The 115,343-nt window shown below is 62.9% G+C and carries 95 protein-coding genes and 1 pseudogene (2 of these 96 only partly in view); 45 read left to right on the plus strand and 51 right to left on the minus strand.

The annotated features are described in order from the left end of the window. Positions 1–4,098 carry the 3' portion of an AAA family ATPase gene (locus CFY91_RS03035; RefSeq protein WP_165765293.1) on the plus strand. The gene continues 354 nt to the left of window position 1, outside the view, so only the last 4,098 of its 4,452 coding nucleotides appear in the window; its start codon lies beyond the left edge, outside the window; its stop codon occupies positions 4,096–4,098. 5 nt (positions 4,099–4,103) lie between these two features. Continuing rightward, entirely contained in the window at positions 4,104–4,601 is a 498-nt protein-coding gene (locus CFY91_RS03040; RefSeq protein ID WP_093984871.1) for a hypothetical protein, read from the plus strand. A 73-nt stretch (positions 4,602–4,674) separates the two neighbouring features. Here the strand turns inward: CFY91_RS03040 and ilvD are convergent, their stop codons facing one another. Beyond that, entirely contained in the window at positions 4,675–6,513 is a 1,839-nt protein-coding gene (gene ilvD, locus CFY91_RS03045) for a dihydroxy-acid dehydratase (RefSeq protein WP_093984872.1), read from the minus strand. A gap of 305 nt (positions 6,514–6,818) precedes the next feature. Here ilvD and CFY91_RS03050 point away from each other — a divergent pair, with 305 nt between their 5' ends. Continuing rightward, positions 6,819–8,552 carry a DUF4153 domain-containing protein gene (locus CFY91_RS03050; protein ID WP_165765294.1) on the plus strand — a complete coding sequence of 578 codons (1,734 nt, stop codon included), beginning with the start codon at positions 6,819–6,821 and terminating at the stop codon, positions 8,550–8,552. Positions 8,553–8,570: 18 nt separating this feature from the next. Here CFY91_RS03050 and CFY91_RS03055 read toward each other — a convergent pair whose 3' ends face one another. Then, positions 8,571–9,767: a class I SAM-dependent rRNA methyltransferase gene (locus CFY91_RS03055; RefSeq protein ID WP_093984874.1), complete on the minus strand. Its 1,197-nt coding sequence runs from the start codon at positions 9,765–9,767 to the stop codon at positions 8,571–8,573. Between the two features lie 221 nt (positions 9,768–9,988). Between CFY91_RS03055 and CFY91_RS03060 the strand changes: the two genes are divergently transcribed. The 4 genes from CFY91_RS03060 to CFY91_RS03075 all read left to right on the plus strand — a co-directional run bounded on the left by CFY91_RS03060 (position 9,989) and on the right by CFY91_RS03075 (position 12,846). Then, the gene (locus CFY91_RS03060; protein WP_371870514.1) at positions 9,989–10,804 is read left to right on the plus strand and encodes an HDOD domain-containing protein; all 816 of its coding nucleotides are present in this window, start codon (positions 9,989–9,991) and stop codon (positions 10,802–10,804) included. A gap of 188 nt (positions 10,805–10,992) precedes the next feature. Further along, a complete protein-coding gene (gene mutM, locus CFY91_RS03065) occupies positions 10,993–11,805 on the plus strand; it encodes a bifunctional DNA-formamidopyrimidine glycosylase/DNA-(apurinic or apyrimidinic site) lyase (RefSeq protein ID WP_093984876.1) in 813 nt (270 codons plus the stop codon). Between the two features lie 38 nt (positions 11,806–11,843). Then, complete coding sequence (locus CFY91_RS03070) at positions 11,844–12,422, plus strand: lysophospholipid acyltransferase family protein (RefSeq protein WP_093984877.1); 579 nt, start codon at positions 11,844–11,846, stop codon at positions 12,420–12,422. A gap of 88 nt (positions 12,423–12,510) precedes the next feature. After that, on the plus strand, positions 12,511–12,846 hold the full coding sequence (locus tag CFY91_RS03075) for a multidrug transporter (protein ID WP_093984878.1): 336 nt from the start codon (positions 12,511–12,513) through the stop codon (positions 12,844–12,846). A 72-nt stretch (positions 12,847–12,918) separates the two neighbouring features. Here the strand turns inward: CFY91_RS03075 and CFY91_RS03080 are convergent, their stop codons facing one another. Further along, positions 12,919–13,230, minus strand: a complete 312-nt coding sequence (locus tag CFY91_RS03080) for a TRL-like family protein (RefSeq protein WP_093984879.1) — start codon at positions 13,228–13,230, stop codon at positions 12,919–12,921. Between the two features lie 112 nt (positions 13,231–13,342). Between CFY91_RS03080 and CFY91_RS03085 the strand changes: the two genes are divergently transcribed. After that, on the plus strand, positions 13,343–15,166 hold the full coding sequence (locus CFY91_RS03085; protein ID WP_093984880.1) for a Na/Pi cotransporter family protein: 1,824 nt from the start codon (positions 13,343–13,345) through the stop codon (positions 15,164–15,166). A 6-nt stretch (positions 15,167–15,172) separates the two neighbouring features. Here the strand turns inward: CFY91_RS03085 and ggt are convergent, their stop codons facing one another. From ggt to CFY91_RS03115, 6 genes are all read right to left on the minus strand, one after another. Beyond that, on the minus strand, positions 15,173–16,822 hold the full coding sequence (gene ggt, locus CFY91_RS03090) for a gamma-glutamyltransferase (protein WP_093984881.1): 1,650 nt from the start codon (positions 16,820–16,822) through the stop codon (positions 15,173–15,175). A gap of 67 nt (positions 16,823–16,889) precedes the next feature. After that, positions 16,890–17,141 (minus strand): YfhL family 4Fe-4S dicluster ferredoxin, encoded by a 252-nt coding sequence (locus tag CFY91_RS03095; protein WP_093984882.1) that lies wholly within the window; start codon positions 17,139–17,141, stop codon positions 16,890–16,892. Positions 17,142–17,252: 111 nt separating this feature from the next. Beyond that, positions 17,253–17,732: a pantetheine-phosphate adenylyltransferase gene (coaD, locus tag CFY91_RS03100; RefSeq protein ID WP_093984883.1), complete on the minus strand. Its 480-nt coding sequence runs from the start codon at positions 17,730–17,732 to the stop codon at positions 17,253–17,255. Between the two features lie 76 nt (positions 17,733–17,808). Further along, on the minus strand, positions 17,809–19,404 hold the full coding sequence (locus tag CFY91_RS03105; protein WP_093984884.1) for a GMC family oxidoreductase: 1,596 nt from the start codon (positions 19,402–19,404) through the stop codon (positions 17,809–17,811). 39 nt (positions 19,405–19,443) lie between these two features. Then, positions 19,444–19,986, minus strand: a complete 543-nt coding sequence (locus CFY91_RS03110; protein WP_093984885.1) for a twin-arginine translocation pathway signal protein — start codon at positions 19,984–19,986, stop codon at positions 19,444–19,446. Between the two features lie 8 nt (positions 19,987–19,994). Continuing rightward, on the minus strand, positions 19,995–21,425 hold the full coding sequence (locus tag CFY91_RS03115) for a coniferyl aldehyde dehydrogenase (protein ID WP_093984886.1): 1,431 nt from the start codon (positions 21,423–21,425) through the stop codon (positions 19,995–19,997). Between the two features lie 165 nt (positions 21,426–21,590). On the opposite strand from CFY91_RS03115, the gene CFY91_RS03120 reads away from it, so the two are divergent. Beyond that, positions 21,591–22,253 (plus strand): TetR/AcrR family transcriptional regulator, encoded by a 663-nt coding sequence (locus tag CFY91_RS03120; protein ID WP_093984887.1) that lies wholly within the window; start codon positions 21,591–21,593, stop codon positions 22,251–22,253. Positions 22,254–22,280: 27 nt separating this feature from the next. On the opposite strand, the gene CFY91_RS03125 is transcribed toward CFY91_RS03120, so the two are convergent. Continuing rightward, positions 22,281–23,291: a hydrolase gene (locus CFY91_RS03125; RefSeq protein WP_093984888.1), complete on the minus strand. Its 1,011-nt coding sequence runs from the start codon at positions 23,289–23,291 to the stop codon at positions 22,281–22,283. 268 nt (positions 23,292–23,559) lie between these two features. On the opposite strand from CFY91_RS03125, the gene CFY91_RS03130 reads away from it, so the two are divergent. Further along, on the plus strand, positions 23,560–25,263 hold the full coding sequence (locus CFY91_RS03130; RefSeq protein WP_093984889.1) for a carboxypeptidase-like regulatory domain-containing protein: 1,704 nt from the start codon (positions 23,560–23,562) through the stop codon (positions 25,261–25,263). 51 nt (positions 25,264–25,314) lie between these two features. Here CFY91_RS03130 and rsmD read toward each other — a convergent pair whose 3' ends face one another. The 3 genes from rsmD to CFY91_RS03145 are packed head-to-tail and all read right to left on the minus strand — an operon-like array spanning position 25,315 to position 28,758. Continuing rightward, positions 25,315–25,917: a 16S rRNA (guanine(966)-N(2))-methyltransferase RsmD gene (gene rsmD / locus CFY91_RS03135; protein ID WP_093984890.1), complete on the minus strand. Its 603-nt coding sequence runs from the start codon at positions 25,915–25,917 to the stop codon at positions 25,315–25,317. Next, a complete protein-coding gene (locus CFY91_RS03140; protein WP_093984891.1) occupies positions 25,917–27,413 on the minus strand; it encodes a M16 family metallopeptidase in 1,497 nt (498 codons plus the stop codon). The genes rsmD and CFY91_RS03140 overlap by 1 nt, the downstream gene beginning before the upstream one ends. Then, positions 27,406–28,758, minus strand: a complete 1,353-nt coding sequence (locus tag CFY91_RS03145; RefSeq protein ID WP_093984892.1) for a M16 family metallopeptidase — start codon at positions 28,756–28,758, stop codon at positions 27,406–27,408. Before CFY91_RS03145 ends, CFY91_RS03140 begins: the two co-directional genes overlap by 8 nt. 222 nt (positions 28,759–28,980) lie before the next feature. Here CFY91_RS03145 and CFY91_RS03150 point away from each other — a divergent pair, with 222 nt between their 5' ends. After that, a complete protein-coding gene (locus CFY91_RS03150; RefSeq protein ID WP_093984893.1) occupies positions 28,981–30,921 on the plus strand; it encodes a DUF7844 domain-containing protein in 1,941 nt (646 codons plus the stop codon). 5 nt (positions 30,922–30,926) lie between these two features. Here CFY91_RS03150 and CFY91_RS03155 read toward each other — a convergent pair whose 3' ends face one another. Next, positions 30,927–34,043, minus strand: a complete 3,117-nt coding sequence (locus CFY91_RS03155; RefSeq protein WP_093984894.1) for an efflux RND transporter permease subunit — start codon at positions 34,041–34,043, stop codon at positions 30,927–30,929. A gap of 68 nt (positions 34,044–34,111) precedes the next feature. Further along, positions 34,112–35,251: an efflux RND transporter periplasmic adaptor subunit gene (locus CFY91_RS03160; RefSeq protein WP_093984895.1), complete on the minus strand. Its 1,140-nt coding sequence runs from the start codon at positions 35,249–35,251 to the stop codon at positions 34,112–34,114. Positions 35,252–35,584: 333 nt separating this feature from the next. Here CFY91_RS03160 and CFY91_RS03165 point away from each other — a divergent pair, with 333 nt between their 5' ends. From CFY91_RS03165 to CFY91_RS03190, 6 genes are all read left to right on the plus strand, one after another. Further along, positions 35,585–36,217 (plus strand): TetR family transcriptional regulator, encoded by a 633-nt coding sequence (locus CFY91_RS03165; RefSeq protein WP_093984896.1) that lies wholly within the window; start codon positions 35,585–35,587, stop codon positions 36,215–36,217. A 142-nt stretch (positions 36,218–36,359) separates the two neighbouring features. Next, the gene (gene ftsY / locus CFY91_RS03170) at positions 36,360–37,793 is read left to right on the plus strand and encodes a signal recognition particle-docking protein FtsY (RefSeq protein ID WP_093984897.1); all 1,434 of its coding nucleotides are present in this window, start codon (positions 36,360–36,362) and stop codon (positions 37,791–37,793) included. Between the two features lie 34 nt (positions 37,794–37,827). Continuing rightward, entirely contained in the window at positions 37,828–38,496 is a 669-nt protein-coding gene (ftsE, locus tag CFY91_RS03175) for a cell division ATP-binding protein FtsE (protein WP_093984898.1), read from the plus strand. Further along, positions 38,496–39,512, plus strand: a complete 1,017-nt coding sequence (gene ftsX / locus CFY91_RS03180; protein WP_093984899.1) for a permease-like cell division protein FtsX — start codon at positions 38,496–38,498, stop codon at positions 39,510–39,512. The genes ftsE and ftsX overlap by 1 nt, the downstream gene beginning before the upstream one ends. 99 nt (positions 39,513–39,611) lie before the next feature. Continuing rightward, positions 39,612–40,466: an RNA polymerase sigma factor RpoH gene (gene rpoH / locus CFY91_RS03185; protein WP_093984900.1), complete on the plus strand. Its 855-nt coding sequence runs from the start codon at positions 39,612–39,614 to the stop codon at positions 40,464–40,466. 90 nt (positions 40,467–40,556) lie between these two features. Then, a complete protein-coding gene (locus tag CFY91_RS03190) occupies positions 40,557–41,132 on the plus strand; it encodes a hypothetical protein (RefSeq protein ID WP_133063666.1) in 576 nt (191 codons plus the stop codon). On the opposite strand, the gene mtgA is transcribed toward CFY91_RS03190, so the two are convergent. Further along, on the minus strand, positions 41,109–41,837 hold the full coding sequence (mtgA, locus tag CFY91_RS03195; RefSeq protein ID WP_093984902.1) for a monofunctional biosynthetic peptidoglycan transglycosylase: 729 nt from the start codon (positions 41,835–41,837) through the stop codon (positions 41,109–41,111). The two genes, CFY91_RS03190 and mtgA, sit on opposite strands and share 24 nt — an antisense overlap. A 66-nt stretch (positions 41,838–41,903) precedes the next feature. Here mtgA and CFY91_RS03200 point away from each other — a divergent pair, with 66 nt between their 5' ends. The 5 genes from CFY91_RS03200 (at position 41,904) to CFY91_RS03220 (ending at position 45,624) form a co-directional block, all read left to right on the plus strand. Beyond that, the gene (locus CFY91_RS03200) at positions 41,904–42,278 is read left to right on the plus strand and encodes a DUF423 domain-containing protein (protein WP_093984903.1); all 375 of its coding nucleotides are present in this window, start codon (positions 41,904–41,906) and stop codon (positions 42,276–42,278) included. A 56-nt stretch (positions 42,279–42,334) separates the two neighbouring features. Next, on the plus strand, positions 42,335–42,535 hold the full coding sequence (gene thiS, locus CFY91_RS03205; protein WP_093984904.1) for a sulfur carrier protein ThiS: 201 nt from the start codon (positions 42,335–42,337) through the stop codon (positions 42,533–42,535). A 21-nt stretch (positions 42,536–42,556) separates the two neighbouring features. Further along, entirely contained in the window at positions 42,557–43,351 is a 795-nt protein-coding gene (locus tag CFY91_RS03210; RefSeq protein WP_093984905.1) for a thiazole synthase, read from the plus strand. A 96-nt stretch (positions 43,352–43,447) separates the two neighbouring features. Beyond that, positions 43,448–44,119, plus strand: coding sequence for a tRNA (guanosine(46)-N7)-methyltransferase TrmB (gene trmB, locus CFY91_RS03215; RefSeq protein WP_229727149.1), 672 nt, complete (start codon positions 43,448–43,450; stop codon positions 44,117–44,119). A gap of 164 nt (positions 44,120–44,283) precedes the next feature. Then, positions 44,284–45,624, plus strand: coding sequence for a DUF1329 domain-containing protein (locus CFY91_RS03220; RefSeq protein WP_188390254.1), 1,341 nt, complete (start codon positions 44,284–44,286; stop codon positions 45,622–45,624). Between the two features lie 81 nt (positions 45,625–45,705). Here CFY91_RS03220 and mep72 read toward each other — a convergent pair whose 3' ends face one another. From mep72 to CFY91_RS03285, 13 genes are all read right to left on the minus strand, one after another. Next, positions 45,706–47,496, minus strand: coding sequence for a biofilm-associated metzincin protease Mep72 (gene mep72, locus CFY91_RS03225; RefSeq protein WP_093984908.1), 1,791 nt, complete (start codon positions 47,494–47,496; stop codon positions 45,706–45,708). A gap of 15 nt (positions 47,497–47,511) precedes the next feature. Further along, complete coding sequence (gene bamI, locus CFY91_RS03230) at positions 47,512–48,150, minus strand: biofilm-associated metzincin protease inhibitor BamI (protein ID WP_093984909.1); 639 nt, start codon at positions 48,148–48,150, stop codon at positions 47,512–47,514. A gap of 212 nt (positions 48,151–48,362) precedes the next feature. Beyond that, complete coding sequence (locus CFY91_RS03235) at positions 48,363–48,686, minus strand: DUF3392 domain-containing protein (protein WP_093984910.1); 324 nt, start codon at positions 48,684–48,686, stop codon at positions 48,363–48,365. 15 nt (positions 48,687–48,701) lie between these two features. Further along, positions 48,702–49,901 carry a radical SAM family heme chaperone HemW gene (hemW, locus tag CFY91_RS03240; protein ID WP_093984911.1) on the minus strand — a complete coding sequence of 400 codons (1,200 nt, stop codon included), beginning with the start codon at positions 49,899–49,901 and terminating at the stop codon, positions 48,702–48,704. Then, positions 49,898–50,488, minus strand: a complete 591-nt coding sequence (gene rdgB, locus CFY91_RS03245; RefSeq protein ID WP_093984912.1) for an RdgB/HAM1 family non-canonical purine NTP pyrophosphatase — start codon at positions 50,486–50,488, stop codon at positions 49,898–49,900. The genes hemW and rdgB overlap by 4 nt, the downstream gene beginning before the upstream one ends. A 5-nt stretch (positions 50,489–50,493) precedes the next feature. Beyond that, positions 50,494–50,910, minus strand: coding sequence for a DUF4426 domain-containing protein (locus CFY91_RS03250; RefSeq protein ID WP_093984913.1), 417 nt, complete (start codon positions 50,908–50,910; stop codon positions 50,494–50,496). A gap of 10 nt (positions 50,911–50,920) precedes the next feature. Continuing rightward, on the minus strand, positions 50,921–51,514 hold the full coding sequence (metW, locus tag CFY91_RS03255; protein ID WP_093984914.1) for a methionine biosynthesis protein MetW: 594 nt from the start codon (positions 51,512–51,514) through the stop codon (positions 50,921–50,923). A 3-nt stretch (positions 51,515–51,517) separates the two neighbouring features. After that, complete coding sequence (metX, locus tag CFY91_RS03260) at positions 51,518–52,657, minus strand: homoserine O-succinyltransferase MetX (RefSeq protein ID WP_093984915.1); 1,140 nt, start codon at positions 52,655–52,657, stop codon at positions 51,518–51,520. Between the two features lie 78 nt (positions 52,658–52,735). Further along, positions 52,736–54,718 carry a dynamin-like GTPase family protein gene (locus CFY91_RS03265; protein WP_093984916.1) on the minus strand — a complete coding sequence of 661 codons (1,983 nt, stop codon included), beginning with the start codon at positions 54,716–54,718 and terminating at the stop codon, positions 52,736–52,738. A gap of 102 nt (positions 54,719–54,820) precedes the next feature. Beyond that, positions 54,821–55,114: a DUF167 domain-containing protein gene (locus tag CFY91_RS03270; protein ID WP_093984974.1), complete on the minus strand. Its 294-nt coding sequence runs from the start codon at positions 55,112–55,114 to the stop codon at positions 54,821–54,823. Next, complete coding sequence (locus tag CFY91_RS03275) at positions 55,114–55,707, minus strand: YggT family protein (RefSeq protein ID WP_093984917.1); 594 nt, start codon at positions 55,705–55,707, stop codon at positions 55,114–55,116. The genes CFY91_RS03270 and CFY91_RS03275 overlap by 1 nt, the downstream gene beginning before the upstream one ends. 15 nt (positions 55,708–55,722) lie before the next feature. Then, positions 55,723–56,556 carry a pyrroline-5-carboxylate reductase gene (gene proC, locus CFY91_RS03280; RefSeq protein WP_093984918.1) on the minus strand — a complete coding sequence of 278 codons (834 nt, stop codon included), beginning with the start codon at positions 56,554–56,556 and terminating at the stop codon, positions 55,723–55,725. 9 nt (positions 56,557–56,565) lie between these two features. After that, the gene (locus CFY91_RS03285; protein ID WP_093984919.1) at positions 56,566–57,258 is read right to left on the minus strand and encodes a YggS family pyridoxal phosphate-dependent enzyme; all 693 of its coding nucleotides are present in this window, start codon (positions 57,256–57,258) and stop codon (positions 56,566–56,568) included. A gap of 72 nt (positions 57,259–57,330) precedes the next feature. Between CFY91_RS03285 and pilT the strand changes: the two genes are divergently transcribed. Continuing rightward, the gene (gene pilT, locus CFY91_RS03290) at positions 57,331–58,365 is read left to right on the plus strand and encodes a type IV pilus twitching motility protein PilT (protein ID WP_093984920.1); all 1,035 of its coding nucleotides are present in this window, start codon (positions 57,331–57,333) and stop codon (positions 58,363–58,365) included. A 57-nt stretch (positions 58,366–58,422) separates the two neighbouring features. Next, positions 58,423–59,574, plus strand: coding sequence for a PilT/PilU family type 4a pilus ATPase (locus tag CFY91_RS03295; protein WP_093984921.1), 1,152 nt, complete (start codon positions 58,423–58,425; stop codon positions 59,572–59,574). 59 nt (positions 59,575–59,633) lie between these two features. Here the strand turns inward: CFY91_RS03295 and CFY91_RS03300 are convergent, their stop codons facing one another. Further along, on the minus strand, positions 59,634–62,027 hold the full coding sequence (locus tag CFY91_RS03300; protein WP_093984922.1) for a penicillin-binding protein 1A: 2,394 nt from the start codon (positions 62,025–62,027) through the stop codon (positions 59,634–59,636). Between the two features lie 181 nt (positions 62,028–62,208). On the opposite strand from CFY91_RS03300, the gene CFY91_RS03305 reads away from it, so the two are divergent. The 12 genes from CFY91_RS03305 (at position 62,209) to CFY91_RS03360 (ending at position 78,792) form a co-directional block, all read left to right on the plus strand. Next, positions 62,209–63,273: a pilus assembly protein PilM gene (locus CFY91_RS03305; protein ID WP_093984923.1), complete on the plus strand. Its 1,065-nt coding sequence runs from the start codon at positions 62,209–62,211 to the stop codon at positions 63,271–63,273. Beyond that, positions 63,273–63,851, plus strand: a complete 579-nt coding sequence (gene pilN, locus CFY91_RS03310) for a type 4a pilus biogenesis protein PilN (RefSeq protein ID WP_093984924.1) — start codon at positions 63,273–63,275, stop codon at positions 63,849–63,851. The genes CFY91_RS03305 and pilN overlap by 1 nt, the downstream gene beginning before the upstream one ends. After that, on the plus strand, positions 63,848–64,468 hold the full coding sequence (gene pilO, locus CFY91_RS03315) for a type 4a pilus biogenesis protein PilO (protein ID WP_093984925.1): 621 nt from the start codon (positions 63,848–63,850) through the stop codon (positions 64,466–64,468). The genes pilN and pilO overlap by 4 nt, the downstream gene beginning before the upstream one ends. Further along, on the plus strand, positions 64,465–64,995 hold the full coding sequence (gene pilP, locus CFY91_RS03320) for a type 4a pilus biogenesis lipoprotein PilP (protein WP_093984926.1): 531 nt from the start codon (positions 64,465–64,467) through the stop codon (positions 64,993–64,995). Before pilO ends, pilP begins: the two co-directional genes overlap by 4 nt. A 51-nt stretch (positions 64,996–65,046) precedes the next feature. Further along, a complete protein-coding gene (locus CFY91_RS03325; protein WP_165765295.1) occupies positions 65,047–67,170 on the plus strand; it encodes a type IV pilus secretin PilQ in 2,124 nt (707 codons plus the stop codon). A 6-nt stretch (positions 67,171–67,176) separates the two neighbouring features. Beyond that, positions 67,177–67,695: a shikimate kinase AroK gene (gene aroK, locus CFY91_RS03330; RefSeq protein ID WP_093984975.1), complete on the plus strand. Its 519-nt coding sequence runs from the start codon at positions 67,177–67,179 to the stop codon at positions 67,693–67,695. Positions 67,696–67,744: 49 nt separating this feature from the next. Then, positions 67,745–68,842 carry a 3-dehydroquinate synthase gene (gene aroB / locus CFY91_RS03335; protein WP_093984928.1) on the plus strand — a complete coding sequence of 366 codons (1,098 nt, stop codon included), beginning with the start codon at positions 67,745–67,747 and terminating at the stop codon, positions 68,840–68,842. A 15-nt stretch (positions 68,843–68,857) separates the two neighbouring features. After that, a complete protein-coding gene (locus CFY91_RS03340; protein WP_093984929.1) occupies positions 68,858–70,402 on the plus strand; it encodes an AAA family ATPase in 1,545 nt (514 codons plus the stop codon). Positions 70,403–70,617: 215 nt separating this feature from the next. Beyond that, entirely contained in the window at positions 70,618–75,066 is a 4,449-nt protein-coding gene (gene gltB, locus CFY91_RS03345) for a glutamate synthase large subunit (protein ID WP_093984930.1), read from the plus strand. Between the two features lie 119 nt (positions 75,067–75,185). Further along, positions 75,186–76,604, plus strand: a complete 1,419-nt coding sequence (locus tag CFY91_RS03350; protein WP_093984931.1) for an FAD-dependent oxidoreductase — start codon at positions 75,186–75,188, stop codon at positions 76,602–76,604. A gap of 217 nt (positions 76,605–76,821) precedes the next feature. Further along, positions 76,822–77,886, plus strand: coding sequence for a uroporphyrinogen decarboxylase (gene hemE, locus CFY91_RS03355; RefSeq protein ID WP_093984976.1), 1,065 nt, complete (start codon positions 76,822–76,824; stop codon positions 77,884–77,886). Between the two features lie 132 nt (positions 77,887–78,018). After that, the gene (locus CFY91_RS03360) at positions 78,019–78,792 is read left to right on the plus strand and encodes a ParA family protein (RefSeq protein WP_093984932.1); all 774 of its coding nucleotides are present in this window, start codon (positions 78,019–78,021) and stop codon (positions 78,790–78,792) included. Here CFY91_RS03360 and CFY91_RS03365 read toward each other — a convergent pair. From CFY91_RS03365 to CFY91_RS03395, 7 genes are all read right to left on the minus strand, one after another. Continuing rightward, positions 78,789–79,277, minus strand: a complete 489-nt coding sequence (locus CFY91_RS03365; RefSeq protein ID WP_093984933.1) for a hypothetical protein — start codon at positions 79,275–79,277, stop codon at positions 78,789–78,791. The two genes, CFY91_RS03360 and CFY91_RS03365, sit on opposite strands and share 4 nt — an antisense overlap. After that, on the minus strand, positions 79,277–80,092 hold the full coding sequence (locus tag CFY91_RS03370) for a universal stress protein (RefSeq protein WP_093984934.1): 816 nt from the start codon (positions 80,090–80,092) through the stop codon (positions 79,277–79,279). Before CFY91_RS03370 ends, CFY91_RS03365 begins: the two co-directional genes overlap by 1 nt. A gap of 80 nt (positions 80,093–80,172) precedes the next feature. After that, positions 80,173–80,616, minus strand: coding sequence for a YiiD C-terminal domain-containing protein (locus CFY91_RS03375; RefSeq protein ID WP_093984935.1), 444 nt, complete (start codon positions 80,614–80,616; stop codon positions 80,173–80,175). 98 nt (positions 80,617–80,714) lie between these two features. Beyond that, positions 80,715–81,149, minus strand: a complete 435-nt coding sequence (trxC, locus tag CFY91_RS03380) for a thioredoxin TrxC (protein ID WP_093984936.1) — start codon at positions 81,147–81,149, stop codon at positions 80,715–80,717. Between the two features lie 62 nt (positions 81,150–81,211). Beyond that, on the minus strand, positions 81,212–82,489 hold the full coding sequence (locus CFY91_RS03385; protein ID WP_093984937.1) for a bifunctional O-acetylhomoserine aminocarboxypropyltransferase/cysteine synthase: 1,278 nt from the start codon (positions 82,487–82,489) through the stop codon (positions 81,212–81,214). A gap of 101 nt (positions 82,490–82,590) precedes the next feature. Beyond that, the gene (locus CFY91_RS03390) at positions 82,591–84,381 is read right to left on the minus strand and encodes an SLC13 family permease (RefSeq protein ID WP_093984938.1); all 1,791 of its coding nucleotides are present in this window, start codon (positions 84,379–84,381) and stop codon (positions 82,591–82,593) included. Between the two features lie 249 nt (positions 84,382–84,630). Beyond that, positions 84,631–85,290 (minus strand): DUF3313 domain-containing protein, encoded by a 660-nt coding sequence (locus tag CFY91_RS03395; protein WP_093984939.1) that lies wholly within the window; start codon positions 85,288–85,290, stop codon positions 84,631–84,633. Positions 85,291–85,385: 95 nt separating this feature from the next. On the opposite strand from CFY91_RS03395, the pseudogene CFY91_RS03400 reads away from it, so the two are divergent. Then, positions 85,386–85,637: pseudogene (locus CFY91_RS03400) on the plus strand (hypothetical protein); the annotation flags it as partial. 80 nt (positions 85,638–85,717) lie between these two features. Here the strand turns inward: CFY91_RS03400 and CFY91_RS03405 are convergent. The 7 genes from CFY91_RS03405 to CFY91_RS03435 form a co-directional block, all read right to left on the minus strand. Then, positions 85,718–86,725 (minus strand): DUF1214 domain-containing protein, encoded by a 1,008-nt coding sequence (locus tag CFY91_RS03405; RefSeq protein ID WP_093984941.1) that lies wholly within the window; start codon positions 86,723–86,725, stop codon positions 85,718–85,720. Positions 86,726–87,120: 395 nt separating this feature from the next. Beyond that, a complete protein-coding gene (locus tag CFY91_RS03410) occupies positions 87,121–88,464 on the minus strand; it encodes an OmpP1/FadL family transporter (RefSeq protein ID WP_243392514.1) in 1,344 nt (447 codons plus the stop codon). Positions 88,465–88,685: 221 nt separating this feature from the next. Beyond that, a complete protein-coding gene (gene selO, locus CFY91_RS03415) occupies positions 88,686–90,146 on the minus strand; it encodes a protein adenylyltransferase SelO (RefSeq protein WP_093984943.1) in 1,461 nt (486 codons plus the stop codon). Between the two features lie 62 nt (positions 90,147–90,208). Continuing rightward, complete coding sequence (gene mscK, locus CFY91_RS03420; RefSeq protein WP_371870505.1) at positions 90,209–93,469, minus strand: mechanosensitive channel MscK; 3,261 nt, start codon at positions 93,467–93,469, stop codon at positions 90,209–90,211. Positions 93,470–93,541: 72 nt separating this feature from the next. Further along, positions 93,542–95,284 (minus strand): potassium/proton antiporter, encoded by a 1,743-nt coding sequence (locus CFY91_RS03425; RefSeq protein WP_093984945.1) that lies wholly within the window; start codon positions 95,282–95,284, stop codon positions 93,542–93,544. Positions 95,285–95,400: 116 nt separating this feature from the next. Beyond that, positions 95,401–97,209: an acyl-CoA dehydrogenase gene (locus CFY91_RS03430; protein ID WP_093984946.1), complete on the minus strand. Its 1,809-nt coding sequence runs from the start codon at positions 97,207–97,209 to the stop codon at positions 95,401–95,403. An 87-nt stretch (positions 97,210–97,296) separates the two neighbouring features. Beyond that, positions 97,297–98,364, minus strand: a complete 1,068-nt coding sequence (locus CFY91_RS03435; protein ID WP_093984947.1) for an NAD(P)H-dependent flavin oxidoreductase — start codon at positions 98,362–98,364, stop codon at positions 97,297–97,299. Between the two features lie 267 nt (positions 98,365–98,631). Here CFY91_RS03435 and CFY91_RS03440 point away from each other — a divergent pair, with 267 nt between their 5' ends. Next, on the plus strand, positions 98,632–99,477 hold the full coding sequence (locus CFY91_RS03440; protein WP_093984948.1) for a 23S rRNA (adenine(2030)-N(6))-methyltransferase RlmJ: 846 nt from the start codon (positions 98,632–98,634) through the stop codon (positions 99,475–99,477). A 6-nt stretch (positions 99,478–99,483) separates the two neighbouring features. Here CFY91_RS03440 and CFY91_RS03445 read toward each other — a convergent pair whose 3' ends face one another. The 5 genes from CFY91_RS03445 to CFY91_RS03465 all read right to left on the minus strand — a co-directional run bounded on the left by CFY91_RS03445 (position 99,484) and on the right by CFY91_RS03465 (position 106,833). Next, positions 99,484–101,553, minus strand: a complete 2,070-nt coding sequence (locus CFY91_RS03445) for an EAL domain-containing response regulator (RefSeq protein ID WP_093984949.1) — start codon at positions 101,551–101,553, stop codon at positions 99,484–99,486. Between the two features lie 60 nt (positions 101,554–101,613). Continuing rightward, a complete protein-coding gene (locus CFY91_RS03450) occupies positions 101,614–103,431 on the minus strand; it encodes a molecular chaperone (protein WP_093984950.1) in 1,818 nt (605 codons plus the stop codon). Positions 103,432–103,508: 77 nt separating this feature from the next. Further along, entirely contained in the window at positions 103,509–104,426 is a 918-nt protein-coding gene (gene asd / locus CFY91_RS16180; RefSeq protein WP_188390262.1) for an archaetidylserine decarboxylase, read from the minus strand. A gap of 3 nt (positions 104,427–104,429) precedes the next feature. Next, on the minus strand, positions 104,430–105,245 hold the full coding sequence (locus CFY91_RS16185) for a rhodanese-like domain-containing protein (RefSeq protein WP_093984952.1): 816 nt from the start codon (positions 105,243–105,245) through the stop codon (positions 104,430–104,432). 46 nt (positions 105,246–105,291) lie between these two features. Continuing rightward, a complete protein-coding gene (locus CFY91_RS03465; protein WP_093984953.1) occupies positions 105,292–106,833 on the minus strand; it encodes an HDOD domain-containing protein in 1,542 nt (513 codons plus the stop codon). Between the two features lie 115 nt (positions 106,834–106,948). Here CFY91_RS03465 and motA point away from each other — a divergent pair, with 115 nt between their 5' ends. Together motA and motB are read left to right on the plus strand one after the other, a co-directional pair. Next, positions 106,949–107,800, plus strand: a complete 852-nt coding sequence (gene motA, locus CFY91_RS03470; RefSeq protein ID WP_093984954.1) for a flagellar motor stator protein MotA — start codon at positions 106,949–106,951, stop codon at positions 107,798–107,800. Positions 107,801–107,813: 13 nt separating this feature from the next. Further along, the gene (motB, locus tag CFY91_RS03475) at positions 107,814–108,848 is read left to right on the plus strand and encodes a flagellar motor protein MotB (protein WP_093984955.1); all 1,035 of its coding nucleotides are present in this window, start codon (positions 107,814–107,816) and stop codon (positions 108,846–108,848) included. Here the strand turns inward: motB and rsgA are convergent. Continuing rightward, entirely contained in the window at positions 108,842–109,873 is a 1,032-nt protein-coding gene (gene rsgA, locus CFY91_RS03480) for a small ribosomal subunit biogenesis GTPase RsgA (protein WP_093984956.1), read from the minus strand. The two genes, motB and rsgA, sit on opposite strands and share 7 nt — an antisense overlap. A 99-nt stretch (positions 109,874–109,972) precedes the next feature. On the opposite strand from rsgA, the gene CFY91_RS03485 reads away from it, so the two are divergent. After that, the gene (locus CFY91_RS03485; protein WP_093984957.1) at positions 109,973–110,740 is read left to right on the plus strand and encodes a hypothetical protein; all 768 of its coding nucleotides are present in this window, start codon (positions 109,973–109,975) and stop codon (positions 110,738–110,740) included. 153 nt (positions 110,741–110,893) lie between these two features. Next, positions 110,894–111,436 (plus strand): oligoribonuclease, encoded by a 543-nt coding sequence (gene orn / locus CFY91_RS03490; protein WP_093984958.1) that lies wholly within the window; start codon positions 110,894–110,896, stop codon positions 111,434–111,436. A 44-nt stretch (positions 111,437–111,480) separates the two neighbouring features. Here the strand turns inward: orn and queG are convergent, their stop codons facing one another. Beyond that, on the minus strand, positions 111,481–112,554 hold the full coding sequence (gene queG / locus CFY91_RS03495; RefSeq protein ID WP_093984959.1) for a tRNA epoxyqueuosine(34) reductase QueG: 1,074 nt from the start codon (positions 112,552–112,554) through the stop codon (positions 111,481–111,483). Positions 112,555–112,615: 61 nt separating this feature from the next. On the opposite strand from queG, the gene CFY91_RS03500 reads away from it, so the two are divergent. The 3 genes in view from CFY91_RS03500 to CFY91_RS03510 are tightly spaced (at most 14 nt apart) and all read left to right on the plus strand, a layout consistent with a single transcriptional unit that may run on beyond the window. After that, on the plus strand, positions 112,616–114,112 hold the full coding sequence (locus CFY91_RS03500; protein ID WP_093984960.1) for an NAD(P)H-hydrate dehydratase: 1,497 nt from the start codon (positions 112,616–112,618) through the stop codon (positions 114,110–114,112). Further along, positions 114,100–114,573: a tRNA (adenosine(37)-N6)-threonylcarbamoyltransferase complex ATPase subunit type 1 TsaE gene (gene tsaE, locus CFY91_RS03505; protein WP_093984961.1), complete on the plus strand. Its 474-nt coding sequence runs from the start codon at positions 114,100–114,102 to the stop codon at positions 114,571–114,573. The genes CFY91_RS03500 and tsaE overlap by 13 nt, the downstream gene beginning before the upstream one ends. A gap of 14 nt (positions 114,574–114,587) precedes the next feature. Beyond that, positions 114,588–115,343, plus strand: partial view of an N-acetylmuramoyl-L-alanine amidase gene (locus tag CFY91_RS03510; RefSeq protein ID WP_093984962.1) — the 5' portion only. The gene runs 648 nt beyond the window's last position; only the first 756 of its 1,404 coding nucleotides appear in the window; its start codon is at positions 114,588–114,590; its stop codon lies beyond the right edge, outside the window.

Below are 115,343 nucleotides of genomic sequence, written 5' to 3' on the forward strand. Positions count from 1 at the left end.
AAGCCTGGCATGGCGCGCCTGTTTGGCTGGGTGGCGTTGGGGGCTGCATCATTGGCGCTGTTGGCTGCCCTGTGGTGGTGGCGGCGCACCCGGCCAGCCCGACTGGCCGCAGGGCCGCTGGCGCAGCGCGAGCCCCCCGTCGCGTCGCCCACTCCGTCACCCCGTCCTGTTGCGCTGCCTGCGGCGGCGGCCAGTCAGGTCTCGCCGGCTGCCGCGCCAGCGTCAGCCCCGGCCAGCGGGCGCCAGGCCGTGCTGCAGGAGCAGCGTGAAAAATATCAGCACAGCCTCAATCAGGTCAGTGACCAGTTGACCGAGTTGCAGATACAGCACAGCCAGCAGCAAGGCTTGCCGGCGCAGCTCAATCAGGCTTTGCAGCGTCTGGCCGAGCAGACCTTGCAGTGCCTGCGCAAGCTCTTCGCCAGTCGCCAGACCAGTTGGTCGCGAGCTTTCCTGGGGGGGTTGTACCTCGCCCCGGTATGGTCCGGTTTGCGCCGTAGCCCGCCGGTGATTTGGCTCGGCTTGCTGGCTGCATGCCTGTGGTGGGGCTGGCGCGAACGCTATGGCCTGGTGTTGGCGCCGCGCCTGGAAAGTTATGCGCCGCTGCTGCTGTTTTATCTGTTGGCCATGCCTCTCTCGGTGTTGCTGGCGCGGCGTGGACAGTCGGCGTTTTTCAAGCACGGCTTGCGCCAACAGGCGAATGCCTTGCAGGACTGGCAACTGTGCTGGGTGTATGCCGGGCAGCGGCCAGGCAAATACCAGGCTTTGCGGATCCGCCAGCAGGCTGGCAAGGTTGCCCTCGATGAGCTGGCCGTAGCGGATGGATTGCTGGCGGGCGGCGCTGAGCACGGCACGCTGCTGCTGCGTATTGGCGAGATGCTGTGGCTGCGTCAGCAAACCGCTGGCAACTGGAGCCTGATTCAGCGTCAGGCTGACAATACCTGGCTTGAGCAGTTCTCGCCGCTGTTGCTGGAAGCGCTCAAGGAGGTGTTGCCGACAGTGCGCGAACTGGGTGGCCAGTGGCAGGCCTTTGCCGAGCGGCAATGGCGTATGCGCCAGTTGCAGGCCGAGATTCCTCGTCAGGAAGGCCTGTTGCAGCGGGTCGAGCGAATTGCCGCATTGTGGCAACCGGTAGCCATTGCGGACGCGGCCTTTGCGGCGCTGATCCGGCGTATCGACCTGTTCAACCTGGGGGATAACGCGACCCCGGCAGGCATCCTGTTGCAGGGCGAGGCGGGCAATGGCAAGGAGTTCATTGCCCGACGCATTGCCCAGTCGGTATTTGCCGAGTTCCATATGGTCGAGGCGGGGAGCCTGGCGTCGGCCAAGGACGTGCGTAACTTCTGGAACGCGCGTGTCGAAGCCAACCAGAGCTGTGTGATCTACCTGGCCTATGCCGAGCAACTGTTCGGCCAGGACGAACGCCAGGCCATGCTCGTCCAGGCCTGGCTGGATGAGTGGGAACGTCATCCGGCGGCGCGTAGCCGGATCTGGGTGGTGATGGGGGTGACGCGCAAGGAGCTGCTGCACAAGCGCTTGTTGGCAGCCTTTGGTAGCGCCGTGGTGGAGATTGTCGCACCGGATGCGGCAGGTCGCCGCCTGTTGCTGGAACAAGCCTGCCGCGACAACCAGCTGCAGGGCAACCTGCCGCCGGAAGTCGTCGACCTGAGCGCCGGGGCCTCGGTGCGCGAGCTGCTGAATATCGTCAAGGAGGCCCGCTTGCATGCCTTGCCCGGCCAGCCGACGCTGACGCATTGGCGTGCGGCTATCCAGCAGGTGCGGGGCAGCGATGCACAGCTGCGTAACGATCGCAGCACCTGGCAACGCCTGGTTCTACCTGCTGAGGTCAAGGCCCGTTTGCGTACCGCCGAGAAGATCGTTCGGGAAGCTGAACGCTACAAGGCCAATCAGTTCGAGGTGCCGAATATCCTGCTGTATGGCCCGCCCGGCACCGGCAAGACGGAAATCGCCCGCACTCTGGCCAACGAGAGTGGGGTGCGTTTCATAGTCGCCAGCACCAACGATCTCAAGGGCCGCTATGTCGGTGAAACCGGGCCCAAGGTGGCCGAGCTGTTCGCCCGGGCGCGTAGCCAGGCGCCGTGCATTCTGTTTATTGATGAGATCGATGCGATTACTGCGCGGCGTGATGGCGAAGGTGGTGACTCCTTCGTCAAGGATGCGGTCAATGCCATGCTCACCGAAATGGACGGGGTACATCAGCAGCGTGGCGATGTGGTGGTATTGGCGGCAACCAACCATATGGAGAACATCGACAGCGCGATCCTCAGCCGTTTTACCGAGAAGATCGAGATTCCCCTGCCGGACGAAGCCGGGCGCGCGCAGATTCTTGCCGGTTTGCTGGCGGATTGCCGGCTGGCCGAGGATCTGCATGCCGAGTCGCTGGCGCGCGAGCTGAGCCCGCTGCTCAAGGGCAAGAGTGGTCGCGACCTGTTGCAGTTGGTGCGCAAGGCAAAAAACCGCAGCCTGCGTGAGGCGGATGATCCCGAGCAGGCACGCCTGTCCGCTGAACACCTGAGGGGCGAGCTGGCGCCGCAAGCTGCGCCAGTGCTCGACGAGGCGCAGTTGCAGCAGAGCTGGGCGCAGATCGTGCTCAAGGAAACCACGCGCGATACCCTGATGACGAAGATTCGCCTGTTCAGTAACGGTGACAAGGCGGCCCCGCGAGGTTTGTTGCTGTACGGCCCGCCGGGCACCGGTAAGACCGAGATAGCCCGGCGCATTGCCGATTCCGCAGGGTGTCGCTTCCTCGCCCTGTCGGCGCCGGATCTCAAGGGCAGTCATCTGGGGCAGACCGCACAGAAAGTCCGCGAGCTTTGGCAGCGCGCACGTGCCGCCGGACGTTGTGTGATCTTTATCGATGAGTGCGAGGGTGTATTTGCGCGGCGTGGCTCGCTCAACTCCGACAGTTTTTCCGATGAGCTGGTGCAGAGCTTTCTGGCCGAGTGGGACGGTTTGCAGGCTGCCGGGCAGATCTGGGTGGTGGGTGCCACCAACCGTGTTGACCTGCTCGACGAAGCCATCCTCTCGCGCTTTGGCCAAGGTGTGGAAATCGGTCTGCCCGATGCTGCGCAAAGGCAGCAGATCCTGGCCCTGGAACTGAGCAAGCTGGGCCGTGAAGCGAGCGTGCCAGCCTTTGCCGGCGAAGCGACCCAGGGCTGCGCTGGACGTGACCTAGCCAATCTGGTGCGCGAGCTGTGCAGCCTGGCGGCGGAACGCCAGCAGGCGCCGGACGAGGCCTTGTGGCGTGAGGTGTTGCAGCGCCAGGGCAAGGCGCAGAGTGACAAGGTTGACAGCCAGGCTGGCTGGGACAGCCTGATTCTCGCCGAAGACACGCTGGAGCGCCTGCAAACGCTGTGCGGCAGCCTGCGCAATGCCGAGCTGTTGCGTAGCCAGGGCGTACCCTTGCCCCGCGCGGCGCTCTTGTATGGCCCGCCCGGTACCGGCAAAACCCAGGTGGCGCGTACCCTGGCCAATGAAAGTGGTGTGGCGTTTATCAGCCGCAGCGTAGCCGACCTCAAGGCCGGATATGTCGGGCAGTCGGCCATCAAGGTGCGCGAAGCGTTCGAGCAGGCGCGCAGCAAGGCGCCGTGCATCCTGTTTATCGATGAAATCGAGGCCCTGGTGCCGCCACGCGGCAGCCAGGCTGCCGATGCCTTTACCGATGACATCGTCAATCAGTTGTTGCAAGAGCTGGATGGCGTCAAGCAGCAGGAGGCGGTGGTCTTCGTGCTGGCTGCCACCAATCTGCCGGAACGCATCGATGCTGCCATATTGTCGCGCTTCATGGACAAGATCGAACTGCCCCTGCCCACTCCGGCGCAGCGCAGCCAGTTGCTGCGTCTGTTCCTGGGGCGTTTGCGTACGGCATTCGATGCTGACGAGGTGGCGGCACGGCTGGCCAGCCAGACAGACGGCCTGGGGGGGCGTGATTTGCGCAGCCTGGTCGAGCGTGCGGTGCAGCGTGCGGCTGGCCGCGCCTTGCGCCAGGGCACGGCGGAGCGCGTGGAGTTGCAGCTGGATGATCTGTTGGCCGAGTTGCCGGCGCTCAGCCCGGCCTCTGACCCCCTTATGGAGCGATAGTCGCCATGCATCAGCATCAGCATCAGGATTTGCCTGAGTCCGAGGCTCCGTCGAGCGAACAGTTGTCCGCGCCGCTGCTGTCTGGCGAGTCGCTACAGGCCGTGCCGCTGGACAGCACCGAGCAGACCTTGCCTGCCGTGCTGGCGCGCCAGGAGACGGCCAAGGCCGGGCGTGCGGGCGAACGCAACCTGCGCGTCGAGTCGGTGCCTGTGTGGGTCAATGGCAATCGCCCCAGCTATGAGATTGTCAGTAGCCTGGAAGAACACCCCCTGGAGGTGCTGGTCGAGCAGCTTAGCTATCGCAAGCACTATCAAGGGCGTGGGCGGGTGCAGACGCAGGTCATTCCGGTTGTGCCAATAGGCACGCCCGGTCGCCTGCTGGCGCGTGATCTGCAGACGGGCGAAGAGCTGGAGGTGACCTGGCGCTGGGTGCCCCTGCATGAGCCGTCATGGTTGGGACGCTGGCTGGGGCGACTGGCGGGCTGGCTGTTCGGGCGGCGTTAACCGAGTGTTTTGCGCAGGCCTGGCAAAGTAAAAGCCCGGCACTAGGCCGGGCTCTTCAGGCTCAGGGGCGGGCTCAGCCGTCCAGCAGTGCCTTGTCACGTACGGCGCCTTTGTCGGCACTGGTGGCCAGCAGCGCGTAGGCTTTCAGGGCGGTGGAGACCTTGCGTGCACGCGGCTGCGCCGGCTTCCAGCCCTTCTTGTCCTGCTCGGCACGGCGCGCGGCCAGTTCGTCATCCGACACCAGCAGGTTGATGCTGCGGTTGGGGATGTCGATCAGCACCTTGTCGCCGTCCTGGACCAGGCCGATGGCACCGCCGGCGGCGGCTTCCGGCGAGGCGTGGCCGATCGACAGGCCCGAGGTGCCGCCGGAGAAACGGCCGTCGGTGAGCAGGGCGCAGTCTTTGCCGAGGCCCTTGGACTTCAGATACGAGGTCGGGTAGAGCATTTCCTGCATGCCCGGGCCGCCTTTCGGGCCTTCGTAGCGGATGATGACGATGTCGCCCGGCTTCACTTCGTCGGCGAGGATGCCCTTCACCGCGCTGTCCTGGCTCTCGAAGATCTTCGCCCGGCCTTCGAAGACGTGGATGGATTCATCCACCCCGGCGGTTTTCACCACGCAGCCGTCCAGGGCGATGTTGCCGTACAGCACGGCCAGGCCGCCTTCCTGGGAGTAGGCGTGCTCGACCGAGCGGATGCAGCCGTGCTCGCGATCGTCGTCCAGGGTCTCCCAGCGGGTGCTCTGGCTGAACGCCACCTGGGTCGGGATACCGGCCGGGCCAGCCTTGAAGAAGGTGTGCACGGCTTCGTCGCTGGTCTGGGTGATGTCCCACTGGGCGATGGCTTCGGCCATGCTCGGGCTGTGCACGGTCGGCACGTCGGTGTGCAGCAGGCCGCCGCGGGCCAGTTCACCGAGGATGGAGAAGATGCCGCCAGCGCGATGTACGTCTTCCATGTGGTACTTCTGGATGTTCGGCGCCACCTTGCACAGCTGCGGTACTTTGCGCGACAGCCGGTCGATGTCGCGCAGGTCGAAGGCCAGCTCGGCCTCCTGGGCGGCGGCCAGCAGGTGCAGGATGGTGTTGGTCGAGCCACCCATGGCGATGTCCAGGGTCATGGCGTTCTCGAACGCCTTGAAGCTGGCGATGTTGCGCGGCAGGACGTTGTCGTTGCCTTCGTTGTAGTACTGGCGGCAGAGGTCGACGATCAGCCGGCCGGCGCGCAGGAACAGCTGCTCGCGGTCGGCGTGGGTGGCCAGGGTCGAGCCGTTGCCCGGCAGCGACAGGCCCAGGGCCTCGGTCAGGCAGTTCATCGAGTTGGCGGTGAACATGCCGGAGCAGCTGCCGCAGGTCGGGCAGGCGCTGCGCTCGTACTCGGCGACCTTCTCGTCGGAGCAGGAGTCATCGGCGGCCACCACCATGGCGTCGACCAGGTCCAGGCCATGATTGGCCAGCTTGGTCTTGCCGGCTTCCATCGGCCCGCCGGAAACGAACACCACCGGGATGTTCAGGCGCAGGGCGGCCATCAGCATGCCGGGGGTGATCTTGTCGCAGTTGCTGATGCAGACGATGGCGTCGGCGCAGTGGGCGTTGACCATGTATTCCACGGAGTCGGCGATGATCTCGCGGCTCGGCAGCGAATAGAGCATGCCGTCGTGGCCCATGGCGATACCGTCGTCGACGGCGATGGTGTTGAATTCCTTGGCCACGCCGCCGGCTTTCTCGATCTCGCGGGCGACCAGCTGGCCGAGGTCCTTCAGGTGCACGTGGCCGGGGACGAACTGGGTGAAGGAGTTGGCGATGGCGATGATCGGCTTCTTGAAGTCTTCGTCCTTCATCCCGGTGGCGCGCCACAGGGCGCGGGCGCCGGCCATGTTGCGACCGAAGGTGGAGGTTTTCGAGCGGTAGTCAGGCATTGCGGCATTCCTGCAGGCTAATCAGGTGATGGTCTTGGGGTGAGCATGGTGGGTGCCGGCAGCCAGTGATAAATGGTCGCTGCCGCCCTGGTGGCCTGCTGGCGCTGCGGGATCACCGCGTGCCCGGCCGGTCTCACTGGCCCGCCTGAGATATGGCAGGGAGCCTCGATTCTAATCCCGCGGGCGCTGCCACGAAAGGCCGCTCGCGCGCTGGTTGTGTAACGATTTGCCTGGCAGTGCGCAGCCTGGGGGTGGGTACTGGCCTAGACTGCGCCTCGCAACCGCTACCCGCAAGGATGATTGCTATGCCCGTCTTGTCACTTCGTTCACCGCTTTTCTACCTGAGCATCGGCCTTGTTCAGGGGCTGTTGCTGTGGTGGGTGCAGAGTTTGGGGCTGTTCCAGCCGGTGCAGGTCAGCCTGGCGTGGGCCTTGGTGGTTATGGCGCTGGTGGTCGGCCTGGGTTTGCAGTTGCTGGGGGCGCAGGCCCCGTTGCGTGGTGCGCTGCGCCTGCTGGCTGGCCTGGCCGTGCTGATGGGGCTGGTGACCGGCAGCCTGTTATGGCTGAGCCAGCCGCTCGAAGCACAGGCGTCGGGTGCCAGCCTGCTGCGCCTGAGCTGGGGGCTGGCGGCGCCGCTGCTGGCGTATATCGGTCTGGCCTTCATTCTCAGCTGGCCCGGTCGCGAAGAGGGCCGTCTGCGCTACACGGCGTTGTTCCAGCATGCCTGGAACAACGTGTTCATCCTGCTGCTGGCCGGGTTGCTGGTGGCGGTGTTCGTTCTGCTCTTGCTGCTGTGTGCCGGGCTGTTCGACATGTTGGGCATCCGCGCGGTCGGTAAGCTATTCGGTTCAACTGGCTTCATGGCGTTGGCGCCTCTGCTGGTGTTCGCCATGGGCGTACGCATGGGCTGCGAGAACCAGCGGGTCATCGGCTTGTTGCGTGGCATTCTGCTGGCGCTGTGTCGTTTCCTGCTGCCGCTGAGTGCCGCGATTGCCCTGCTGTTTACCCTGACCCTGCCGTTTACCGGCTTGCAGCCTGTCTGGCAGACCGGGCATTCCACGGCCATCCTGCTGTGCCTGGTGTTTAGCAATCTGCTGTTCATCAACGGGGTGTTTCAGGATGGCAGCGAGGCAGTCAGCTATCCGCGGGTGTTGCGTTATCTGGTGACAGCCAGCATCCCCTGCCTGTTGCTGCTGGCGCTGCTGGCCGGCTATTCGAGCGGGTTGCGCATTGTGCAGTACGGCTTCACCCCGCAGCGCTTCTACGCCGCGCTGCTGGTGCTGGTGGCGCTGTGTTACAGCCTGGCGCTGCTGTGCGCGCTATGGCCACGCCAGGCTGTCTGGCTGGGCAATCTGCGGCGCAGCAATCCGCCGCTGGCCTTGTGCCTGTGTGGCCTGCTGGTGCTGGCGCACAGCCCCTGGTTCAACGCGCTGGAAATCAGCGCGCGCAGCCAGCTGCAGCGTGTGCTGAACACTCAGGATGAGGCGCAGGCGGAGACGTTGCGCTATCTGCGTGAGCGTCTGGGTTATGCCGGTGTGGCGCAGTTCAATGCGCTGCGCGAGCGCCTGCAAGCAGGCCTGCTACTTGATGAGCCGGCGCGTAGCGCCTTGCTGGAGCGTCTGCACAGCACGGAACAGCAGGGCCCCTATGCACCGGCGCCTGTCGACCCGCAGGCCTTGCCGGCGGGCACGCTGGCGTGGTTGGGCAGCGCGGAGGACGAGGCGCATCGGGTAGTTGGCAGGCAGCATCTTGAGGAAGCGTGTCGCTATGCTGGCTGCCTGTTGTGGGCTGTCGACCTGGATGGCGACGCGGCTAACGAGGTGCTGTTGCTACCGACGGAACATTACGGCAGTGAGTTGCTGTTCTTTGCCCGTGACGGGCAAGGGCGCTGGCAGGCGGCCGGGCGCTTCAAGGAGGTGTATGCGAGCGAGTCGTTGATCGCAGCGATTCGCGAGGGGCGCGTGCAGCGGATCACGCCACGCTACCAGAGCCTGCAGGTCGGCGAGACACTTTACGTGCCTCGCCCGTCCACGGACTGAGCCGATTTTTCCGCTGCCTCAGCTGTTGGGCAGCAGACGTACGGTCAGGCTCTTGATGTAGCGCGTCTCGACGATGGCCGGATGTACCGGATGATCGGGGCCCTGTGCACCGCGCTCGAGCAGCTGGATGTTGCGATCCAGATGGCGTGCGCTCTGCAGCAGGATGTTCTGCAGATCATCCTCGGGCAGGTGCATGGAGCAACTGGCGCTGACCAGAATGCCGTCCTTGCTGAGCAAGCGCATGGCGGCTTCGTTGAGGCGGCGGTAGGCGGCTTCGCCGTTCTTCAGGTCCTTCTTGCGCTTGATGAAGGCGGGCGGGTCAGCGACCACCACGTCGAAGCGTTCTTCGGCCGCCTTCAGCTCGCGCAGGGCAGCGAACACGTCACCTTCGATGCAGGTGACCTTTTCGGCCACGCCGTTGAGTGTGGCATTGCGCTCCACGCCATCCAGGGCCAGGGCCGAGCCGTCCACGCAGAACACCTCGCTGGCCCCAAAGGCGGCGGCCTGCACGCCCCAGCCGCCGATATAACTGAACAGGTCGAGCACCCGCTTGCCCTTGACGTAGGGGGCCAGGCGCGCACGGTTCATGCGATGGTCGTAGAACCAGCCGGTTTTCTGCCCGCCCAGTACCGGCGCCTCGAAGCGCACGCCGTTTTCTTCCAGGGCGACCCATTCCGGGACGACACCAAAGGCCGTCTCCACATAACGCTGCAGGCCTTCGGCATCCCGCGCGGCCGAGTCGTTCTTGAACAGGATGCCGCGGGGCTTGAGCACCTGCACCAGTGCTTCAATCAGCGCTTCCTTGTGCTGCTCCATGGTCGCGGAAGCCAGTTGTACGACCAGAATGTCATGGAAGCGGTCGATCACCAGGCCGGGCAGCAGGTCCGAGTCACCGTAGACCAACCGATAGCAGGGGCTGTCGAACAGTCGCTCGCGCAGCGACAGGGCGACCTGCAGGCGGTGCACCAGCAGCGACTTGTCCAGGCTATGGCGAATGTCGCGCGACAACAGGCGGGCACAGATCAGGTTGTTGGGGCTCAGGGCGACGATGCCCAGCGGTTTGCCGCTGGATGTTTCCAGGATGGCCTGGTCGCCGGCGGCAAAGGCCGTCAACGGCGTGGCGGCGACATCCACTTCGTTGCTGAACACCCACAGGTGGCCACCGCGCAAACGGCGATCGGCATTGGCTTTGAGGCGCAGGCTGGGCAGGGTCATGGTGGGGCTCCGGAAAAATCAGGCGCGCAGTATACCCGGCGGCGCCAGGCACGGTGCGTGCTGTGCCTGGCTAGGCTGATCGGCTGCGACCGAAGGTCGCCACGCAGGCTGCCCAAACTGTGCTCCGCTTGGCTAAACTGGCAGCATTATTTTGTGGTAGCCCTGCCATGACACCAGAACTCAGCGCCGAACAGATCCAGAAAGTCCTGCAGGGTATCAGCGTGCCGCCCCAGCCGCAGATCATGGTCGACCTGCAGATGGAGCAGGTCATGCCCTATCCTGATCTGAAGGCTATCGCCCGCCTGATCAGCCAGGACCCGGGGTTGTCGGGGGCCTTGTTGAAGATCGTCAATTCACCGCAGTTCGGCCTGTCCAATCGCATTGCATCGATCCAGCAGGCAGTCAATCTGCTGGGTAGTAATTCGGTGATCAACCTGATCAATGCCCAGTCGATCAAGGGTGAACTGACCGATGAAGCCATTGTGGTGCTCAACCGCTTCTGGGACAGCGCCCAGGATGTGGCCATGACCTGCCTTAACCTGGCCAAGAGCATCGGCTACCAGTCGCCTGACGAGGCCTACACCCTGGGGCTGTTCCACAATTGCGGCATTCCTCTGATGATCAAGCGTTTCCCCGGCTACATGGGCATTCTCGAAGAAGCCTACGCCAGCGCGACCAGCGAACAGCGCATCGTCGACACGGAAAACCGCCTGCTCAATACCAATCATGCGGTGGTGGGGTATTTCACGGCGCGTTCCTGGCGCCTGCCGGAGTACCTCTGCGAGGTGATCGCCAATCACCATAATGCGTTGTCGATGTTTTCCGATGACAGCGAACGCAACGCCAAGCAGAAGACCCTGCTGGCCATTCTCAAGATGGCTGAGAACATCTGTGCGACCTACCGGGTGCTGGGTGCCCAGGACGAAGATCGCGAGTGGCAGAGTGTCAGTACCCTGGTGCTGGAGTACGTCGGTTTTTCCGAGTACGACTATGACAATCTCAAGGAAAGCATTCGCGACCTTGCCCTGTCCCGTTAAAGGCCGTTGAAAAAAACGTAGGCGAGGCAGGCAAGACAAGGCGAAAACGGCCGAAAAGCACAGTTTACGTGGTGTAAATGAGCATTTTGAGGCCGTTTCAACGCGGTATTGCCAACGCAGGTAGTTTTTCATCGGCCTGTTAACGCTTCGCCTGCCTGAGTTGCCCGTGGGCGCGGGCTGGAGTGGTCATGCCTGAATTACCTGAAGTCGAAACTACCCGTCGCGGTATCGAACCCCATCTGCTGGGCCAGCGTGTCAGCCGTGTCCTGCTGCGTGAGCGGCGCCTGCGCTGGCCGATACCCGAAGACCTGGATGTCCGCCTTTCCGGTCAGCGCATCGAGGCGGTCGAGCGTCGCGCCAAGTACCTGCTGATCAAGGCCGAAAGCGGCACGCTGATTGCCCATCTGGGCATGTCCGGCAGTTTGCGTCTGGTGCCGCTGGGCACGCCGGCGGCCAGGCACGAGCATGTCGATATCGAGCTGGAATCGGGCCTGGCGCTGCGCTACACCGACCCACGGCGTTTCGGTGCCCTGCTCTGGAGTCAGGAGCCGCTGGCCCATGAGTTGTTGGCCAGGCTGGGGCCTGAGCCACTGGGCGGCAGCTTCGACGGTGAGCGCCTGTATGAGCTGTCGCGCGGGCGCAGCCTGGCGGTCAAACCCTTCATCATGGATAACGCGGTGGTGGTTGGCGTCGGTAATATTTACGCCAGCGAGGCCTTGTTTGCCGCCGGCATCGATCCACGCCGCGAGGCGGGGAGTATTTCACGGGCTCGCTATCTGCGCCTGGGCGAGGAGATCAAACGGATCCTCGCCTATGCCATCGAGCGCGGGGGGACCACCCTGCGTGACTTTGTCGGCGGCGATGGCCAGCCAGGCTATTTCCAGCAGGAGCTGTTCGTCTACGGCCGGGGCGGGGAGTTTTGCAAGACTTGCGGCAGCACCCTGCGAGAGGTCAAGCTCGGCCAGCGGGCCAGCGTCTACTGCCCGCGCTGCCAGCGCTGAGGCCTGTGCAGCGGACACAACAAGAATAAGAGGTCTGCATGTCCGGTAATTTCCTACCGCCCAATCCCCTGGCCGAGTGGCTGGGCCGTACCCTGCTGCGCCTGATGGGCTGGCGCATGGAAGGCGAATTGCCCAAGCTCGACAAGTTTGTGGTAATTGGTGCCCACCATACGTCCAATTGGGACTTCGTGCTGTTCATTGCCCTGAAGTTCATGCTGCGCCTGAATGCCCGCTGGTTCGGCAAGCACAGCATCTTTCGCTGGCCGTTTGCCGGATTGCTGCGCCGCTGGGGAGGCATCGCCATCCAGCGCGACAGTGCGCACAACGTGGTCGACCAGGCGATCCGCAATTTCCGCGAGCATGAGCAGTTCATCCTCGTGCTGTCGCCGGAAGGTACCCGGCGCAAGGTGCAGCGCTGGCGCATGGGCTTCTACCACATCGCACGGGGTGCGGGCGTGCCTGTCGTGCTGGGGGCGCTGGACTATGCCAACCGGCGTTTGGTTATCGGTCCGACCTTCTGGCCGACCGGGGATGCCGAGGCCGACCTGCGCGAGATCCTGCAGTTTTATCGGGGCTATGTGCCGAAGAAGCCGGAAAATGCCTTTTATGGCGAATAGCCGGCGATTGAAGCCCGTCACGCTGATTTTTTCACCAGCGCTGTTATAGTTAAGCCACTCTTCATAAAACCGCTGAAGGATCGCAAGCATGAACCTGTTTCGTAGCACTGCCGCTGCCCTGGCCCTGACTACCGCGGCCATGGCGCTGCCCCTGCAGGCCTGGGCCGGTCAGGATGGCACCGACCCGATGTATAACGTCGAGGCACCGCGCGCCTTTTCCATGGTGGGTGACCTGGTGGTAGCACGCCCGCTGCTGATTGGCGCTACCCTGGTGGGCACGGCAGCCTTCCTGGTCAGCTTGCCGTTTACTGCGCTGGGCGGCAATGTCGGTGAGGCTGCCGACGCTCTGGTGGTCGAGCCGGGTCGAGAAGCTTTTGTGCGCTGCCTGGGTTGCAGCAGTACGCAACAGCAGCAGATGCGTTAAACCTTCTGCAAGCCGATTTTCAGCACATAGCAAAAGGCCGCTCAATGAGCGGCCTTTTGCTATGTGGAAGCTTTATTGACCTTTGACTACCGTGCAGAAGCTCGAGTAGAGGAACAGCACGCTGGTGCCGTGACCATCGACGCTGCTCACGGTACTGATATTGCCGGATTTCTTGGCCGCCTCGATGGATGCATCGCCGGCGGCAATCAGTCCCAGTAGGTTGTATGCACAGCTTTTGCCTTGCTTGCTGGCTTCGGCGCTGTTGCTGACGGCTACTGGCCCGCTGACATTGGTGAACAGCGCATTGCCAACCGGGGAGCTGGTAACGGCGCAGCCACTCAGGGTTGCCACGCTGGCGGCCAGGAAAAGTGCTTGCAGTTTCATGGTACTTCCTTACATGCATTAAAAATAACGCCAGCCTCCTGGCTGGCTATAAAAGGTTACCATGCAAAGACATCTGCCAGCCTTGCGCTGCCGTAGTCTCTAAAGGCTAAACATGCTGCGAATCGCTCCTTTGCTATTGCTGTGCCTGCTGATGGCGATCAGCTTTTTCTACAGCCATGCCTGGCTCTTGTTGTGTGCCGGGCTGGCCTTGTTTCTGTTTGGCATGCAGTGCCTGGAGGACGGCTTGCGTTTGCTGGCCGGAGGCAAGCTGGAGCAATGGCTGGCGCGCAGTACGCAGACGCCGCTGAAGAGCCTGTTCTTCGGGATTGGCGCGACCATGCTGCTGCAGTCCAGCACGCTGGTTTCGCTGCTGACCATCGCCTTTATTTCGACCGGATTGATTGGTCTGGCGGGCGGCATTGCCATCCTCTTCGGCGCCAACCTGGGCACCACCAGTGGCATCTGGCTGCTGGCGCTGGCCGGGCAGAATGTCAGCCTGTCGGCGCTGGCCTTGCCCTTGCTGGTATTCGGTGTGCTGGCTGGCTTTAGCGGTGAGCGTGGCAAGGCGCTGGGGCGTGTACTGCTTGGCGTGGGATTCCTGTTCCTGGGTATCGAGGAGATCAAGCAGGGATTTTCCGGTCTGACCGAGGGCTTCGATCCACTGCGCTGGCATGTGCCGGGACTGCTCGGCGTCTTGTTGTATTGCCTGGTGGGTTTGCTGCTCACCGTCGTTCTGCAGTCCAGCCATGCTTCGCTGATGTTGACCCTGGCGGCGCTGGCCGCTGGCCAGCTGAGCTTGGAGCAGGGTTTGGCGATTGCCATCGGTTCCAACGTCGGTACCACGGTCACGGCCGTGCTCGCGGCACTGGGAGGGAGTCGTGCCGGGCAGCGTCTGGCCCTGGTGCATGTATTGTTCAACCTGGGTACCGCGCTGCTGGCGCTGGCCTTGCTGCGGCCGCTGGCCTGGCTGGTGCAATGGCTGACCACCTGGTTGGGTCTGGGCGCCAATCCATTGATCGAGCTGGCGATGTTCCATAGCCTGTTCAATGGCATGGGGGTGCTGTTGTTCTGGCCCTGGCAGGCCCGTCTGGCGGGCCTGCTGGAACGGCTGCTGCCTGAAGTGGCCGAGCCGGCGGTGCTGATCACCGAGCTGCATCCGGCTCGTGAGCAGCTTACCCACGCACGCTACCTTGATGATACGGTGCTGGCCTCGGCGGAAACGGCGGCCCAGGCCGTCGCTCAGGAGTTGCAGCACATGGCGCGACTGAGTTTCGAGGTGATCTGCCATGCGCTGTACCTGCCGGTTGCACAGCTGCGCAGCGAGCATGTGGATGAGCAAATCCTCCAGGGGCGAAGTGATACCCGCGGCCTGGATGCCGAACAGCTGTATCGCCGTCATGTGAAAGGCGTGCATGCCGAGCTGCTGGACTTCATGAGTCGGCTGGATGTGCCGCTGGACAGCCAGCATCAGCGGTTTTGGACGGCCTGCCAGGTAGCCGCCCTGCAGTTGGTGGATGCGGTCAAGGATGCCAAGCACCTGCAGAAGAACCTGGCGCATTATCTGGAACAGGGGCCAACGGTACCGCGCCAGGCCTATCTCGACCTGCGTCGGCATCTCTTGCTGGTGCTGCGTGAACTGCGTCAGTTGGGTATGAGCGAATTGCCTGATGCGCAGTGGGAAGAACAGCTGCAGCAGCTCGATGAGCGTGCTGCTGATTTCGACATGGCGTTCCGCCAGCGATTATTCGTCGAAGTGCGCGAGCGACATCTGAGCGGTTTGCAGGCCAGCTCGCTGATGAACGACTTGGGCTACGCCAGTCGTATCACGCAGAGCCTGCGCAATGTCCTGCTGCTTGCCCAGGGCGACGACAGCAAGCTGTTGCGTGGCCTGCGCAGCCTGCTGGCCGAAGAAGGGCCGCTGATCGCGCTGGACTGAGCGCTGCTACTGCGCCAGTCCGCGGCCGCGCGGGTCGCTGGCGCCTTCGGTACGTCCGCTGGCTTTGTCCCAGAGCAGCACCTGCTGGTTGCCATAGCTGCGCGGCAACGGCTTGAGCTGATGCCCCAGTCGCTGCAGGGCGTCGCGCTCGGTGGAGCTGAAGGCGTTGGCCTCATGCTCGATGTGGTCCGGCAGGAACTGGTGGTGATAGCGCGGGGTGGCTGGCCACTGGCTGACCGGCTTGCCCTCCAGATAGTCGAGGATGGCCAGCAGCACCATGCTGGGAATGCGACTGCCGCCCGGCGTGCCGAAGACGGCCAGCTGCGCCGGGCTGTCGATGAAGGTCGGACTCATCGACGACAGTGGCCGCTTGCCCGCGGCGACCGCATTGGCCTGGCTGCCGGCCAGACCATAGGCATTCCGGCCGCCCGGATCGGCGGCGAAGTCATCCATTTCGTTATTCAGCAGTACGCCGGTACCGGGCGCGGTGAAGGCTGCGCCGAACGGCAGGTTGATTGACAGCGTGGCGGCTACCGCGTTGCCCTGGGCATCGATCAGGCTGAAATGCGTCGTATGGTCGCCTTCCCGCCAGGCCGGCGCGGCGGGCAGTTCGGCGCTGGGCGTGGCGCGGCCTGGCTGGATGTCGTTGGCCAGGCGCTGCAGGTAGTCGCTGGCGAGGAGTTGCGCCAGCGGATTGTCGACGAAGTCCGGATCGCCGAGCAGTGCCCGATCGCGGTAGGCGCGGCGCAGGCTCTCTACCACCAGATGAATGCGTGCCGCGCCTTGGCTGGCCTGCCAGTTGCGCTGTTGCAGCATGCTCAGGCTTTGCGCCAGGGCGACACCGCCGGCGGAGGGGGGCGGGGCGCTGATCAGTTCACGGCCTTCGCCCAGCGCAAAGCGCAGCGGCGGGCGCTCGACCACCCGGTAGTCGCGCAAATCCTCGGCCTGCCAGATGCCGCCAGCAGCCTGCACGGCCTGTAGCAGGCGTTGTGCGGTCGTGCCCTGGTAGAAGCCGGCATGCCCCTCGGCGGCCAGGCGCTCCAGGGTCTCGGCCAGCTCGGCCTGGCGTAGTACGCTGTGCTCGCGCGGTAGTTGCCCCTGGTCGAGGAACAGCCGTGCGCTTTCCGCATCGGCCTGCAAGGCCGCCAGGCGAAAGGTCGCCCGTTCGATATACAGCGGGTCGATGACCACGCCATTGCGGGCCAGGCGAATGGCCGGTGCCAGGCTGTCCTGCAGGGGCAGTTGGCCGTAGCGTTCGGCCAGGTGCACCAGCGCGGCGGGCAGGCCGGGAATGGCGGCGGCCAGCGCACCATCCAGGGAGAGTTGCGCCACTACCCGCCCATCGCGCTGATAGAGCGCCGCGTGCGCCGCGGCGGGTGCCCGTTCGCGGGCATCGATGAAGCGGAAACTGTCGTTTGTCCCGGCCAGGCGCAGCAGGAAGAAACCACCCCCGCCCAACCCGGAGCCGTACGGCTCGGCCACGGCCAGCGCGGCACTCACCGCGACAGCGGCATCGAAGGCATTGCCGCCGGCGGCCAGGGTTTCCAGGCCAGCCACGGTGGCCGCCGGATGGGCGCTGGCCACGCGAGGCTCGACCGTCTGCGCCAGAGCCGGCAGGTGGAACAGGATGAGCAGCAGGCAGGCGCTCAGGCGCATGGCGAAATCCCCGGCAGTCGATGAACTGCCGGGCAGTGTAACGCAGACGGTGGCGAGAGGGCCGGCGTCAGGCCTTGCCGGTGATGATCAGGTATTTCTGCATCAGCTCGTCCTTGCTCTCGACGTTGTTGGGGTCGAGGGGGATGCAGTCAACCGGGCAGACCTGCTGGCATTGCGGCTCGTCGTAGTGGCCTACGCACTCGGTACACAGGTTGGGGTCGATCTCGTAGATCTCCTCACCCTGGGAAATGGCGCCGTTGGGGCACTCGGGTTCGCAAACATCGCAGTTGATGCAGTCGTCGGTGATGATCAGGGACATGGTCGGCTCCTGTGGCCCCGCCTGGACGGCGGCGGGGGCTGGTTCAGGGCGGCGATTGTGCCGCAATCGCCGTCATCCTGCACCCGTTGGGCGCAGAGGTGTTGCCGTGGATCAGGGTTTCAGGCGTTCGGCCAGCGCCGCGGCGACGGCAGGATGCACGAACTTGCTGATATCGCCACCCAGCGCGGCAATTTCCCGGACCAGCGTGGAGGATATGAAGGAGTACTTTTCCGAGGGGGTGAGGAACAGACTTTCCACATCCGGGGCCAGCTGTCGGTTCATGTTGGCCAGCTGGAACTCGTATTCGAAGTCCGACACGGCACGCAGGCCGCGCAGCAGGACATTGGCTTCCTGCTCCTTGACGAAATGCGCGAGCAGGCTGGAGAAGCCGACGACCCGCACATTCGGCAGGTGGGCGGTGACCGCGCGGGCCAGTTCGACGCGTTGTTCGAGGGGGAACAACGGGTTCTTCTTGGGGCTGGCGGCGACGGCGATCACCACTTCGTCGAAAATCCGCGCGGCGCGCTCGACCAGGTCGCCATGGCCTTTGGTGATGGGGTCGAAGGTGCCTGGATACAACACTCGGTTCATCGCGGCTTCCTGGCTGTGCTTAAGGGAAGCGGATGGTAGCGCAGCGCCTGGCGTACAGCCAACCGCCGCGCACACCTCAGGCGCCGCGCAGGCGCTCGGCCAGGGCGCTGGCCAGCTTGGCGCACAGCGCGTAGATGGACAGCTGCGGGTTGGCACCGATGCTGGTGGGGAACAGCGAACCATCGTGGATCGACAGGTTTTCCAGCTGGTGGTGGCGGCCGAGGCTGTCGCACACGCCCAGGCGTGGGTCTTCGCTCATCGCGCAACCGCCCATCACGTGGGCGCTGCCCAGCTTGGTGCGGTACAGCGCCAGGTCGAGGCGGTCGATCAGTTCGCGGGCGGCAGGCAGGTTGTCGACGTAGTCGGCATCCGCGTGCAGCGGCAATACGGCCTTGGCACCGGCGGCAAACTGGATTTCCGCCATGCGGTGATAGGCGCGGCGGATGCCGTCCCAGGTGTAGTCGGTCAGCGGGTAGTCGAGCACCGGACTGCCATCACTGCGCAATTTGACCGTGCCTTCGGCGCTGTCGGGGTGAAAGCCGTCGCGCATCAGCGCCAGCATCACATGGGTGCGCGGCAGGTCGGCCATGCGTGCCGCGTTGTCGCGGCCATGCCGGCCGAGCAGCGAGGCGGCCAATGCCGGTTGCAGCGGCGGCACTTCCAGTTTGTAGGACATGCGTCCGCTGACCCCGTCGTCCCACTGGAAGTGATCCGAGTAGATCGACTGCGGCGCGCCGTAGAAGGGGTTGATCAGCTCGTCGAAGCGCGCGGCCGAGAAATTCACCAGATGCAGGAAGGTACGTTTGCCGAGGCGCTGGTGCGGATCGGGTGCCGCTGAGCGCAGCAGCAGGCCCGGGCTGTTGATACCGCCGCCGGCCAGGATGTAGTGGCGTGCACGTACTTCGATGCGCCGGCCATTGGGCGCCACGCAACGCGCATCCATGCCCAGGCAGTGCAGGGCTTCGATGCGCCCGTCGCGCAGGCTGAAACGCTCCGCACGGGCCAGGTAGAGCAGCTCGCCGCCGGCTTCCAGGGTGGCCGGGATGCTGGTGACCAGCATCGATTGCTTGGCATTCACCGGGCAGCCCAGCCCGCAGTAACCGAGGTTCCAGCAGCCGCGCACGTTGCGCGGAATCACCTGCCAGCTATAGCCCAGCGCTTCGCAGCCGCGGCGCAGGGCGTCATTGTTGGCATTCGGCGGCAGGGCCCAGGGCGCGACGCCGAGGCGCTGCTCAAGTCGCTCGAACCAGGTGGCCATGCTCGCGCTGTCGTGTCCGGCCACTGCGTACTGCTCTGCCCAGTGTTGCAGGGTGGCGGCGGGTGTGCGGAAGCTGGAAGTCCAGTTGATCAGCGTGGTGCCGCCCACCGCACGGCCCTGCATGATGGTGATGGCGCCATCCTCGCTGAGCCGGCCCATGCCTTCCTGGTACAGCTCGGCATAGGCGGTGGGCTCCTGCAGCTTGAAGTCACGGCTGGTGCGCAGTGGGCCTTCCTCGATAAGCAGCACCTTGAAGCCGGCGGCACTGAGAATTTCCGCGCTGGTGGCGCCGCCTGCGCCGCTGCCGATGATGGCAATGTCGGCTTCCAGGCGCAGATCTTCCGCCAGCTGCGAGCCATCGTAGGTTTTCCAGCCGCGGGCCAGGCCTTCGGCAAACAGATCGGGTACGGACATCGCGGACTCTCGCGCAGGGTGGTCAGGTTGAGGGGCGGTTCAGATCTGCGGCGGGCCGGGGTAGCCGCAATGGCCCCAGGCCTCGGCTTGCCCGTACCAGGCCAGCATCACCAGTTGCAGCAGGGCGGCATGGCCCATCTGCAGCAGGTCCAGCGAGCTGTTCTGCCAGCGCTGCAGGAAGGCCTGCATGTCGCCGGCAGTGGCCTGTTCCCAGCCACCCCACACGCCGGTCAGCGGGCCACGGCTCAGCGGCAGGGCCAGGGCGTCGAAGAGCTGCACGGTGAGCTTGCGCATGGCCGGCGAGAAGGCGGCCAGGTTGTAGTCGATGCCGTCCAGGGTCTGCTCGACGGCGGCGGGCATGCGTCCGCTGCTCACGGCGCCATCCAGCAATACCGGGATCAGCGCGCGCAGGAAGGCCAGATCGCCCTCGCGCAGGACCTGAAAGCCCCGTGCCGGAGTGCTTGGCGAGCAGCCGCTGAGGCTGGCGCCCAGCCCGGCACCGGCCAGCAGCAGGCTGCCGAACAGCCCGGTCTTGAGCAGGCCGCGGCGTGACAGCGGGGCAGCATGAGGTGAGTGGGACATGGCAGCCCTCAGCGTACGAACAGGCGGTAGATCAGCTTCTGGATAGCCTTGCCGTAAGGCGGATAGATGAAGCGCGCGGCATTGAAGCGCTGCTTGATGAACACTCCCTTGGCCTTGCTGAAGGTCAGGAAACCTTCGTGGCCGTGGTAGTGGCCCATGCCGGAGGGGCCGATGCCACCGAACGGCAGGTCATCCTGAGCCACATGCAGCAGGGTATCGTTGATGCACACGCCGCCGGAGTGCGTATGGCTGAGTACGTACTGCTGCTCGGCCTTGTTGTAGCCGAAGTAGTAGAGCGCCAGCGGGCGGTCGCGCTGGTTGATGTAGGTCAGCGCCTGATCGAGCTGGTCGTAGGGCAGTACCGGCAGAATCGGTCCGAAGATTTCCTCCTGCATCAGCTGCATGTCGTCAGTCACGTCCAGCACCAGGGTGTGCGCCAGGCGGCGCTCCTGGCTGTGTTCGTAGAGCGGCACGACGCGAGCCCCCTTGTCCGCGGCGTCGCGCAGGTAGCCCTGTAGGCGACCTAGTTGGCGGCTGTTGATGATCGCGGTGTAGTCGGGGTTGTCCGCCAGGCGCGGCAGGAAGCGCAGCACGACCTGGCGATAGGCGTCGACGAACTCTTCCAGACGGGCGCGTGGTACCAGCACATAGTCGGGAGCCACGCAGGTCTGCCCGGCGTTGAGGGTCTTGCCGAAGGCAATGCGTTCGGCGGCATCGTGCATCGGTACGTCGGCACTGATGATCGCCGGCGATTTACCGCCCAGCTCCAGGGTCACCGGGGTGAGGTTTTCGGCGGCGGCGCGCATCACATGCCGGCCGATGCTGGTGGCGCCGGTGAATAGCAGGTGGTCGAAGGGCAGGCGGGAGAAGGCCACCCCGACATCCGCCTCACCGAGGGCGACATACACCAGGTCTTCGGGAAACACCCGGGCCAGCAGGTCACGGAGCAGTTGCGAGGTGGCCGGGGTGGACTCGCTCATCTTGATCATCACCCGGTTGCCGGCGGCCAGCGCACCGACCAGCGGGCCGATGGCCAGGTACAGCGGATAGTTCCACGGCACGATCACCCCGACCACGCCCAGCGGCTGGTACAGCACCCGTGCGCTGGCCGGCTGGAAGGCCAGGCCGACCTGACGGCGCGAGGGCTTCATCCACTTGCCGAGACGGCGACTGGCGTAATGGATGCCGTGCAGCGAAGGCATGATCTCGGCCAGCAGGGTTTCATCGGCGGAGCGGTTGCTGAAATCCGCGCTGATGGCGTCGATCAGGGCCTGCTGTTCACTGCGCAGCAGCTCAAGCAGGGCCTTCAGCCATTGCCGGCGCTGTTCCAGGGAAGGCAGCGGGTTGCCGGCAAAGGCGCTGCGCTGGCGCTGGAAGGCGGCCTGCAGCTGGTCAATCTGCTGCTGGCTGTGATGCAGATGGGCAATGTCGGCAACCATGGCTGTCTCCGTGGGCAGGCGGTGGGTTGCGGAAAACTCTAGAGTAATTACTCTATTCGGTCAAATGCTCGTCAGAGTGTTGTCCGGCTCGCGCAGGGTGTACCTTTGCCGCCCATGTCCGCCGTGTTCAGGCGGAACCTTCTGTCAGTCAGCGAGACCCCGGCCATGGCCGTAGCCCTGAAAACCCGTGAACGCATCGTTTTAGAGAGCCTGGCGCTGTTCAATGCGCAGGGCGAGCGGGCCATCACCACCAACCACATTGCCGCGCATCTGGGGATTTCTCCGGGCAACCTGTACTACCACTTCCGCAACAAGCAGGCGATCATCGCCGAGCTGTTTGCCCATTACGAACGCCAGGTCGCGCAGTTTCTCCAGCGCCCGGCGGGGCGTGCGCTGACCGTGGCCGACAAGACCTACTACCTGGAAGCCCTGCTCGCGGCGATGTGGCACTACCGCTTCCTGCATCGTGACCTGGAGCACCTGCTGGACAGCGACAGCGAACTGGCCGCGCGCTACCGGCTGTTTGCCGGGCACTGTCTGCAGCAGGCCCAGGCGATCTACCAGGGCTTTGTCGAAGCGGGCATCCTGGTCATGCAGCCTGAAGAGATCGAAGCGCTGACCCTCAACAGCTGGATCATCCTGACTTCCTGGGTGCGTTTTCTGTGCAGCATGCGCCCGGACGATGCGCCGCTCAGCGAGGAATTGCTGCGCCGCGGCATCTATCAGGTGCTGGCCCTGGAAAGCGGCTACGTCAGTCCGGCGGCGCGTGACGAGGTCCGTACCCTGCAGGCCCGTCTGCATGTCCCGCTCAGCGCCGTGCTGCCCTGACTATCTGCGGCTGCGCCGGCCTTCGGCTCAGTTCGGCGCCTGGCTGGCCTGCTGGTGCAACCATTGCGGGATGCGCCGTTCCAAGTAGAAAGCAGGTTGGCGCAGAGAACCTTCGATAAAACCGACATGGCCGCCCTGTGCGTGCAGTTCCAGCTGGCTGTGCGCGGCCAGTTCGTCGGGCGCTGGCAGGCTGTGCGGGAAGACGAAGGGGTCGTCGGCGGCCTGGATCATCAGGCAGGGCCTGGCAATCCGCGCCAGGTAGAAACGGCTGGAGGCCCGCCGGTAATAGTCCGCAGCGTCGGCATAACCGTGCAGTGGGGCGGTGAAACGCTGGTCGAACTCCCAGAAACTGCGCATGCCGTGGCTCGGTCCGAGAGCCTCCAGGGTGGCCAGATGCTCATGCGCGCCGCGCGCGTGGAACTGCCGGCGCTTGTCCTGCACGTAATTGCCCAGGGCACGCATGAAGTGCGCCTGGTAAAGCCGTGAAAAGCCCATGCCGATGCGTTCGGCGCAGTGGTCCAGGCGAAATGGCACGGATACCGCCACCGCCGCCTGCAGCGGGCACTGTTCACCCTGCTCGCCAAGGTACTTGAGCAGCACGTTGCCGCCCAGTGAGTAGCCTACCGCGTAGAGCGGGGCCAACGGCCGGCAGGCCTGCAGGTGATTGATGACGGCCGCCAGGTCTTCGCTGACCCCGGAGTGATAGCCGCGTGGCAGCAGGTTGGCTTCGCCCGAACAGCCCCGCCAGTTCAACGCCACACTGGCCCAACCCAGGTCGGCCAGCGCGCGCTGCAGACCGACCACGTAATGCGACTGCGAGGAGCCGGTAAGCCCATGGGCGATCAGCACCAGGGGTGTGTCGGCCTGGTGCGGGCCGTACCAGTCAAGGTCGAGAAAGTCGCCATCAGCCAGCCACAAGCGCTCGCGCTGGCGCTGCAGGCGCGGTGCGTGGCGCAGCAGCGAGGCCCAGAGTGTCTGGGCATGGGGGCCGGGCAGCCACCAGGCGGGCTTGAAAGGAGTGGCGGCGGAGAAGGTCATGGGTGGTTGTCGTGGAGCCCTGGCTAAGCAACAGGAGAGGGGGCTCACACTAGAGCCTGGCGAGGCGCGCGGAAAGCACCATCAGGCGACTGAATTTCCGGGAATAGCCGTGTGCGCGATTATTGACGGTATTCGGCAAGCGTGACGAGGTTCTGACGGTCTTTGTGTGCTGACTAGCAGATTCGGTAGTGGTTACCCTTGGGCATGGCTGCCGGGTGTCTTGATCGGCTATATAGCGGCCCCTTTCTTTTCTCAAGGATGACTCGCAATGCCAAGACTCTCTCTTGCCTTGCGCCGTGTGTGCGTGCTGGCCCTGCTGATACTTGGCCTGAGCGCACTGCCGGCGCATGCCGTGCTGATCGGCAAGGCCAGCATCAGCGGCCAGGTGGTCGATAGCGAAGGCCTGCCCCTGGCTGGTGTACGGGTGCGGGTGCAAGGCCCGCTGCCATTGATCTTTCCGCGTCAGGTGGAAACCGGTGCCGGTGGCTTCTACCGTATCGATGGGGTCAGCCCGGAGCAGAAGCTGCAGCTCAGCTTCAGCAAATCCGGCTATGCCCTCGGGCATGGCAGCGTCAGCCTGCAGCGCCAGAAGCCTCTGCAGTTCGACAAGCTGTTGCTGGTACGCATGCAGCCACGCACCCTGAACAAAATGCTGGCCAAGGCCGGCGCGGTGCAGACGCTCATTCCGCAGACGGGTGGCACGCTGCAGGAGCAGGGCTTCAAGGTGCATTTTCCACCGAACAGCCTGACCGTCAGTGGCAGCCAGCCGGTGGATCTGGTCATCAGTCCGATCGATGTGTCGACGGAGGAAGTCCAGGCCGCCCCGGGCGATTTCTCGGCGCGCACCCTGGCAGGCCAGAATGTCCTGCTGGAGTCCTTCAGCATGGCTGATTTCAGCCTCAGCCAGAATGGCCGCAAGGTCAATCTGAAGGCTGGCAGCCAGGCGCAGATCGAGCTGTTGCTGCCGCGCAGCACCCCGCTGAGCCCGGGCGATCAGACGCCCATGTGGCATTTCGATACCGTGCGCGGTCTGTGGATCGAGGAAGGTGTCGGGCAGGTGGCAGCGTCCACCGTACTGCCTGATCGCCTGGCGGTGTTTGCCAGTGTGGCGCATTTTTCCTGGTGGAACAGTGACCAGCCGATTGCCACCACGGAAGTCAGTGGCCGGGTCGTCGACGGCAATGGTCAAGCGCTGGCGGGAGCGAGCATTCTCAGCAGTGGCATCGACTATGCCGGTACCAGCTCTGCGCAAAGTGATGCACAGGGTAACTTCTGCATCAAGGTGAAAAGCTCGGCACTGAGCAGCCTGCGTGCCAGCCTGTTCGTCGACAGCCTGAGCGCCAGCTCGCCCGCCTTGGCGGTGCAATCCGGGGCTGCCGGACAAAGCTGTGCCGCGGGTTCGGCGGTGGCTGCCGGTGATCTGGTGATCAGTACGGGCGTGGCGTGCATCCAGGGTGATGTACGAGACGAGCAGGGCGCTCCGGTGGTCGGCCTGGAGGTGACCAGCAGTGCGGGGACCACGGCAGTGACCGCCGCGGACGGCAGCTTCCAACTCAAGGCGCCGGAAAACGCCAGCGTCAAGGTGCGTGCGCTTGGCTATCCAACCCAGCTGGTGAATACCCAGGCTGCTGGTGATGCCTGTGCCAGCGTGGCGCTGCGCAAGCCTTCGGGGGGCGGTGGTACGACCTGCGTGAGTGGCATGGTCTACCAGTGTTCGCCGAGCAATCCGGTGGTCGAGGTGAGCATGGTGGCCTGGCGCAACAGTGACGAGACGCTGTTCGGCATGTCGGCACCCAGCGATGCGGCTGGCCGTTACTGCATCGATGGCCTGCCGGCCAATGAATTGCTGGAGATCAAGCCGAACCATGGCTACAGCATGGATAGCCAGGAGATCGATAGCGGCGCAGGTGGTGGTACCTGTGCAGCGCAGAATTGCACGGTCGCTCCGCCCCAGGATATCTGGTGTTACTGAGCAGGCTGAGTGTCGTGTAAGGTCAACGCCCCGCATTGCGGGGCGTTTTCTTTAGCGCGTCACGCGGCGGCGCCACAGGGCGTAGTAGACCTGGCCGGTGTGCTTCTCACGATGCAGCTGCCAGGTGTCGGGCAGTGCCAGGCTTGAGGGAGCGCTGGCGCTTTCCGTGTAGATCCAGGCGTCGTCGGCCAACCAGCCACGGCTTTCCAGCAGCAGACAGGCGGGTTGCAGCAGGTCGAGCTGGAAGGGCGGATCAAGAAAGGCGATGTCGAAGGGCTGTGCCGGCTGTTCGGCCAGGTAGCGCAGGCTGTCCTGCTGGAGCACCTGGCCGCGTGTGCAGGCCAGCGTATCCAGATGCCCGCGCAGGCTGCGCGCGGCGCCTGTGTCGAGTTCCAGAGCCAAGCCGGCGCTGGCCCCGCGGGACAACGCTTCGAGAAACACTGCACCGCTGCCGGCAAAGCACTCCAGCACCCGTGCGCCTTCGATGTAGGGCGCCAGCCAGTTGAACAGGGTTTCCCGCACCCGGTCCGGGGTCGGGCGCAGGCCGGGCGCTTCGGGAAAGGCAAAGCGCCGTGAACGCCATTCGCCGGCGATGATGCGCAGCTGTCCCTGGCCACCATGCGCCGTGCTGCGAGGTTTTGCCGGGCGCGCCATCAGTGTGCCCGGCCCGGCTGGTTGCTGCTCTCGCTGCTGCTGCCGGGCTCCGGCAGAGGCTGTTGAGCCACCTGTGGCCCGGCGGTGACTACCACCAGGCGCTGCGGGTCGAGATGGCGGGCCATGGCTTCGCGCACCTGCTCGCGGCTGAGTGCCTGAACCTGCTCCATGAAACGCTCCATCTGGTCCAGCGGCAGGTCATAGAAGGCCATGGCCGCCAGCTGGCCGACGATGTCCGCGTTGCTCGCTGTGCTCAGCGGGAAGCTGCCGGCCAGTTCGCGCTTGGCACGCTGCAGTTCGGCGGCAGTGGGGCCTTCGTTGAGGAACTGTTGCAGTTGTTCACGAATCAGCTGCAGCGTGCCGTCGGTCATTTCCGCGCGGGTCTGCAGGCTGATGCTGAACGGACCGGCCACCTGCATCGGGCTGAACGCCGAGTACACGCCGTAGGTGAGGCCGCGTTTCTCGCGGATTTCCTCCATCAGCCGGCTGCCGAAGCCGCCGCCGCCGAAGATCTGGTTGCCCAGGTAGAGGGCCGGCCAGTCCGGATGGTTACGGGGAATACCCAGTTGCGCGAGGTTGATGTGGGTTTGCGCGGAAGGGTAATCGATGTGCTGCTGGCTGGCCTCCGGCGCGTTGGGGGCGGCAACCGCCGGCAGCGCCGGGCCGGCCGGCAGGGCGGCGGAAACCTGTTCGGCAATCGCTTCGGCCTCGCTCCGGCTGAGGTCGCCGACCAGCGCGATCACTGCATTGCCGGCGCTGTAGGCGCGGCGATGGAAAGCCTGCAGCTGCTCACGGCGCAGCGGCGGGATGCTCTGCGCGGTGCCTTCACTGGGGTGGGCGTAGGGGTGGTCGCCATACAGCGTGGCCATCAGCGCCAGGCTGGCCAGCTTGCCGGGGTTGTGCTGGTACTGCTCGAAGCTGCTCAGCAACTGGTTCTTGATGCGTTGCAACGGCTCATTGGGGAAGCTCGGCTGGCCGATCACCTGGCTGAAAAGGGCCAGGGCTGCCTCACGCTGGGTGGCTTGGGTAAGGCTGCGCAGGCTGACCACCGCCATGTCACGGTAGGCCCCGTTGCTGAACTGCGCGCCGAGGTCTTCGAAGGCCCGGGCAATCGCGTCGGTATCCATGCCCGGTACGCCTTCGTTGAGCATGGCATTGGTCAGCACGGCCAGACCCGGGTATTCGCCGTCCTGGCTGCTGCCGGCGGCGAAGGTCAGGCGCAGGTCGAACATCGGTAGTTCCGGGGCGGCGACGAACAGCACCCGGGTGCCGCTGGACGTGCGCCAGTCTTCGATATGCAGGGTGCGCCGCGCCGGCGTACTGTTGTTCAGCTCGGCCAGGCTTTGCAGGCCGACGCTGGCTGGCTGCTGGGCGGCGGCCGGGGTCGCCGGTGCTGGCGTGGGAGCGTTGCGGTTGGCGAGGATGGTCAGGCCGCCAATGGCCAGCACCATGATCAGGCCGAGCAGGCCGGCCCGCAGGTTCTTGCGCTCACTCATGGCTGTTCTCCTGCGGCAGGATGTGCGCGACGACCATGCGCTCGCGCTGGAAGAAGCGTTGCGCGGCGGCCTGGATGTCGGCGCCAGTGACTTCGCTGAGGGCCTGCAGGTCGCTGTCGATCAGCCGCCAGGACAGGCCGACGCTTTCCAGTTGGCCGATGCTGTTGGCCTGGCTGCTGATCGAGTCGCGCTCGTAGACCAGGCCGGCAATCACCTGGGCACGCACGCGGTTCATCTCTTCCTCGCTGGGCGGCTGTTCCTGCAGGGCGTGCAGCTCGCGCCATAGACCGGCCTCGGCTTCGGCCAGGGTCTTGCCGGTCTGGCTGTTGGGGGTGGCGCTGAGTACGAACAGGCTGTCGCCGCGGGTGAAGGCGTTGTACCAGGCGGAGGCGCCGCTGACCAACTGGCTGCCGCGTTCCAGGCGTGCCGGCAGGCGGGCACTGCTGCCGCCATCGAGCAGCGCGGCGAGCAGGCGCAGGGCGTGTACGCTGCGTGCATCCTCGCTGGTGGCCAGGCCCGGCACGTTGAAGCCCATCAGCAGGCTCGGCAACTGGGTTTTGAGATACAGAGTGGTGCGCCGCTCGCCGGGGGTGGCCAGTTCCAGCGGTGGCTTGGCCGCCGGCAGCGGTTTGCCGGGAATGCGCGCGAAGAAGCGCGTGACGAGCTTTTCCACCTGGTCGCGCTGCACGTCGCCGACGATCACCAGGGTGGCGTTGTTCGGCCGGTACCACTGCTGGTACCAGGCACGCAGGTCATCCACCTGCATGCGCTGCAGGTCGCTCATCCAGCCGATGGTCGGGTTGCGGTAGCCGCTGGCGGGAAAGGCCAAGGCCTTGAAGCGTTCGTAGGCCAGCGCGCTGGGCCGGTCGTCGGTACGCAGGCGGCGTTCTTCCTTGATCACTTCGATTTCCCGGGCGAACTCGTCGGCGGGCAGCTTGAGGCTGGCCAGGCGGTCGGCTTCCATTTCCAGGGCCACAGCCAGGCGATCGCTGGCCAGCACCTGGTAGTAGGCGGTGTAGTCGTCGCTGGTGAAGGCGTTTTCCTCGGCGCCCAGTTCGCGCAGGATGCGCGACGATTCGCCGGGGGCGAGCTTGGCACTGCCCTTGAACATCATGTGTTCGAGGGCGTGCGACAGGCCGGTGAGGCCGGCGCTTTCATAGCTGGAGCCGACCCGATACCACAGCTGGCTGACTACCACCGGGGCACGGTGATCCTCGCGCACGATGACCTTGAGGCCATTCTCCAGCTGGAACTCATGGGTGGGCTGGGCACTGCTGGCCAGGCTCAGGCTGCTGACCAGGCAGAGCAGGCAGCCGGCAAGGGCGCGGTGGACAAGGTTGGGCATGGCAAGGCCTTTTTATTCGGTAAGCGGACTCTCAGGCTGGCAACCCTACGGACCAGCCTGGCTAAGAGTGCCTGAGCCGACGGCAGGTTCCCGCCGTCGGCAAGTCGGGCAGGGATTCTAGCAGGCTGTGCAAAGGCCTTGGCCAGACCAGCCTGTCGCACGGCGCAGCGTTTATCATGCGCGGCGGTGCTGCCCTGGCAGCGTGTGTTGAGTGTCCTTTCTATGCCTGGCTTATTGCGTGTCTTGCTGCTGCTCGCCTGCCTGCCGGCCCAGGGTGCCTGGGCGCTGCAGTTGCAGCTGGAGGCCCGCGGCCTGCATGCCCAGGCGCGCGCGGTCAGCGAGCGTCTGCTGGAGGACAGCCTGGCGCACTTGCCGCCGAGCTTTCGCCAGCGTCTGGCGGGCAAGGTCAGCGTACGCTGGTCGACCACGCTGCCGGACGAGGCGTTTGCCCGCGCCGATGCCTGGCGTGCGCGTATCGAGCTGAATGCCCGGCTGCTGCCCGCGCTGCTCGCCGATCCACAGCAGCCGGCGCGCGGCCGGCATGCCAGCCTGGAGCTGGAGCTGCAGGCCACCGTGCTGCACGAACTGGCCCACCTGTATGACCGTGCCCGCTACTGGACACCGGCCGAGCGGCGCCTGCACAGGCGTTGCCGGCAGCAACTGGCCAGCCTGGGGGCGGTAGGCTTGCCGGGCGAGTGTCGTGGGCAGACGGCGCGCCGCTATACGCTGAGCGATCATCCGCGCCTGCTCGACCTGGCCGGTTGGCCGCAGGCGGTGGGGCAGCGGGGCGCGCGCGAGGCGTTCAACGGCCAGCAGGCGCGCAGTGTCGACCGTTACGAGCTGAGCCATCCACGCGAGTTCTTCGCCGTGAACTTCGAGCATTTCCTGCTCGACCCGCAGTATGCCTGTCGCCGCCCGTCGCTGGCCGCACTATTTGCCGAGCATTTTGCCTGGCAGCCACCCCGGCAGGCAGCCTGTGCAAAGGGGTTGGCCTACCTGAATGCCGGCAGCGATTTTGCCCGCGCGCCCTTGGCGCGCCTCGACCCGGCGCGCCTGTACCGGGTCGACTACCTGCTGGCCGAGGGCAACCAGCAGTGGGCCAGCCGCTTTGGCCACAGCATGTTGCGCCTGGTGCTCTGTGCGCCGGGGCGGGCACCGGGCGAGGACTGCCTGCTGGATGTCGAGCATCATCTGGTGCTGTCGTTCCGCGCCTATGTGGACGACGTGCAGTTGTCCAGCTGGGGCGGGCTGAGTGGCGCCTATCCGTCGCGGCTGTTCGTCCTGCCACTGGCTCAGGTGATCGATGAATACACCCGCGTCGAGCTGCGCAGCCTGCAGTCGGTGCCGCTGCGTCTGAGTGCCGGCCAGCGCCGGGCGCTGCTCACCCGGGCGCTGGAACAGCACTGGAGTTACGACGGGCGCTACTTTTTCATCAGCAACAACTGTGCGGTGGAAACGCTCAAGCTGTTGCGCAGCGGTACGGCTGATCCGCGTCTTGCCGATCTGGACAGCCTGCTGCCCAACGGGCTGCTGCAGCTGCTGGTGGCGCGTGGTCTGGCTGATCCCTCGGCGCTGGCCGAGCCGCGCGAAGCGGAGCGCCTGGGTTATCGCTTTGCTTCCTACCGCGAACGCTATACCCAGCTGTTTGCCGGATTGCAGGCCGACTGGGGGTTGCCATACGGGCAGGTCGAGGACTGGCTGGATGCTCCGCCGACCCAGCGCCAGGCCTGGTTTGCCCGCGCCAGCCTGCGGCAAAGTGCTGCCCTGCTGGTGCTCGAACAGGCCGCCCGCCGGCGTCTGTTGCTACGCGTGCAGGATGAACTGAAACAGCGCTACCTGAGCGAGTCGCCCGAGGCGCTGGCCCCGCTCGGCGAAGGCCTGCAGCGCCTGCTGCAGCAGAGTGGCTTTCTCAGTCGTCCGGCGGAGCTGCTGGGCACGCAGGGCTACGGCCTGCCACAGGACGAGGAATGGCAGCGCCTGGCCGAGCACAGCGCGCAACGCCAGGCACAGTTGCAGCAACTGGCCGGGCAGCTGGATGCCGCGTTGCTGCAGTTGCTCGACCCGGCGCAACGGGCCGAGCTGGCGGCGCAGGACGCCAACCTGCGTGAGCTGTCGGCGCAGTTGCGCCGCCTGCAGCGTGGCGCGGGTGGCCTGCGCCTGTAGCGCCGTTAGCTGCGCTTGCCGCGCAGGCGCTCACTGGCGCGTTCGACCAGCAGGTAGAACATCGGGATGAGGAAGGTCGCCAGCAGCGTGGCCGCCAGCATCCCGCCGATCACACCGGTGCCGATCGAATGGCGGCTGGCCGAGCCGGCGCCGCTGCTGATGGCCAGCGGCACACAGCCGAGGATGAAGGCCAGCGAGGTCATGACGATCGGCCGGAAGCGCAGTTTTGCTGCCTCCAGCGCCGACTCGAACAGCCCCTTGCCCTCGTCGCGCAGCAACACGGCGAACTCGATGATCAGAATGGCGTTCTTCGCCGCCAGGCCGATCAGGGTGATCAGGCCGACCTGGAAGTACACGTCGTTCTGCAGGTCGCGCAGCCAGACAGCGAGGATGGCGCCGAACACCGCGAAGGGCACGGCGGTCACCACGGCCAGCGGCAGGGTCCAGCGCTCGTACTGGGCGGCGAGGATGAGGAACACCATGATCAGGCCGAACACGAAAGCCAGGCTGCCTGAGCCCTGGGTAGCCTGTTCCTGGTAGGCCGAGCCGATCCAGGCCAGGCTGTAATCCGCGCCGAGTACTTCGTCGGCGACTTCCTGCATGGCTGCCAGCGCCTGCCCGGAGCTGTAGCCGGGGGCCGGGCCACCGAGCAGCTTGGCCGCCGGATAGACGTTGAAGCGCGCGTAGGTGTCCGGGCCGAGGATACGGCGTACCTTGATCAGACTGGTCAGCGGGATCAGCTCGCCGCTGCTGGCCGAGCGCACGTAGACCTGCGACAGGTCGTCCGGCTTGCTGCGGAACTCGGCTTCCGACTGCAGGCTGACCTGCCAGATCCGCCCGTACAGGCTGAAGTCGTTGACGTAGTAGCTGCCGAAGGTCGACTGCATGGCGGTGAACACATCGCTCACCGCGACGCCCAGCGCGGCGGCCTTGGTGCGGTCGAGGTCGATGTAGTACTGCGGCACGTTGGCGCTGAAGGTGCTTTGCAGACCGGCCAGCTCCGGGCGTTTCTGCGCGGCGGCGAGGAAGGCCTGGACCTTGGCGGCCAGTTGCTCGGTGCCGGCGCCGGCGCGGTCCTGGATGAAGCCTTCGAAGCCGCCGGTGGTGCTCATCCCGGAGATCGGCGGCGGGTTGAACGAGAGCACCATGCCATCCTTCTCGGCCATGCCCATGCCCATGATTTCACGGGTCAGGTTGCGCGCATCCAGTTCCGGCGTGGTGCGCTCCGACCAGTCCTTGAGCGGCACGAAGGACACCCCGGCGTTGGTGCGCTGGCCGAAGGTGAGAATGTCGAAACCGGCGAAGGTCACCACGTTATCCACTGCCGGATGCTCCATCAGGCGCTGGGTGAAGTCGCTGGTCAGCGCATCGGTACGGCTCACCGAAGCGGCCGGCGGCAGGAAGTAGGCGTTGATCACATAGCCCTGGTCCTCTTCAGGAACCAGCGAGCCAGGCACCCGGCCGAATAGCTCGAAGGTCAGCAGCAGCATGCCGCCGAACAGCAGCAGGCCGAGCAGGGCGCGCTTCAGGAAGAACGCCACGCCGGCGCTGTACAGCGCCGTGGCGCGGTCGAACAGGCGGTTGAACAGGCGGAAGGGTGCGGCGGGTTGCTCATGCGTTTCCTTGAGCAGCAGGGCGCACAGGGCCGGCGACAGGGTCAGCGCAACGATCCCGGAGATCACCACCGACACGGCGATGGTGATGGCGAACTGTTTATACATTTCCCCGGCCAGGCCGCCGAGGAAGCCCACCGGGACGAACACCGCGCAGAGCACCAGGACGATGGCGATGATCGGTCCGGTGACTTCCTCCATGGCCTTGATCGCCGCGCTGCGCGCATCGAGTTTCTGGGTGCGCATGACCCGCTCGACGTTCTCGATGACCACGATGGCGTCATCCACCACGATACCGATGGCCAGCACCATGCCGAACAGGGTCAGCAGGTTGATCGAGAAACCCAGCAGGTACATGCCGGCGAAGGTGCCGACCAGCGACACCGGGATGGCCAGTACCGGGATCAGCGTGGCCCGCCAGTTCTGCAGGAACAGGAAGACCACCAGCACTACCAGCAGCAGGGCTTCGAAGAAGGTCTTTACCACCTCGTCGATGGAGATCTGCACGAACTTGGTAGTGTCGTAGGGAATCTTGTAGGTCATGCCCTGGGGGAAACGCTGCGCCAGGCGCTCCAGCGCATCACGCACCGCGCTGGCGGTGTCCAGGGCATTCGCGCCGGGTTGCAGGAACACGCCGAAGGCGGCGTTCTGCTGGCCGTTCAGCGAGGTGACCAGCGAATAGTCCTGGGCCCCCAGTTCGATGCGGGCGACATCCTTGAGACGCAGGCTGGCGCCGGTCTGGTCGGCCCGCAGGATGACCTGCTCGAACTCCTTGGGGTCCTTGAAGCGACCCTGGGTGGTCACTGTATAGGTGAAGTCCTGCGGCGTGGGCAGCGGTGCCTGGCCGAAGCTGCCGGCGGCGAACTGCGCGTTCTGCTCGCGGATGGCACGCACCACGTCGGCCGGGCTGAGGTTGTACTGGGCCAGCTTGTCCGGGCGCAGCCAGATGCGCATGGAGTAGTCCTTGGAGCCGAACTGGCGGACGTCCCCTACGCCGGGCAGGCGCTTGAGTTCATCGATGATGTTGATCAGCGCGTAGTTGGAGATGAACACCGGGTCCTGCGAGTTATCCGGCGAGTACAGGTTGATCACCTGGAGAATGTCCGAGGACTTCTTCTCCACCTTGACGCCCTGGCGGCGTACTTCCTCGGGCAGCTTGGCCAGCGCGGCCTGTACCCGGTTGTTGACGTCGATGGTCGCCTGGTCGGGGTCGGTGCCGACCTGGAAGTAGGCGGTCAGGCTCATGGCGCCGCTGCTGGCCGAGTTGGACAGCTGGTAGATCATGCCCTCGACGCCGTTGATGCTTTGCTCAAGCGGCGCAGCCACGGTCTCTGCGATGACCTGCGCACTGGCGCCGGGGTAGGCGGCGCTGACCTGTACCTGGGGCGGGAGGATCTGCGGGTACTGGGCCACCGGCAGGCTGCGCATGGCAGCCAGGCCGGCCAGCACGATGACCACCGAGATGACCGTGGCGAATACCGGGCGGTCGATGAAAAAGCGGGATATCACGTCAAACGCTCCTCGCTGCCGTACCACGACAGCACGGCGCCGGCCCTGGGCCGGCGCGTTCTGGGAAATTACTCAGCCTGCTCGCGCACGGTTACCGGGGCAGCGGGACGCACCCGCGGCAGGCCTTCGACGATCACTTTGTCGCCGGCCTGCAGGCCGCTGTCGATCAGCCAGCGGCCATGGCTGGTGCGTCCGGCCTTCACCGGGCGGATCTGCGCCAGGCCCTGTTCGTCGACGATATACACGAAGGTGCCCTGCGGGCCCTGGGCCACCGCGCGTTCCGGCACGCTCAGCGCATTGCGTTGGCTGATGCCCTTGATCAGCACGCGGACGAACTGGCCTGGCAGCAGTTTCTGTTCGGGGTTGGCCACCACGGCGCGTGCGCTGACCGTGCCGGTGCCGCGGTCGACCAGGCTGTCGGTGAAGTCGACCTTGCCTTCCAGCGGGTAGAAGGAGCCGTCACCGAACTGCACCTGAGCCAGCAGCTGGCCATCGTTCGGCAGCATCAGGTTGCCGCTTTGTACCGCGGAGCGCAGGCGTTCGGCCTCGCGGTCCGGGTAGGCGAAGTTGACGTAGATCGGGTCGAGCTGGGTGATGTTCGTCAACAGGCTGGAGTTGGGGTCGCCAGCGACCACCAGGCTGCCCTCGGAGCGGGTTTCCTTGCTGGTGATGCCGGAGATGGGCGCCTTCACCGTGGTGTAGTCGAGGTCGATCTGTCGTGACAGGACCTCGGCTTCGGCCGCCTGGATATTGGCCTTGCTCTGTTCGAAGCTGGAAATGGCGTTATCCAGTTCGCTTTCGCTGGCGTAGCCCTTCTTCTGCAATTCGCCGATGCGCTTGAGGTTGCGCTCAGCCTGGCGGAAGCGCGCCTGCTCCTGGGCCAGGCTGGCCTTGGCGCGGGCCAGGGCGGCGGCATAGGTGCGTGGGTCGATGCGAAACAGCACCTGACCCTGCTTGACGGCGCTACCTTCCTGGTAAGTACGCTCCTGGAGGATGCCGCTGACCTGTGCGCGTACCTCGACCTCGCGGTAGCCGGCGGTGCGCGCGGCGTATTCGAAGACCAGCGGCTGGTCGGCAGGCTGTACTACCTCGATATGTACTTCAGGCGGCGGCATGTCGCCACCCGGACCGGCGGCCAGGCTGGTCAGCGGCAGGCCCAGGGCCAGGCAAAATAGCGCTGTGGCGGCGCGATGATGAATCAGTGGCATGGATGTCTCTCTCCGCGTTGGCCGTTCAGGCGGGCCAGGGGCCGGCCACGTTGGCAGTACAGCGTTAAACACCCCTGGCTGGTGGCGGTCGTAGCCCGGTTATGCGGCGGCAGTGCGCCCCGGAGTCGGCCGTGCCACTGCGGGAGGGGTGAAAAACGACAAGGTGGGCGATGCTGTTACATACACGACTGTTTGTAAAGGCGCCTTACGTGCCTTTTACCGTTACACTGAACGCGCTATGGCCAAATCTGGCCTGTCTGTAGTTAAGTCGCCCGGCCTGGGTTTGCCAGTCGTGCATCTGTTCTGCATACCGTGGAGGTTCCGCACAGCACTATGCGTCGTACCAAACAACAGGCCGAGCAGACCCGCCAGCAGCTGCTGGAGGCTGCCGAACAGCTGTTCCTGGCCCAGGGTGTGGCACACACCACACTGGAGCAGATCGCCCGGGTGGCCGGGGTGACGCGCGGGGCACTGTACTGGCACTTCGAGAACAAGGCCCACCTGTTCCACGAGATGCTCAACGGCGTACGCCTGCCGCCCGAACAGCTCGCCGAGCGTTTGGGCCAGTGTGATCCGCAGCAGCCGTTGCTGGCGCTGCGCGAGCTGTGTGTGGAGGCTGTGCAGAATCTGGCGCGCGACCCGCAGAAGCGGCGGATATTGACCATCCTGTTGCACCGCTGCGAGTTCACCGATGAGTTGCGCGAGGCGGAAACCCGCCACTACGCCTTCGTCAATCAATTCATCGCGCTGGTCGAGCAGTTGTTTGCCAGCCCGGCGTGCCGCCCGCTGCTGCATGCGCAGATCACTCCGGTCCTGGCGGCGCGGGCGCTGCACGCGCAGCTGGTTGGCCTGTTCACCGACTGGACGCGTGACCGTGCCTTGTTTGATCCGCTGGCCGACAGCCCGTTGCTGATCGACAGCCTGCTGCGTGGCCTGGTGCCTGGCTGGCAGGGCCCGCCCGCCTGACGGCGAACACTGCGCAGGCAGGCGGTTAGTGGTAAAGTCGCGCGCAACGTTCCCGCCCGCAGCGTGCTGCTGGATGGCGGGGTAGATGTGCAGCGCAAGGGGCGGTCGAGCACCTTGCCTCCCGCAGAGAAGCCTGTTGAGCATGTTTGGTTCCCCCGACGAGAAGAACACCCCGCCTGCCGCTGCGGAAAACCCCGAGAAAAAGTCGCTGTTCGGCTGGCTGCGCAAGAAGCCCCAGGACGAGCCGACAGCCGTGCAGGCGGCCAGTGAAACGCCCACGCCGCCAGAGAGCACGGTGGCGCAGGCCGCCACTGCGCCCGAGGTGGCGGCAAAGGTGACGGTAGAGGCTGCGCCAGGCCTACCTGAGGTTGTGCCAGCGCCGCCTGTGGATGCCCCTGTCGTGCAGGTCGAACCCATCAGCCAGCCTGCTGCTGTGCAGCCGCTTGCCGAAGCGCTAAGCGTCGAACCACCGCAGGATATGCCGCAGGCCTTGCCGGCAACGGCAGAGGCACCGCGCCCCAGTTTCAGTCGCTTCCGTATCAATGCCGGTGCCGAGCCCGTGGTGGTTGCACCGCTGCCGCCGGCCGAGCCGCCGCAAGCGGAGGCCGCGCCGGTCCAGCAGGAACAGGCCAAGCCGGGTGACAACCAGGGTGGCTGGTTTGCCCGTCTCAAGGAAGGCCTGGCCAAGACCAGCGCCAGCCTGGGCGAGGGTATGGCCAGCCTGTTCCTCGGCAAGAAGGCGATCGACGATGACCTGCTTGATGAGTTGGAAACCCGCCTGCTGACCGCCGATGTGGGGGTGGAAGCGACGACGGCCATCGTGCAGAACCTCACCCGTCGTGTGGCGCGCAAGGAATTGGCTGACAGCGAGGCGCTGTACAAGGCGTTGCAGGAAGAACTGGCCGCCCTGCTGGCGCCGGTCGAGCAGCCGCTGAATATCGAGGCCGCGCAGCAGCCCTATGTGATCCTCGTGGTTGGCGTGAACGGCGTAGGCAAGACCACCACTATCGGCAAGCTGGCGCGCAAGCTGCAGCAGGATGGCAAGAAAGTCATGCTGGCGGCTGGCGATACCTTCCGCGCCGCTGCCGTGGAGCAGTTGCAGGTATGGGGCGAGCGCAACCAGATCGCTGTGGTGGCGCAGCACACCGGCGCCGACTCCGCCTCGGTGATCTTCGATGCCCTGCAGGCGGCCAAGGCGCGCGGCATGGATGTGCTGATCGCCGACACCGCCGGTCGTCTGCATACCAAGGACAACCTCATGGAGGAGCTGAAGAAGGTGCGCCGGGTCATCGGCAAACTCGACGAATCGGCGCCCCATGAAACCCTGCTGGTGCTGGATGCCGGCACCGGACAGAACGCCATCAACCAGACCCGGCAGTTCCACCAGGCGGTCAACCTGAGCGGCCTGGCGCTGACCAAGCTGGACGGCACGGCCAAGGGTGGGGTGATCTTCGCCCTGGCCAAGCAGTTCGGCCTGCCGATTCGCTATATCGGTGTGGGCGAGGGTATCGACGACCTGCGCAGCTTCGTGGCCAAGGATTTCGTCCAGGCGCTGTTCGCCGATAAACAGCACTGAGTTGCTCACTCTTCCCTGAAGGTCATCAGCGTCCATGATTCGTTTCGAACAGGTGGGTAAGCGTTACGCCAATGGCCATGTCGGCCTGCATGAACTGAGCTTTCGTGTGCGGCGCGGCGAGTTTCTCTTCGTTACCGGTCACTCCGGTGCCGGCAAGAGCACCCTGCTGCGCCTGCTGTTGGCCATGGAGCGACCGAGCAGCGGCAAGTTGCTGCTGGCAGGGCAGGACCTGGCACAGATCAGCAATGCGCAGATTCCCTATTTGCGCCGGCAGATCGGCGTGGTCTTCCAGAACCACCAGCTGCTCTTCGATCGTACGGTGTTTGATAATGTCGCCCTGCCGCTGCAGATCCTCGGCCTGTCCAAGCCGGAAATCGCCAAGCGGGTCTCCCTGGCCCTGGAGCGTGTCAGCCTGAGTGACAAGGCTGAGCAGTCGCCGGCCGACCTGTCCACCGGCCAGCAGCAGCGGGTCGGCATTGCGCGTGCTGTGGTACACCGCCCGGCCCTGCTGCTGGCGGATGAGCCGACCGGCAACCTCGACCCGCGTCTGGCTGCAGAAATCATGGGGGTGTTCGAGGACATCAACCGTCTGGGCACCACGGTGCTGATTGCCAGTCACGACCTGGCGCTGATCGCGCGCATGCGGCATCGCATGCTGACCTTGCAGCGCGGACGGCTGATCGGCGATGGGGAGGCCAGTTGATGGACGAACAACGCAATCGCCAGGCCGCCCAGCGGGTCGGCGCCAATCCACAGTCGGTGGCCAGCAAGCCGGTCGCCCAGGGTGATGAGCCGAGCAGCCGCGAGCTGCTGAATGCCTGGTTGGAAAGTCATCGTGCCAGCCTGCTGGACAGCCTGCGACGCCTGGCGCGCCAGCCGGTTGGCAGTTTCTTCACCTGCCTGGTGATGGCCATTGCCCTGTCGCTGCCGATGGGTCTGGCCCTGCTGCTGGATAACGTCGAGCGGCTGGGCGGCTCATGGCAGAAGGCGGCGCAGATTTCCCTGTACCTGCAGCTGTCGCTCGACGAGCGCGAAGGGCCGCGCCTGCGCGATGAAATTGCTGCGCTGGATGATGTCGCCGAGGCCGAGTGGATCAGTCGCAGCCAGGCGCTGGAAGAGTTCCAGCAGCAATCCGGGCTGGGTGAGGCGCTCAAGGAATTGCCGGAAAACCCCTTGCCGGCGGTGATTCTGGTGACCCCCAAAGAGGTCGACAAGGCCGCGCTGGAAGCGTTGCGCCTGCGTCTGGCGGAGCTGCCTGGCGTGCAGCAGGCGCAGCTGGACCTGCAGTGGGTGGAGCGTCTGGGGGCGATTCTCGGTCTGGGTGATCACTTTGTGTTCGGTCTTAGCCTGCTGTTGATCCTTGCCTTGCTGCTGGTGATCGGCAACACCATTCGCCTGCATATCGAGAACCGGCGCAGCGAGATCGAAATCATCAAGCTGGTGGGGGGCACCGATGCCTATGTGCGCCGCCCCTTCCTTTATATGGGCGCGCTGTACGGCACGGGTGCCGGCCTGCTGGCCTGGCTGGTGCTGGCCTTCGGCCTGGACTGGTTGAATGCGGCGGTAGTGCGCCTGGCCGGCCTGTACGGCAGTGACTTCGCCTTGCAGGGGGTGCCACTGGACGATGGCCTGTCGTTGTTGCTGGGGGCCATTTTCCTCGGCTATATCGGTGCCTGGCTGGCCGTGGCGCGCCACCTGTCGGAGCTGCAGCCGCGCTAGCAGGGGTTTTACGCTAATGCGTTACGGAACTTATCCACAGGCTTGCCGTCAAACCCGCCAGTGCTACACTGCGCGAGTTTCGTGAATCGGAGGATTCGCATGAGTACTTCCCTGCAACCTGTCTATGCCCTGGCTCCGGGTGCCAACCTCGAGGCCTACGTGCATGCGGTCAACGGCATCCCGCTGCTCTCCGTAGAACAGGAGCGCGAGCTGGCCGAACGCCTGTACTACCAGCAGGATCTCGAAGCCGCCCGGCAGATGGTGCTGGCGCACCTGCGTTTCGTTGTGCACATCGCCAAGAGCTATGCCGGCTATGGCCTGGCCCAGGCCGACCTGATCCAGGAAGGCAACGTCGGGCTGATGAAGGCGGTCAAGCGCTTCAACCCGGAAATGGGGGTGCGCCTGGTGTCCTTTGCCGTGCACTGGATCAAGGCCGAAATCCACGAGTTCATCCTGCGCAACTGGCGCATCGTCAAGGTCGCTACCACCAAGGCACAGCGCAAGCTGTTCTTCAACCTGCGCGGGCAGAAGAAGAAGCTGGCCTGGCTGAACAACGAAGAAGTCAACGCCGTGGCACAGAGCCTGGGTGTCGAGGCGCGCGAAGTGCGCGAGATGGAAAGCCGCCTGTATGGCCAGGATATGGCCTTCGATCCGGGCTGTGACGAAGACGACGACACGGCCTTCCAGGCGCCTGCGCATTATCTGGAAGACCACCGCTATGATCCGGCCCGCCAACTGGAAGAAGCTGACTGGAGTGACAGCGCCAGTGGTCACCTGCATGAGGCGCTGGACAAGCTTGACGAGCGCAGCCGCGATATTCTCTACCAGCGCTGGCTGGCCGAGGAGAAGGCGACCCTGCATGATCTGGCGGCCAAGTATCAGGTTTCTGCAGAGCGTATCCGCCAGCTGGAAAAAAATGCCATGAACAAGCTCAAGGGCTCGATTCAGGCGTAAGCATTCCAGGCAGCACAGAGCCGCACCTTGGTGCGGCTTTTTGCTGTCTAACGTCCGGGAAAATCACGCATGTGGCGACAGGCCCTTCGAGTGCAACATCTGCTGTTCTACGCGCTGCTGGCTTCGGCCATCTTCACCCTGGCCCTCTGGCTGGGACGTGCGGCGCAGCCGCTGGTCGAGCTGCAGGACTGGCAGGTACGACTCCTCGACCCGCTGGCCGATGCGCGGTTGCGTCTGGTGACCTTGCAGGAAGTGCAGGCGGGGCAGCTGTGGCTGCAGGCCGGGCAGCCGCAGGCGCGCTTGCTGTGGCGTGCCGAGCAGGCGGGCTGGCGTCTGCAGGCTGAACTGCAGTGGTCGGCCAGCTGGGCAGAGCGCCTGCAACCCGTGCTGGCGGGCATGGCGGCGGATGCCGAGCAGGCGTTAACCGGCGAGTGGCCCGTGCAATGGGCTGAACTGCCGGTCAGCAGCCTCAGCCTGCAGCCCTTGCACAGTGTCTCGGCGGAACAGCTGGCGGCCAGTCTTGGTAAGCCACGCCTGCGGCTGGAGCTGTCGGAGGGGCTGGCCTGGGTCTACCCGCAGTGGGCGCTGACTGCACAGCTGGTCGATGAGCAGGTGCAGGGACTGCTGGCGCAGCCCCGGCGTTCATGGCGTGAACAACCGCTGTGACCAGTGGCTGTTGTGCATCTGTTGCAGGTAATGGCTGCCCCCCAGTTGGCGCATCTGCCGGCTGATCCAGGCTGCGCGGCGCAGCGTAGCGGCGTTTGGCTGGCGAGCGCTGCGTTGGAGCGGATTGGGCAGGATGGCGGCCAGCAGGGTAGCCTGCTGACGCGACAGGTAGGGTGCGCCGCTTGCGAAATGGTGACGCGCGGCCGCTTCGGCGCCGAAGATGCCGGGCCCCCATTCGGCGCTGTTGAGGTACAGCTCGAGGATGCGCTCCTTGGGTAGCAGGGCTTCCAGCAGGGCAGTGAACCAGGCTTCCAGGGCCTTGCGAGGCCAGCTGCGCCCGGACCAGAGGAACAGGTTCTTGGCGACCTGCTGGCTGAGGGTGCTGGCACCCCGCAGGCTGCCGCCTTGCTGGTTGTGTGCCAGGGCGGCGCGGATAGCGTGCAGATCGAAGCCGGCATGGCTGGCAAATTTCTGGTCTTCGGCGGCGATCACCGCCATCTTCAGGTCATCCGGCAATTGTTGCCAGTCGCGCCATTGACGCTGCAGTTGCAGGCTTTCGCCCTGTCGCCAGGCTTCCAGCTTGCGCTCGACCATCAGCGCACTGCCGGGCGGGTCGATCCAGCGTAGGGCGAGCACTAACAAGGCACTGCCGAGCAGGAGCAGCAGGAAGATGTTCAGCAGTCGACGGAGCAGGGTGCGCAACATGCAGGGTTGGTCATTCAGTCCGGGGTGGGCGATTATAGGCAGCTGCAGTTTGGCGAAGGAAAGTCCATGACGCGAATCGTAGTTGTGCTGGCCGGTCTGAGTGGTGCGGCCAGTGTCCTGCTCGGGGCTTTTGCCGCGCATGGCCTGCGCGCGCGGCTCAGTGAGCAGCACCTAGCGGTTTTTCAGACGGCAGTGCATTACCAGCAGTGGCATAGCCTGGCGCTGTTGTTGGTCGGCCTGTGGTTGCTGCGTCAGTCCTCGCTTTACCTGCGTCTGGCCAGTGCGGCCTGGTTGCTGGGTATGCTGCTGTTCAGTGGCAGTCTTTATGCACGGGTGCTGTGGGGCTGGCCGGTGGGCCTGCTCACGCCGCTGGGCGGCCTTTGCCTGGTCGCCGGTTGGTTGGCCGTGAGCCTGGCCGCCTGGCGACTGCCGCGTGGATAGCGTGCAACGTTGTGGTCGATTAGAATGCCGCCCCGGCTTTTTCTGATTATTCGGTCATGCTGATTGAAGTAAATGGCAGTCCCGTTGAACTAGCACCCGGCAGTAGCCTGGCTGATCTGCTTGAGCTGATGCAGTTGGCCGGGCGGCGTGTGGCGGTTGAGGTCAACCTGGACATCGTGCCGCGCAGCGCACATGCCGAGCATCGCTTGCAGCCCGGTGACCGGGTCGAAGTGGTGCATGCCATTGGTGGCGGCTGAACAGCCGCGCAAGGAGTTTCCATGAGTCAAGCTCGTAGCGACAAACCCTTCGTGCTCGCTGGTCGCAGCTATGCGTCCCGTCTGCTGGTGGGTACCGGCAAATACAAGGACCTCGAGGAAACTCGCCTGGCCATCGAAGCCAGTGGCGCGGAAATCGTCACCGTGGCGGTGCGCCGCACCAACATCGGACAGCATCCCGGCGAGCCCAATTTGCTCGATGTGATCAGCCCCGAGCGTTACACCATCCTGCCAAATACCGCCGGCTGCTTCGATGCCCAGGATGCGGTGCGCACCTGCCGGCTGGCCCGTGAGCTGCTGGACGGCCACACGCTGGTCAAGCTGGAGGTACTGGCTGACCAGAAGACCCTTTTCCCCAATGTCATCGAGACGCTCAAGGCCGCCGAAGTGCTGGTCAAGGAAGGCTTCGATGTGATGGTCTACACCAGCGATGACCCGATCATCGCCCGCCAACTGGCCGAGATGGGCTGTATCGCCGTCATGCCGTTGGCCGGGTTGATCGGCACCGGCCTGGGTATCTGCAATCCCTACAACCTGCAGATCATTCTTGAAGAAGCCAAGGTGCCGGTGCTGGTGGATGCCGGTGTGGGCACAGCCTCGGATGCCACCATCGCCATGGAGTTGGGCTGTGATGCGGTGCTGATGAACAGCGCCATCGCGCATGCCGGTGACCCCATACAGATGGGCGCCGCCATGCGCCATGCGGTGATCGCCGGGCGCCTCGCCTACCTGGCTGGACGCATGCCGAAGAAACTCTATGCCAGTGCCTCGTCGCCACTGGAAGGTCTGATCCGCTAACTATTGCTGCCGTGCGCCCGGTCGCCGGCCGGGCAGCGCGGTGCGTGCGCAGGTTATTTGATGAACGAAGAAACTACCCCCGACGCGGCGCGGCCGATGCGCGCCATCAAAAGCTTCGTCATGCGTGCGGGGCGCATGACCGAAGGTCAGCAGCGTGGCCTGCAGCTGGGCTGGCCGCGTTTTGGTCTGGAGCTGGCCGCCGGCCTGCAGGACTTCGATGAGGTATTCGGTCGTCAGGCGCCGCGTACCTTCGAGATCGGCTTTGGCATGGGTCAGGCGACCCTGGAGATGGCCGCTGCGGCGCCTGACGAGGACTTCATTGGTGTGGAAGTGCACCGCCCCGGCGTTGGTGCGTTGCTCAACGGCATGCTGACACAGCAGTTGGAGAATATCCGTGTGTATAGCTGCGATGCGCTGGAAGTGCTGCGTGACTGCGTGGCGGATGCCAGCCTGGATCGCGTGCTGCTGTTCTTTCCTGACCCCTGGCACAAGGCCCGGCATAACAAGCGGCGCATCGTCCAGCCGGAATGGGCGCAGTTGGTGCGGCAAAAACTGAAAGTCGGCGGTGTATTGCACATGGCCACCGACTGGCAGCCGTATGCCGAACACATGCTCGAGGTGATGAATGCCGCGCCGGGCTATCGTAACCTGGCGGTCGATGGCGGTTACATTCCACGCCCAGTAGAGCGCCCGGTGACCAAGTTCGAGCGCCGCGGTGAGCGCCTGGGTCATGGCGTGTGGGACCTCAAGTTCCGCCGCGAGCACTGATATACCAAGGGCGTACGCCGCTCACAGGGATAAACGACTAGACTGGGATTACCCGGCACCAGGATGGCCTCACCTGCTCCACCATGTTCAGGATGGGTTCGCCGAGCGCCGCTCACGAGCCAACAAGAAGTACGGCCCACGGCCGCTGCGAGGAGAATGTTGTGATGAAGCGATTGGCACTATTGCTGTTGGCGGCCTGTGCGCTGCCCGTTCAAGCCAAGGTCGACGCCGTGCAGGCAGCGCGCCTGGGGGCTGACCTGACACCGCTGGGCGCCGAGAAGGCGGGTAATGCCAGCGGCAGCATTCCGTCCTGGGAGGGCGGAATCACCACGCCGCCGGCGGAGTATCAGCCGGGTATGCACCATCCCGACCCGTTCAAGGCCGACAGCCCGCTGTTCCAGGTGGATGCCGGCAACATGGGGCAGTATGAACAGCAGCTCAGCGAAGGCCACAAGGCGCTGCTGAAAACCTACCCTGGCTACAACCTGCGGGTATTTCCGACCCGTCGGAGTGCCTCGATGCCGCAGCGTATCTACGATGCCACCCGTTACAACGCGCAGAATGCGCAGATGATCTCCGGTGGTAATGGTGTGGAAGGGGCCGCCTCGGGGATTCCCTTCCCGATTCCCCAGGAAGGCCTGGAGGTGGTGTGGAACCACATCATGCGTTACCGCGGCGACCAGTTCCGCTATGTCACCAATCAGGCGGCTGTATTGGCCAGTGGTGCCTACAACCTGCTCAAGCTGGAGCGCGAGATCTATTTCGTGTACGGCCGTGAAGGGGTAAGCCTGCGCGATCTGGACAACACCCTGTTCTTCTACAAGTACCGTGTGGTGGCACCGTCCAAGCTGGCCGGTAATGCGCTGGTCGTGCAGGAAACCCTGGATCAGGTGCTGTCGATCCGCAAAGCCTGGCGGTTCAACCGTGGTGAGCGTCGCGTGCGTCGTTTGCCGATGCTCGCCTATGACAGCCTGCAGCCGGATACCAGCGGCATGGCCACCGCTGACGTAGTGGATATGTACAACGGTGCACCGGATCGTTATCAGTGGGCGCTGCTTGGCAAGCGTGAAATGCTCATGCCCTACAACAGCTATGCGCTGCACCAGAAAGGTATTCCGTACACCGATATTCTCCAGGAGAAACACGTTAATCCGGCGCTGCTGCGTCATGAGCTGCACCGTGTCTGGGTGGTCGAGGCCACGCTGCGTACCGGTTTCAGCCATCCCTACGCCAAGCGTCGTTTCTACATTGACGAGGACAGCTGGCAGATCCTCGCCGTCGACCTGTACAACAAGAACGGCGAGCTGAATGGCCTGCAGGAAGCCCATTCGATCAATTACTACGACGTGCCGATGTTCATGAGCACCCTGGAGACCATCTACGACCTGAAGGGTGGTCGCTACTTCGTCGACGGCCTGGACAACAACGAGCCGATGTACGATTTCTCTGCCGAACTGCGCCCGCGTGATTTCACTGCCCAGGCGCTGCGCCGCGAAGGCAACTGATCGCGGTTCACGGTTCAGCGGTTAATAAAAAAGCCCGTATCCCCGGATACGGGCTTTTTTTTGGTTCATCGCGGAGCGTGCTTAGCGTTTGCGCAGGCTGACGTTGTCGATGAACAGCGACTGGCTGCGCTGGGTGCCAAGGATCAGTAGCTCGGCACGGCGCAGCGTGCCTGCCGGCAACTGCACCTCCTGAGCCAGTGTGCTCCACTGGCCCGCCCGAGTGGCGCGCTGGCCAAGACTCAGGTGTTGACCGCGGCCCTGGCTGTCTTCGACATACAGGTAGGCGTAGGCTACCGCGCTGCTGCCACTGCTGCGGCCAATCGCCAGGTCCACCGAGAGCTGATAGCGTGCGCCGGGCTGCACCTGGCCAAGCAGATTGATGCTGGCGCCCGAGCCTTCATACTGCCGAAGGTAGGCTTCCAGGGCGCGCTTGCCGCTGCGTGCATAACTGCTGGCGCGGATCTTGCCGTGGAAGCCCGACCAGCCGTCGATGCCATTCTCGAAGCTCCAGCTGAGTTGGCTGGGGAACGGTGGAGCCGGTGGCGTGGCGGCCTGCGCCTCGACCAGTTCGACTTCGTCGATCAGCAGGCTACTGCCGCTATCGCTCCACAGGGCAACATAGGTGCTGCGTGCGTCTGCTGCGGGCTGGAAGGTGAAGTTGCGTTCCAGGCGGGAGAACTCGTTGCCGGTGAGCGACAGGCTGACCGACTGTTCGGCGCTGTAGCTGAGCCGTCCGTCGTTGAGCTCCTGGAGGATGGCCAGGCGGACATTTTCCCGGCTGTCGCGTGCCTTGAGCATGGCTTTGGCGCGCAATCGGTACTGGCTGCCGCGGTTTAGCGCGCCGATTGGCGTGACCAGCGCATCGAAGCCCTGGGTCTCCATCTGCAAGGCATTGTCGCGGCAGTTCAGCGCGACATTCACCAGGCTCAGGCGACCCTGGCCAAACAGGCTGCGCCAACCCTCGCCGGTGTTGAATTCGCCATTGTCGACCAGGCTCTTGAGTGCCGGCTTGCTGCACCAGGGCAATTCGGCCGGTGGTGGAGTGGTGCCACCCGGATTGCCAGTAACGGGTACCTGGGTGGCACGGAATGCGGCGATCTGTGCGGCCATGGCGTTGAGGGCACGAACGGCATCGGCTCGCTCATGTTCGCCACATGGACGGTTGCTGCAATCGCTGTCGCTGAGTTGCGGGTTGGAGAATACCGGGGCCTGACGGCGGGCGCCGAAGACCTGCGGGTAGGCCATGATGGTGCTGTACTGGCCCTGCACGCCATAACCACGGCTCCATTCGTGGGTGCCGCTGTGCCCGTTGTTGCTGTAATAGCCTTCCTGCTGGTCCTGCTCGTAGGAGTGGCGCAGGCCCATATTGTGCCCGGCCTCGTGGGCAAAGGTGCTGAGGCTGCAGTCAACCCCGGTCAGGCCATAGGCCATTTCCTTGGCCCCGTTGTTGAAGCGGTCGCTGTTCTTGCTGCCGCTGCCCATCCAGGCGATGCCGCAGACGCCGTAGCCCTGGCCCTGGGTGGTACGGTTGACCAGTTGCACCAGGTCCGCGCCGTATTGTTCCCGCAAGCGTTGTACCCGGCTGTCGTAGGTGAACTTGTTGAGGTTGCTGGATGACACGTCGTAGTAGTCGGCCCAATCCAGCAACTGCTTGTGTACCAGGCGCAGGCGCAGGTTGGCGCCACTCTTGGCATAGGCATTGTTGGCGTATTCGATATAGCTGGCGATGCGCGCGTCGATATCGCGGCCGTTGGGCAGCGCCTGGGCATCCTTGGTGTAGAGCACCATGATGTCGACGATCTGCGGGTTGGCCTGGGCGCTGTGGGCGGCCATGGCGAGCGCCAGGGCGGATAGCCATTGCGTTTTGTTCATGGAATTTTCCTTGTTTCAGCCCTGGCTGGGCGGCGGCAGCGGGGCCAGCTCTTGGTGGTCGTAGTGCAGGTGGTCGTTAGGGTCGGCGCGCAGTACCAGTTGGTTCTCGTCGGTGATCTGTGTCTTGCCGGTGGCGTTGTCGATGATGATGGCCAGGCTGCCGTCGCGGGTGGCTACGCTGATATGGGTTTCCAGCTTGCCGCGCACCAGGGTCAGGCTTTCCAGATCATCGTCTTCGCCCAGCGCGCCATGCCACACCGCGCTGTCCCCGGTATTGCGGGTCTGGCTCAGCGTGGCGCGCAATACCTGTGCATGGCCAGGCAAGGCCAGACTGACGACCTGGCCCTGCTGCAGGTCCTGCAACAGTTGTGGATTGATCTGGGTGTAGTACTGGGTGAGCCCTTGCGCGTGCTCTTCACGCAGGCTGTCGGCGTTCCACAATACGCGCTCGCTAGGTAGGTCACCGGGGCTGTGCTTGGGCTGTGCGCTGAGCGGCAGCTGAGTACGCTCAGGCAGGGCGGCTGGCGTAACTGCAGGCGGTTGCCCAAGGCTGTCTTCCGCTTGCAGGGGCGTGGGTTGTTCGGCGAGCAGCACACCGAGTGCACCACCGACGACGGCCGTGGCCACCGCGGCGGCGATCCAGGTTTTTGACATGCAGCGTTTCCTTGTGGGAGTGAGGTTGCGCTGCGCAGTCTAGGGAGGGAGGCGTGCCGAGTTCGCTGGTTGCATCACGGCCTGGCAGCTACTGCAGGCGAGTATGCCGCTTTGGCGAGCAGCATCGCAGTGCCAGGGTGTGACAGTTCGCGGCCGTTGCGGAACCGCTTGGCAAAATGCTTGCGCAGGTGGCGAAAAAGCTGAGCGACTGGTCAGCTGCGGTCGGCGAGTATGCCGATGATAAAGAACACCAGCAGCAGCACCGGCGACAAGGTGAAGTTATTGAAGTGCGCCAGTCCCTTGGCCAGCCAGGGGGTGAGGAAGACGATGGCCAGGCCGTAGCCGACCGCGCAGACGATAACGAAGATCAGCGTGCGCAGGATGAAATTGAGTGAACCGATGCTGCGTTGCACCCAGGCATTGAGTCCTGGGCCGAACAGCACGAAGAGGGTTGCCATGATAGCCAGGGAGATGTCGTAGAGGTGGCCGCGGCTCCAGCGTGACAGGTTGACGATCAGGTCGAGAAGCATATCCATGGGCGGTCCTTGTCTTCACAGAAACAGTTGCAGCAGGTCGTTGAGAAACAGCTGCCCGCGGGGGCTGGCCTGCAGACGCTGTGGGTCGGGATTGAGCAGCCCCTGCTGCTCGGCGCGTTGGCGTGCCGCGTCAAGATGCGCGAGGGGCAGCCCGGTGCGCTGGCTGAACAGACTACTGGGTACGCCGTCGCTCAGGCGCAGGGCGTTCATCAGGAATTCGAAGGGCAGTTCCTGCGCGTCCAGCCAGCGGGCCCCGGCCTGCTGGCGTTGTGCGCTGGCCAGGTAGTCCTTGGGCAGACGGGTCTTCCAGGTGCGCTGGATGCGTCCGTCGGCGTGGCTGAGCTTGCCGTGGGCTCCGGCGCCAATGCCGATGAAGTCGCCAAAGGTCCAGTAATTGAGGTTATGCCGCGCCTGGCGCTGTGGCCGGGCATAGGCCGAGGTTTCGTACTGCGCGTAGCCCTGTTCGGCGAGCAGAGCCTGGCCGGCCTCCTGGATGTCCCAGAGAATGTCATCTTCCGGCAGGCTCGGCGGCTGGCTCCAGAACTGTGTGTTGGGCTCCATGGTCAGCTGGTACCAGGACAGGTGGCTGGGCTGCTGGGCGATCGCCAGATGCAGGTCGGCGAGTGCTTCTTCCAGCGTCTGCTCGGGCAGGCCGTGCATCAGGTCGAGGTTGAAATTGTCGAAACCGGCGGCGCGTGCCATGTCGGCGGCGCGCACGGCTTCGCCGCCATCATGGATGCGCCCGAGCGCCTTGAGCTTGCTGTCCTGAAAGCTCTGGATGCCGATCGACAGGCGATTGATGCCGAGCTGGCGGTAGGCGGTGAATTTGGCCTGCTCAAAGGTGCCGGGGTTGGCCTCCAGGGTGATTTCGATGTCCTCGCTGAAGGACAGGCGTTGTTGCGCGCCGTCGAGAAAGCGTCCCAGTGCCTTGGCGGAAAACAGGCTGGGCGTGCCGCCACCGAAGAAGATCGAGCGCAGCGGGCGTCCTTGCGCCTGCTCACGCTCGGCCTCCAGGTCGGCCAGCAGCGCATCGACGTATGCCTCTTCCGGCAGGCTGGGGCCGGCAGCATGCGAGTTGAAATCGCAGTACGGGCATTTCTTCACGCACCAGGGGATGTGCACGTACAGCGAGAGCGGCGGCAGCTCGAAAGACGCGCTGACTGCGGGCCGCTCACTCAGCGCCGTGGCCGGCGCCGGCTGGCGTGGCGCATTCATAGCCCCAGCCGCTGCTTGAGCAACTGCATGGCGCGGGCGCGGTGACTGAGCTGGTTCTTGCTGGCTTTGTCCAGTTCGGCGCTGCTGCACTGGCGCTCCTCGACCCAGAACAGCGGGTCGTAGCCGAAGCCGTTGCTGCCGCGCGGAGCCTGCAGGATACGACCCTGCCAGAGCCCTTCGCAGATGATCGGCAACGGGTCGTCGGCATGCCGGACCAGCGCCAGGGCACAGACGAACTGGGCACTACGCTGTGCCTCGGGCACCTCGCGCAGTGCTTGCAGCAGCTTGGCATTGTTGGCGGCATCGCCCTGGCCATCGGCATAGCGTGCCGAGTAGATGCCTGGTGCGCCGCCGAGGGCATCGACGGCCAGCCCGGAGTCGTCGGCGAGTGCCGGCAGGCCGCTCAGGCGCGCAGCATGACGCGCCTTGAGGATGGCGTTCTCGACAAACGACAGGCCGGTTTCCTCAGGCTCCTCGCGGGAAAACTCGCCGACCGAGCGCAGCCGTACATGTTCGCCGAGCATGTCCTGCAGTTCCTTGAGCTTGCCGGCGTTGTGGCTGGCCAGTACCAATTCGTTGAGCTGCATAGGGATCAATCCGCGAAGACTTCCTGGGTGAAGGTCAGCGTATGCGCCGGCCCGCCATTGCCTTGTACCTGCAGTTCAAAGACCAGTTGTTCACGGCTGTCGATGGTGAACTGTGCCAAGTAATAGATGGCCTCGCCTTCGCGCTGCTCGCGGAAGGTCAGTGGGCTGCGCTGGCCAAGCAGGTTACGCACCTGGCCGCTGACCGTGCCGGCTTGGGCCTGGCTGCCCTTGCGCAGGGCGATATTGATGACACCGCGCTGCTTGCTGCGCTCCAGGCCACTGGCGGCGGCGATATCCGGTTGCAGAAAGGTCGAGTTGAACACGCTGTAGTGCACTTCCAGCTCACCGAAACGTTGCAGGCGTTCGGCGCTGGCAGGTAGCGACAGGCTGAGGGTCAGCAGGCAAAGCAACAGGGCACGCATGGGAACTCTCCTAGACACGACTAATACGGTAGATACCGATTTCACCCAGCAGGTTAGGCCATAGACGGCTGGCCGTGCTGTGGCGGTGCTGGCGATCGACCGCCAGGCGATCGAGGACGCGCAGCTGGCGCTGGTGACACAGCGCCTCGAAGTCCTTGAACGTACAGAAGTGGATGTTCGGTGTGTTGTACCAGGTATAGGGCAGGAAGTCGGAAACCGGCATGCGCCCCTTGCTGGCCAGGTACCAGCGGCAACGCCAGTGACCGAAGTTGGGGAAGGTGATGATGCAGGTCTTGCCCACCCGCAGCATCTCGTCGAGGATCCGGTCGGGGTAATGCACAGCTTGCAGCGCCTGGGTCATGACCACCACGTCGAAGCTGTCGCTGGCGAAGTTGCCGAGGCCCTGGTCGAGATCCTGCTGGATGACGTTGACGCCGCGCTCGATGCAGTGGGCGATGTTGTCCGGGTCGATTTCCAGGCCATAGCCGCTGACCTGCTTGTGCTCACGCAGCCAGGCGAGCAGTTCGCCGTTGCCGCAGCCCAGGTCGAGCACGCGGCTGCCGGCAGGTATCCAGTGCTGGATGATCTCCAGATCGGCACGCATGACTTATACCTCGATGCGCTGCATGTAGGCGCTGAAGGCCTGCAGGTAGCGGGGGATGGGCAGCAGGAAGGCGTCGTGGCCCTGCGGAGCGTCGATGTCCAGGTAGCAGACGTTTTTCTTGGCGGCCATCAGCGCGTTGACGATTTCCTGCGAGCGGGCCGGCGAAAAGCGCCAGTCGGTGGTGAAGGACAATACGCAGAAGTCGGCTTGGGCGACGCTCAGCGTGCGCGCCAGGTCGCCCTCATGGGCCGCCGCCGGGTCGAAGTAGTCGAGGGCCTTGGTCATCAGCAGGTAGGTGTTGGCGTCGAAGCGTCCGGAGAACTCTTCGCCCTGATAACGCAGGTAGCTCTCTACCTGGAACTCGACGCTGTGCAGGTCATAGTTGTGCGTGGCGCTCTTGCGCTCGCGCCCGAATTTTTCGCCCATGGCGTCATCGGACAGGTAGGTGATATGGCCAACCATGCGCGCCAGCATCAGGCCGCGCTTGGGAATGGTGCCAAGTTCCTGGAAGCGCCCTTCGTGGTAGTCGGGGTCGGACAGAATGGCCTGGCGGGCGACTTCATTGAAGGCGATGTTCTGTGCCGAGAGCTTGGGCGCCGAGGCGATGCATACGCAATGCCGCAGCCGTTCCGGGTAGCTGATGCTCCACTGTAGGGCCTGCATGCCGCCCAGGCTGCCGCCCACTACCGCGGCCCATTGGTGGATGCCCAGGTGGTCGGCCAGGCGGGCCTGGCTGTTCACCCAGTCCTCCACGGTAATCACCGGGAAATCCGCCCCATAGGGCTTGCCGGTCGCCGGGTTGAGGCTGCTCGGGCCGGTCGAGCCGTTGCAGCCGCCCAGGTTGTTGAGGCTGACCACGAAGAACTTGTTGGTGTCGATGGGCTTGCCGGGGCCGATGCAGCTGTCCCACCAGCCGGGCTTGCGTTCGTCCACGCTGTGGTAGCCCGCGGCATGGTGATGCCCGGAGAGGGCATGGCAGATCAGCACGGCGTTGCTGGCCTGGCTGTTGAGCTGGCCATAGGTTTCGATCACCAGTTCGTAGCTGTCCAGCTGGCGGCCACAGGCCAGGGCCAGCGGTTGCTGGAAGGCCAGTCGCTGGGGACTGACCAGGCCAACGGAGTCGGCGGGGAACACTGCGGGCATCGGACCCTGCTCTTGCTAGACGGAGGCGCCAGTCTAAAGAGCGTGAAGGCCAGCGGCAAGGCTGTGCAATACGCGGTGTCAGGCCTCGCCGGAGTCCTGGCGTGCCGCCTGTGGCAGGCTGACCACCTTGCCCTGGCGCTGGATGGGCGCCGGGCGGCGCAGCTGGCGCAGCATGTCGTTGGCCTGGGCCAGTTGCTGCTCCAGTTCACTGCTGTAGCGCGCCAGTTGCTGACCACGCTGGCGTGCCTGCTGGGTGTCCTGGGCCAGGGCCTTGAGGCGCAGCATATGGCTTTCCAGCAGTTGCTTGTGCTCCAGGGTGTACTGCATCAGCGGCATCAGGGCGTCGCCGGCCCACTGCCGGGCATCCTCGCGCAGGCGCTTGTGCAGGCTGACCACTTCCTGCACCAGGGTGGTAAAAAAGCGTCGGCTCAGGGTGCGCTGCTCGGTCAGCAGGGTCTTTAGCTGCAGGCGGAACTGGTCGGCTTTCTGGCGCAGTTGGCCGAGCTCGCGCTGGTAGCGCTTGCTGTTGAACTGCGGGGCATCGACGCCGTGCAGCGGATTATCCTGGTTGTGCCGTTGGTAGATGGCCGCAACCATGCGGTTGGCCTGTTCCGCTTCGCTGGCAAAGCTGTCCAGATCATGCTCGATGCTGTCGAAGAAACGCAGGATGGCCTGCTGGATGCCCAGGGTCGTCCAGCTACCGTTCAGGCTGTCGCTGAGCAGGCTGAGCTGCTGGTCGAGTTGTTCGGCACGCAGCGCCTGACAGAGCAGGTCGCCCTGGCGTTTGAGCAGGCGTTGATTGGTTTTCAGGCCCAGCAGGCGCCGATGGTGCTGGGCATGTTCTTCCTTGGTGCTGGCGGTCAGTTCGAAAAGCAACTGGCCATTGTCCTGCTGGTGGTTTTCCAGCAGTTGCTGTTGCTGGCGGACTTTCTCCAGGCGCAGGGCGAGGGCATGCTGGCTGTTGTTGAGCAGGGCCAGCACCTGGTTGACCACGCGCTCTTCGAGCAGGCGTTCCTTTTGCGCAACGATGCGTTCACAGAGCAGGTGCTCGAGATCGGCCATACGGCTGCGCGCGAGCAGCGCGCGGTCGCCACGCACCTTGGCCAGCAGCGCTTGCTTGGCGGACAGCGGCAGCACGTTATCGGCGTCGATGCCCAGTTGCTTGGCAGTGCTCTGGCGCATCTGCTCGATGCTCTGGGCGATCTTGGCTTCTCCGGCCAGGTCATCCCATAGCATGTCGATCTTGTTGAGCACAGCAAACAGACTGCTCTGGGTGTTTTCATCCAGTTGGCGAATATGGTTTTGCCAGATGGCCATGTCGCTGGCGCTGACCCCGGTGTCGGTGGCCAGCAGGAACAGAATGGCCTGGGCGTTGGGCAGCATCGACAGGGTCAGCTCGGGCTCGCTGCCCAGGGCGTTGAGTCCGGGCGTATCGAGGATGCGCAGGCCCTGGCGCAGCAGCGGGTGATCGAAGTTGATCAGCGCATGGCGCCAGGCCGGCACCAGTACCTGTCCCGGTTTGCCGGCCGGTTCCAGGCCGTCGGGGTGGAAGCCCAGTTGGATGGCCTGCTCCACCGGCATGGCTTTGCTGCGTGCGACCTGGGCAAAGGCCTGGGCCATGTTGGCCGGATCGCTGCTGTCCAAGGGAATATTCACCCAATAGCGCGGGATGCGTTTGAACTGCGCGATGTTGGCGGCGCTGCTGCGTGTCTCGATGGGTAGCAGGCGGATGCAGGAGCGTTCGCTGCGTGGGTCGAAAAACAGCTCGGTGGGGCACATGGTGGTGCGCCCGGCCTGCGAGGGCAACATGCGCTGGCCGTATTCGGAGAAGAACAGGCTGTTGATCAGCTCGGTCTTGCCGCGCGAAAACTCACCAACGAAGGCCAGGGTGATGTGGTCGGTGCGCAACAGCTTGAGCGCACGCTCCAGCTTGGCGGTCAGCGTCTCGGAGTTCAGCCGGTTGTGTTCCAGCCAGCTGCGGTAGCGGGTGATCTCGCGGATCAGTTCGCGCTTCCAGGCGACATAGGCATCGACCTGCTGGCTGAGTCGTTCCATGCTCATGGCAATCTCTCCGGACGTATGTCGACCTGGTCGGCGGTGCTTGCATTATGGAGAGCGCGAGGCCAGCGTCAATGCGTGGCAGTCTGCCGCCTGCGTAACCACTCAGGATGCGGGTGCCAGGCCGGGCAGCTCAGGGAGTTGGCGGGGCGCCTGGATGCGTACGCGCTTTTGCCGGCTGCTGTCGCCACTATCCAGGCTGACCTGGCTTTTCGCCACGCCAAAAGCCTTGGCGATGAACGCCAGTAGCTGGGCATTGGCCCTGCCGTCGATCGGCGGGGCACTGATGCGGATTTTCAGGCGCTCACCATGCAGCCCGGCAAATTCATCCTTGCTGGCCTTGGGCTGCAGGTGACAGTCGAGCAACAGATCGGCGCCGTCCCAGCGAAAGTAGCTTATCAGATGAACGGGCTGAGCGCCTTGGGCATGCCGGTCATGACGACCAGGTTGCCAATCACCAGCATGTCCAAAAGGTTCAGTGCGATAAACGCAAAGATCGGTGAAATGTCCAGCCCGCCCAGGTTGGGCAGCAGGCGGCGAATCGGTGCCAGCAATGGTTCGCACAGCTGGTTGACCAGTTGTGCCGCCGGGTTGTAGCTGCCCGGTGCGACCCAGGAGAGGATCACGCTGACAATCAGGGCGAAGAAGAACACCTTGAGAAACAGCGAAGTCACACCGATCAGCGACCACACCAGCAGTTGCGCGAGATGCCCGCCAACGTCGATGCCCATCAACAGCAGGGTGACGATCATCAGCAGCAGCTGCACGCCGATAGCCAGCACCAGCGAGGCGATGTCCAGGCCGGCCAGGCCGGGAATCAGCCGGCGCAACGGCTTGAGCAGCGGCTGGGTGGCGCGCACCACGAACTGGCTGAGCGGGTTGTAGAAGTCGGCGCGTACCAGTTGCAGGATGAAACGCAGCAGGATGATCAGCAGGTACAGGCTGCCGAGCGTCTGGATGACATAGATGAAGGCAGTACTCAAACCATTCATGGGGAAGCTCCGGGTTTAGTCGCCGAGTTGGGCGGCCAGTTCGGCCGAGCGTTGCTGGGCAGCCTGCATGGCCTGCTGTACCAGTTCGCTGAAACCGCCCGCCTGGAAGCAGCGAATGGCTGCCTCGGTGGTGCCGTTGGGCGAGGTGACCCGACGGCGGAGCTCGCCGGCCTCGACCTGGCTTTCCGCGGCCATGCGTGCCGCGCCCAGTGCAGTGTGCTGGGCGAGGCGTGCGGCGGTTTGCGCATCCAGGCCGAGTTGTGTGCCGGCTTGGGTCATGGCCTCGATGAGCAGGAAGAAATAGGCTGGGCCGCTACCGGACAGGGCGGTAACCGCATCGATCTGTTGTTCTTCGTCGAGCCACAGGGCCAGACCAACCGCGCCCAGCAGTTGTTCGGCAAGCTGGCGCTGCGCCGCGCTGACCTCGGGCGTGGCAAACAGACCGCTGACGCCCTGGCGCAGCAGGGCTGGGGTATTGGGCATGCAGCGCACGATGGCCGGCGCAGTGGGGCGCTCCGCACGCAACCAGTTGGCCAGGCTGGCGCAGCTGATGCCGGCGGCGATCGAGACAACTAGTTCATGCCCCTTGAGATGCCTGGCCAGGTCCAGGCAGACCGCTTTCATCACCTGGGGCTTGACCGCCAGCACCACGACATCGGCTTCGGCGATGGCGGCCGGGTTGTCGGCGAACAGTTCGATGCCGTGCTCGGCGTTCAGGCGGCTGCGTTGCTCTACACCGGGGTCACTGGCGCGGATATGGCTGGCCGGGACACCCTGGGCGAGCAGGCCGCCGATCAGGCTGGTGGCCATGTTGCCGGCGCCGACAAAGGCTATGCGAGGCGAATTCATCGGTATTCCTTAAGAGTGAGGGGTGGCGTAGTCGCGGGCGCCAAACAGGGCGGTGCCGATGCGTACCCAGGTGGCACCTTCGGCAATGGCGGCTTCCAGGTCATGGCTCATGCCCATGGACAACGTCGCCAGGGGCGGCTGCAGGTCGCTCGCCAGTTGGCGCAATTGCGCGCAGGCGGCGCGCTGCTGCGCGAGATCGTCGCTGGGCTCGGGGATGGCCATCAGACCGCAGAGTTGCAGGTTGGTCAGCTTGGTCACGGCGGCGGCGAGCGCCGGGAGTTCTTCGGGTGTACAGCCTGACTTGCTGGCTTCGCCGCTGATGTTGACCTGCAGGCAGATCTTCAGCGGGGGCAGGTTGGTCGGGCGCTGTTCTGACAGGCGCTGGGCGATTTTCAGGCGGTCTACCGAATGCACCCAGGCAAAATGTTCGGCAATCGGCCGGGTCTTGTTGGACTGGATGGGACCAATGAAATGCCAGGTAATCGGCAGGTCGGCCAGCTCCTGCTGCTTGCTCAGCGCTTCCTGCAGATAGTTTTCGCCAAAGTCGCGCTGGCCGCAGGCGAAAGCCTCGCGCACGGCCTGTGCCGGCTTGGTCTTGCTCACTGCGAGCAGCTGTACCTGTGCGGGATCACGTCCCGAGGCTTGCGCTGCCGCACGGATGCGCGCGGCAACCTTTGCAATATTCTCTGCTATCGTGGACATTACTTGCGCTCTATAGCCCGGCCGTCTTGGCTCTGCGGCATTCTACCTGCTTGCATCTGATTGGGGAGTCCCATGGATATTACCGAGCTGCTTGCCTTCAGCGCCAAGCAAGGCGCGTCGGACCTGCACCTCTCGGCTGGCTTGCCGCCGATGATTCGCGTGGATGGCGATGTGCGGCGGATCAATTTGCCGCCGATGGATCACAAACAGGTCCATGCGCTGATCTACGACATCATGAATGACAAGCAGCGCAAGGATTACGAGGAATTCCTCGAGACCGACTTTTCCTTTGAAGTGCCCGGCGTAGCGCGCTTCCGGGTTAACGCCTTCAATCAGAACCGTGGGGCCGGCGCGGTCTTCCGGACCATTCCTTCCAAGGTGCTGACCATGGAAGAGCTGGGCATGGGCGAGATCTTCAAGAAGATCTCCGATGTGCCGCGTGGCCTGGTGCTGGTGACCGGTCCGACCGGTTCGGGTAAGTCGACCACCCTGGCGGCGATGCTCGACTACCTGAACAACTGCAAGTACCACCACATTCTTACCGTGGAAGACCCGATCGAATTCGTTCACGAATCGAAGAAGTGCTTGGTCAACCAGCGTGAAGTGCATCGTGACACCTTGGGCTTCAACGAGGCGCTGCGTTCGGCCCTGCGTGAAGACCCGGACATTATTCTGGTCGGCGAGATGCGCGATCTGGAGACCATCCGCCTGGCGCTGACCGCTGCGGAAACCGGTCACCTGGTGTTCGGCACCCTGCACACCACCTCGGCGGCCAAGACCATCGACCGTATCGTCGACGTGTTCCCGGCCGAGGAAAAGTCCATGGTTCGTTCGATGCTTTCCGAATCGTTGCAGGCGGTTATCTCGCAGACGCTGATCAAGAAGATTGGTGGTGGTCGGGTGGCGGCCCACGAGATCATGATCGGCACGCCGGCCATTCGTAACCTGATCCGCGAGGACAAGGTGGCGCAGATGTATTCGGCGATCCAGACCGGCGGTGCGCTGGGCATGCAGACCCTCGATGCCTGCCTGAAGAGCCTGGTTGCCAAAGGGCTGATCAGCCGGGAAAACGCCCGCGAGAAAGCCAAGACTCCAGAAAACTTCTGATAAATACGACCGCCCGCCGAGGCGGCGCGGTCGCTGTGCCAGTGCAGGTAGGGCTTCATGGAATTTGAAAAACTGTTGCGACTGATGGTCGAAAAGGGTGGTTCCGACCTGTTCATCACGGCGGGTGTGCCGCCGTCGATGAAGGTCAATGGCAAGATCATGCCGGTGACCAAGGTGCCGATGTCACCCGAGCAGACCCGTGAAACCGTGCATTCGGTGATGAACGAACAGCAGCGTCGCGAGTTTGCCGAAAATCACGAGTGCAACTTTGCCATCAGTGCACGTGGTATCGGCCGCTTCCGGGTCAGCGCCTTCTATCAGCGCAATCTGGCCGGCATGGTGTTGCGGCGTATCGAAACCAATATTCCGACCCTGGAAGACCTCAAGTTGCCTGAGGTGCTGAAGAAGCTGGCGATGACCAAGCGTGGCCTGGTGTTGTTCGTCGGGGCCACAGGGACCGGGAAATCAACGTCGCTGGCGGCGATGATCGGTTATCGCAACAAGAATTCCAGTGGCCACATCATCTCTATCGAAGACCCGATCGAGTACATCCATCAGCACCAGAGTTGCATCGTTACCCAGCGTGAAGTGGGCATCGATACCGACTCTTTCGAGGTTGCCCTGAAGAACACTCTGCGCCAGGCGCCCGATGTGATTCTGATTGGCGAGATTCGTACCCGTGAAACCATGGACTACGCGGTAGCCTTTGCCGAAACCGGGCACTTGTGTCTGGCGACCCTGCACGCCAACAATGCCAACCAGGCGCTGGATCGAATCATCAACTTCTTCCCGCCGGATCGGCAGAACCAGGTGTGGATGGACCTGTCGCTCAACCTCAAGGCCATTGTCGCTCAGCAGCTGGTGCCGACACCGGATGGCAAGGGGCGTCGCGCGGTAATCGAAGTGCTGATCAATACCCCGCTGGCGGCTGACCTGATCCGTAAGGGTGAGGTTCATGAACTCAAACCTCTGATGAAGCGCTCCACCGAGCAAGGCATGCAGACCTTCGATCAGGCGCTGTACAACCTCTATGTGCAGGGCGAAATCACTTACGAAGATGCCTTGCTGCATGCCGATTCGGCGAACGACCTGCGTCTGATGATCAAGCTCGGTTCGGAAACGGATGGTGAGCACCTGACCAGCATGAGTCAGGGGCTCAGCCTGGAAATGAGCGAGGATGACCAGCCAGGCATGCGTTTGCGCCGCTGAACTCGCTGGGTTCTGGTTGCGCCCCGTCACCTTTGGTCACGGGGCGTTTTTCTAGGTGATCAGAACAGATCCAGCGGTGCACCTTCCTCGATGGGCAGCGGACTGCCAGGGGCTTGCAGGCTGGGGTCGAACTCACTCATCGAAGGCGGCGTGTCCTCGCTTTTGAAAACCTCGAAGTAGGCGTTTGGATTGCCGGGCGTCGCTGCGCGACCGCTGAACGGATCGACACGCAGGGTTACCACCCCAGGCGGTTGTGGCAGCAGGCGTTGTGGGCGGTCCTTGAGTGCTTCACCCATAAAGCTCATCCAGATCGGCAGGGCAACCGTGCCACCATATTCGTTACGGCCCAGGCTGGCCGGTTGGTCGAAACCGCTCCACACCGTGGTGACTAGGTCGGCGTTGTAGCCGGAGAACCAGCTGTCCTTGGACTCATTGGTCGTACCGGTCTTGCCGGCCAGGTCGGCGCGTTGCAAGGCCAGGGCGCGCCTGCCGGTGCCGCGGGTGATGACGTCCTGCAGCATGCTGGTGAGGATATAGCTGGTGCGTGGGTCGATGATTTGCTCTGCGCTTGGCGGCACGCTCTCGCTAGACGGGACACCGCTGCTGGGTAGCAGCGGTGTCAGGCCGGGCACGCTGCGCGGATTGGCGACGAATAGCTGTTGTCCGTCGCGACTGTCAATCCGTTCGATCAGGTAGGGTTCGATCTTGTACCCGCCGTTGGCGAATGCTGCCCATCCGGTAGCGATTTCCATCGGCGTCAGATTGGCGGTGCCCAGGGCTAGCGAAAGATTGCCAGGCAGGTCTTCGCGGCGAAAGCCGAAGCGCTCGATATAGCTGAGTGTCTTATTGATACCCAGATCCTGCAGAAGGCGAATCGATACCAGGTTACGTGAACGATAAAGCGCTTCGCGTAGGCGAATGGGGCCAAGGAAGGTGTTGTTGTCGTTTTTCGGTCGCCAGGCTTCGGCCATGCCGGCTTCCTGGAAAACGATGGGAGCGTCATTGACCAGGCTGGCAGCGGTGTAGCCGTTATCCAGTGCAGCGCTGTAAACGAAGGGTTTGAAGCTGGAGCCTGGCTGGCGTTTGGCCTGGGTGGCACGGTTGTAATTGCTCTGCTCGAAAGAAAAACCGCCTACCAGGGCGCGAATGGCGCCGTTTGCCGGATCCAGAGTAACCAGTGCGCTTTGCGCAGCAGGCAGTTGGGCGAAAACGAGTCTGTCGTCATCCAGGCGCTTGACTCGGATAATATCGCCGGGCTGGACGATATCTGCCGGTTTGCGTGGCACTGGGCCCATGCTATTGCTGTTGAGGAAGGGCCGCGCCCACTGCATGCTCGTCCAGGTGACTGCCTGTTCTTCACCGTTGCGTAGCATGACCAGGATGCCGCTTTGCTCAACCTGGGTGACCAAGGCGGGCTCCAGGCCGCCTAGACTGCGCTGCTGCGCTAGACGGGCAGGCCATTGCTCGCGAGGTAGTTCAGCCAGGCGTGCTTCCGGGCCGCGATAGCCGTGGCGCTGATCGTAGCTACGCAGCCCTTCATGCAGGGCGCGGTTGGCGCTTTCCTGGAGGTTGCTGGGTACTGTGACATACACCCTGAAGCCTTCGGTGTACGCTTCGCTGCCGTATCGACCGACCATTTCTGCGCGTGCCATCTCGGCGATATAGGGTGCGCTGAGCTCTGGCTTTGGCACGTGGTAGCTGGCGGCGATGGGCTCTTCGATGGCGGCCAAATAGCTTGCCTGATCAATCTTGCCGAGGCGATGCATGCGCCCCAGAATCCAGTCGCGCCGTTCCTTGCTGCGTGTAGGGTTGACCAGCGGATTGAATGCCGAGGGGGCTTTGGGTAGGCCGGCAATCATGGCCATCTGGGCCAGGCTCAGTTCGCCTATGGGTTTTCCGTAGTAGACCTGGGCGGCGGCTTCGATACCGTAGGCTCGGTGTCCCAAGTAGATTTTGTTGACATAGAGCTCAAGGATTTCTTCCTTGCTCAGCTCTCGTTCTATTTGCAAGGCAAGCAGAATCTCGGTGATTTTGCGTGAGAAGCTGCGTTCACTGGTGAGGAAGAAGTTCTTCGCCACCTGCATGGTGATGGTGCTGCCGCCGCTTTGGATCTGTCCGGTTTTCAATAATTGTGTCGCAGCGCGCAACAGGCTGCTGAAGTCGACGCCATGATGTTGGCTGAAGTTGTCGTCTTCGGCCGAAAGCAGGGCTGCAATAAAATCTTCAGGAATGTCGGCAAAGGCAATGGGCGCACGGCGCATCTCGCCAAACTCAGCGATCAGTTTCTGATCATGGCTGTAGACGCGTAGAGGTATCTGCAGTTGGATGCTGCGTAGCGACTCGACGGACGGCAGGCTGGGGCTAAGATACAGGTAGGCGCCACTGAAACTGAGCAGTGCAGCACAAAATATGGCGACGCCAGACCACCAGAAAAACTTGAGCAGGCGAATCAAGATGATGGGATTTCCAGATAAAAGAATGAGTTAAGAGTAGGCTTCGGTGAAAAGGGAAAAGCTGGTCACATTATAAGCGGTTTTTTTCAAGGGGAGCCATTTGCGCTTCTGTCAAGACTGTTATTTAATGTGGAAAAACATAAATCGTCCGTAAGTATCGGATGCTGATAGGAAATCCGTCGTGCTAGGGCTCTTCAACAAGAAAGCGAACACGCTGCTGGGGATCGACATTAGCTCGACCTCGGTTAAGCTCCTTGAACTGAGTCGCTCGGGAAGCCGCTACAAGGTAGAGGCCTACGCCGTCGAGCCTCTTCCACCCAATGCCGTTGTTGAAAAGAATATTGCCGAGCTGGAAGGTGTCGGCCAGGCTCTTGCGCGCGTGGTGGCGCGAGCCAAAAGCGGGGTCAAGCAGGCTGCGGTCGCCGTTGCCGGTTCGGCGGTCATTACCAAGACCATCGAGATGGAAGCTGGGCTGACGGATGACGAGCTGGAAACTCAGCTGAAGATCGAAGCCGATCAGTACATTCCTTATCCACTGGAAGAGGTGGCGATCGACTTCGAGGTGCAGGGGCCTTCTGCGCGTAACCCCGAACGGGTAGAGGTGCTGCTGGCTGCTTGCCGTAAGGAAAACGTCGAGGTGCGCGAGGCTGCGCTTGCACTGGCTGGATTGACCGCCAAGGTGGTTGATGTGGAGGCCTATGCGCTGGAGCGGGCGTATGGCTTGCTGGCATCGCAGTTGAGTAGCAGCTCTGATGATCTTACCGTGGCTGTGGTGGATATTGGCGCCACGATGACTACGTTGAGCGTCCTGCACAACGGTCGCACGATCTATACCCGCGAGCAGTTGTTTGGTGGTAAGCAGCTGACTGACGAGATTCAGCGTCGTTATGGTCTGTCCGTTGAAGAGGCGGGGTTGGCCAAGAAGCAGGGTGGTTTGCCGGATGACTATGAGTCGGAGGTCTTGCAACCCTTCAAGGATGCCGTAGTGCAGCAGGTTTCTCGCTCCCTGCAGTTCTTCTTTGCCTCTGGGCAGTTCAATGATGTGGATTACATCCTGCTCGCTGGCGGTACCGCGTCAATTGCTGATCTGGATCGTTTGATCCAGCAGAAAATCGGCACGCCAACGCTGGTGGCCAATCCTTTTGCCGATATGGCGCTAAGTGGCAAGGTCAATGCGGGTGCGCTCGCCAGTGATGCGCCTGCTTTGATGATTGCTTGCGGCCTGGCAATGAGGAGCTTTGACTGATGGCACGGATCAACCTACTCCCTTGGCGTGAGCAGCTGCGCGAGGAGCGTAAGCAGCGCTTCATGGTTACCTTGGCTGGCGTTCTTGTCGTGGCTGGTGGCCTGGTTTTTGTTGGCGACCAGTATCTCAATGGCGCCATTGAGTCCCAGCAGGCTCGCAACGACTATCTGCGCAAGGAAATTGCGGTTCTGGATGCACGAATCGCTGAAATCAGCGAGCTGAAACAGCGACGCGAACAGCTCTTGGAGCGGATGAAGATCATCCAGGACCTGCAAGGCAATCGCCCGATCATTGGGCGGATCTTTGATCAATTGGTGCGCACCTTGCCGGATGGTGTGTATTTCACCAGTCTGAAAATGAACGGCCAAACCATTGCGGTAGTGGGCGCTGCCGAATCCAACAACCGTGTGTCGAACCTGATGCGCAACATGGATGCTTCCGAGTGGCTGACTGCGCCCAACCTGACCGAGGTTAAGGCTGTGACTGCCGGGGCTGTCGATCAGGCCAATGTGTTCCAGTTGACCGTGCAGCAAACCAGGCCGCCGGTTGAAGGTGAGCAGGCGGGAGTTAAGCCATGAGTTTTGCCAAGAGTCTCGAATCGCTGAAGAAAGTTGAGCTGTCGGAGCTTGATCTCAATAACATCGGTGTCTGGCCGGCACCTGTTAAGTTCATCTTTGCTGTTATTTTGTTTGTGGTTGTGCTTTTTCTTGGGTACCACTTCCATCTGCAAGATCTGCAGGTTTCGCTGGATGCACAGGTGGCGGAAGAGCAAACCCTGAAGGAGCAGTTTTCTGTTAAGGCATTTCAGGCCGCCAATCTTGATGCTTATAAAGAGCAAATGGTGGAAATGGAGGAGTCGTTTGGTGCTTTGCTGAGGCAGCTTCCCAGCGATACTGAAGTGCCTGGCTTGCTCGAGGATATCACGCGTACTGGTCTGGGTAGTGGTCTGGATTTCGAGCAAATCAAGCTGTTACCTGAGGTGGCTCAGCAGTTCTATATCGAGTTGCCTATCCAGATTGATGTGGTGGGCAGCTATCACGATTTGGCAACTTTTGTCAGCGGTGTGGCGAGCTTGCCGCGCATCGTAACCCTGCATGATTTCGCTATTGCTCCTGCTGCAGAGGGAAGTTCACGTTTGAAGATGGGGATTTTGGCCAAAACTTATCGCTACAACGATAAGGGGGTTAATCAATGATCCGCTTTAAGTATTTAACTGCGCTTGCTGTCGCAACATTGCTTGCCGGTTGCGAGTCTCACTCTGGTTTTGCGGATTTGAATGCTTTTATGGATGAGGTGCGTGCTCGTCCAAAGGGCGCTATCGAGCCGTTGCCCAAGTTTGCTGCCTACGAGCCTTTTACTTATCAGGCCAGCAACTTGCGGAGTCCCTTCCAGCCGCCCATCAAGATTGACATGGCCGCTAAGCAAAAAGCTGGTGATCGAGTGGTCAAGCCAGACGAGACGCGGATCAAGCAGTTTCTGGAGGGTTTCAATATAGAGACCTTTACCATGGTGGGAACGCTGTCTAATGACGCAGGTACCTACGCGTTGATTACCGGTAGTGATGGCGTGCATCGCGTCAAGATCGGTGATTATCTCGGCACCAATCATGGCAAGGTGGTAGCTATCAGCGAGTCGCAAATTGATGTAGTAGAAATTGTCACCGACGGTGAGGGCGGATGGGTCGAGCGCCCGCGCTCCCTTACGCTCAAAGAGCGCTCATAGGACGAATGCACGATGAACAACACAGATAACTCTTCACGTCGAGGCTGCCCGATGAAGCACGGATTCCTCCCTCTCGGTCTGGCTGCGGTTCTGGCAGGCTTTGCGCCTTCCTTGTTTGCGGCCAACATTCAGAGCCTGGATGTCGCCTCGCTACCAGGTGACAAGATTGAGCTTAAGCTCGGTCTGGATGAGCCAGTTGCCGCTCCGCGTGGCTATACCATCGAGCAGCCTGCGCGAATTGCTCTGGATCTACCTGGAGTCTCCAGCAAGTTGGGGATCAAGAATCGTGAGCTGGGTGCGGGTAATGCACGCAGCCTGACTGTAGTCGAGGCTAAAGATCGCACCCGTCTGATTGTTAACCTTACTACGCTTACGCCTTACTCTACCCGTGTTGAGGGTAATAACCTTTACGTGGTGATTGGTGCGGGCCAGGCGGCTGTTGCCGCGTCCGCTGCGCCGGTGGCGCAGCCCGTTGTGACTGCGCCCGTTAAAGCAGTGACCTCCGCAGCCAAGGAAATTCGGAATATTGATTTCCAGCGTGGCGAGCAGGGTGAAGGCAATCTGGTTATCGATCTCTCGGACTCCAGTATCACGCCGAATATCGAGGAGCAGGGTGGCAAAATTCGCGTTACATTTGCCAAAACGCAGTTGCCTGAAGCCATGCGTGCGCGTCTTGATGTCAAGGATTTCGCAACGCCGGTTAACTTCGTCAATGCCAGTGTGAGCGGCGATAATGTGTCCATCGTCATTGAACCAACCGGCTTTTATGATTATCTGGCCTTTCAGGCTGACAATCGTCTGACTATCAGTGTCAAGCCGTTGGCCCAGGATGAAGTGGAGAAGCGCAAAGCTGAGCGTTTTGCCTATACGGGTGAAAAGCTTTCGCTCAACTTCCAGGATATTGATGTGCGTTCGGTGTTGCAGTTGATCGCCGATTTTACTGACCTGAATTTGGTTGCCAGCGATACTGTGGAGGGCAGCATTACGCTGCGTCTACAGAATGTGCCTTGGGATCAGGCGCTGGATCTGGTTCTGAAAACCAAGGGTCTCGACAAGCGCAAGGTCGGCAATGTCTTGTTGGTTGCCCCGGCGGAAGAAATCGCCGCGCGTGAGCGTCAGGAGCTTGAGGCGAAGAAGCAAATTGCTGAGCTCGCCCCCCTGCGTCGCGAGCTGATTCAGGTTAACTACGCCAAAGCTTCTGACATCGCCAAGCTGTTCCAGTCGGTTGCCACTGCAGATGGTGCTGTTCCGGATCGTGGCTCAATTACCGTGGACGATCGCACCAACAGCATCATTGCATTCCAGACGCAGGATCGCTTGGATGAATTGCGCCGCGTTGTCGCGCAGCTGGATATTCCGGTACGCCAAGTCATGATTGAGGCGCGCATTGTTGAGGCGGCTGTTGGTTACGACAAGGCTCTGGGTGTTCGTTGGGGGGGCGCTTTCTGGGGTGACAAAAACTGGAATTTCTACGGTAAGGACGGTGCTCAAACCGTCGAAACCAAAGATGGAGTGACTACATTGCGTCTCCCAGGTACTGACACTGTCGGTAACTGGACGGCTAAAGATGGTGTAGCACCGGTTCCGTTTGTCGATATGGGCTTGGCTAACAGTACCTCTGGTATTGGTTTGGGCTTTGTAACCGATAATGCCATTCTTGATCTGCAGTTGTCGGCGATGGAAAAAACCGGTAACGGGGAAGTGATTTCTCAGCCTAAAGTGGTGACTTCGGACAAGGAGACGGCCAAGATTCTCAAAGGCTCGGAGATTCCTTATGAAGAATCTAGCTCCAGCGGTGCGACCACGGTTGCTTTCAAGGAAGCTGCGCTTTCCCTCGAAGTAACACCGCAAATCACGCCAGATAATCGAGTGATTATGGAAGTTAAGGTCAACAAGGATGAGCCGGACTTTTCTCAGGCAGTCAAAGGTGTCCCGCCAATCAAGAAGAACGAGGTTAACGCCAAGGTGTTGATCAATGACGGTGAGACCATTGTCTTGGGGGGCGTATTCTCCAGTACGCAGACTAAATCAGTGGAGAAAGTACCTTTCTTGGGCGACCTGCCATACTTGGGGCGTCTCTTCCGTCGTGACATTGTGGAAGACAAGAAGAATGAGCTGCTGGTCTTCCTCACCCCGCGCATCATGAATAGTCAGTCGATTGCCGTGAATCGCTGAGTGCTTGTGGCCAATTTGATTCTGGTCGGCCCGATGGGTGCTGGTAAAAGCACCATCGGGCGCTTGTTGGCCAAGGAAGTGCGTTACCTGTTCAAAGATTCCGATAAGGAAATCGAGCAGCGTACGGGGGCGGATATTCCCTGGATCTTTGATGTAGAGGGGGAGCAGGGCTTTCGTGAGCGCGAGCAGGCTATGATTGCTGAGCTTTGCGCGGAGGATGGCCTGGTTCTGGCGACAGGCGGTGGTGTGGTGATGCGTCCCGAGAACCGCCAGGCTATTCGCCAGGGTGGCCGGGTTATCTACCTGCACACGTCGGTGGAGCAGCAGTTGGAGCGCACTTCGCGTGATCGTAACCGCCCCTTGTTGCGAACGGCCAATCCTGGGCGTGTTCTCACTGAATTGATGGCGATTCGTGACCCACTCTACCGAGAGGTGGCAGATATCATCATCGAAACCGATGAGCGGCCGCCGCGCCTGGTGGTTCAGGAAATTCTCGCGCAGCTGCAGAGTCTTCCTCCTCGCTGATTGGCTGCCGCTTCTGCGGTATGCTAATGGCCATTTTAGCGAGGGCAGCATGCGTACACTTCAGGTCGATCTCGGCGAGCGTAGTTATCCGATCATCATTGGCAGTCATCTGTTGGGGCAGGGTGATTTGTTGCGTCCCTACATTGCGGGGCGGCAGGTGGCCATCGTAACCAACAGCACGGTTGCACCTTTGTATCTGGAGCGTTTGCAGCAGGCGCTCGGTGGCTATGCGGTTATCTCTATTGTTCTGCCCGATGGTGAGGCTTTTAAGGATTGGCAGCACTTGCAGCTGATCTTCGATGGCTTGCTGCAGGCGCGCCATGATCGGCGCACGACCCTGATCGCCTTGGGCGGTGGGGTCGTTGGCGATATGACGGGTTTTGCTGCTGCTTGCTATCAGCGCGGCGTCGACTTCATCCAGGTTCCGACCACACTGCTCTCGCAGGTTGATTCCTCGGTGGGTGGCAAGACCGGCATCAATCACCCGCTGGGTAAGAACATGGTCGGCGCGTTCTATCAGCCCAAGGCTGTGCTGATTGATGCTGCCACCCTGCAAACCCTTCCCGCGCGTGAGTTGTCGGCAGGTTTGGCCGAGGTGATCAAGTATGGCTTGATTTGCGATGCGCCTTTTCTTGACTGGCTGGAACAAAACATCGTTGCCCTGCGTGAGTTGCAGCCGGCGGCACTCATTGAGGCTATCGAGCGGTCCTGTGCTGCCAAGGCCCGGGTAGTTGCTGCGGATGAGCGTGAGTCGGGATTGCGCGCCACGCTAAACCTTGGACACACCTTCGGGCATGCCATCGAAACCCACATGGGCTATGGCAAGTGGCTGCATGGCGAAGCCGTGGCGGCTGGAACCCTCATGGCCGCACAGATGTCACATCGCTTGGGTTGGTTGACAGCCAGTGAGCGTGATTGCGTGGCGCGCTTGTTAATTGCGGCGGGGTTGCCCGTGGTGCCGCCTGCCGAGATGACGGCGGAAGATTTCTTGCAGCATATGGCTGTGGATAAGAAAGTACTGGATGGCCAGTTGCGCCTTGTTTTGCTCAAGGCAATGGGCGAGGCCTGTGTCACTGCTGATTATCCGGCGAGCCTGCTGCAGGACGTACTGCTAACCGACTATGCCGCTATTGTCGCGCAACTCTGAGAGATTCGACGCTAAATGAACAGCATGCATGCTGACGAGGCTTTCCTCGCGCATTACCAGCTCAGTCATGACCCCTTTGCGGCTCGAGTGCCGGGCTTCAAATTCTTTCCTGCGCAACGCAAGCCGGTGCTTGGGCAGTTGCATCATCTGGCGCGTTATAGCCAGTTGTTGTTGGTGGTGAGCGGGCCTCAGGGGAGTGGTAAGACGCTATTGCGCCAAGCGCTGGTTGCCAGCACCAATAAGCAGGCGGTGCTCAGTGTGGTGTTGTCGGCGCGAACATCTCCAGATGCAGCCTCCCTGTTGCGTCAGGTGGCGCAGGGAATTGGCGAGCAACAGGCGGAGTTACCGATGTTGCTTGCGCGCATCGGACAGCTTACCTTGACCGGCCAGGAAGTTTACCTGTTAGTGGATGATGCAGAGCTGCTCGATGAGTCGGCTTTGCGTGCTTTGTTCGCTTTGGCAGAGGGGGGGCGAGACGGTCATCCGCATTTATTCCTGTTTGCGGAGCCTTCCCTGTTGGCGCGTCTCGATTCCCTGTCTGCCGGCGAAGAGCGCTATCACGCCATAGCCTTGCAGCCTTATTCGTTCGAGGAGTGCTGCGAGTATCTGGCGCAGCGCCTGGAGGGGGCGGGGCAGGCGCTCGAGCTATTCGACGAAGAGCAGTTGCAGGAAATCCATCGTGCATCCGGTGGTTGGCCAGGCGGTATTAACCAGGTTGCCAAGGATGAGCTGCTGGACGGCATGTTGGCGGCCCGGCGCTCGACGACTGCCTCGCGTGTACAGTGGCCTGTCAAGCACTTGTTGGCGCTGCTGGTGGTGGCTGGCGCTATGGCGGCGGCTTGGTTCATGCAGCGTGAAACCTCTGCCCCGCTGCAGGTTGAGGCGGAACGACCCCTTGAATTGGCGGTGCGGCCGGTAGTCAAGGCTGCGCAGCCTGTGGCAGTTGAGTCGACGGAAATTGCCTTCGATGGTGCGCGTCAGCCATTGCCGCTTCCGCTGGTGGGTGAAGCGCAGCCTGTCATTCGTCAGCCGCTTGCCGCGGCGGCGGGTTCGGAAGCCGAGGAGGTTGTCTCGCCGGGTAGTGCTGAGCCTGTTGCTCCGGTTACCAGTATTGCACCTGTGGTGGCTGTGCCAGCCTTGCCACCAGCACCAGCACCAGCACCAGCACCAGCACCAGCACCAGCACCGAAGCCCGTCCCTCCTGTACAGAACGTGCCTGCGAAGCCTGCTCCGGCCGCAGTCAGCAAGCCTCAGTCTGCTTCGGTTAAGGGTGTGTTGGCGGATAGCGCCTGGTATCGCAGTCAGGCGGCAGGGCGCTATGTGTTGCAGGTAGCGGGTACGCGCTCCGAGGCCAATGCGCAGGCGCTGGTGCGCCAAGGTGGTGGCGAATATCGCTACTTCCGCAAGCAGCATCAGGGGCAGCCGCTGTTTGTGGTCACATATGGTGCGTTCAGTGGCCGCGCAGCGGCACAGGCCGCCATCCGAGAGTTGCCCGCAAAGCTTCAGGCGGGCAAGCCCTGGCCGCGTAGTATCGGGAGTATCCAGCAGGAAATGGATTGATGCACTACTTTGGTGCGTGCATGCGCTAACATGGTGCAGCGACGGATTCTTTCATAATTGCGACATATATTTTTGCGTTTGAGTCGCAAAAATGTGTGACACGCACAGGCAGATATGTACAATGGCCTCCCTTTCGCCCGTGGAAAACTCGGTGTTTCCTTGTGCGCGAAAGGTAAGCTGCTGTAATTGTTCATGTTTTTGCGGTGAGGGTGTCTATGAAAGCAGGTTTGTACCGTCCTGATGAGTTCAGGGATAACTGCGGCTTTGGTTTGATCGCCCACATGCAGGGTGAGGCCAGTCATCACTTGCTGCAGACCGCTATTGAGGCGCTGACCTGCATGACGCACCGCGGCGGCATCAATGCGGATGGCAAGACGGGGGATGGTTGTGGCCTGCTTATCCAGAAGCCTGATCAGTTCCTGCGTGCGGTGGCTCAGGAGCAGTTCTCGGTCGCATTGCCGGCGCAGTACGCGGTAGGCATGGTGTTCTTCAATCAGGACTCCAGCAAAGCCGAGCAGGCCCGCGAAAACATGAACCGCGCTATCCTCGCTGCCGGTCTGCAGTTGATCGGATGGCGCAAGGTGCCTATCGATACGCGCGTGCTTGGGCGCCTGGCTCTGGAGCGCCTGCCGCAGATCGAGCAGGTGTTTATCGGCGGCGAGGGTTTCAGCGAGCAAGAGTTTGCCATCAAGCTGTTCAGCGCGCGGCGCCGCTCTTCGGTAGCCAATGCTGCCGACAGCGATCACTACATTTGCAGTTTCTCGCACAAGACCATCATTTATAAGGGTCTGATGATGCCGGCCGACCTGGCCGCCTTCTATCCAGACTTGAGCGACGAGCGCCTGAAAACCGCTATTTGCGTGTTCCATCAGCGTTTCTCGACCAATACCTTGCCGAAATGGCCGCTGGCGCAACCTTTCCGCTTCCTGGCGCACAACGGCGAAATCAATACCATCACCGGCAACCGCAACTGGGCCCAGGCGCGTCGTCTGAAGTTTGCCAATGAGCAGATTCCCGACCTCGAAGAGCTGGGGCCGCTGGTCAATCGTGTCGGTTCCGACTCTTCGAGCATGGACAACATGCTGGAGTTGATGGTGACCGGCGGTATCGATCTGTTCCGTGGCGTGCGCATGATCATTCCGCCGGCTTGGCAGAATGTCGAAACCATGGACCCTGAGCTGCGTGCTTTTTATGAGTACAACTCCATGCATATGGAGCCGTGGGACGGCCCGGCTGGCGTGGTGTTGACCGATGGGCGTTATGCGGCCTGCCTGCTGGATCGCAATGGTCTGCGTCCGGCTCGTTGGGTGACCACAAAGAATGGCTACATCACCCTGGCCTCGGAAATCGGCGTGTGGAATTACCAGCCCTCAGACGTGCTGGCCAAGGGGCGCGTCGGGCCTGGACAGATTCTTGCGGTGGATACCGAAACAGGTCAGGTGCTGACTACCGATGACATCGACAATCGTCTGAAGTCGCGTCATCCCTACAAGAAATGGCTGCGCGAGCATGCCCTGCGTATCCAGGCGACCATGGCCGACAATGATCATGGTTCGGCCTTCTACGACAGCGAGCAGCTCAAGCAATACATGAAGATGTTCCAGGTCACCTTCGAGGAGCGTGATCAGGTACTGCGTCCGCTCGCCGAGCAGGGTCAGGAGGCCGTGGGCTCCATGGGCGACGATACGCCCATGGCAGTGCTCAGTCAGCGAGTTCGCTCGCCCTATGACTATTTCCGTCAGCAGTTCGCCCAGGTGACCAATCCGCCGATCGACCCGCTGCGTGAAGCCATCGTCATGTCGCTCGAGGTATGCCTGGGGGCCGAGCGCAATATCTTCGAAGAGTCGCCGTTGCATGCTGCGCGGGTCATTCTCAGTTCTCCGGTGATTTCGCCCTCCAAGTGGCGAGCGCTGATGAATCTGGATCGTGCGGGCTTCGAGCGCGCACACATTGACCTTAACTATGCGCAGAGCGAAGGCTTGCAGGCTGCCGTGCGTCGCGTGGTCGCGGAAGCCGAAGCTGCCGTGCGTGCCGGTAAGGTGCTGCTGGTGCTGAGTGACCGGCATATTGCGCCGGGCAAGCTGCCGATTCATGCCGCGCTGGCGGTGGGCGCGGTGCATCATCATCTGGTTGAGCTGGGCCTGCGTTGCGATTGCAATATCCTCGTGGAAACCGCCACTGCACGCGACCCGCATCACTATGCCGTGCTGGTGGGCTTCGGGGCCTCGGCGGTCTATCCGTTCCTGGCTTATGAGGTGCTGGGCGATCTGATCCGTACCGGTGAGGTGCTGGGTGACCTCTATGAGGTCTTCAAGCACTACCGCAAGGGCATTGCCAAGGGCTTGCTGAAGATTCTCTCGAAGATGGGGATCTCGACGATCGGCTCCTATCGCGGCGCGCAGCTGTTCGAGGCGGTAGGCTTGTCCGAGGAGGTGACCTCGCTGTGCTTCCGTGGCGTGGCCAGTCGTATCCAGGGGGCACGCTTTGTCGATATCGAAGCCGAACAGCTGCTGCTGGCCGGTGAGGCCTGGGCTGCACGCAAGCCGATCCAGCAGGGCGGTCTGCTGAAGTTCGTGCATGGTGGCGAATATCACGCCTACAACCCGGATGTGGTGAACACCCTGCAGGCTGCCGTGCAGCAGGGTTGCTATGCCAAGTACAAGGAATATGCTGCGCTGGTGGATAACCGTCCGGTGGCGATGCTCCGTGACCTGCTGCAGGTCAAGGAAGCCGCGCAACCCTTGGCGCTGGATGAGGTGGAGCCGGTACAGGCCATCTTGCAGCGCTTTGACTCCGCGGGTATTTCCCTGGGGGCGCTATCGCCTGAGGCCCACGAAGCGATTGCCGAGGCGATGAATCGCTTGGGCGCGCGGTCCAACTCGGGTGAGGGTGGCGAAGACCCGGCGCGCTACGGCACGCTGAAGAGCTCCAAGATCAAGCAGGTGGCTACCGGTCGCTTTGGTGTTACCCCCGAGTATCTGGTCAATGCCGAGGTGTTGCAGATCAAGGTCGCCCAGGGTGCCAAGCCTGGCGAGGGCGGTCAGTTGCCGGGAGGCAAGGTCAATGGCCTGATTGCGCGCCTGCGCTATGCGGTGCCGGGCGTGACGCTGATTTCGCCGCCGCCGCACCACGATATCTACTCCATCGAAGACTTGGCTCAGCTGATTTTTGACCTCAAGCAGGTCAATCCGCAGGCGCTGGTTTCCGTGAAACTGGTCGCCGAGCCTGGCGTGGGCACCATCGCGGCTGGTGTCGCCAAGGCCTATGCCGACCTGATTACCATCTCCGGCTACGACGGTGGCACCGGCGCCTCGCCGCTGACGTCCATCAAGTACGCCGGCAGCCCGTGGGAGCTGGGTCTGGCCGAAGCGCACCAGACCCTGCGCGGCAACGACTTGCGCGGCAAGGTGCGTGTGCAGACCGACGGCGGCCTGAAGACCGGCCTCGACGTGATCAAGGCGGCCATTCTTGGTGCGGAGAGCTTCGGTTTTGGTACCGCGCCGATGATCGCTCTGGGCTGCAAGTACCTGCGTATTTGTCACCTGAACAACTGCGCCACCGGCGTGGCTACGCAGAACGAGAAACTGCGCAAGGATCACTTCATCGGTACCGTCGAGATGGTGATGAACTTCTTCACCTTCATCGCCGAGGAAACCCGTGAGTGGCTGGCCCGTCTGGGCGTGCGCAGCCTGGGTGAGCTGATTGGGCGGACCGATCTGCTCGACGTGCTGCCCGGTGCGACCGGCAAGCAGCAGAATCTCGACCTGACCCCGCTGCTGGGTAGCGAGCTGATCCCGGCGGACAAACCGCAGTTCTGCCAGGCAGAAAGGAACCCGCCGTTCGATCAGGGGCTGCTCGCCGAGCGTATGGTTGAACTGGCGCGGGCGGCTATCGATAGTAAGTCGGGTGCTGTTTTTGAGCTGGCAATCGGCAACTGCGACCGTTCCATTGGCGCGCGTGTTTCCGGTGAGATTGCTCGTGTACATGGTAACCAGGGCATGGCGGAGGCGCCGATCAGCTTCCGCTTCAAGGGCACTGCCGGGCAGAGCTTCGGGGTGTGGAACGCGGGTGGTCTGCATCTGCACCTGGAAGGTGATGCCAACGACTATGTGGGCAAGGGCATGACCGGCGGCAAGCTGGTTATCGTTCCGCCAGCGGGCAGTCCGTTCAAGAGTCAGGAGTCGGCGATCATCGGCAACACCTGTCTGTATGGCGCCACCGGCGGCAAGCTGTTCGCCGCAGGTACGGCGGGCGAGCGCTTCGCGGTGCGCAACTCGGGGGCTCATACCGTGGTGGAAGGTACCGGTGACCACTGTTGCGAGTACATGACCGGCGGCTTCGTCTGTGTGCTGGGCAAGACCGGCTACAACTTCGGTTCCGGCATGACCGGCGGTTTCGCCTATGTGCTGGATCAGGACAACAGCTTTGTCGATCGGGTCAATCATGAGCTGGTGGAGATCCAGCGCATCACCGGTGAAGCGATGGAGGCCTATCGCAGCCATCTGCAGTCGGTGCTCGACGAGTATGTGGCGGAAACCGGTAGCAGTTGGGGTACGCATTTGCAGGAGAATCTGGATGACTACCTGCGGCGCTTCTGGCTGGTCAAGCCGAAGGCTGCCAGTCTCAAGTCGCTACTCTCCAGTACCCGGGCCAATCCGCAGTAAGCAGCGGTACGCGACAGGCCCCAGGCTGCAGGTTGGCAGCAACTGCGGGCTTGTCGATCCAAGATGATTGTCTTGCAGCTTGAAGCTTGGCGCTTGAAGCTGCTGCTAAGAGGTTTGCTATGACTGAACGTCTGAATAACGACTTCCAGTTCATCGAAGTCGGGCGCAAAGACCCGAAGAAGAAATTGCTGCGCCAGCGCAAGAAAGAGTTCGTCGAGATCTACGACAGCTTCAAGCCCTTGCAGGCGGCCGAGCAGGCGCACCGCTGCCTGGGCTGTGGCAACCCTTATTGCGAATGGAAGTGCCCGGTGCACAACTACATTCCCAACTGGTTGAAGCTGATTTCCGAAGGCAACATCATTGCGGCGGCAGAGCTTTCGCACCAGACCAATACCCTGCCGGAAGTCTGTGGGCGGGTCTGCCCGCAGGATCGCCTGTGCGAGGGCGCCTGTACTCTCAATGATGGCTTCGGTGCGGTAACCATCGGTTCGGTGGAGAAATACATTACCGACACGGCCTTCGCCATGGGCTGGCGTCCCGACATGTCCAAGGTTGTGCCCACTGGCAAGCGTGTTGCGGTCATCGGTGCCGGCCCGGCGGGCCTGGGCTGTGCGGATGTACTGGCGCGCAACGGCGTCACCCCGGTGGTGTTCGACAAGAATCCGGAGATTGGTGGCTTGCTGACCTTCGGGATTCCCGAGTTCAAGCTGGAAAAGCACGTGCTGAGCCGGCGTCGTGAGGTCTTCACGGGCATGGGTATCGAGTTCCGCCTGAATACCGAGGTGGGCAAGGACGTGACCATGCAGCAGTTGCTGGATGAATACGATGCCGTATTCATGGGGATGGGCACCTACACCTACATGAAGGGCGGTTTCCCGGGTGAAGATCTGCCGGGCGTCTACGACGCGCTGGATTTCCTGATCGCCAACGTCAATCGCAACTTGGGTTTTGAAAAGTCCGCAGAGGACTTCATTGACATGGCCGGCAAGAAGGTCGTGGTGCTGGGCGGTGGCGATACCGCGATGGACTGCAACCGGACCTCGATTCGCCAGGGTGCCAAGAGTGTAACCTGTGCCTACCGTCGGGATGCCGAGAACATGCCCGGTTCGCGTCGCGAGGTGAAGAACGCCAAGGATGAAGGGGTCAAGTTCCTTTTCAACCGCCAGCCGATCGAAATTGTCGGCAACGGCAAGGTGGAAGGCATCAAGGTGGTGGAAACCCGTCTGGGCGAACCGGATGCCCGTGGCCGTCGTAGCCCCGAGCCGATTCCCGGTTCCGAGGAAGTGATTCCGGCCGATGCGGTGTTGATTGCTTTCGGCTTCCGTCCCAGCCCTGCTGCCTGGTTCGCTGATTTCGCCATCGGTATCGACAGCCAGGGCCGTGTACTGGCTCCGGCGGATGGTCAGTACAAGTTCCAGACCAGCAATCCCAAGGTGTTTGCCGGGGGCGATATGGTGCGCGGCTCCGATCTGGTGGTAACCGCCATCCATGAAGGACGTCAGGCTGCCGAAGGCATCCTCGATTATCTCGGCCTGTAATCCTGCGTCAGGCCGAGCATAGCGGCACGCCCCGATGGGGCGTGCCGTTTTTTATTGGGTGCCCAGGCTTGAGCAGGATCAAGACCCTGGCGAAAAGGCATGCCGGGCGCCGTGCCTTTTGCCCGGTGCTTTGCGACAATGCGGCACACCCCGAGGTGGCGAGGCATGGCAGCCAGGTTGTCGCCCTCCCACCCAGTTTCTGATGCCGGACTACGCCATGACTGCACTGAAAAACGACCGTTTCCTTCGCGCCCTGCTCAAGCAACCCGTCGACGTCACCCCGGTGTGGATGATGCGCCAGGCCGGTCGCTACCTGCCGGAGTACCGTGCTACCCGTGCCCAGGCAGGTAATTTCGTCAACCTGATGAAGAACCCCGAGCTGGCCTGTGAGGTCACCATCCAGCCGTTGGATCGTTATCCGCAACTGGATGCGGCGATTCTCTTCTCCGACATCCTGACTATTCCGGATGCCATGGGCCAGGGATTGTACTTTGAGACCGGCGAAGGCCCGCGCTTCAAGAAGGTGGTGTCGAGCCTGGCGGATATCGAGGCCTTGCCGATTCCTGATGCCGAACAGGACCTGGGCTATGTGATGGATGCTGTGCGTACCATCCGCCGCGAGCTGAACGGCCGGGTGCCGTTGATCGGCTTCAGTGGCAGCCCCTGGACGCTGGCTACCTACATGGTCGAAGGCGGCTCCTCCAAGGACTTCCGCAAGTCCAAGGCCATGCTCTACAACAATCCGCAGGCCATGCATGCGCTGCTCGACAAGCTCGCTCGCTCGGTAACAGCCTATCTCAACGGGCAGATCCTTGCCGGTGCGCAGGCCGTGCAGATCTTCGATTCCTGGGGCGGTGCGCTGTCGGCGGCGGCTTACCAGGAGTTCTCCCTGCGCTACATGAAGCAGATCATCGACGGACTGATCCGTGAACATGAAGGGCGTCGCGTGCCGGTAATCCTGTTCACCAAGGGTGGCGGCCTGTGGCTGGAATCGATGGCTGACACGGGGGCCGAGGCGCTGGGGCTGGACTGGACCTGCGATATTGGCAGTGCCCGGGCGCGGGTCGGTGACAAGGTCGCCCTGCAGGGCAATATGGACCCCAGCGTGCTCTATGCACAGCCCGAGGTGATTCGTGGTGAGGTGGGGCGTATTCTCGCCGCCTATGGGCAAGGCAGCGGGCATGTGTTCAATCTGGGGCACGGCATCACTCCGGAGGTCGATCCGCAGCACGCCCGCGCCTTCTTCGAGGCCGTGCACGAGCTGTCTGCGCAGTACCACTGAGCCATCTGGCCGTGCGCGCTGGTCGCTCTGCAGCGCAGACGCCAGCCGCTTGCCGGTCGGAACGGGATTGGTGCTCGCCGTGCCGCCAGCCTTTGCATAGAATCGACGCATCCATCATCAGGGAGGTGTCAGATGCGTCGCGTGGTATTCAATCAGAAAGGTGGCGTAGGCAAGTCCAGCATTGCCTGCAACCTGGCGGCGGTCAGCGCCTCTCAGGGTTATCGTACCCTGCTTATCGATCTCGATGCGCAGGCCAACTCCAGTCATTACCTCACGGGCCTGACGGGCGACGAGATTCCCGTGGGGATTGCCGACTTCTTCAAGCAGACCCTGTCCGGTGGGCCTTTTGCCAAGAAAGGCAAGGTCGACATCTACGAAACGCCCTTTGACAACCTGCACGTGATCACCGCGACGGCGGAGCTGGCTGACCTGCAGCCCAAGCTGGAGCAGAAACACAAGATCAATCGCCTGCGCAAGTTGCTCGACGAGCTGGGCGATGACTACGAGCGTATCTACCTGGATACGCCGCCGGCCTTGAACTTCTATACGGTTTCCGCGTTGATCGCGGCAGATCGCGTACTGATTCCCTTCGATTGCGACAGTTTCTCGCGCCAGGCCCTGTATGGCCTGCTCCAGGAAATTGCCGAGCTGCGCGACGACCATAACGAGGAATTGCAGGTTGAAGGCATCGTGGTCAACCAGTTCCAGCCGCGTGCCGCGTTGCCGCAGCAACTGCTCGATGAGCTGCTCGCCGAGGGTATGCCGGTGCTGCCGGTCAACCTGATGAGTTCGGTGAAAATGCGCGAGTCACACCAGGCCTGCAAGCCGTTGATCTACCTGGATCCGCGTCACAAGCTCAGTCAGCAGTTCGTCGAGTTGCACGACCTGCTTGATGGCGGGCGTTAAGCCGGGGCGCGTTGTTGCTGCAGCAGGCCCAGACCGAGCTGCAGCAGGCCGGGGCCGAAGAGAAACAGTAACGCCGCGAGTAATCCGGGAATACCGTACAGGCTCAGCCACAGCTCGGCACTGAACGGGGCCTGTGGCTGTCCGGCCACCGCCTGCAGGATGGTGTTCACGGAGGTGCCGACAATGACCGCGAGGAAGAGCTGGTAAAGCGCATGCAGGCTGTTGAGGTACCCTAGCCAGCGCCTGCGTGCCGGGCGATACAGCTGGTGAGCCCAGCTGGCGAGCAGGGCCAGGGCCAGCAACAGATTGCCAGTAGCCAGCAATTGCCCATGGCTGACCAGCGTGAGCTGGTGCAGCGGGCTGAGCTGGCCGGGGTTGGCAAAGCGCAGTGGCTCGGCGTGCAGAGTTTCTAGCAGATGCCATTGGCCGGCGCTAACCAGGCCGAGCAGAAGCAGCAGCGCCAGGCTATACAGACGATTGGACATTATTTGACCAGCAGCACGTCGCAGGGCGCCTGGCGCAGATAGTGCGCGGGCAGGCTGCCGAGTAGCGCGTTGACCAGTACGCTGCGGCTGTGTTGGCCGAGCGCCAGCAGTTGCGGGCGGCGTTGGCGAATCAGTTGGTCGAGGCTGCCGGCCAGGGTGCCAGGGACAACTTCGTGGCTGACGCTGGGGCCATCGCTGGGCAATTGGCTGCATTCATCGTCAACCAGTTGGCCGATCAGCGCCTGTTGGATTTCCAATTGGGCCGCGGCCTTGCTGGCGCTTTGCTTGGCCGGCTGGCTGAAGATGTTCACTGCGTGCAGCTGGGCAGTGCTCGGCAGCAACTGGTAGGCACAGGCCAGGGCTTTGCAGGCGCACAGCGAAGAGTCGATGGCCAGTACGGCCTGCTGGTAGGCCCGGCTATCCTGGCCACAGGCCAGCAACAGCGGCACCTGGCAGTGGCGGGCGATGCGTTCCAGGTTGGTGCCGGTGAATAGCTCCGGTTTGTTCTTGTGGTGGCTGCCGACCACCAACAGGTCGTAGTCCTCTTCCGTCAGGGCCTGTAGCAAGACGTCGGAGGCTTTGCCCTGGCGGATCAGCACCTGTGCCGGACAGTGGCTGTAGCTGCTCAGGCGTTCGCCGAGCACCTGCTCGGTAGCCTGCTGCAGTTCCTTGAGGCTGGCGCTGCTGTGTTGCCCTTCGGCGACGTGCAACAGGGTCAGACGCGCCTGATGCTGTTCGGCCAGTTGCGCGGCGCGACGCAGGGCGACATCGGCTTGCTGGCTGAGATCGTGAGCGATGAGTATGTGCTTGAACATGGGGCCTCCATTGCGTGCCGCTGCTACCTGCGCGAGAGCCCCGAGTCTAGATGATTTGTCCGCTCTTGCGGCAATCCTCTTCAGCGTTTGCGTATCTGGTATAGGCCTTCGCTAAGGGCGACCACCTGGCCCTGGCTGTCCTGTAGCTGCAGGGCCAGGCTGAACTCTGCCTTGCCGAGCCGTTCAGCGCTGTCCTGCAGTGCGGCGATTTGCTCGGCATCCAGGCGTGCCTCCACCGTGATGTCGCTCAGTGCTGGGCGCAGGAAACGCAGATTGAAGGCCTTGACCAGCGGAATGAAGCGCTGGCTATCGAAGCTGCTGAAGAACAGCGCGCCGCCCGGGACTTCGGCCAGGGTAAACAGCGCGCCGGCATATAGGCTGCCAAGGTGGTTCTGGTTGCCGGCCAGTGGCATACGCAGGCGCACATGGCCGGGTTCGACTACCTCGGCTTTAAGCCCCGAGCGCTGGATGAAGGCAATGTGTTCCTCGGTGAGCTGGCGCACCAGTTGGCTGGGCAAGGGCATGGCAGGACTGACTCCGTGCGGAGGGTGGTCGGGCCAGACTAAGGGCACAGATTGCCGCAGGGAATGACCCGTTTTGCCGTCCTGAGTGACCGAAACGCTCAGATGCCCTGTTGACGCAACCAGCCGAGTAGTTGCGGCAAGGGCAGGGCACCGCTCTGGCGCGCCACTTCGCGGCCGCCTTTGAGGAGGATCATGGTCGGAATCGAGCGAATGCCCATTTCCGCGGAGAGCTGCGGATTGGCTTCGCTGTCCAGCTTGGCCAGGCGACAGCGCCCCTGTAGTTGCTCTGCAGCTTGTTCGAAGATCGGTGCAAAGCTGCGACACGGTCCGCACCAGCTGGCCCAGACATCGATCAACAGCGGCAGGTCGCCCTTGTTCTGTGCGGCGAAGCTGGCCTGGTTAAGTGCAAAGGGCCTGGCGGGCAGCACCTCGGCTTTGCAGCGGCCGCAGCGCGCGGCGTCGCCTAGTCGTTCGGCGGGAATGCGGTTCAGGCCATTGCAGGCCGGGCAGGGGATCAGCAGGGGTTCGCTCATACGCGCCTCCAAGGGGTGTAGTGACCAATCTGGAGGCGCGAACGGCGATATCAAGGGGCGGATCAGCCCTTGGCAGCTTCAAGGGCCTGGGTCAGGTCGGCGAGGATGTCGTCGATGTGCTCGATGCCGATCGACAGGCGGATCAGGTCCTGGGAAACCCCGGCCTTGGCCAGTTCCTCGTCATTGAGCTGACGATGGGTGGTGGTCGCCGGGTGGCAGGCCAGTGACTTGGCGTCACCGATATTGACCAGGCGTACCACCAGTTGCAGGGCGTCGATGAAGCGGGCACCGGCTTCCTTGCCACCCTGGATGCCGAAGCAGAGGATCGACGCCGGCTTGCCTGCCATGTAGCGCTGCGCCAGGGCATGCTCGGGATGATCGGCCAGGCCGGCATACTTGACCCAGGCTACCTGTGGGTGGTTTTTCAGGTAGGCGGCGACCTTGAGAGCGTTCTCGCAGTGCCGTTCCATGCGCAGGGCCAGGGTTTCCAGACCCTGCAGGATGAGGAAGGCGTTGAATGGCGATAGGGCTGCGCCCATGTTGCGCAGCGGCACCACGCGGCAGCGGCCGATGAATGCGGCCGGGCCGAACGCCTCGGTGTAGGTCACGCCGTGGTAGGACACGTCCGGGGTATTGAGCAGGGGGAAGCGCGCCTTGTGCTGCGCCCAGGGGAACTTGCCGGAATCGACCACGATGCCGCCGAGGGTGGTGCCGTGACCGCCCATGTACTTGGTCAGCGCGTGTACCACGATATCGGCACCGTGCTCGAAGGGCCGGCAGAGCATCGGTGTGGCCACGGTGTTATCGACGATCAGCGGCACGCCATGGCGGTGGGCGGCATCGGCCAGTGCCTGCAGGTCGACAATGTTGCCGGCCGGGTTGCCGATCGATTCGCAGAACACCGCGCGGGTCTTGTCGTCGATCAGTGCTTCCAGCGCGGCGATGTCGTCATGCGCGGCGAAGCGCACTTCGATGCCCTGGCGCGGCAGGGTGTGGGCGAACAGGTTATAGGTGCCGCCATACAGCTTGGCCACCGAGACGATGTTGTCGCCGGCTTCGGCGATGGTCTGGATGGCGTAGGTGATGGCCGCCATGCCCGAGGCTACAGCCAGCGCGCCAACGCCACCTTCCAGCGCGGTGACGCGCTCCTCGAGCACCGCGTTGGTCGGATTCATGATCCGTGAGTAGATGTTGCCGGCAACCTTGAGGTCGAACAGGTCGGCGCCATGCTGGGTGTCGTCAAAGGCAAACGAGGTGGTCTGGTAGATCGGTACGGCGACGGCCTTGGTGGTGGGGTCGGGGCTGTAGCCGGCGTGGATGGCCAGGGTTTCCAGTTTCATGGGCGCGCTCCTGCTGGGTCGGAAAAAGACCCGCAGGATGGCGAGGGCAGGGCCCGCAGGTCAATGACCTGTGGCAACAAAGTCGCCTGGCGACGTGCTACTCAGAGCGGCGTGAGCGGGAAGAACCAGGGAATGACCAGGCTGGCCACCAGCCATAGCAGCAGGTTGAGCGGGATGCCCACCTTCATGAAGTCGGTAAAGCGGTAGCCGCCGGCGTTATACACGAAGGTATTGGTCTGGTAGCCAATCGGCGTGGCGAAGCTGGCACTGGCGGCGAACATCACGGCGACAACGAAAGCCCGCGGGTCGACGCCCATGTGCTGGGCCAGGCCGATGGCGATGGGGGTGACCAGCACCGCCACGGCGTTATTGGAGAGCATTTCGGTGAGCACGGAAGTCAGCAGGTAGATCAGGCTGAGCATCAGTAGCGGGCCGGCCCAGGGCAGCCAGCCCATGACGTTCTCCACCAGCAGCTTGACCAGGCCGACCTTGTCCATGGCGATGCTGATGGCCAGCATGCCGAAGATCAGGCTGAGGATCTTCCAGTCCACTGCCTTGTAGGCATCTTCCACATCCAGGCAGCGGGTGGCCAGCACGCTCGCGGCACCGATGATTGCCAGGCCTTCGATGGGCATGACCCCAAGTGCCGCCAGCAACATCACCGCCAGGGTGGCGATGATGGCGATCGGCGCCTTGTCGCGGCGGAAGGCGCGCTCCTGCACGGCGTTCAGACTGATCAGTTCGCCGTTGTCGGCGAAACGCTTGATCTGCGCCGGGGTGCCTTCGACCAGCATGACGTCGCCGAACTGCAACTGGAAGTCATCCAGGTTGCCGGAGACATTTTCATCCTGGCGATGCACGGCCAGTACGGCGATGCCGTAGCGTGCAGTGAGGTCGAGGTCGCGCATCGGACGGTGGCTGTAGCGCGAATTACGTCCGACGATGGCCTCAGCGAGGATAACGTCATGGCTGGAAATGGTCTCGAAGGCTTCGCCGCGATTGAAGGTCAGGTGCCCGCTGCCGCGCAGCTCCACCACATCCTTGACCTGGCCATGGATTACCAGTTGATCACCCGCAGCCAGCACGGTGTCATGGCCTGGTTCGGTGAGTTCTTCCTGTTCGCGGAATATCTTCAGTACCTGCAAGCCACTGCCGCCGTTCAGATTGGCCTCGCTGAGGGTCTTGCCGATCATCGGCGAATCATGCGGCACCAGTAGCTCGCTCATGAAGGTCCGGGCGAGGTCCGGGCGCAATTGCTTGGAGAGCGTCTCGCGTTCCGGCAGCAGGCGATGGCCGATGGTTAGCAGGTAGAACATACCGGCAGCAGCCATGATCAGGCCGGCCCCGGTGATCTCGAAGATGCCGAAGGGTTCCAGGCCAGCCTTACGGGCCACACCGTCCACCAGAATGTTGGTGGACGTACCTATCATGGTCAGGGTGCCGCCGAGGATGGTGGCGTAGGACAGCGGAATCAGCAGCTTGGATGGCAACGTACCGGCACGCCGGGCCAGGGCGATGGCCACCGGGGTGAGAATGGCCACGACTGGGGTGTTGTTCAGGCAGGCGGAAATTACCAGCGCGGTCAGCGTCAGCCCGGTGAGCACACGCACCGGGCTGGTGCCTACCAGATCGCCCAGCCAGTTGCCCAAGGCATCGATGCAGCCGGTGCGTTCAAGCGCGGCAGACAGCACGAACATGCAGGCAATGGTGATGGGGGCGGAGTTGCTGAGTACGCTGAGCACTTCGCCTGGGGTCAGCAACTGGCTGACCAGCAGTGCGGCGACGGCAACCGCTACCACGATGTCCGGGCTCCACTTCTCGCGCACGAAAGCGTACAGCACCCACAGCAGCAGGCCGGCGACAAACAGCAGCGGCAGTGAGTCCCAGGACATCGGGGAAATCCTTGCAACGAATCTCGTGTGAGGTATCGAGCAGCCAGGGGCTGTCGAGCAGGCGCAGAAGATAAGGCCTGCTGCTTAGAGTGTCTAAGAATGTTTGAGCAGGTTTATATGCCTTTTGGGTTTAATGGGTGTAATGGTGTGGGTGTTGTGAGTCGTGACCTGGTCGCCGGCCATTCTTGCTTGCGGTAAAAGCCGAGTTGATCCCAGCCCGAGGCGAAATGGGCTGGGAGGCTGTGCGGCTCAGTGAAACGCCAAGACGTCCTGAGTCAGCTCATCAATCACGGATTTCAAGTCATCGGCCGTAACCGTCTGCTGGTCATTGCTCAGGGTTTTGCCAAAGCCTTTGCGTACTACGCGAAGAACGGGTTTGCCGGTAGTGGTATCGATCAGTTCTCCCTCCAGATACAGTTCGGTGTTCTGATCGCGCTGACCGCTAGCCGCCATGGCGCCCGCCACCACGAGTGCCACCGGAATCACTTCGTAGGGTTTGAGGCCTTCAGTGCTGGTGTCGACAGCTGTGATGGCACCGCGAAATGTCAGGGTGCCTGGGCCGGCACTAAAGCCCACCGGCTGCAGGCGGGCGAACAGCGCGCTACTCAGGCGATGATTGGTATAAGCCAGCAGCTCAGACAAGGTTTGCTCGCTGATGCGTGCCGTGGTGCGCGGCTCAGGATAGAAGCGTACAGGCTGAAAGATGATCTTGTTGTAGTTGTTCGCTTTAAAATCGGCGGAGGTCCAGCGCAATACGTTATGGCCGGTGGCTGTTTTGGTGGCGATCAGCCCCTCGTAACTCGATAGAAAACCGGAGTACTCCGACGGACTGGCCGTTTTTGTGGTGCAGCCGCTAAGTGTTACCGCGCCAGTCAATACGACGCCAAGCATCAGTTTCGAGACAGTCATGGATAGTGCTCCTACTAAGGGGGATACGTGCCAATCACAAAGGGCGAACGGCGAAATTGATCATTGCGATAGCATCGGCTCCGACACTTTTCCGGTGCTGGAGCCGAGTGATACTCAAGCGATTATTTGCTACTGGCGCCAGCGTTGAATTGATAATTGTGCTCTGTTCCAGGGTGCTGAAGTCGAAGGGGCCGTCGACCGGTTACCTAACAGTCCAGGATGCACAACGGGATATCAGCCACTACCTGATACATCGCTATAACTGGGTCAGACTGTATCAATTCAACGACGGACCGATGCACGCCGTTGCTGACGAAAAACTTAACCCACAGACCAAGATGGGTTGATCACTACAAGGTGCTTCATACTCTTTCCTTGTGCTTAGTACCTCGTAGCAATAGTTCACGTCGGTTGCAGTCTTCGCTACTTACTTGGCCGGCTGTGCCTTGGGAAAGAGCCATGCCCCGCTGATGATTTCCTGTTTCGGCTCATACATGCGCACGGTGTAGTTCCAGCCGTCAGTGATCGGCAGGTTGTTGATGGCGCTGGGGCCTCCGCCGAAATTGATGGTGATGCTGCCGTCTGCATTCTTGTCTGCAGTCACGTTGTTGTATGAGTAGCGGTTCTGATCGTTCTTCTCCATGAACCCCGCCTTGTTGTAGACGGTAATGGACCAGAATCCGTCGACCGGCACATCCTTCACAGTGACACGGTATGGTGTCTTGCCGTCATTTTGCGCCGGTACCACGCTGTCATACATGGCAGCCTGTTCAGGGTTGCCGCCCCAGCCGAAGGCAGTCCCCAGCAGATGACTGATCGGGTCGAGCTTGGCTTTATCACCGAACATGCCCCTGGCATTGGTACGGGTCGCCGCCAGTACATTGATTGCATCACGAACCCTTTTCAGTGACACCTCGTCCCAGTCCGGAGTTTCGAAGGTTCCCGGGCTCCTCTGCCTTACGATAATCTTGTCCTGCATGGCGTTGGCGGCCTTGATGTCCTGCGGGTCATTGGCATTGACAAAGGTGCGGAAAATGACAGCGGCGAAGCGTGTCCCGACTTTCTCCTGGGTCAAAATGAACTCGCCAGCGCCATGCTCGACGGGGAGCATCGAGTGATCCTGACTGATGACCATCATCGACTGGAACCGGCCAGCGGAATCCGGTTTGACGATGGTGACCAGGTCGCTGAGATCGAACACGCCAGCCGAGTAGAGCGTGTCACGGTTCATTCGAATGATATCTTGCTGGTCGATCGGCGTGGGCTGGCGAATGTGTAGCAGCTTGCCGAATGCACCCTGTTTGACGTAGCGGTCGAACGTCATATCGCTCTCGGCACGCACAAAGTTGTCGACTGTGACGGGCTCAGCGGCATAGGCGGCTGAGGAGGCGAGTAGGGCGCTCAGTGCGAGCGCATGTTTGAGATTGAACGTCATTGTTTATCTCCGTTGTGAGGATAATAAGTAGTGATGTGGCAAAGCCGGATCATTTGGGGAGGGGTAAGGTGGCTGCCGTGCGGAAAGCCCAGCCGCTGGCTGCGGCATCTGGGCTGTCAAGCCAGTAACGCGGGCATAGCTGAAGGCTCAGCGGCTGACCGCCGAGCTTGAGCTGTTGGGTGACTGTCTGGGTGCTCTCGCCGCTCGGGCCCATTTTTAGTTCCAGTTGTGTTGTATGGGCAGGCTGTAAAGTGCTGCAGTCGGGTTCTGCGTCTGCTGCCAGCTCAGGTCTCTTCAGCGTTTTTCAACGGTCTGCTGTACGTGCAATTCATGATGATCTCCATGTGTAAACAGCACAGCCTTTGGCGAAACACGCCACGGCAAGGCCTAGCGTGTTAGAAGTGCCAGGTGGCACTGGCACTCAGCGCTTGAATCCACGCGTTATTGAAAGACCCAGAGGTTTGCTTCGGTTCTGCCACTGGCAGGCTCTTTTGCTGGCTGATCGGCATATCTCCCATCCAGATAAAGGCATAGCTCAGATTCAGGTCGGTTTGTTGATCCAGTGCATAGGTGAAGCCAGTTGCAATGCGCCAGGTTTTGCCCAGCGGCATGCTCAGGGTGCGGTTGCTGTCGTTGATCGGAGAACTGTCATAGGCCAGTCCGGCATTCCACAGCAGTCGATGAGTGGCTTGATACTGTGTGCCGATGGATAGATGCCAGGTATCACGGTAATTGGCGTCCAGACTGGCCGAAACCGGGTTGCCGCTGTCCAGTTGCACGCCGACCTGGCCAAAGCGCGACCAATCCTGCCAGTTGGCGCTGGCCAGCAGCGCCCATTGGCTGTCGATCTGCTGATACAGACTTAGGGTCAGCGTCTGCGGCATATGCATCTTGATCTGGGTATCGGCGCCGATAATGCCGCGATTAGTCAATAGATTGGTGATGCCGGGATCCAGGTCTTCGAGTTTGAGCGCATCACTGAGCGTGATAGCGACTTCGCTGGTGTAGCTCAAGCCGATGCGGGTGCCAGCCTGGGGCTGATAGATAAGACCCAGGCTGGCGCCTAAGCCCCAGTCGCTGTCTTTGTAGTTCAACGTGCCATCCGGCCTGTCGAGAATACCTAGTGGGCTGTTATCCACCGCGATCTGAGTGTCGAACATGACATACATGGCGCGCAGGCCAATGCCGAAGGACCATTGATCATCCGGCCGGTAAGACACGCTGGGCAGCAGGGTCATGCCCAACAGCTCGCCGTTCTGCATAAAGTAGCGACCGGACCAGGCGTTTTCGTAGTCGATGCTCAGGCCTAAATCGCCATAGCTGGCAAAGCCGACGTGCCAGTTTTCATCCAGCTGGTGGGTGAGAAAAAGAGAGCCGCCGGGGGCCCACTCCATGGCGCTGCCGCTATCACGACCAGGCACATTGCTGGTCGTATCCTGAGAGAACTCCAGGTTACCGTGCAGCAACTGCAGACCTGCACTGATCTGCGTGCCAGGCAGAAAGCTCATGCCGGCGATATTGCTGGCCAATGTGCCCGGATGCTGTGCGCGCGCGGCAGCCCCAGCGTTTGCCAGACCAACATTGTCGCTGGCCACCTCGTAAAGAAGCAGCCCTGAGGCGTCGGCGGTTGCCTGCAGAGCCAGTCCTGCGACAAGAGTGCTCAGTTGAGCCCAGCGACGAAACCCTGTTCTCATGAGAGAGTGCTCCCTGACAATTGGCCGCCTGACTGGGCGTTGCACTAGCCTAGCGAAAGGGAACTGTCGTCAGCAATATGTCTTTGTATTTGTTTTTTGTCGGAAAAATGGCGTTTAACGGTTTGCGGTCAGTGACACAAAGGTAGGCGTTACTTTGCTGGAGCTGTGAGCAGGACCAGCTAGGCTTGGCTCCGGGGCGATTCCGTCGTGTGTTGCTGGCGGCTGCTTGCTGTGATGCGCAGGGTTCGCTAATGAGTGAGCAATGCTCAGGAGGAGCAACTGATTTCCAGATGCTTGCCCCAGCTGGGCGGGCGAGCAGCGTACTGGGTAAAAGCGGGCTGTTCGGCAAAGGGCTGGCTAAGCACCTTGTGTAGTTCATGCAGTGGGGCCAGGTCGCCCTGCTCGGCAGCGCTGATGGCCTGCTGGGCCAGGTAATTGCGCAATACGTAACGTGGATTGACGGCCTGCATGCGCTGCTGGCGCTCGGCGGGGTTGCCTCCTTGCCGATCCAGACGCAGCAGGTAGTCGCGTGACCAGCGATCGAAGCCGGCCAGGTCGAGCTGCTCGTCGCGTAGCTGGCGCAGAGCCGCGGCCGGGTTGTCTGCGCCGAGCTGCTGGAAGAACAATGGGTAGTCCGTGGCGCTGCCTTGCAGCAGGGCCAGCAGGTCGTCGATCAGCGCCTGGTCGCCGGGATCGGCGTGCTGCAGGCCCAAGCGCTGGCGCATCAGCTCCAGGTAGTGCTGCTGGTAGCTGGGCAGGAACTGTTCGAGGCTGTGGCGCAGCTGTTCGACACTGACCTGCGGGGTCAGCGCCTGGGCCAGGGCGCTGAGGTTCCAGTGGGCGATTGGTACCTGATTGCGATAGCTGTAGCGGCCCTGGTGGTCGGAATGGTTGCACACATAGCCGGCATCGAAGTCATCGAGAAAGGCATAGGGGCCGAAGTCGAAGGTGATGCCGAGGATCGACATGTTGTCGGTGTTCATCACGCCATGACAGAAGCCATACGCCTGCCAACGGGCGATGAGCTGCGCGGTACGTTCCACGATCTCGGCAAACAGCGCCGCCCAGGGCTGTTCGGCCGCCAGGCAGGGTGTGAAATGGCTGGCCAGCAGGTGCTCGCCCAGCTGGCGCAGCTGAGCGTGCTGACCGGTGTAGTAGAAATACTCGAAGTGCCCGAAGCGGATATGGCTGGGTGCCAGGCGCATGAGCATGGCGGCACGCTCTTCCCGCTCGCGCCAGACCGGGGTCTGCGAGCCCGTTACGCACAGCGCCCGCGAGGTGGGAATGCCCAGCGCGTGCAGGTATTCGCTGGCCAGGAACTCGCGGATCGAGCTGCGCAGCACCGCGCGGCCATCGCCCATGCGTGAGTAGGGGGTCAGGCCGGCGCCTTTCAGGTGCAGATCCCAATGCTCACCCGCGCTGTTGACCACTTCGCCGAGCAGCAGCCCGCGGCCGTCGCCCAGGCGCGGGTTGTAGACGCCGAACTGGTGGCCGGAATACACCATGGCGCGTGGCTCGGCGGCGGCCCACAGGCTGTGCCCGGCGCTCAGGCGGGTCAGCTGTTGCGGATCGACATGCGCTGGGTCGAGGTCGAGCAGGGCCATCGCCGCCGGACTGCTGATCAGCAACTGTGGCTGCTCAATGGGCTGCGGCAGTACGGCTGTGGAAAAGTCATCGCCGAGCCGGGCGAAGCGGTTGTCGAAGTGCAGCGCGTCGAGTGCCACCATGCAGGCCTCCGTTTATTTCCGAGTAGTTTACTAGGAATAAACGTAGGCCTGTAGCCTGTGACTCAGTGGCCTGGGCCTTCGCTGATGTGCAACTGCTGGCCGCTGACGTTCTTGATGAATACGTCGAGCTGGCGGAAGGCAATTTCGATGCCGTGCTCCTTGAACTGGCGATCGATTTCCCGGTTGATCTCGTCGATGGCCGGGTTGCGGTCGCCCAGCTCTCGGACATGGATGCGCAACTCGTGGTCCAGGGTGCTTTCGCCGAAGTTGAGGAAATACACCATCGGGTTGGGTTCGCGCAGCACGCGAGGATTGTGCTGAGCGATCTGCAGTAGCAGGCGTCGCACCAGTTCCAGGTCGGAGCCGTAGCCGACCCCCACGCGAATGGTTACGCGGGTGACGGTGTCGCTGAGCGACCAGTTGACCAGTTGCCCGGTGATGAAGGTCTTGTTGGGGACGATGATTTCCTTGCGATCGAAGTCGGTGATGGTGGTGGCGCGGATGCGAATGCGGCTGACCGTGCCGGACAGGTTGCCAATGGTTACCACGTCGCCAATGCGCACCGGGCGCTCGAAGAGGATGATCAGGCCGGAAATGAAGTTGGCGAAAATTTCCTGCATGCCGAAACCGATACCTACCGACAGGGCCGCGACCAGCCATTGCAGCTTGTCCCAGCTGACCCCCAGGGTAGACAGGGTAACTACGCTGCCCAGGCCGACGATCAGATAGGAGAGCAGGGCCGTGGTGGCATAGGCACTGCCCTGGGCGAGACGCAGGCGTGAAAGTACCAGGACTTCCAGAAGGCCCGGCAGGTTGCGTGCCAGCACCACGGTGAGCATGACAATGACGATGGCACCGATCAGATCGCCCAGACTCAAGGGCACCAGGGTCGCCGTTTCTCCGCTGCCGCTGGTGTACTGGTACAGGGTGATCTGGTTGAGGTAGGTAAACACCGTCAACAGATCGGCCCAGACCCAGTACAACGCCACGCCGAACACGCCCAGCAGGGTCAGGCGGATCAAGCGCAGAGATTGCTGGTTGACCTGCTCGATATCCAGGCTGGGTTCTTCGATGGCCTCGCCGCTCTCACTGTCCTTGGCCGTACTCTGCCGCTTGCTCAGTGCGCGCTGATAAGCCAGGCGGCGGGCGGCTACCGACAGTCCACGGACGAAACTGGCTTCCACCACGACCCAGAGCAGCAGCAGGTAGAGGGTGTCGATCAGGCGGTCGGTGAGCTTCAGGGCGGTGTAGTAATAACCGAAGCCCACGGCGATGATCAGCCCCAGCGGCAGCAGGGTGATGCCCAGGCCGAGCAGCAGGCGCAGCGGCGAGGCATGTTCGCGGGCTTCCGCCGAAAGCAGCAGGCGGGCCAGCAGCCAGGTCATCAGGCTGTAGCCGATCAGTACGATGGCCATGCCCAGGGCATCTTCATCGAAGGCCGAAGGATGGTTTTCGGCAATGGTCACTACGGCGACCAGCGGTATCACTACCAGGCCAAGACGGCGGATCTGCACGAACAGGAAACGCGTCAACTGCTGATCCCAGTGGAAGTGTCGCTCGGCAATGCCATGCGGGCGCAGAATACGGAAGCTGCAGTAGAGGACCAGCCAGGCCTGGGCGATTTCCAGCAGTGCCGGGGCCAGGTAGACGTTCTGGCCGCGGGCATCGAATTCCAGGGCGAGGCCGCCAAGCAGCAGTAGCAGGCTGACCGGCAGTGCCAGCAGCAGGTTGAGCAGCAAGGCCTGTGGGGTATGCAGTTGGCTGTCGCGTTTGTAGTGGCCGATATCCTGATCAAGTGCCTGCAGGCGATCCTTGATGCGCTGGCGATGCCAGAACAGACCCAGGGCGAGCAGGAAAACCGGAATGAACAGCCATGGGCGGCTGCCTAGGCCGCGCCAGAGTTCTTCCAGGGTACTTTGCCACGGAATACCGAGTAGTTGCTGCTGGAGCAGCTGGGGCCAGCTCTGCAGCCAGGCCAGGTCCAGCGGGCGATTGCTGGGAATCCAGAACATCTGCTCGTCGAGGGTCTGGCGTAGCGCATTGGCCGTACTTTGCAGCTGCTTCTGGTTCAGCTGCAGGGTAATGCTGACGTTGAGCAGGGCGTTCAGCTCACGATCCAGGCGTTCCAGCAACTCACTGCGTGCCTGGGCCAGGCTGCTCAACTGGCTGTGCAGCTCGGCGTCGCTGGCGTGGCTGCCCAGGCGGCGCTCAATGTATTGGGAGACATTGCTGAGCAGGGCGCGTTGCTGGCCCAGTTCGAACTGACGCAGGCGCAGGTCGGCAATCTCATCGGTGAGATTGCCCTTGAGGTTCAGGCGCGGCAGTTCGAGCTTCTGCTGGTAGAGAATCTTCGACAGCAGCAGGCTGCCACGCAGTACGTTGATCTGTTCTTCCAGGGCCTGCTCGGCCTGGCTGAGGTTGTCCAGTTGCTGGCGTACCTGCAGGTTTTGCGTGGTCAGGCTGTTGAGCCGGTCGGTAGTCTTGAGCAATTGCTCGGAATATTTCTGGTTGAGCAGGCTTTCTTCCTGCAGCAGGCTGTTGCCGCCATCGTTCTGGGCCTGGCCGCCCAGCTCGGCGACGGTTTGCTCGGATTGCGCGCGACGCTTGTCGCTGATCAGTTCCTGGAGGGTGAGAATGTCGCTTTCCAGGCGACCGATGCGCAGGTTGAGCAGGTCGCGGCGGCTGCTGGCCAGCTCCAGCAGCTGGTTGTTGCCGGCAAGGCTCTCGCGCAGCAGCAGGTTGTCGCTGTCCAGGGCCGCCAGCTCGGCCTGCAGCAGATCCCGTCGTTCGCTGCTCAGCGGGCGATTGCCGTCGCGGTTGCTCTTCAACTGGTTGCTGATTTGCTGGCTGCGCGTCTGGTTGCTGCTGATCTGCGCCTGGGTGCGCTCTGGTCGGGTCTGTGCGGCGATCAGCTGACTGTTGCTTTCACCCAGTGCCTGTTGCCACTCGCTCAGTTGTTTGTTGCGTTCCCCCAGCAGTTGTTCAAGCTGCTCCACCGAACGATTGCGTGACTGGCTGGCCAGGTCGCTGGGTGTCTGCTGCTTGAGTTGGGCCAGCTCGCGCTGGTTCTGGGTGACCTGGCGTGGTGCCTGCTCGAGTTGCTGGCGCAATGCCTTGAGCTGGCTGTCGCTGTTGTCTCGCTGACGCAGGAAGGCCAGGGTTTGTTCCAGGGTGGCCTTGATGGCAGCCTCTTCGGCTTCGGCCAGCTTGCGTTCGGCCAGGCCGTTGAGGCTGGCTTGTACCTGGTCGCTGCTGGGCACACCATGAGCCAGCAGGGAAACACAGAGCAACAGGGGATATAGCAAGGCACGCAGCGGGGACATGACAACGCTCATGGCAGTAACAACGAAGGCGCTAGTCTAGCAGCCTGCTGATGGCAGAAGGCTGCGCCTGGCTCACAGGAACAGACCGGGCCCGCTGCGGCCTTCCGGAAAACGTACGCCGATCTTGGCTATTCGGTTGCCTTCCAGTTGCGCGACCGTCCAGGTCAGACCCTGCCACTCGATTTGGTCGCCGATCACCGGGGCGCCGCCAATTTGCCCGAGCATGAAGTTGGCCAGGCTCTGCTGAGCCTCTTCTTCACCCAGGGGCAGGCCATACAGCTTGGCAATTGCGCCAAGTTCGGCTTCGCCTTCGAGAATGAAGTCGCCAAAGAAGCGCAGGTCCTGGCCGCGCTTGGGTGGCTGGCTGAACAGTTTGCCCAGTGCCGGCAGGTCGTGTTCATGGCCGACCACGCAGAGTACGTCGCCGGCCTCCAGGGTGGTACTGCCGGATGGGTGGAGCAATTGGCGCTGGCGAAACAGCGCAGCGACACGGGTGCCTTCGGGCATCTTCAAGGCACGCAGGGGCGCGCCAATACACCACTTCTCCGCGCCGAGGCGGTAGATAAACAGTTCCCACTGGCTGGTGGGGTGTACCTCCAGTCCCGCGCGCGAGATGGGCGCTGGCTCGGGGGGGACGGTGACCCTGGCCAGGCGTGCCACCCAAGGCAGGCTGGTACCTTGCAGCAACAGGGAGACCAGTACAATGAAGAACGCCAGGTTGAAGAACAACTGGGCGTTCTCCAGGCCGGCCATCAGCGGGAATACGGCAAGGATGATGGGAACCGCGCCGCGCAGGCCTACCCAGGCGATAAAGGCCTTTTCACGGTCGTGGAAGGCGCGGAATGGCAGCAGGCCGAGGAAGACCGAAAGTGGGCGCGCCACCAGAATCATCCACAGCGCCAGGGCCAGCGCTGGCAAGGCGATCGGCAGCAACTCGTGCGGCGTCACCAGCAGTCCTAGCACCAGGAACATGCCGATCTGCGCCAGCCAGGCCAGGCCATCGAGCATATGCAGGATGCCATGGCGTGAACGGATAGGCAGGTTGCCGAGCAGCAGCCCGCACAGGTAGATGGCCAGGAAGCCACTGCCGCCGAGCGCGTTGGTGATGGCGAACAGGGCCAGGCCGCCGCTGACGGTGAGTAGAGGATAGAGGCCACTGGCCAGGCTTAGGCGATTGACCAGCTGCAGGAGTAGCCAGCCGCCGCCCAGGCCGAGCGCTGCGCCAAGGCCGAATTGCCAGAGCAGCTGGGCGGCGACGCTCAGGTCGAAGTGATCCTGGCCGCTGGCCAGCATGGCAATCAGGGTGACGGTGAGGAATACCGCCATGGGGTCGTTGCTACCTGATTCGATTTCCAGAGTGGCGCTGACTCGCTGGTTAAGCCCCTGGCCACCCAGTAGAGAGAATACCGCAGCGGCATCGGTCGAGCCGACGATGGCGCCGATCAGCAGGCCTTCCAGCCAGTGCAGGTCGAATAGCCAGGTGGCTGCCAGGCCGGTCAGCCCGGAGGTCAGCAGCACGCCCAGGGTGGCCAGCGACAGGGACGGCCAGAGGGCCACGCGAAAGCTCTTGACCTGGGTGCGCAGGCCGCCGTCAAGGAGGATGACGGCCAGCGCCAGATTGCCGACCAGATAGGCCAGCGCATAGTTGTCAAAAACAATGCCGCCTACGCCATCGGTGCCGGCCAGCATGCCAACGCCGAGAAATATCACCAGGATCGGTATGCCCAGGCGCGTACTGACCGAACTCAACAGGATGCTGGCGCCAACGAGCAATGCTCCAATCAGCAACAGGCTGTTGATGGTGATGGCGTCCAAGGGCTACTCCGACAGGCAGGAAACAGGGCGCCGCAGGGGGCGCCTGTTTCGATTCTGCGGGCTGCCGGCGCGGGCTGTCAAAGTGTCACAGGCGGCCCAGCTGGCGCCTGCTGTCTTCAGAACCAGTCCGGCTGCATGGCCAGGCAGGTCGCGTCGCGGGCTTCCAGCAGGTTCAGGGCATGCTGACAGGCGGGCACTTCCCAGGTCAGGAAATAGCCTGCAGCCTGCAGCTTGCCTTGATAGAAGGCGCATTCCTCGGCGTTGTCGAGGCTGCGCAAGCGGCCCTGCTCGGCACGGATCGCCTGCTCCAGCCAACGCCAGCCAATCACCGCATGGCCGAACACGTTCAGATACAAAGCCGAGTTGGCCAGGCCCTGTTCGACCTTGCCGGCCATGAGGTCGCCGAGCAGGGCCAGGGTCACGCTGCCCAGGCGCTGTACCAGCTGTTCGAGGGGTTGGCGCAGGTGCGTCAGCGTCTCGAACTGACTGGCCTGTTGGCAGGTGGCCTGGATCAGTGCCATCAGTTGCTTGAGCGCGGCCCCTTTGTTCATCGAGACCTTGCGGCCGAGCAGGTCGAGCGACTGAATACCGTGGGTGCCCTCGTGGATTGGGTTCAGGCGGTTGTCACGGTAGTACTGTTCAACCGGATACTCGCGGGTATAGCCGTGTCCGCCGAGGATCTGGATGGCCAGTTCGTTGGCCTTGAGGCAGAACTCCGAGGGCCAGGATTTGACGATCGGGGTAAGCAGGTCGAGCAGCTCCAGGGCGCTCTGGCGCTCCTCGGCGGTTGCCAGGGTCTGGGTGTCGTCGAACAGCCGCGCGGCGTACAGACCGAGGTCGAAGGCACCCTCGACGTAGGCCTTCTGGGTCAGCAGCATGCGCCGTACGTCGGCGTGTTCGATGATTGCCACCTGTGGGCTGCTCGGGTCCTTGCCGTCGGCAGGGCGGCCCTGTGGGCGGTTGCGCGCGTAGTCCAGCGAGTACAGGTAGCCGGCGTAGCCAAGCATGATGGCGCCCATGCCGACGCCGATGCGTGCCTCGTTCATCATCTGGAACATGTAGGACAGGCCGTGGTGCGGCTTGCCCACCAGATAGCCGACACAGTCGTCGTTATCGCCGAAGTTCAGCGCCGTGGACGTGGTGCCGCGCCAGCCCATCTTGTGGAACAGGCCGGCCAGCAGGGCATCGTTGCGCTTGCCCAGGCTGCCGTCTTCGTTGACCAGGAACTTCGGCACGATAAACAGACTGATGCCCTTCACTCCGGGCGGTGCGTCCGGCAGCCTGGCCAGCACCATGTGCACGATGTTCTCGGAGATCGGCTGGTCGCCGCCGGAGATGAAGATCTTGTTGCCTTTGATGCGGTAACTGCCGTCGGCGTGCGGCTCGGCCTTGGTGCGGATATCCGACAGGGAAGAGCCGGCGTGCGGCTCGGTCAGCGCCATGGTGCCGAAGAAGCGGCCGTCGATAATCGGCTGCAGGTATTTGCGTTTCTGCTCGTCATTGCCGAAGGCTTCGATCAGGTTGGCCACGCCCATGGTCAGCATCGAGTAGGAGCTGGTGGCGATGTTGGCCGACTGGAAGTGGGCGAAGCAGGCCTGCGACAGCAGGTTGGGCAGCTGCATGCCGCCCTGCTCGAAGTCGCGGGTGGCGTTGAGAAAGCCCGCCTCGTGGAAGGCGCGCAGGGCCGGCTCGACCTCGGGGATCAGCACTGCGCCACCGTCGACATATTGCGGCTCATGCTCGTCGTTCTTGCGGTTGTGCGTGGCGAACAGTTCCTCGGCGATACCGCGGGCGGTGGCGATGGCGGCGTCGAAGGTTTCGCGGTTGTGCTCGGCGAAACGTTCGCGCTGGGTCAGGGCTTCGGCGTCGAGTACTTCATAGAGTTCGAATGCCAGGTTGCGGGAGCTGAGCAGAGTTTCGGACATGGAACGGGCCTCCAGATGAGGGTTCGAGTCTAGGCAGTCGCTGCCCCGGCTGCCCAGCATCATCAGTTGTGGTGATAAAGCACCACATCAGCCATCGGTGGGCGAACCTCGATCTGCAATGAAGCCCTGAGCCAGCGCATGAGTCAGTTCTGCGGCCGGCATGGGCTGGCAGTTGGCGATGTTCTGTCCGGCCCATAGGGGTGAGAAATCCCCGCTGCCCTGTGCCTCGGCGGCTGCCCGCAAGGGCGCGATGGCCGCGCTGGCCAGCGGGAAGGCCGGCGCCTGCGTGCTGAGCGGACCCAGTTCGCGCATCAGGCGATTGACGATGCCCCGCGCCGGACGCCCGCTGAACAGGTTGGTTAACGCCGTGTGACGTGCATTCGGACTATGCAGGGCGGTGCGGTGCACGACGCTGGTAGTGGCTTCCGGGCACAGCAAGTAAGCACTGCCCACTTGCACGCCTGCCGCACCGAGGGTCATGGCAGCCGCTACGCCACGCGCATCGCTGATACCGCCGGCGGCGATCACTGGCACCGCGAGGGCATCGACCAGTTGCGGCAGCAGGGCGAAGGTGCCGAGCTGGCGGCTCAGGTCGAAATCCATAAAGTGCCCGCGATGCCCGCCGGCCTCCAGCCCCTGGGCAATCACCGCATCGACACCGCGTTCCTGTAGCCACAGCGCTTCTTCCAGGGTGGTGGCAGTGCAGAGAATCTTCGCGCCACTGTTGCGGACTCGCTGCAGCAAGGTTTCATCCGGCAGGCCAAAGTGGAAGCTCACCACCGCCGGGCGGAACTCGGCGACCAATTCGGCCGTTTCGTCATTGAAGGGCAGACGTCCAGGCCCACCCGCAATGCACATCGGGTCCACGCCCAGCTCGTCATAGTATGGTGCCAGCGTGTCCCGCCAGCCAGCCTCGCGGGCGGCGTCCGGTTCTGGCAGGGCATGGCTGAAGAAGTTGAGGTTGAACGGGCGTGCGGTCAGTGCGCGCATCGCTTGCAGTTCCTGACGCAAGGCGGCGGGCGTGAGCATGGCGCAGGGCAGTGAGCCGAGGCCGCCGGCCTGGCACACGGCGGCGGCCAGGCGATGATCCTGCGCGCCGGCCATCGGCGCCTGGATCAGGGGCAGTTCGCAGCCAAGCAGGTCGTCGATCAGCATGAGTGCTCCGTTTTCGCGGGTGGAAGGTCGGTAGCCGTGACTCGCACAAGACCACGGCTGGCCAGCGCATGCCTGGCTCTTGCCCTACAGACTTGCTCAGCAAGACTGCTCGGGGCAAGCCTTGTACCGTATTGCCAGCGTGCGACAGGTGCCGAAATGGGGCGCTTGCCTCAATCAAGTAGCTGATGGCGGCAGCCTGCCCTGTACGCTGGGGCGCGCGTAAAAGCGGCACAGCGGGTAAACTTGCCGCTCGCTTCGGAGAGCCCCATGAACTACCGTCACGCCTTTCACGCCGGCAACCATGCCGACGTGCTCAAGCATCTGTGTATCGCGCGCATCCTGGCCCTGCTGGCCAAAAAGGATGCGCCCTATGCCTATCTGGACAGTCATGCCGGTGTGGGGCTGTATGACCTGCTGGGCGACCAGGCCAGCCGTACTGGCGAGTGGCGCGAAGGTATCGGTAGGCTGTGGGAGCAACCGGCGCTTCCGGAAGCGCTGATGAATTATCTGCAGGTAGTGCGGGCGCTGAATGCTGATGGCCGCTTGCGTTACTACCCGGGATCGCCGGAGTTGGCGCGCCGCCTGAGTCGCCCGCAAGACCGTCTGCACTGCAATGAAAAACACCCGGAAGATGGCGCGCTGCTCAAAGCCAATATGGCCGAGGATCGACGCGTAGCGGTGCATCGTGGTGACGGTTGGCATGTGCCGCGGGCCCTGCTGCCGACAGCGGAAAAACGCGTGCTGCTGCTGATTGATCCGCCTTTTGAGCAGCTCGATGAACTGCAGCGTTGTGTAAAGGCGCTGAATGACGCGCTGGGTCGCATGCGCCAGGCCATTGTAGTGATCTGGTATCCGATCAAGGATGAGCGGCAGTTGCGCAGTTTCTACCAGGCGCTGGCTGCCAGTGCGGCGCCGAAGTTGCTGCGTGCCGAGCTCATGGTGCATCCGGCCGACAATGCGTTGGGCCTGAACGGTTCAGGGCTAGCGATTGCCAATCCGCCCTGGGGCTTGGAAGACAGCCTGCGTGAGCTGCTGCCCTGGTTGGCCGAGCAGCTGGCGCAAAGCCAGGCAACCTGGCGTCTGGACTGGTTGATCAGTGAGGCCGAAGCCTAGGCGCAATCACTCGTCGCCGGAAGAAAAGTCGTAATCCATCGACTGGCTGGGACCTTGCAAGTAGTAGCCCTGGATGTAGTTGACACCGGCCTGCCACAGCGTGGCGAGCACCGAGGCGCTTTCCACGCAGGGTACGATGGTCAACTTGGCCTGGGCATGCAGGCTGGCCAGCAGGGTCTTCAGGGCTTCCTGGTTTTCCGGGTTGGCCAGGTCATGGCTGAAGGAGTTGTCGATCTTCACGAAGTCGACATGCAGGTGCTTGAGGCTGTTGAACGGGTTGATGGCACAGCCGAACTGGCTCAGTGCGACTTTGCAGTGCAGTTGCGCCAAGCCCTGGGTCAGTGCCTTGGCCTGGCGCAGGTAGGCAATGGCATCCGGCTCGGCGAGCTGCAGGACCAGGGCGTCGGCCGGCAGGCGGGCTGCCTTGGTGGCCACGCTCAGCCAGGGCAGTAGGGTCGGATCCTGCACGCTACTGGCTGTCAGGTGCACGAACAGTCGGGTGTTGTGGCCCTTGTTGCGGTGCTCGGCAAGCAGCTTGATGGAGTTGAGGATCACCCAACGGTCGATTTTCTCTGCCAGCCCCAGCTCCATGGCGGCGGCGAGGAACTCGGCGGGCGGGACTTCCTCGCCCTGTGCGTTATGCAGGCGCAGCAGCACTTCGTAGTGCTCTTCGTTGTCGCCACGCAGGCTGATGATCGGCTGGAACAGCAGGCGGAAGCCGTTGGTCTCCAGGGCTTGTTGCAGCATGGCCTGGATGTTGCCGCGGCTGGCGGCAGCGGCCAGTTCTTCAGCCGGATCGTAGAGCTTGATGCCATTGCCGTCGCGCAACTCGTCGGCGCAGCGATGGGCGCGATCGACAATGTCCTGGGCGCGTGCGGTTTTTTCATTGAGCCCGGCCACGCCGATGCTCAGGGTGGTTTGTGCGGTGCGTCCGCTGACTTCGAAAAGATGCGCTTCGACTTTCTTCAGGAGTGCCTGAAGCGCAGCGTGTGCCTGTTCTGGATGTTGCCCGGGCAGCAGTACGCTGAAGATATCATCGCCAAAACGTGCCAGTTGGGCGTCGCTGGCAAAGTGTTCGCGCAGCAGGTGGGCGAGGTCGGCCAGCAGCAGGTCGATGCCGGCAATGCCTACCTCGGCCAGCAGGCTGGCGTAGCGATCCAGGCGAATATAGGCCAGCGTAGCGCTTTGTCCCTGGCTGACGGCGCGTTCTACTGCCGCATCCATCAGTTCGAGGAAGTGTGGGCGGTTGTACAGGCCGGTGACCAGGTCCTGGCTACTGATTTCGCGGAGTTTTTCTTCCAGCTCGGCATTGCTGCTTTCAGCGCGCAGTACCACCTGGATGCAGGGTTCGCCATCGTAGGTGGCCGGCGAGAAGCTCATGCGGATACTGAACTGGCTGCCGTCGATGTGTGCTCCCTGGCAGCTGAGCTCGGCATTTTCCTCGCCGTTACGGTAGCTCTTGAGAAAGTCCTTGAAGGCACCCTGATCGCTGCCGGCAATCAGATCGATCATTGGCATGCCTTCCAGCTCCTCGCCATCGGCGTAGCCGAACATCTCCACGTAGGCTCGGTTGGCGTAGATGTGCATGCCGTCATGTACGTAGGCGATGGCGTCCACCGAGCTGTCGAGCAACAGCTGGCAGCGCTTTTCTGCTTCGCGCAAGGCCACTTCCGCACTGCGTCGGGCGCGACGTTCTTCAAGGTTACTCAGTTCGCGCTTGGCCACCAGCAGCAGACGTTCGTCCTCTCCCGCTGGCAGGGCATCCTGGGCGCCCAGTTGCAGGGCTTCGGTAATGTTGTCCGGATCGTTGTCCACGACCAGCTGAATAAAGGGGATGTCCTTGGCCTGGCGGCGAATGGCGTTGAGTGCTTCGTGCGGGTCCAGGTGCTCGCTGTAAGGTGCGGCAATCAGCAGATCCCAGCTCTGTTGCAGGGCTTCGGCCAAATCGTCACTGGACGTCAGGCGATGCACTCGGGTGGCATGCCCGGCATTGCGAAACAGGCTGACCAAACGCTCTGCTTCGTTCTGCGAGTCTTCGAGAATCAGCAGGCGGATGGTTTTTTTTGCAATGGCCATGGCAGGTCTATTTGCGCACTAAAGGCGCTAAAAAGCTGGAAAAATAAGGGTTTGGCGAATCTACAGCGACTTCCAGAGGGAGTCAAAGTCTTCCTCCAGACTGACCCCGGAGGCTTTCCCGCTTGTGACCGGCTTCCCTTCCGGGTGGTCGGCGGCATCGGTCAGACGGTACTGGAACTGGCTGAAACTGCCGGTGGCACACAGGCGTCGGCCAAGCGTTGCACGGTGCTCTTCGCCCTGCAGGTTGAGCTGTACCTTGCTCCCTTCCTGAAACGGTAAGCGTGGCGTAATCAGGCTGGCGGGGCGGGAGATCACGCGAATTTCCGGCAGTAGCAGGGCGCGCAGGTACTGGCTGTTTTGTTCCTGCTTGCGGATCAGTTGCAGGCCGCAGGGTTGCGCCTGCGGGGCGATCAGCTCGATACCCATCTGGGTGCCACCACCGCGCACCTGGCGAATCCAGCGCACCACGGCCACGGTCCAGGCGCGTCCTGGCATGTCCTGTATGCCGAGCAGCTCGCCGGTCTGCAGCTGGCTGGGAACCTCGCGTGGCCAGCTCAGGCAATAGCCGCCGGGGCTGTGGTTAACGATAGGCAGTTCATGCACGGGATATTCGTCGCTGTCGGCGTCGCTCCCCAAGCCAGTCTCTTCGCTCTCTGCAGCAGGCTTGTACTGAATCTCTTCCATATCCAGCCCGGCGTCCCAGCGCATGCCGGGTTGTGCATCAAAGGCGTTGCCCCATATATCCTGGGCGGCGCCGGCATCGCTGGCGAACACCGCCTGCTTGGGGACTTCCGGGCGCTTGAGCTGCTGTGCCAGGGTCTTGCGCTCGCCCAGGTAGTAGTGCAAAGCGCTCATGCCGATACACAGGGTCAGTTGCCCCTGGCCCTGGTTGCGCTGGAAGGTGCGTTCGGCAATATCGCCCCATGCGGCGGCCAGGTGTTGCAACATGTCCACGCTGAAGTGCGCGGGAACCAGTAGGCGCGAGCCTTGCCGTTCTTCCTCGGGCAGCAGCAGGTATTCCTTGATGCTGTCAGCCAGTGGATGGGTATCCAGGCCAAGCATGTGTTGCTGCTCGGCACTACCAAAGAGCGACTTGAAACGCGGCGGGCCATCCTGTTGTGGTGCAATGGCGAATAGGCTGGCGCTGTCGCTGGCAGGCAGTAGGCGTGCCAGCAGGCTCCAGGCTTCGAGGATTTCAGCGAGTCGGGCAATGCCGCTCTGGCGCATCTGATTGGTACGTGCGCAGCCGAGCAGCAAGGCAACCAGGTAACTCTGTGCGCAGCTCATGGCGTTGCCATGGCGTGCCAGACCATCGCTGACCGGCTGCTCGGCCAGTTGAGCCTGGCTGGCGATCTGGTACAGCTGGTGCAGCTCCAGCCACAGGCCTTCCGGCACCGGGCAGTAAAGCTGGCTGGCGCGCACCAGCGGGGCGGTCAGGCTGCGGATGGCGCGTTGCAGGGCAATCAGCAGGTGATTGTCGCGCTGTCGGTTGCTGGGTTCCTGAAGCGCCTGGCTGACAATCAGTTTGTAGCCGATGGCCAGGTGGTTTTGCAGGGCCTGGCAGAGGTTGGCAACCTTGCGCGGACGCTCGTCAAGCACGATGGCCTGGCCGATAAAATGGCGTTCCAGATGCTGACAGACGAAATGAATTTCCGGACGCAGCAGCTCAAGCATTTGCAGGCGCTGTTCGCTGGCGCACTGCAGCTGGTTGAGTTCCACCAGGGCCTGATACAGCTGGCGTGCGGTTTCACCGATGTTGGCCTTGGGCAGGCCGGCCACCCAGCGACGCAGATCGCGTAGCGAACCGTCGCAGAAGCTCAGGTTGTGTCGATCGGGTGTAGGCACCCGAAGACGCAGCTGGGGGCGAGGACTATCCATTGCTTGCCGTGACTCCATGATCCGGTGTGCGTTGGTCAGCGCTCAAGACGCCGCCGCCGCCAGTGTTTTCTTGCACTCTAGCAGTTTGTCGGTGCTGCTGCCTCGCTCTGCGCGGCTTCGGTGTGCGTTTGTGCGACCTGCTTGGCCAAAGCCTGCCCCATGCGCACCGGGCTGTTGGCGGCGAGCTCGTCGAGCCATTGCACCTGTTGCGGGCCGAACAGCACGATAGCGGTCGAGCCCAGTTTGAAACGGCCGAGCTCTGCACCCTTTTCCAGCTGAATGGGCGCGCGTGCGGCTTCGTCATAACGCTGCGTCTTCAGTTGGCGGCGCGGCGGGGTAACCAGACCGGCCCAGACGGTCTCGATACTGGCAACAATCATGGCGCCGACCAATACCACGGCCATCGGCCCGCATTCGGTGTCGAAGATACAGGCGACGCGCTCGTTACGGGCAAACAGTTCAGGGACATTTTCTGCCGTGCTCTGGTTGACCGAGAACAGGCGGCCAGGGATGTAGACCATTTCCCGCAGTGTGCCGCTCAGCGGCATGTGCACCCGGTGGTAGTCGCGCGGCGACAGGTAGACCGTCGCAAACTGCCCGCCGAGGAAGGGGGCGGCACGCTGCACATCGCCGCCCAGCAATTCCACGGCACTGAAGCTGTGTCCCTTGGCCTGGAAGATGCGACCGTGCTCGATACGGCCAAGCTGGCTGATGGCGCCGTCGGCAGGGCACAGTACGCTGTCCGTTGCACTGTCCAGTGGGCGGGCGCCGGGTTTGAGGGCACGCGTGAAGAAAGCGTTGAAATGCTCATAGCCATCCAGTGCCTCGACCTGCGCTTCGCTCATGTCGATCTGATAGCGCTGGGCGAACCAGCGGGTAAAGGCGTTTTTCACCCAGCGCACGCGGCATTCGGCCAGGCAGCCGGCCAGGCGCGAGAGCAGGTGGTGGGGCAGCAGGTACTGGCTGATGATGAACAGACGTTCTTTCATGATGATCCTTCAGAGTTCGCAGGGCGTGTCGGGCAGGTTGCCCCATTCCGACCAGGAGCCGGCATAGGCTTTGACACGCGGGTAACCAAGCGCCTTGGCGACCAGGTAGGTGAAGCCGGAGCGGCGGTGAGTCTGGCAGTGGGTGATGACTTCTTTATCGGCAGTAATGCCATGGGTCGCCAGTAAGGCGCCGATATCCTGGCGGATGCGCAGCTGGCGCTGCGTATCCATGCCGGCAGTCCACTCCAGGTTGATGGCGCCGGGGATGTGTCCACCCCGCGCCGCGAGCACCTTTGCACCGCTGAATTCGGCCGCTGAGCGGGCATCCCAGATTGCCAGCTCATTGGCGCCCAGGCGTTGCTGCAGGTATTCGCGGCTGGCGGTCGGTGCGTCGTTGAGCGTCAGTTGCAGTTCGTCCTGGCCGAGAGGCGGCTCTTCCTGGCTTTGTGGCCGCTGCTCGGCATTCCAGGCCAGCCAGCCGCCATTGAGGTAGTGATAACGGCTATGTCCGATGCAGTCGAGCAACCAGATGAAGCGTCCTGACCAGCCGCCACCTTCATCGTCATACACCACGTAAACGGCTTCTTCGCGGTGCCCCAGTTCGGCGAACAGTTGCTGCAAGGCGTCGAGTTCGGGCAGCAGGCCCGGCGTTGGGCTGGCGCTGCGCTGGGTGCGCTTGCTGTCAACGTGCCGGGCGCCGGGGATATGCCCGGCGCGATACTGCTCCAGGCTGCGCAGGTCAACGAGGATCAGTTCGGGGGCGTGCAGGCGCTCAGCCAGGTCGACCGGCTCGATCACCAGGGGCAGGGAGGAAAAGGCACGCATGCCGGGGCTCCAGGGCTTGAGGGTGAAGTGATTGTAGCGGAAAGCATCAGCGTGCGCGGCGGCTGAAGTTGTCCAGGGCGCGCTCGATACATTGCACGGTTTTGCCAAAGGCGTGCAGTTGTTCGCTGCTGAAGGGTATGCCCTGCTGGTCGCAGACCAGCAGCATGACTACGCGCTCCTGGCTGGCCAGCGAACGCAGCAGCAGGTGTTCGCTGGGGAACAGGGCTTTCAGGTTGCCGGGTAGTAACGCGGAATATTGCGCCTGATTGGCGGGCTCCAGGCGCAGCTGGGCCGGTTTCTGCAGCAGTCGCTTGAGGATCTGGCTACTGGCGGGGTCCAGGCTGAACCCCGACTTCAGGCCGCTGAGCCCACTGCTTTGCTGGGCGACGAGGCGGGTATGCTGGCGATCGGCAAGCAGCAGTAGGATGCGCTGCAGGCCGCAGGCGCGTAGCGCGCGGCAGGCGTGGCTGGTCAGCTGCAATAGGTTGTCGAACGGGCTGGGCTGCTTGAGCAGCTCGGTGCAGAGTGGCTTCCAGTCCTCGTGCAGACGGCTGCTCGCTACAGGTGCAGTTGCCTGTGCGTGGCTGTCCTTGCGCACCACGTGCAGGCGCTGGCAGTCCCATGGCCAGAGCAGGGCCTCGGCCGGGTGCCAGAGATCGGCTTGAGCATGTAGTCGCGCACTGCTCACGGCGTGCTGGTGAACCTGCTGTTGCAGTAGTTCCAGGGGTTGCTGCAGATACAGCCCGGCCAGACGCTGCCAGCGTAGGCTGTGCGGAGTGCTCCAGTTGTGGTGAGCGGCTACGGCCAGGCCATTGGCCAGTAGCAGGCTGTGTGCAGGCTGCCCCAGCCAGCGACGCAGGGCAGGATCGGCATCCAGTTGGTGTTGCTGCTGGAGTGGGTGTGCCTGGTCGCGGGCAATATGTAGTGCTTTGACGAGCAGGCGCTTGTCGCTGTTGAGCAGGCGATAACCATCGATGATCCACTGTGGCAGGCGCCAGTGTTCGACCAGTGCCTGGCAGAGCTGCAGCAGGGGCACGCCAAGCAGCTCCTGCTCGACCTGTCGGGCAGGTTCACCGGCAGCCAGTACGCGTTGTTCCCACGCCAGGAACAGTGTCGGATGGGCGGCAAGCAGCGGCCACAGGGGCGCGAGGAACAGCAGGCTGCCCCAGTGCACTTCCTGCCAGAGGCGGGCCAGGCGATGGGCGAACAGTCCGTTGGCCTGTTGCATGGCGTGCAGGCTGATCAGCTCCAGTTGCCGCAGTGGCGGAGGGATTCGGCTGCTCTCCGCCTGGGGGAGTTGGCCGAGCAGTTGCTCGCAACGACCGATGCCCAGTCGGGTAAGCGCGACTTCCAGGCTTTCTGCCGGGCTGTGCAGAGGGCTGCGTGGGCGGTTGGCTTCGCGCAGCAGGCTCAGGGCAATGGCCGGGCAGTCCTGCATTTGCAGGGCGATGTCGCGTAATGACAGGCGGCTGTCAGCCAGTGCACGACTGATGCGCAGATGTTGCTCGCGGGCAATGGGCAGGCGCACCGGATCAAGGTGCTTGATCCAGCCTTCGATGCTGCGGGGCAGGGGCGGGGCAGACGTCATGGGCATGCAGTCCAACTGGCATTTCGCCTTCGGGGGCTATAGTCTGGCGTATATGTTCCGATAAATAGAAGGGCTTGTTGCAAACACCCTTCCCATCGCTCGTGCAAGTGTCCAGATGATCAAAATAGTCGGCATTCTCGTCGTTTTCGGTTGCGTGCTGGGGGGCTTCGTGCTTTCCGGGGGCAAAATCATGGCGCTGGTGCATCCCTTCGAGGTGATGATCATCGGCGGCGCCGCCTTGGGGGCTTTCCTGCAGGCCAACCCGGCCAGCGCCTTCATGCATGTGTTCAAAAAGTCGCTGAGCATGTTCGGTTCGCGCTTTACCCACACCTTCTATCTGGAGGTGCTCAAGCTGATCTACGAGATTCTCAACAAGAGCCGTCGTGAAGGCATGATGGCCATCGAGGCGGATGTCGAGGAGCCTGCGTCCAGCCCGATCTTTACCAAGTACCCGGCGATCCTCAAGGATCAGCGCATGACCGCCTATATCTGCGATTACCTGCGCATCATGTCCTCGGGCAACATGGCGCCCCATGAGCTGGAAGGCTTGTTCGACATGGAGCTGGCCAGCCTCAAGGAAGACCTTGAGCACCCCGCCCATGCGGTGGCCAAGGTGGCCGATGGCATGCCGGCGATGGGTATCGTGGCGGCGGTGCTGGGTATCGTGATTACCATGTCCATTCTTGCCACGGCGGATAACGCGCAGATTGGCGAGAAAGTGGGTACTGCACTGGTGGGTACCTTCCTCGGCATCCTGGCTTCCTATGGTTTCTTTGCGCCGCTCTCCAATGCGCTGGAGCATGATGCCAAGGAAGAGCTGAACGTCTACGAGGCCATCAAGGCCGCGCTGGTGGCTTCGGCGTCCGGGATGCCACCCACTCTGGCCGTGGAGTTTGGTCGCAAGGTGCTCTATCCGGCACATCGTCCCAGCTTCAGCGAGCTGGAACAGGCCATGCGTGGCAGCTGAACAGGCCTGAATCGTGGAAAACAATCAGCCGATTATCGTCAAGCGCATCAAGAAGGTTGCCGGTGGCCATCATGGCGGGGCCTGGAAGATTGCCTTTGCTGACTTTGCCACGGCGATGATGGCGTTCTTCCTGGTGATGTGGCTGATGACCTCGGCTACGCCGGAGCAGAAAAAAGCGATTTCCGGTTACTTTCAGGACCCTATCGGCTTTACCGAAAGTGCCAGCCCCTATGTCATTGACCTGGGGGGTACGCCTACCGTGGCGCCGGATCGCACGCTCAATCCGGATTCCCAGGGGCGTACCGACGCCGACGAGTTGCACATCAATCCTGAAGGGGAAACCGAGGTCAATCCGCCTGAGCAGGTCAAGATCAGTCCGGATGTCGCGGAGAACCTGGCCGAGAAGGTCGAGCGCGAGCGCCTGGAGATGCTGCTCCAGGAGCTGCAGAACAAGGTTGAGGAAAACCCCGAGCTGCAGAAGTTCAAGGATCAGATTCTCTTCGAGATTACCCAGGACGGGTTGCGCATACAGATCATGGATGCCGATAACCGGCCGATGTTCAACCTCGGTAGCGCTCAGTTGCAGCCGTACTTCGAAGATATCCTGCTGATCATGGCCGACACCATCAAGGGGGTGCCGAACAAGGTCAGCATTAGCGGGCATACCGATGCCAAACCCTTTGCCGGTGCGGGTGGCTTTGGTAACTGGGAGTTGTCTTCGAATCGTGCCAATGCTGCCCGTCGTACCCTGGTGTTTGGGGGGTACCCGGAGGAACAGGTAGCGCGTGTCGTGGGGTACGCCTCTTCGGCATTGTTTGATCGCGAAGATCCTTTCAATCCGGTGAACCGGCGTATCGACATCGTGGTGCTGACCAAGAAGGCTCAGCGCACCATCGAGAGCGAGCAAAATGACGACGCGTCGGATACGTCGCCCGCCGCTGCACCTGCTGCAGACACGCCGCCCGAGCCGCTACCGGCCGGGCAGCTGCGTGAGCGCCTGAACATCTTCGAAGAGGGCGTGTTGCAAATGGGCGAGCCGCGTCAGTAGCTGTCTTGCGGCAGGCTGGCGATGATGTGCCGGTAGCTGTGCATGCGTTGTTCCTGGATGCGCCCGTCTGCCAGTGCAGCGAGCAGGGCACAGCCGGGTTCGCGGTCATGTTTGCAGTCACGGAAGCGGCAGTGTCCGAGCAGCGGGCGGAACTCGATAAAGCCTTCCTCGATGGTTTGTCGGCTGACATGGCCGAGGCCAAACTCGCGGATGCCGGGCGAGTCGACCAGCTCTCCGCCATTGGGGAAGTGAAACAGGCGTGCCGTGGTGGTGGTGTGCGTGCCCTTGCCGGTCTGCTCGGAGAGTGCCCCGACCCGCGTGTCGATGCCTGGCAGCAGACTGTTGACCAGCGATGACTTGCCCACCCCCGACTGACCGACAAATACGCTGATACGATCATCCAGGCGTTGCCGCAGTTCGTCCATGCCGGCGCCATCCTGTGCCGAGACTTCCAGCAGCGGATAGTCGAGTTGCCGGTAGGTGGCCAGCAGACGGTCGATGTGCGCGCTGTTGTGTTCGTCCAGCAGGTCGGCCTTGTTCAGCAGCAGCAGCGGCCGAATACCGGCATGCTCGGCGGCAATCAGGTAGCGGTCGATCAGGTTGGCGTGTGGATGCGGCAGCGGGGCGAACACGATGACGATCTGATCGATGTTGGCTGCAACCGGCTTGAGTTGGCCACGCATGTCGGGCCGGCATAGCTCGGAGTGGCGCGGCAGGAGTGCAACGATCACCCCGTTCTGCTGGTTGCCGGGGCGCCACACGACGCGGTCGCCGGTAACCAGTGCCGGCAGGTTGCTGCGCCGGTTGCAGCGGAATACCTGGCCTGCCTGCTCGCCATCCAGCGCTTCGACTTCAATCAGTACGCCAAAATGGGCGATGACCAGGCCGTTCTGCTCCTCGCCGAGGTCGCCGCCTTGCAGTTCCTCCAGGGCGCGGGACTCACGCTTGGCGGCGCGGGCGCTGCGTTCTTCCTGGATTTTTCCGATGCGCCAGCTTTGCCGGCGACTGAGTTGGCGTTTGGCCATGGGGGATCCGCAGGGTGAAGGATGCGCGAGTTTAGCACGCGCGTCGGGCGCGCTGCGCCGCTACACTGCGCGTCATCGAGGGCTGCGAGGAAATGGGCTGTGGCTTGGCTAAGGCGTTATCCAGCCGTGCTGGCGCTGCTGCTGCAGGTGCTGGCCGGGTTGCTGGCCTGGGCGGTGTTGCCGGTTGTCTGGCGACTGACGGGGTGGCCGCTGACTGGCCTGGCTCTGGCCGGGCTACAGGGCGGGCTGGCTGCTGTGACGGGGCATCTGCTGGGCTTGCCGCGCTGGTGGCTGCCCATCAGTCTGTTATTCATGCCGGCGGTAGTGCTGGGCCAGCAGCTGGACTGGCCGGCCTGGCTGCCGGCGTCGATGTTCGCTCTGCTGCTACTGGCCAACTGGAACAGCCTGGGCGAGCGGGTGCCGCTCTATCTGAGCAGTGCGCCGGCGGAGCGGGCCTTGCAGCAGTTGCTTGACCAGTTGCCCGACGATGCGGCCTTTATCGACCTTGGCAGCGGCCTGGCGGGTAGTCTTGCCCGTCTGGCTCGCGCCAATCCGCAACGGCAGTTTCATGGTGTGGAAAGTGCGCCGCTGGTATTTCTGCTCGGTTGGTTGCGCAGCCTGCCGCTGGCTAACTGCCGAGTGCGCTATGGCAGCCTGTGGCAGGTCGACCTGGCGCCCTACGCGCTGGTCTACTGCTTTCTCTCGCCCGCACCCATGCCACGTGTGTGGGACAAGGCACAGGCCGAGATGGGACATGGCAGCTTGCTGGTCAGCAACAGTTTTGCCATTCCTGGCGTGGCGCCTACGCAGCGCATCGAGTTGCACGATTGGCGGGCTGGTGCCCTGCTGGTGTGGCGCATGCCGTGAGCAGGCGGGTCTTTGCTCAGGCCCGTTAAACACAGCGCTAATTGCTACACTGCGCACTCGGCTGTTTTGACCAGCCTTGGCTGGCTACCCGCGTAGCAGCTTGCGCTGATTGCTCGATCAGCGTTTCCCACCGCCTGTCAGGAGCCTTTGGCTATGCAAGACCCGCAGAATCTCATCTGGATCGACCTGGAAATGACCGGCCTGGAGCCGGAGCGCGATGTCATTCTGGAAATGGCCACGATCATTACCGACAGTGATCTGCATGTGCTGGCCGAGGGGCCGGTGATCGCCATTCATCACCCCGATGCCGTGCTGGCGGGTATGGATGAATGGAACACCCGTACGCATGGCGAGAGCGGGCTGACCCAGCGGGTGCGTGACAGCCGCACCGACATGGCTGCAGCGGAGGCGCAAACCCTGGCGTTCCTCGAACAGTGGGTGCCACGCGGCAAATCACCGATCTGCGGCAACAGCATCGGTCAGGATCGGCGTTTCCTGGTGCGTTACATGCCGACTCTGGAGGGCTATTTCCACTATCGCAACCTGGATGTCTCGACCCTGAAGATTCTCGCCGAGCGCTGGGCGCCGCAGGTCAAGGAAAGCTTCCAGAAGCGCGGTACGCACCAGGCGCTGGATGACATCCGCGAGTCGATTGCCGAGCTGCAGCATTATCGTCGCCACCTGCTCAAGCTGTAGGTGGGTCACGCGGCCTCTGCGCTGAAGGCCAGGCGGCCAGTGGCTTACTGGGCGTCGCGTTCGGCGTGCTGGCGCAGCGCCCAGGCGACGTGCTCGCGGACCAGCTCGCTGGGGTCGTCCTGACGGGCGCGCAGGGCCTGCAGTACAGGGATGGTCGAGGGGGCGTTGCCGAGCCCTACGGCCAGGTTGCGCAACCAGCGCTGATAGCCGGCGCGCCGCAGTGGCGAGCCTTCGGTGCGCTGCAGAAATTCTTCCTCGCTCCATAGGAAAAGTTCCGCCAGGCTGCTGTTGTCCAGTCCGTGGCGCGGCTGGAAATCGCTTTGCTCGCTGGGGCGGGCGAAGCGGTTCCACGGACAGACGATCTGACAGTCGTCGCAACCGAACACCCGGTTGCCGATCAGCGGCCGCAGCGCTTCGGGGATGGGGCCTTTCAGCTCGATGGTCAGGTAGGAAATACAGCGCCGCGCATCCAGCACATAGGGCGCTACGAAGGCCTGGGTCGGGCAAATGTCCAGGCACGCGGTGCAGCGCCCGCAGTGTTCGCTATCCAGTGGCGTGTCGACCGGCAGGGGCACATCGACGAACAGCTCGCCGAGGAAGAACCAACTGCCGGCGCGGCGGTTGAGGATCAGGCTGTGCTTGCCTACCCAGCCGAGGCCGGCCTGGCGGGCGATGGCGCGCTCCAGCACCGGGGCGCTGTCGACGAAGGCACGGAAGCCGAAGGGGCCGATGGCCTGCTGAATACGCTCGGCCAGTTGCTGCAGGCGTTTGCGGATCAGCTTGTGATAGTCACGGCCCAGCGCATAGCGCGAGACATAGGCTTGTTCCGGCAGGGCCAGGCGCTGGCTCATTCGCGTGTCGCCAGGCAGATAGTCCATGCGCAGAGAAATGACCCGCAGTGTGCCGGGCACCAGTTCGGCGGGGCGACTGCGCTTGCTGCCGTGCGCGGCCATGTAGTCCATCTCGCCGTGGTAGCCGGCATCCAGCCAGCGTTGCAGGTGTGCCTCCTGTTCGTCCAGTTGCGGCTCACAGATGCCGGCCTGTTGGAAGCCCAGTTCACGGGCCCATTCCTTGATGGAGGCAGCCAGGGTGGCTAGGTCGAGTGGCGATGTAGGCATGGCAGGCCAGCGTGCAGGGGAAGCGGGGTATAATTTTGCCAGAGTTGCCGCAGGAGTACCCATGTCCGAATACCCTTCGTCCTGGCCGTTGTCGCTGCACGACGCGGCGCAGGTTCGCGCGCTGGATGCCCGCTTGATGGCTGCCGGCACGCCGGGCGCTGTGCTCATGCAGCGGGCGGCCCAGGCCGCCTGGCGTGCCTTGCGCCGCCGTTGGCCGCAGCTGCGCAAGCTCTGTGTGCTGGCCGGGCCTGGCAATAACGGCGGTGACGGTTACCTGCTGGCGGTTCTCGCCCGGCGAGCCGGCTGGGATGTGCAGGTGTATAGCCTGGCTGATCCTGCCAGGTTGCGCGATGCGGCGGCGCAGGCGTATGCCGAGGCCTGCGCGCAGGGTGTGCAGGTGCAGCCCTGGCACGCCGAGGCCGTGCTGGACGGTCTGCTGGTCGATGCCATGCTCGGCACCGGGCTGGCGGGTGAGCTGCGCGAGCCTTATGCCACGGCGGTGGCGCGAATCAATGCGAGCGGCCTGCCGTGCCTGGCGCTGGATATCCCCAGCGGGTTGTGTGCCGACACTGGCCGGCTATGGGGTGCGGCGGTGCGCGCCGATCTTACCGTTACCTTTATTGCTCTCAAGCTGGGCCTGTTCACCGGGGCGGGCCCTGATCAGGTGGGCGAACTGTGTTTTGCCGATCTGCAGGCTGATGCGGCGCTTTGCGCAGCGGCGCCTGCCATGGCGCAGCGCCTGACGGCAGGCAACCTGCAGCGTTTGCCGGCGCGTCCGCGCACCACGCACAAGGGGCGTTGCGGACGTCTGCTGGTGGTTGGCGGAGAACGTGGCTATGGCGGTGCGGCGCTGCTGGCGGCGCAGAGTGGTTTGCGCGGAGGTGCCGGTATGGTCAGCCTGGCGACGCGGGAAGAGCATGTGGCGGGCGCGCTCGCGCGTTGTCCCGAGCTGATGGTGCGCGGGCTGCTGTCGAGTGGGCAGTTGCTGGCGCTTCTGCCGGGGCATGATGTGCTGGTGGTCGGCCCCGGCCTGGGTCAGGGCGCCTGGGGGCGCAGCCTGCTGACGGCGGCCGCGCAGTTCGAGGGCGCGCAGGTCTGGGATGCCGATGCCTTGAACCTGCTGGCGGCTGGGCGGGTGCAGATCCGCGCCGGTGCAGTGCTCACGCCTCATCCGGGAGAGGCGGCGCGCCTGCTGGGTTGCAGTCTGGTCGAGGTGCAGGATGACCGGCCGGCAGCGGCCCTGCGTCTGGCGCAACGCTACCAGGCCGTGGTGGTACTCAAGGGCGCCGGTAGCCTGGTGACGGATGGACATGCCCTGCGTCTCTGTGAGCATGGCCATCCGGCGATGGCCGGGCCGGGATTGGGCGATGTATTGGCCGGGCTGATCGGTGCCTTGTTGGCTCAGGGGCTGGCGGCGTTGCCGGCCAGCGAGCTGGCGGTCTGGCTGCATGCGCGTGCCGGTGAGCGTCTGGGGCAGGCCGGGCGAGGCCTGCTGGCCAGTGAGCTGGTCGGAGTGATTCGTGAGTTGCTGGAGGAGCACAGCCCATGTTGCAACTGAGCGTGGAGATACATGGCGAAGAAGCCATGCAGGCCTTTGGTGCACGCCTGGGGCAGGTATGTGGTGGGCATGGCGTGATCTATCTGCGCGGTGATCTGGGGGCCGGCAAGACCACGCTGTCGCGAGGCCTGTTGCGCGGTCTGGGGCATCAGGGCGCGGTGAAGAGTCCGACCTTTACCCTGGTCGAGCCCTATGAGTTGGCCGACGGTCAGGCCTATCACTTCGATCTGTATCGTCTGGCTGATCCCGAGGAGCTGGAGTTTCTGGGGATTCGCGACTATTTCGCCGAGGATGCCTTGTGTTTGATCGAGTGGCCGGAACGCGGCGCAGGTGTTTTGCCAAGCGCTGAGCTGGACATTACCATTGCGCCCAGCGGCGAGGGCCGTTGCCTGCACCTGCAGGCTCGCACCCCGCGTGCGCAGCGTTGGTGCGAGCAGCTGCGCGCGGGTCAAGACTTATAAACGAGGGGAACTGTATGCGCTGGCGCGTACCGTTGGCTGTGCTGGGCCTGTGTTTGCTGAGTGTCGCCGGGTCAGTGCTGGCTGCCACGGATATCCGCGGTGTGCGCCTGTGGCGTGCGCCGGACAACACACGCCTGGTGTTTGACCTGAGTGGTCCGGTGAAACACAGCGTATTCACCCTGGCTGCACCCGAACGCATCGTCATTGATGTCAGTGGTGCGCAACTGCAGATGGCCCTTGAACAGCTCAATCTGAGCAATACGCCGATCCGCTCCGTGCGCGCTGCGCAACGCGCGCCCGGTGAGTTGCGCATGGTGCTTGACCTCAGTGCGCGGGTTACACCGAAGAGCTTCACACTGGAGCCCAATCAGCAATACGGGCATCGCTTGGTCGTCGATCTGTTTGATGGCGAAGCGCCGAGTAACGTGCCCCCCGTGCAGCCCAGCCTGCCCGTCACGCCTACGCAGGCGCCGGCGCGCCTTCCGCCGCCGCCGGGTGGCAAGCGCGACATCATCATCGCCATCGATGCCGGCCATGGCGGCGAGGACCCTGGGGCCATCGGCCCGGACAAAAAACTCTATGAGAAGCATGTGACCCTGGCCATTGCCCGCGAGTTGCAGCGCCAGCTCAGCCAGGAGAAGGGCTTCCGTGGCGAATTGGTGCGTACCGGCGATTATTTCATTCCGCTGCGCCGACGTACCGAGATTGCCCGCAAGAAAGGGGCTGATCTGTTTGTGTCCATTCATGCCGACGCCGCGCCGCGCTCCTCG

The sequence above is a fragment of the Pseudomonas fluvialis genome (genome assembly GCF_002234375.1).
Taxonomy (GTDB): domain Bacteria; phylum Pseudomonadota; class Gammaproteobacteria; order Pseudomonadales; family Pseudomonadaceae; genus Aquipseudomonas; species Aquipseudomonas fluvialis.

Bases quoted from the DNA above. Each gene is read 5' to 3' on its own strand.
- CFY91_RS03040 (WP_093984871.1), top strand. From the start codon at position 4,104: ATGCATCAGCATCAGCATCAGGATTTGCCTGAGTCCGAGGCTCCGTCG.
- ilvD (WP_093984872.1), bottom strand. From the start codon at position 6,513: ATGCCTGACTACCGCTCGAAAACCTCCACCTTCGGTCGCAACATGGCC.
- CFY91_RS03050 (WP_165765294.1), top strand. From the start codon at position 6,819: ATGCCCGTCTTGTCACTTCGTTCACCGCTTTTCTACCTGAGCATCGGC.
- CFY91_RS03055 (WP_093984874.1), bottom strand. From the start codon at position 9,767: ATGACCCTGCCCAGCCTGCGCCTCAAAGCCAATGCCGATCGCCGTTTG.
- mutM (WP_093984876.1), top strand. From the start codon at position 10,993: ATGCCTGAATTACCTGAAGTCGAAACTACCCGTCGCGGTATCGAACCC.
- CFY91_RS03070 (WP_093984877.1), top strand. From the start codon at position 11,844: ATGTCCGGTAATTTCCTACCGCCCAATCCCCTGGCCGAGTGGCTGGGC.
- CFY91_RS03075 (WP_093984878.1), top strand. From the start codon at position 12,511: ATGAACCTGTTTCGTAGCACTGCCGCTGCCCTGGCCCTGACTACCGCG.
- CFY91_RS03080 (WP_093984879.1), bottom strand. From the start codon at position 13,230: ATGAAACTGCAAGCACTTTTCCTGGCCGCCAGCGTGGCAACCCTGAGT.
- CFY91_RS03085 (WP_093984880.1), top strand. From the start codon at position 13,343: ATGCTGCGAATCGCTCCTTTGCTATTGCTGTGCCTGCTGATGGCGATC.
- ggt (WP_093984881.1), bottom strand. From the start codon at position 16,822: ATGCGCCTGAGCGCCTGCCTGCTGCTCATCCTGTTCCACCTGCCGGCT.
- CFY91_RS03095 (WP_093984882.1), bottom strand. From the start codon at position 17,141: ATGTCCCTGATCATCACCGACGACTGCATCAACTGCGATGTTTGCGAA.
- coaD (WP_093984883.1), bottom strand. From the start codon at position 17,732: ATGAACCGAGTGTTGTATCCAGGCACCTTCGACCCCATCACCAAAGGC.
- CFY91_RS03105 (WP_093984884.1), bottom strand. From the start codon at position 19,404: ATGTCCGTACCCGATCTGTTTGCCGAAGGCCTGGCCCGCGGCTGGAAA.
- CFY91_RS03110 (WP_093984885.1), bottom strand. From the start codon at position 19,986: ATGTCCCACTCACCTCATGCTGCCCCGCTGTCACGCCGCGGCCTGCTC.
- CFY91_RS03115 (WP_093984886.1), bottom strand. From the start codon at position 21,425: ATGGTTGCCGACATTGCCCATCTGCATCACAGCCAGCAGCAGATTGAC.
- CFY91_RS03120 (WP_093984887.1), top strand. From the start codon at position 21,591: ATGGCCGTAGCCCTGAAAACCCGTGAACGCATCGTTTTAGAGAGCCTG.
- CFY91_RS03125 (WP_093984888.1), bottom strand. From the start codon at position 23,291: ATGACCTTCTCCGCCGCCACTCCTTTCAAGCCCGCCTGGTGGCTGCCC.
- CFY91_RS03130 (WP_093984889.1), top strand. From the start codon at position 23,560: ATGCCAAGACTCTCTCTTGCCTTGCGCCGTGTGTGCGTGCTGGCCCTG.
- rsmD (WP_093984890.1), bottom strand. From the start codon at position 25,917: ATGGCGCGCCCGGCAAAACCTCGCAGCACGGCGCATGGTGGCCAGGGA.
- CFY91_RS03140 (WP_093984891.1), bottom strand. From the start codon at position 27,413: ATGAGTGAGCGCAAGAACCTGCGGGCCGGCCTGCTCGGCCTGATCATG.
- CFY91_RS03145 (WP_093984892.1), bottom strand. From the start codon at position 28,758: ATGCCCAACCTTGTCCACCGCGCCCTTGCCGGCTGCCTGCTCTGCCTG.
- CFY91_RS03150 (WP_093984893.1), top strand. From the start codon at position 28,981: ATGCCTGGCTTATTGCGTGTCTTGCTGCTGCTCGCCTGCCTGCCGGCC.
- CFY91_RS03160 (WP_093984895.1), bottom strand. From the start codon at position 35,251: ATGCCACTGATTCATCATCGCGCCGCCACAGCGCTATTTTGCCTGGCC.
- CFY91_RS03165 (WP_093984896.1), top strand. From the start codon at position 35,585: ATGCGTCGTACCAAACAACAGGCCGAGCAGACCCGCCAGCAGCTGCTG.
- ftsY (WP_093984897.1), top strand. From the start codon at position 36,360: ATGTTTGGTTCCCCCGACGAGAAGAACACCCCGCCTGCCGCTGCGGAA.
- ftsE (WP_093984898.1), top strand. From the start codon at position 37,828: ATGATTCGTTTCGAACAGGTGGGTAAGCGTTACGCCAATGGCCATGTC.
- ftsX (WP_093984899.1), top strand. From the start codon at position 38,496: ATGGACGAACAACGCAATCGCCAGGCCGCCCAGCGGGTCGGCGCCAAT.
- rpoH (WP_093984900.1), top strand. From the start codon at position 39,612: ATGAGTACTTCCCTGCAACCTGTCTATGCCCTGGCTCCGGGTGCCAAC.
- mtgA (WP_093984902.1), bottom strand. From the start codon at position 41,837: ATGTTGCGCACCCTGCTCCGTCGACTGCTGAACATCTTCCTGCTGCTC.
- CFY91_RS03200 (WP_093984903.1), top strand. From the start codon at position 41,904: ATGACGCGAATCGTAGTTGTGCTGGCCGGTCTGAGTGGTGCGGCCAGT.
- thiS (WP_093984904.1), top strand. From the start codon at position 42,335: ATGCTGATTGAAGTAAATGGCAGTCCCGTTGAACTAGCACCCGGCAGT.
- CFY91_RS03210 (WP_093984905.1), top strand. From the start codon at position 42,557: ATGAGTCAAGCTCGTAGCGACAAACCCTTCGTGCTCGCTGGTCGCAGC.
- trmB (WP_229727149.1), top strand. From the start codon at position 43,448: ATGCGCGCCATCAAAAGCTTCGTCATGCGTGCGGGGCGCATGACCGAA.
- CFY91_RS03220 (WP_188390254.1), top strand. From the start codon at position 44,284: ATGAAGCGATTGGCACTATTGCTGTTGGCGGCCTGTGCGCTGCCCGTT.
- mep72 (WP_093984908.1), bottom strand. From the start codon at position 47,496: ATGAACAAAACGCAATGGCTATCCGCCCTGGCGCTCGCCATGGCCGCC.
- bamI (WP_093984909.1), bottom strand. From the start codon at position 48,150: ATGTCAAAAACCTGGATCGCCGCCGCGGTGGCCACGGCCGTCGTCGGT.
- CFY91_RS03235 (WP_093984910.1), bottom strand. From the start codon at position 48,686: ATGGATATGCTTCTCGACCTGATCGTCAACCTGTCACGCTGGAGCCGC.
- hemW (WP_093984911.1), bottom strand. From the start codon at position 49,901: ATGAATGCGCCACGCCAGCCGGCGCCGGCCACGGCGCTGAGTGAGCGG.
- rdgB (WP_093984912.1), bottom strand. From the start codon at position 50,488: ATGCAGCTCAACGAATTGGTACTGGCCAGCCACAACGCCGGCAAGCTC.
- CFY91_RS03250 (WP_093984913.1), bottom strand. From the start codon at position 50,910: ATGCGTGCCCTGTTGCTTTGCCTGCTGACCCTCAGCCTGTCGCTACCT.
- metW (WP_093984914.1), bottom strand. From the start codon at position 51,514: ATGCGTGCCGATCTGGAGATCATCCAGCACTGGATACCTGCCGGCAGC.
- metX (WP_093984915.1), bottom strand. From the start codon at position 52,657: ATGCCCGCAGTGTTCCCCGCCGACTCCGTTGGCCTGGTCAGTCCCCAG.
- CFY91_RS03265 (WP_093984916.1), bottom strand. From the start codon at position 54,718: ATGAGCATGGAACGACTCAGCCAGCAGGTCGATGCCTATGTCGCCTGG.
- CFY91_RS03275 (WP_093984917.1), bottom strand. From the start codon at position 55,707: ATGAATGGTTTGAGTACTGCCTTCATCTATGTCATCCAGACGCTCGGC.
- proC (WP_093984918.1), bottom strand. From the start codon at position 56,556: ATGAATTCGCCTCGCATAGCCTTTGTCGGCGCCGGCAACATGGCCACC.
- CFY91_RS03285 (WP_093984919.1), bottom strand. From the start codon at position 57,258: ATGTCCACGATAGCAGAGAATATTGCAAAGGTTGCCGCGCGCATCCGT.
- pilT (WP_093984920.1), top strand. From the start codon at position 57,331: ATGGATATTACCGAGCTGCTTGCCTTCAGCGCCAAGCAAGGCGCGTCG.
- CFY91_RS03295 (WP_093984921.1), top strand. From the start codon at position 58,423: ATGGAATTTGAAAAACTGTTGCGACTGATGGTCGAAAAGGGTGGTTCC.
- pilN (WP_093984924.1), top strand. From the start codon at position 63,273: ATGGCACGGATCAACCTACTCCCTTGGCGTGAGCAGCTGCGCGAGGAG.
- pilO (WP_093984925.1), top strand. From the start codon at position 63,848: ATGAGTTTTGCCAAGAGTCTCGAATCGCTGAAGAAAGTTGAGCTGTCG.
- pilP (WP_093984926.1), top strand. From the start codon at position 64,465: ATGATCCGCTTTAAGTATTTAACTGCGCTTGCTGTCGCAACATTGCTT.
- CFY91_RS03325 (WP_165765295.1), top strand. From the start codon at position 65,047: ATGAAGCACGGATTCCTCCCTCTCGGTCTGGCTGCGGTTCTGGCAGGC.
- aroB (WP_093984928.1), top strand. From the start codon at position 67,745: ATGCGTACACTTCAGGTCGATCTCGGCGAGCGTAGTTATCCGATCATC.
- CFY91_RS03340 (WP_093984929.1), top strand. From the start codon at position 68,858: ATGAACAGCATGCATGCTGACGAGGCTTTCCTCGCGCATTACCAGCTC.
- gltB (WP_093984930.1), top strand. From the start codon at position 70,618: ATGAAAGCAGGTTTGTACCGTCCTGATGAGTTCAGGGATAACTGCGGC.
- CFY91_RS03350 (WP_093984931.1), top strand. From the start codon at position 75,186: ATGACTGAACGTCTGAATAACGACTTCCAGTTCATCGAAGTCGGGCGC.
- hemE (WP_093984976.1), top strand. From the start codon at position 76,822: ATGACTGCACTGAAAAACGACCGTTTCCTTCGCGCCCTGCTCAAGCAA.
- CFY91_RS03360 (WP_093984932.1), top strand. From the start codon at position 78,019: ATGCGTCGCGTGGTATTCAATCAGAAAGGTGGCGTAGGCAAGTCCAGC.
- CFY91_RS03365 (WP_093984933.1), bottom strand. From the start codon at position 79,277: ATGTCCAATCGTCTGTATAGCCTGGCGCTGCTGCTTCTGCTCGGCCTG.
- CFY91_RS03370 (WP_093984934.1), bottom strand. From the start codon at position 80,092: ATGTTCAAGCACATACTCATCGCTCACGATCTCAGCCAGCAAGCCGAT.
- CFY91_RS03375 (WP_093984935.1), bottom strand. From the start codon at position 80,616: ATGCCCTTGCCCAGCCAACTGGTGCGCCAGCTCACCGAGGAACACATT.
- trxC (WP_093984936.1), bottom strand. From the start codon at position 81,149: ATGAGCGAACCCCTGCTGATCCCCTGCCCGGCCTGCAATGGCCTGAAC.
- CFY91_RS03385 (WP_093984937.1), bottom strand. From the start codon at position 82,489: ATGAAACTGGAAACCCTGGCCATCCACGCCGGCTACAGCCCCGACCCC.
- CFY91_RS03390 (WP_093984938.1), bottom strand. From the start codon at position 84,381: ATGTCCTGGGACTCACTGCCGCTGCTGTTTGTCGCCGGCCTGCTGCTG.
- CFY91_RS03395 (WP_093984939.1), bottom strand. From the start codon at position 85,290: ATGACTGTCTCGAAACTGATGCTTGGCGTCGTATTGACTGGCGCGGTA.
- CFY91_RS03405 (WP_093984941.1), bottom strand. From the start codon at position 86,725: ATGACGTTCAATCTCAAACATGCGCTCGCACTGAGCGCCCTACTCGCC.
- selO (WP_093984943.1), bottom strand. From the start codon at position 90,146: ATGGTGGCACTCGACGCGCTGCACTTCGACAACCGCTTCGCCCGGCTC.
- mscK (WP_371870505.1), bottom strand. From the start codon at position 93,469: ATGTCCCCGCTGCGTGCCTTGCTATATCCCCTGTTGCTCTGTGTTTCC.
- CFY91_RS03430 (WP_093984946.1), bottom strand. From the start codon at position 97,209: ATGTCCGAAACTCTGCTCAGCTCCCGCAACCTGGCATTCGAACTCTAT.
- CFY91_RS03435 (WP_093984947.1), bottom strand. From the start codon at position 98,364: ATGCTGATCGACGACCTGCTTGGCTGCGAACTGCCCCTGATCCAGGCG.
- CFY91_RS03440 (WP_093984948.1), top strand. From the start codon at position 98,632: ATGAACTACCGTCACGCCTTTCACGCCGGCAACCATGCCGACGTGCTC.
- CFY91_RS03445 (WP_093984949.1), bottom strand. From the start codon at position 101,553: ATGGCCATTGCAAAAAAAACCATCCGCCTGCTGATTCTCGAAGACTCG.
- CFY91_RS03450 (WP_093984950.1), bottom strand. From the start codon at position 103,431: ATGGATAGTCCTCGCCCCCAGCTGCGTCTTCGGGTGCCTACACCCGAT.
- CFY91_RS16185 (WP_093984952.1), bottom strand. From the start codon at position 105,245: ATGCGTGCCTTTTCCTCCCTGCCCCTGGTGATCGAGCCGGTCGACCTG.
- CFY91_RS03465 (WP_093984953.1), bottom strand. From the start codon at position 106,833: ATGACGTCTGCCCCGCCCCTGCCCCGCAGCATCGAAGGCTGGATCAAG.
- motA (WP_093984954.1), top strand. From the start codon at position 106,949: ATGATCAAAATAGTCGGCATTCTCGTCGTTTTCGGTTGCGTGCTGGGG.
- rsgA (WP_093984956.1), bottom strand. From the start codon at position 109,873: ATGGCCAAACGCCAACTCAGTCGCCGGCAAAGCTGGCGCATCGGAAAA.
- orn (WP_093984958.1), top strand. From the start codon at position 110,894: ATGCAAGACCCGCAGAATCTCATCTGGATCGACCTGGAAATGACCGGC.
- queG (WP_093984959.1), bottom strand. From the start codon at position 112,554: ATGCCTACATCGCCACTCGACCTAGCCACCCTGGCTGCCTCCATCAAG.
- CFY91_RS03500 (WP_093984960.1), top strand. From the start codon at position 112,616: ATGTCCGAATACCCTTCGTCCTGGCCGTTGTCGCTGCACGACGCGGCG.
- tsaE (WP_093984961.1), top strand. From the start codon at position 114,100: ATGTTGCAACTGAGCGTGGAGATACATGGCGAAGAAGCCATGCAGGCC.